The organism is Streptomyces sp. NPDC002793 (genome assembly GCF_040295485.1).
In the GTDB taxonomy this organism is placed as follows: Bacteria; Actinomycetota; Actinomycetes; order Streptomycetales; family Streptomycetaceae; genus Streptomyces.
Window position 1 is genome coordinate 115,343 of the sequence record NZ_JBEOVL010000013.1, and the last position, 85,577, is coordinate 200,919.

83 protein-coding genes, 3 tRNA genes and 3 pseudogenes (1 of these 89 cut by a window edge) are annotated in these 85,577 nt (G+C 69.9%); 56 read left to right on the top strand and 33 right to left on the bottom strand.

Going from position 1 to position 85,577, the window contains the following annotated elements; translation table 11 throughout:
* The 6 genes from dnaJ to ABT001_RS15425 form a co-directional block, all read left to right on the top strand.
* A protein-coding gene (gene dnaJ, locus ABT001_RS15400; protein WP_351277008.1) for a molecular chaperone DnaJ crosses the window boundary here: on the top strand, window positions 1–727 show its 3' portion. It extends 413 nt beyond the left edge of the window; 727 of the gene's 1,140 nt are visible here — the last part of the coding sequence; the start codon falls outside the window, past its left edge; it ends in the stop codon at window positions 725–727.
* Between the two features lie 122 nt (window positions 728–849).
* On the top strand, window positions 850–1,929 hold the full coding sequence (locus ABT001_RS15405) for a nitronate monooxygenase (protein ID WP_351277011.1): 1,080 nt from the start codon (window positions 850–852) through the stop codon (window positions 1,927–1,929).
* On the top strand, window positions 1,926–2,672 hold the full coding sequence (locus ABT001_RS15410) for a 16S rRNA (uracil(1498)-N(3))-methyltransferase (protein WP_351277014.1): 747 nt from the start codon (window positions 1,926–1,928) through the stop codon (window positions 2,670–2,672). The genes ABT001_RS15405 and ABT001_RS15410 overlap by 4 nt, the downstream gene beginning before the upstream one ends.
* Before the next feature lie 80 nt (window positions 2,673–2,752).
* Window positions 2,753–3,112: a histidine triad nucleotide-binding protein gene (locus tag ABT001_RS15415; RefSeq protein ID WP_351277017.1), complete on the top strand. Its 360-nt coding sequence runs from the start codon at window positions 2,753–2,755 to the stop codon at window positions 3,110–3,112.
* A 5-nt stretch (window positions 3,113–3,117) separates the two neighbouring features.
* Window positions 3,118–4,026 carry a ribonuclease Z gene (locus ABT001_RS15420; protein ID WP_351277020.1) on the top strand — a complete coding sequence of 303 codons (909 nt, stop codon included), beginning with the start codon at window positions 3,118–3,120 and terminating at the stop codon, window positions 4,024–4,026.
* Window positions 4,027–4,036: 10 nt separating this feature from the next.
* Window positions 4,037–5,029 carry an adenosine deaminase gene (locus ABT001_RS15425; RefSeq protein WP_351277022.1) on the top strand — a complete coding sequence of 331 codons (993 nt, stop codon included), beginning with the start codon at window positions 4,037–4,039 and terminating at the stop codon, window positions 5,027–5,029.
* Here ABT001_RS15425 and ABT001_RS15430 read toward each other — a convergent pair.
* On the bottom strand, window positions 5,014–6,351 hold the full coding sequence (locus tag ABT001_RS15430; protein ID WP_351277024.1) for an MFS transporter: 1,338 nt from the start codon (window positions 6,349–6,351) through the stop codon (window positions 5,014–5,016). The two genes, ABT001_RS15425 and ABT001_RS15430, sit on opposite strands and share 16 nt — an antisense overlap.
* 339 nt (window positions 6,352–6,690) lie before the next feature.
* Here ABT001_RS15430 and ABT001_RS15435 point away from each other — a divergent pair, with 339 nt between their 5' ends.
* From ABT001_RS15435 to era, 7 genes are all read left to right on the top strand, one after another.
* Window positions 6,691–7,791 (top strand): carbohydrate kinase family protein, encoded by a 1,101-nt coding sequence (locus tag ABT001_RS15435; protein ID WP_351277027.1) that lies wholly within the window; start codon window positions 6,691–6,693, stop codon window positions 7,789–7,791.
* A gap of 127 nt (window positions 7,792–7,918) precedes the next feature.
* Complete coding sequence (locus ABT001_RS15440; protein WP_351277029.1) at window positions 7,919–8,941, top strand: PhoH family protein; 1,023 nt, start codon at window positions 7,919–7,921, stop codon at window positions 8,939–8,941.
* A gap of 12 nt (window positions 8,942–8,953) precedes the next feature.
* Complete coding sequence (gene ybeY / locus ABT001_RS15445) at window positions 8,954–9,451, top strand: rRNA maturation RNase YbeY (RefSeq protein WP_277334053.1); 498 nt, start codon at window positions 8,954–8,956, stop codon at window positions 9,449–9,451.
* A complete protein-coding gene (locus ABT001_RS15450) occupies window positions 9,448–10,731 on the top strand; it encodes a hemolysin family protein (protein WP_351277033.1) in 1,284 nt (427 codons plus the stop codon). Before ybeY ends, ABT001_RS15450 begins: the two co-directional genes overlap by 4 nt.
* Window positions 10,728–11,081 (top strand): MmcQ/YjbR family DNA-binding protein, encoded by a 354-nt coding sequence (locus tag ABT001_RS15455; protein WP_351277035.1) that lies wholly within the window; start codon window positions 10,728–10,730, stop codon window positions 11,079–11,081. Before ABT001_RS15450 ends, ABT001_RS15455 begins: the two co-directional genes overlap by 4 nt.
* 68 nt (window positions 11,082–11,149) lie before the next feature.
* Window positions 11,150–11,503, top strand: a complete 354-nt coding sequence (locus ABT001_RS15460) for a cytidine deaminase-like protein (RefSeq protein WP_351277038.1) — start codon at window positions 11,150–11,152, stop codon at window positions 11,501–11,503.
* Between the two features lie 51 nt (window positions 11,504–11,554).
* Entirely contained in the window at window positions 11,555–12,529 is a 975-nt protein-coding gene (era, locus tag ABT001_RS15465) for a GTPase Era (RefSeq protein WP_351277041.1), read from the top strand.
* 43 nt (window positions 12,530–12,572) lie between these two features.
* On the opposite strand, the gene ABT001_RS15470 is transcribed toward era, so the two are convergent.
* Entirely contained in the window at window positions 12,573–12,839 is a 267-nt protein-coding gene (locus ABT001_RS15470) for a protealysin inhibitor emfourin (protein WP_351277044.1), read from the bottom strand.
* Window positions 12,840–12,893: 54 nt separating this feature from the next.
* Entirely contained in the window at window positions 12,894–13,967 is a 1,074-nt protein-coding gene (locus ABT001_RS15475) for a M4 family metallopeptidase (RefSeq protein ID WP_351277047.1), read from the bottom strand.
* 292 nt (window positions 13,968–14,259) lie between these two features.
* Here ABT001_RS15475 and leuA point away from each other — a divergent pair, with 292 nt between their 5' ends.
* The 4 genes from leuA to ABT001_RS15495 all read left to right on the top strand — a co-directional run bounded on the left by leuA (window position 14,260) and on the right by ABT001_RS15495 (window position 18,586).
* Window positions 14,260–16,044: a 2-isopropylmalate synthase gene (gene leuA / locus ABT001_RS15480; protein WP_351277049.1), complete on the top strand. Its 1,785-nt coding sequence runs from the start codon at window positions 14,260–14,262 to the stop codon at window positions 16,042–16,044.
* Between the two features lie 229 nt (window positions 16,045–16,273).
* Window positions 16,274–16,948: a TerB family tellurite resistance protein gene (locus tag ABT001_RS15485; protein ID WP_351277051.1), complete on the top strand. Its 675-nt coding sequence runs from the start codon at window positions 16,274–16,276 to the stop codon at window positions 16,946–16,948.
* Window positions 16,949–16,991: 43 nt separating this feature from the next.
* Window positions 16,992–17,738 (top strand): DNA repair protein RecO, encoded by a 747-nt coding sequence (gene recO / locus ABT001_RS15490; protein ID WP_351277054.1) that lies wholly within the window; start codon window positions 16,992–16,994, stop codon window positions 17,736–17,738.
* A gap of 23 nt (window positions 17,739–17,761) precedes the next feature.
* Window positions 17,762–18,586: an isoprenyl transferase gene (locus tag ABT001_RS15495; RefSeq protein WP_351277056.1), complete on the top strand. Its 825-nt coding sequence runs from the start codon at window positions 17,762–17,764 to the stop codon at window positions 18,584–18,586.
* A gap of 60 nt (window positions 18,587–18,646) precedes the next feature.
* Here ABT001_RS15495 and ABT001_RS15500 read toward each other — a convergent pair whose 3' ends face one another.
* The 4 genes from ABT001_RS15500 to ABT001_RS15515 form a co-directional block, all read right to left on the bottom strand.
* On the bottom strand, window positions 18,647–19,081 hold the full coding sequence (locus ABT001_RS15500; protein ID WP_351277058.1) for a Fur family transcriptional regulator: 435 nt from the start codon (window positions 19,079–19,081) through the stop codon (window positions 18,647–18,649).
* A 65-nt stretch (window positions 19,082–19,146) separates the two neighbouring features.
* The gene (locus ABT001_RS15505) at window positions 19,147–20,046 is read right to left on the bottom strand and encodes a metal ABC transporter permease (protein WP_351277217.1); all 900 of its coding nucleotides are present in this window, start codon (window positions 20,044–20,046) and stop codon (window positions 19,147–19,149) included.
* Window positions 20,046–20,822: a metal ABC transporter ATP-binding protein gene (locus ABT001_RS15510; RefSeq protein WP_351277061.1), complete on the bottom strand. Its 777-nt coding sequence runs from the start codon at window positions 20,820–20,822 to the stop codon at window positions 20,046–20,048. The genes ABT001_RS15505 and ABT001_RS15510 overlap by 1 nt, the downstream gene beginning before the upstream one ends.
* A gap of 41 nt (window positions 20,823–20,863) precedes the next feature.
* The gene (locus ABT001_RS15515; RefSeq protein ID WP_351277064.1) at window positions 20,864–21,871 is read right to left on the bottom strand and encodes a metal ABC transporter substrate-binding protein; all 1,008 of its coding nucleotides are present in this window, start codon (window positions 21,869–21,871) and stop codon (window positions 20,864–20,866) included.
* Window positions 21,872–22,091: 220 nt separating this feature from the next.
* Between ABT001_RS15515 and ABT001_RS15520 the strand changes: the two genes are divergently transcribed.
* From ABT001_RS15520 to ABT001_RS15550, 7 genes and pseudogenes are all read left to right on the top strand, one after another.
* Entirely contained in the window at window positions 22,092–23,474 is a 1,383-nt protein-coding gene (locus ABT001_RS15520; protein WP_351277066.1) for a glycine--tRNA ligase, read from the top strand.
* 93 nt (window positions 23,475–23,567) lie between these two features.
* Window positions 23,568–23,770: pseudogene (locus ABT001_RS15525) on the top strand (hypothetical protein).
* Between the two features lie 186 nt (window positions 23,771–23,956).
* Window positions 23,957–24,154: a DUF6243 family protein gene (locus ABT001_RS15530; RefSeq protein ID WP_351277069.1), complete on the top strand. Its 198-nt coding sequence runs from the start codon at window positions 23,957–23,959 to the stop codon at window positions 24,152–24,154.
* Between the two features lie 146 nt (window positions 24,155–24,300).
* The gene (dusB, locus tag ABT001_RS15535; RefSeq protein WP_351277072.1) at window positions 24,301–25,449 is read left to right on the top strand and encodes a tRNA dihydrouridine synthase DusB; all 1,149 of its coding nucleotides are present in this window, start codon (window positions 24,301–24,303) and stop codon (window positions 25,447–25,449) included.
* A 572-nt stretch (window positions 25,450–26,021) separates the two neighbouring features.
* Complete coding sequence (ppdK, locus tag ABT001_RS15540) at window positions 26,022–28,733, top strand: pyruvate, phosphate dikinase (protein WP_351277074.1); 2,712 nt, start codon at window positions 26,022–26,024, stop codon at window positions 28,731–28,733.
* A 475-nt stretch (window positions 28,734–29,208) separates the two neighbouring features.
* The gene (locus ABT001_RS15545; RefSeq protein ID WP_351277076.1) at window positions 29,209–30,207 is read left to right on the top strand and encodes an ArsR/SmtB family transcription factor; all 999 of its coding nucleotides are present in this window, start codon (window positions 29,209–29,211) and stop codon (window positions 30,205–30,207) included.
* A gap of 116 nt (window positions 30,208–30,323) precedes the next feature.
* Complete coding sequence (locus ABT001_RS15550) at window positions 30,324–30,734, top strand: VOC family protein (protein ID WP_351277079.1); 411 nt, start codon at window positions 30,324–30,326, stop codon at window positions 30,732–30,734.
* A gap of 47 nt (window positions 30,735–30,781) precedes the next feature.
* Here the strand turns inward: ABT001_RS15550 and ABT001_RS15555 are convergent, their stop codons facing one another.
* From ABT001_RS15555 to ABT001_RS15570, 4 genes are all read right to left on the bottom strand, one after another.
* The gene (locus ABT001_RS15555) at window positions 30,782–31,945 is read right to left on the bottom strand and encodes an alkaline phosphatase PhoX (protein WP_351277082.1); all 1,164 of its coding nucleotides are present in this window, start codon (window positions 31,943–31,945) and stop codon (window positions 30,782–30,784) included.
* Window positions 31,946–32,061: 116 nt separating this feature from the next.
* A complete protein-coding gene (nirD, locus tag ABT001_RS15560) occupies window positions 32,062–32,421 on the bottom strand; it encodes a nitrite reductase small subunit NirD (protein WP_351277085.1) in 360 nt (119 codons plus the stop codon).
* The gene (gene nirB / locus ABT001_RS15565) at window positions 32,421–35,006 is read right to left on the bottom strand and encodes a nitrite reductase large subunit NirB (RefSeq protein ID WP_351277088.1); all 2,586 of its coding nucleotides are present in this window, start codon (window positions 35,004–35,006) and stop codon (window positions 32,421–32,423) included. The genes nirD and nirB overlap by 1 nt, the downstream gene beginning before the upstream one ends.
* Window positions 35,006–36,247 (bottom strand): NAD(P)/FAD-dependent oxidoreductase, encoded by a 1,242-nt coding sequence (locus tag ABT001_RS15570; RefSeq protein WP_351277091.1) that lies wholly within the window; start codon window positions 36,245–36,247, stop codon window positions 35,006–35,008. The genes nirB and ABT001_RS15570 overlap by 1 nt, the downstream gene beginning before the upstream one ends.
* Window positions 36,248–36,386: 139 nt before the next feature.
* Between ABT001_RS15570 and ABT001_RS15575 the strand changes: the two genes are divergently transcribed.
* Window positions 36,387–37,181, top strand: a complete 795-nt coding sequence (locus ABT001_RS15575; RefSeq protein ID WP_351277094.1) for a sulfite exporter TauE/SafE family protein — start codon at window positions 36,387–36,389, stop codon at window positions 37,179–37,181.
* On the opposite strand, the gene ABT001_RS15580 is transcribed toward ABT001_RS15575, so the two are convergent.
* The 4 genes from ABT001_RS15580 to ABT001_RS15595 all read right to left on the bottom strand — a co-directional run bounded on the left by ABT001_RS15580 (window position 37,182) and on the right by ABT001_RS15595 (window position 40,154).
* A complete protein-coding gene (locus tag ABT001_RS15580) occupies window positions 37,182–37,814 on the bottom strand; it encodes a class F sortase (RefSeq protein WP_351277096.1) in 633 nt (210 codons plus the stop codon).
* 24 nt (window positions 37,815–37,838) lie between these two features.
* Entirely contained in the window at window positions 37,839–38,513 is a 675-nt protein-coding gene (locus tag ABT001_RS15585) for a GVDTG sorting domain-containing protein (RefSeq protein WP_351277098.1), read from the bottom strand.
* Window positions 38,514–38,869: 356 nt separating this feature from the next.
* Window positions 38,870–39,331, bottom strand: coding sequence for a DUF5990 family protein (locus ABT001_RS15590; RefSeq protein ID WP_351277100.1), 462 nt, complete (start codon window positions 39,329–39,331; stop codon window positions 38,870–38,872).
* A 28-nt stretch (window positions 39,332–39,359) separates the two neighbouring features.
* Entirely contained in the window at window positions 39,360–40,154 is a 795-nt protein-coding gene (locus tag ABT001_RS15595) for an aminotransferase class IV (RefSeq protein ID WP_351277103.1), read from the bottom strand.
* A 68-nt stretch (window positions 40,155–40,222) separates the two neighbouring features.
* Here ABT001_RS15595 and ABT001_RS15600 point away from each other — a divergent pair, with 68 nt between their 5' ends.
* On the top strand, window positions 40,223–40,804 hold the full coding sequence (locus ABT001_RS15600; protein WP_351277105.1) for an NADPH-dependent FMN reductase: 582 nt from the start codon (window positions 40,223–40,225) through the stop codon (window positions 40,802–40,804).
* A 72-nt stretch (window positions 40,805–40,876) separates the two neighbouring features.
* Entirely contained in the window at window positions 40,877–41,215 is a 339-nt protein-coding gene (gene cutA, locus ABT001_RS15605) for a divalent-cation tolerance protein CutA (protein WP_351277107.1), read from the top strand.
* Window positions 41,216–41,245: 30 nt separating this feature from the next.
* Here the strand turns inward: cutA and ABT001_RS15610 are convergent, their stop codons facing one another.
* Together ABT001_RS15610 and ABT001_RS15615 are read right to left on the bottom strand one after the other, a co-directional pair.
* Window positions 41,246–43,321 (bottom strand): molybdopterin oxidoreductase family protein, encoded by a 2,076-nt coding sequence (locus ABT001_RS15610; protein WP_351277109.1) that lies wholly within the window; start codon window positions 43,319–43,321, stop codon window positions 41,246–41,248.
* Window positions 43,322–43,388: 67 nt separating this feature from the next.
* Window positions 43,389–44,138, bottom strand: a complete 750-nt coding sequence (locus ABT001_RS15615; RefSeq protein ID WP_351277112.1) for a SanA/YdcF family protein — start codon at window positions 44,136–44,138, stop codon at window positions 43,389–43,391.
* Between the two features lie 179 nt (window positions 44,139–44,317).
* Here ABT001_RS15615 and ABT001_RS15620 point away from each other — a divergent pair, with 179 nt between their 5' ends.
* From ABT001_RS15620 to ABT001_RS15640, 5 genes are all read left to right on the top strand, one after another.
* Window positions 44,318–45,106 (top strand): sirohydrochlorin chelatase, encoded by a 789-nt coding sequence (locus ABT001_RS15620; protein ID WP_351277114.1) that lies wholly within the window; start codon window positions 44,318–44,320, stop codon window positions 45,104–45,106.
* 36 nt (window positions 45,107–45,142) lie between these two features.
* Window positions 45,143–46,453 carry a deoxyguanosinetriphosphate triphosphohydrolase gene (locus ABT001_RS15625; protein ID WP_351277116.1) on the top strand — a complete coding sequence of 437 codons (1,311 nt, stop codon included), beginning with the start codon at window positions 45,143–45,145 and terminating at the stop codon, window positions 46,451–46,453.
* 118 nt (window positions 46,454–46,571) lie between these two features.
* Window positions 46,572–47,831 carry an NAD(P)/FAD-dependent oxidoreductase gene (locus ABT001_RS15630; protein WP_351277119.1) on the top strand — a complete coding sequence of 420 codons (1,260 nt, stop codon included), beginning with the start codon at window positions 46,572–46,574 and terminating at the stop codon, window positions 47,829–47,831.
* A gap of 95 nt (window positions 47,832–47,926) precedes the next feature.
* Window positions 47,927–49,831 (top strand): DNA primase, encoded by a 1,905-nt coding sequence (dnaG, locus tag ABT001_RS15635; protein ID WP_351277122.1) that lies wholly within the window; start codon window positions 47,927–47,929, stop codon window positions 49,829–49,831.
* A gap of 187 nt (window positions 49,832–50,018) precedes the next feature.
* A complete protein-coding gene (locus tag ABT001_RS15640; RefSeq protein WP_351277125.1) occupies window positions 50,019–51,095 on the top strand; it encodes an RNA polymerase sigma factor in 1,077 nt (358 codons plus the stop codon).
* Between the two features lie 14 nt (window positions 51,096–51,109).
* On the opposite strand, the gene ABT001_RS15645 is transcribed toward ABT001_RS15640, so the two are convergent.
* From ABT001_RS15645 to ABT001_RS15660, 4 genes are all read right to left on the bottom strand, one after another.
* Entirely contained in the window at window positions 51,110–53,035 is a 1,926-nt protein-coding gene (locus ABT001_RS15645) for an ABC transporter ATP-binding protein (RefSeq protein WP_351277128.1), read from the bottom strand.
* The gene (locus ABT001_RS15650; RefSeq protein ID WP_351277130.1) at window positions 53,035–54,768 is read right to left on the bottom strand and encodes an ABC transporter ATP-binding protein; all 1,734 of its coding nucleotides are present in this window, start codon (window positions 54,766–54,768) and stop codon (window positions 53,035–53,037) included. The genes ABT001_RS15645 and ABT001_RS15650 overlap by 1 nt, the downstream gene beginning before the upstream one ends.
* A gap of 113 nt (window positions 54,769–54,881) precedes the next feature.
* Window positions 54,882–56,327: an FGGY family carbohydrate kinase gene (locus ABT001_RS15655; RefSeq protein ID WP_351277132.1), complete on the bottom strand. Its 1,446-nt coding sequence runs from the start codon at window positions 56,325–56,327 to the stop codon at window positions 54,882–54,884.
* A 67-nt stretch (window positions 56,328–56,394) separates the two neighbouring features.
* A complete protein-coding gene (locus ABT001_RS15660; protein ID WP_203186120.1) occupies window positions 56,395–56,697 on the bottom strand; it encodes a YtxH domain-containing protein in 303 nt (100 codons plus the stop codon).
* A gap of 193 nt (window positions 56,698–56,890) precedes the next feature.
* Here ABT001_RS15660 and ABT001_RS15665 point away from each other — a divergent pair.
* From ABT001_RS15665 to ABT001_RS15685, 5 genes are all read left to right on the top strand, one after another.
* A tRNA-Asn gene (locus tag ABT001_RS15665) sits at window positions 56,891–56,963 on the top strand.
* A gap of 5 nt (window positions 56,964–56,968) precedes the next feature.
* Window positions 56,969–57,041, top strand: a tRNA-Asn gene (locus ABT001_RS15670).
* Between the two features lie 223 nt (window positions 57,042–57,264).
* A tRNA-Ile gene (locus ABT001_RS15675) sits at window positions 57,265–57,338 on the top strand.
* A 360-nt stretch (window positions 57,339–57,698) separates the two neighbouring features.
* A complete protein-coding gene (locus tag ABT001_RS15680; protein WP_015577068.1) occupies window positions 57,699–57,932 on the top strand; it encodes a type II toxin-antitoxin system VapB family antitoxin in 234 nt (77 codons plus the stop codon).
* Window positions 57,929–58,339, top strand: a complete 411-nt coding sequence (locus ABT001_RS15685) for a PIN domain-containing protein (protein ID WP_351277136.1) — start codon at window positions 57,929–57,931, stop codon at window positions 58,337–58,339. Before ABT001_RS15680 ends, ABT001_RS15685 begins: the two co-directional genes overlap by 4 nt.
* Window positions 58,340–58,470: 131 nt before the next feature.
* On the opposite strand, the gene ABT001_RS15690 is transcribed toward ABT001_RS15685, so the two are convergent.
* From ABT001_RS15690 to ABT001_RS15710, 5 genes and pseudogenes are all read right to left on the bottom strand, one after another.
* On the bottom strand, window positions 58,471–59,028 hold the full coding sequence (locus ABT001_RS15690) for a dienelactone hydrolase family protein (RefSeq protein ID WP_351277139.1): 558 nt from the start codon (window positions 59,026–59,028) through the stop codon (window positions 58,471–58,473).
* 40 nt (window positions 59,029–59,068) lie between these two features.
* On the bottom strand, window positions 59,069–59,662 hold the full coding sequence (locus ABT001_RS15695; protein ID WP_351277141.1) for a sugar O-acetyltransferase: 594 nt from the start codon (window positions 59,660–59,662) through the stop codon (window positions 59,069–59,071).
* Between the two features lie 320 nt (window positions 59,663–59,982).
* On the bottom strand, window positions 59,983–61,230 hold the full coding sequence (locus ABT001_RS15700) for an RNA polymerase sigma factor (protein ID WP_351277143.1): 1,248 nt from the start codon (window positions 61,228–61,230) through the stop codon (window positions 59,983–59,985).
* Window positions 61,227–62,108, bottom strand: coding sequence for a YciI family protein (locus tag ABT001_RS15705; RefSeq protein WP_351277146.1), 882 nt, complete (start codon window positions 62,106–62,108; stop codon window positions 61,227–61,229). Before ABT001_RS15705 ends, ABT001_RS15700 begins: the two co-directional genes overlap by 4 nt.
* Window positions 62,109–63,043: 935 nt before the next feature.
* Window positions 63,044–63,382: pseudogene (locus tag ABT001_RS15710) on the bottom strand (MarR family winged helix-turn-helix transcriptional regulator); the annotation flags it as partial.
* A 184-nt stretch (window positions 63,383–63,566) separates the two neighbouring features.
* On the opposite strand from ABT001_RS15710, the gene ABT001_RS15715 reads away from it, so the two are divergent.
* Both ABT001_RS15715 and ABT001_RS15720 read left to right on the top strand, forming a co-directional pair.
* Window positions 63,567–64,580, top strand: a complete 1,014-nt coding sequence (locus ABT001_RS15715) for an aldo/keto reductase (RefSeq protein ID WP_351277149.1) — start codon at window positions 63,567–63,569, stop codon at window positions 64,578–64,580.
* Window positions 64,581–64,627: 47 nt separating this feature from the next.
* Complete coding sequence (locus ABT001_RS15720; protein ID WP_200694923.1) at window positions 64,628–65,050, top strand: SRPBCC family protein; 423 nt, start codon at window positions 64,628–64,630, stop codon at window positions 65,048–65,050.
* 249 nt (window positions 65,051–65,299) lie between these two features.
* Here the strand turns inward: ABT001_RS15720 and ABT001_RS15725 are convergent, their stop codons facing one another.
* Both ABT001_RS15725 and ABT001_RS15730 read right to left on the bottom strand, forming a co-directional pair.
* Window positions 65,300–65,776 carry a peroxiredoxin gene (locus ABT001_RS15725; RefSeq protein WP_200694924.1) on the bottom strand — a complete coding sequence of 159 codons (477 nt, stop codon included), beginning with the start codon at window positions 65,774–65,776 and terminating at the stop codon, window positions 65,300–65,302.
* A gap of 55 nt (window positions 65,777–65,831) precedes the next feature.
* Entirely contained in the window at window positions 65,832–66,707 is an 876-nt protein-coding gene (locus ABT001_RS15730; RefSeq protein ID WP_329421329.1) for an alpha/beta fold hydrolase, read from the bottom strand.
* Window positions 66,708–66,946: 239 nt separating this feature from the next.
* Between ABT001_RS15730 and ABT001_RS15735 the strand changes: the two genes are divergently transcribed.
* From ABT001_RS15735 to ABT001_RS15785, 11 genes are all read left to right on the top strand, one after another.
* Window positions 66,947–67,537 carry a TetR/AcrR family transcriptional regulator gene (locus tag ABT001_RS15735; RefSeq protein ID WP_351277153.1) on the top strand — a complete coding sequence of 197 codons (591 nt, stop codon included), beginning with the start codon at window positions 66,947–66,949 and terminating at the stop codon, window positions 67,535–67,537.
* 68 nt (window positions 67,538–67,605) lie between these two features.
* Complete coding sequence (locus tag ABT001_RS15740) at window positions 67,606–68,448, top strand: helix-turn-helix transcriptional regulator (protein WP_351277155.1); 843 nt, start codon at window positions 67,606–67,608, stop codon at window positions 68,446–68,448.
* A gap of 98 nt (window positions 68,449–68,546) precedes the next feature.
* Entirely contained in the window at window positions 68,547–69,527 is a 981-nt protein-coding gene (locus ABT001_RS15745) for a helix-turn-helix transcriptional regulator (protein ID WP_351277157.1), read from the top strand.
* 195 nt (window positions 69,528–69,722) lie between these two features.
* Window positions 69,723–70,751 (top strand): saccharopine dehydrogenase family protein, encoded by a 1,029-nt coding sequence (locus ABT001_RS15750; RefSeq protein WP_351277159.1) that lies wholly within the window; start codon window positions 69,723–69,725, stop codon window positions 70,749–70,751.
* 158 nt (window positions 70,752–70,909) lie between these two features.
* Window positions 70,910–71,371 (top strand): nuclear transport factor 2 family protein, encoded by a 462-nt coding sequence (locus ABT001_RS15755; protein WP_351277160.1) that lies wholly within the window; start codon window positions 70,910–70,912, stop codon window positions 71,369–71,371.
* Window positions 71,372–71,446: 75 nt separating this feature from the next.
* Entirely contained in the window at window positions 71,447–72,334 is an 888-nt protein-coding gene (locus ABT001_RS15760; RefSeq protein ID WP_351277163.1) for a helix-turn-helix transcriptional regulator, read from the top strand.
* 57 nt (window positions 72,335–72,391) lie between these two features.
* A complete protein-coding gene (gene gnd, locus ABT001_RS15765; protein ID WP_351277166.1) occupies window positions 72,392–73,831 on the top strand; it encodes an NADP-dependent phosphogluconate dehydrogenase in 1,440 nt (479 codons plus the stop codon).
* A gap of 174 nt (window positions 73,832–74,005) precedes the next feature.
* Window positions 74,006–75,061, top strand: coding sequence for an aldo/keto reductase (locus ABT001_RS15770; RefSeq protein ID WP_351277168.1), 1,056 nt, complete (start codon window positions 74,006–74,008; stop codon window positions 75,059–75,061).
* 40 nt (window positions 75,062–75,101) lie between these two features.
* Window positions 75,102–75,404 (top strand): hypothetical protein, encoded by a 303-nt coding sequence (locus tag ABT001_RS15775; protein ID WP_351277170.1) that lies wholly within the window; start codon window positions 75,102–75,104, stop codon window positions 75,402–75,404.
* Between the two features lie 13 nt (window positions 75,405–75,417).
* Window positions 75,418–76,533 carry a DNA alkylation repair protein gene (locus ABT001_RS15780; protein WP_351277173.1) on the top strand — a complete coding sequence of 372 codons (1,116 nt, stop codon included), beginning with the start codon at window positions 75,418–75,420 and terminating at the stop codon, window positions 76,531–76,533.
* Between the two features lie 194 nt (window positions 76,534–76,727).
* Window positions 76,728–77,099, top strand: coding sequence for a nucleoside triphosphate pyrophosphohydrolase family protein (locus ABT001_RS15785; protein WP_351277176.1), 372 nt, complete (start codon window positions 76,728–76,730; stop codon window positions 77,097–77,099).
* 34 nt (window positions 77,100–77,133) lie between these two features.
* On the opposite strand, the gene ABT001_RS15790 is transcribed toward ABT001_RS15785, so the two are convergent.
* The gene (locus ABT001_RS15790; RefSeq protein ID WP_351277178.1) at window positions 77,134–78,081 is read right to left on the bottom strand and encodes a helix-turn-helix transcriptional regulator; all 948 of its coding nucleotides are present in this window, start codon (window positions 78,079–78,081) and stop codon (window positions 77,134–77,136) included.
* 63 nt (window positions 78,082–78,144) lie between these two features.
* Here ABT001_RS15790 and ABT001_RS15795 point away from each other — a divergent pair, with 63 nt between their 5' ends.
* Together ABT001_RS15795 and ABT001_RS15800 are read left to right on the top strand one after the other, a co-directional pair.
* Window positions 78,145–78,552 carry a cupin domain-containing protein gene (locus ABT001_RS15795; protein WP_351277180.1) on the top strand — a complete coding sequence of 136 codons (408 nt, stop codon included), beginning with the start codon at window positions 78,145–78,147 and terminating at the stop codon, window positions 78,550–78,552.
* A gap of 202 nt (window positions 78,553–78,754) precedes the next feature.
* On the top strand, window positions 78,755–79,135 hold the full coding sequence (locus ABT001_RS15800) for a VOC family protein (protein WP_351277183.1): 381 nt from the start codon (window positions 78,755–78,757) through the stop codon (window positions 79,133–79,135).
* A 132-nt stretch (window positions 79,136–79,267) separates the two neighbouring features.
* Here ABT001_RS15800 and ABT001_RS15805 read toward each other — a convergent pair whose 3' ends face one another.
* The 3 genes from ABT001_RS15805 to ABT001_RS15815 all read right to left on the bottom strand — a co-directional run bounded on the left by ABT001_RS15805 (window position 79,268) and on the right by ABT001_RS15815 (window position 81,145).
* Window positions 79,268–79,642 (bottom strand): nuclear transport factor 2 family protein, encoded by a 375-nt coding sequence (locus tag ABT001_RS15805; protein WP_351277186.1) that lies wholly within the window; start codon window positions 79,640–79,642, stop codon window positions 79,268–79,270.
* Window positions 79,643–79,859: 217 nt separating this feature from the next.
* Window positions 79,860–80,324, bottom strand: coding sequence for a cupin domain-containing protein (locus ABT001_RS15810; RefSeq protein WP_351277189.1), 465 nt, complete (start codon window positions 80,322–80,324; stop codon window positions 79,860–79,862).
* A 209-nt stretch (window positions 80,325–80,533) separates the two neighbouring features.
* On the bottom strand, window positions 80,534–81,145 hold the full coding sequence (locus ABT001_RS15815) for a TetR/AcrR family transcriptional regulator (protein ID WP_351277192.1): 612 nt from the start codon (window positions 81,143–81,145) through the stop codon (window positions 80,534–80,536).
* A 338-nt stretch (window positions 81,146–81,483) separates the two neighbouring features.
* Between ABT001_RS15815 and ABT001_RS15820 the strand changes: the two genes are divergently transcribed.
* The 3 genes from ABT001_RS15820 (at window position 81,484) to ABT001_RS15830 (ending at window position 84,109) form a co-directional block, all read left to right on the top strand.
* Window positions 81,484–81,960: a nuclear transport factor 2 family protein gene (locus tag ABT001_RS15820; protein WP_351277195.1), complete on the top strand. Its 477-nt coding sequence runs from the start codon at window positions 81,484–81,486 to the stop codon at window positions 81,958–81,960.
* 225 nt (window positions 81,961–82,185) lie between these two features.
* A complete protein-coding gene (locus ABT001_RS15825) occupies window positions 82,186–82,650 on the top strand; it encodes a nuclear transport factor 2 family protein (RefSeq protein ID WP_351277198.1) in 465 nt (154 codons plus the stop codon).
* A gap of 586 nt (window positions 82,651–83,236) precedes the next feature.
* Complete coding sequence (locus ABT001_RS15830) at window positions 83,237–84,109, top strand: LLM class F420-dependent oxidoreductase (protein ID WP_351277201.1); 873 nt, start codon at window positions 83,237–83,239, stop codon at window positions 84,107–84,109.
* Window positions 84,110–84,485: 376 nt separating this feature from the next.
* Here ABT001_RS15830 and ABT001_RS15835 read toward each other — a convergent pair whose 3' ends face one another.
* On the bottom strand, window positions 84,486–84,884 hold the full coding sequence (locus ABT001_RS15835; RefSeq protein WP_351277204.1) for a hypothetical protein: 399 nt from the start codon (window positions 84,882–84,884) through the stop codon (window positions 84,486–84,488).
* A 325-nt stretch (window positions 84,885–85,209) separates the two neighbouring features.
* On the opposite strand from ABT001_RS15835, the pseudogene ABT001_RS15840 reads away from it, so the two are divergent.
* A pseudogene (locus ABT001_RS15840) lies at window positions 85,210–85,462 on the top strand (ISAzo13-like element transposase-related protein); the annotation flags it as partial.
* Window positions 85,463–85,577: the final 115 nt, after the last annotated feature.

Genomic DNA, 85,577 nt, shown 5'->3' on the forward strand with positions numbered 1-85,577 from the left:
CGACACGGCGGTCGTCTGTACGACCTGCAGTGGCGAGGGCGCCGCACCCGGCACCTCCGCGCAGACCTGTGACATGTGCCGCGGCCGTGGCGAGGTCTCCCAGGTCACCAGGTCCTTCCTCGGCCAGGTCATGACCTCGCGGCCCTGCCCGCAGTGCCAGGGATTCGGCACGGTCGTCCCGACGCCGTGCCCGGAGTGCGCCGGTGACGGCCGCATCCGCTCGCGGCGCACCCTCACCGTGAAGATCCCCGCCGGTGTCGACAACGGCACCCGGATCCAGCTCGCGGGCGAGGGCGAGGTCGGCCCCGGCGGCGGCCCCGCCGGCGACCTCTACGTCGAGATCCACGAGCTCTCCCACGCCGTCTTCCAGCGGCGCGGCGACGATCTGCACTGCACGGTCACCATCCCGATGACGGCGGCGGCGCTCGGCACCCAGGTGCCGCTCGAGACGCTCGACGGTCTGGAGGAGATCGACATCAGGCCGGGCACCCAGTCCGGCCAGTCGGTCCCGCTGCACGGGCGTGGCATCACGCACCTGCGCGGTGGCGGGCGCGGCGACCTGATCGTGCACGTCGAGGTCATGACCCCGACGAAGATGGACCCCGAGCAGGAGCGCCTCCTGAGGGAGCTGGCCGTGCTGCGTGGCGAGGAGCGGCCCACCGGTCAGTTCCAGCCAGGACAGCAGGGACTGTTCTCCCGCCTGAAGGACGCCTTCAACGGCCGCTGAACCCTGTCACCGCACCGCCCGCCGGTCCCGTACCGGCGGGCGGTGCGCTGTGTACGGCGTCGCGTCGGCCGGTCGTAAGGGGCTGATTCGGCACGATCCGCCGGACGTGGCACGATGCGGTCATGTCCTTGGCGCTGACCGATCTCTGCCGGTACCCGATCGTGCAGGCCCCGATGGCGGGCGGGGTGTCCCGCCCGGAGCTGGCCGCGGCCGTCTCCGACGCCGGAGGGCTCGGTTTCCTCGCCGCCGGCTACAAGACCGCGGACGGGATGTACAACGAGGTCAAGGAGATGCGGAGACTGACCGGCCGGCCCTTCGGCGTCAACCTCTTCATGCCGCAGCCGCGGGTCGCCGACGCCGGCGCCGTCGAGGTCTACCGCCACCAGCTCGCCGGCGAGGCCGCCTGGTACGAGACCCCGCTCGGCGACGCGGACTCCTGCGGCGGCGGTGACGACGGCTACGAGGCCAAGGTCGCGATCCTGCTGGAGGACCCCGTACCCGTGGTCTCCTTCACCTTCGGGTGCCCCACGCGTGAAGTCCTCGCGGCGTTCGCCGCGGCCGGGACGTTCACCGTCGTCACGGTCACCTCGGCCCAGGAGGCGCGGAACGCCCAGTGGGCTGGTGCCGACGCCCTCTGCGTCCAGGGCACCGAGGCCGGAGGCCATCAGTCCACGCACCGCGACGACCCGCAGGCCGCGCTCGGCGGCACCGGGCTGCTCACCCTGATCACCGAGGTCCGCGCATCCGTGCGGCTGCCGGTGATCGCGGCCGGCGGGCTGATGCGCGGCTCCCAGATCACCGCCGTCCTCGCGGCCGGAGCCGACGCGGCACAGTTCGGTACCGCGTTCCTGGCCTGTCCCGAGTCGGGAGCGCACCCGCTGCACAAGCAGGCGCTGACCAACCCGCTGTTCGTGACCACGACCCTGACCCGGGCCTTCTCCGGCCGCCCCGCGCGTGGGCTGGTCAACCGCTTCGTGCGGGAGCACGGCCCGTACGCCCCGGCCGCCTACCCGCAGGTGCACCACCTGACCAGCGGACTGCGCAGGGCCGCCGCGAAGGCCGACGACGCCCAGGGCATGGCCCTGTGGGCGGGCCAGGGACACCGGATGGCACGCGAGCTGCCCGCCGGGGAGCTCGTGGGCCTGCTCGCCGCAGAGACGGAAGCCGCGCGTGCGGCAGTGAGCGTGAGGAGTGCCCAGTGACGGCACCGGTATTCGTCGTCGAACAGCTGCCCGGTGGGCCGGAGTTCGTCCTGGACGGCTCCGAGGGGCGGCACGCCGTCTCCGTGAAGCGGCTGAACCCGGGGGAGGACGTCGTCCTGACCGACGGGCGGGGCCGCTGGGCGGAGGGCGTCGTACGGGCCGCCGAGGGCAAGGACCGGCTCGTCGTAGGCGGCCTGGAGCCGGTCCACGAGGAGCCCGCGCCCACCCCCTCCCTCACCGTCGTCCAGGCGCTGCCCAAGGGCGACCGCGGTGAGCTCGCCGTGGAGACGATGACCGAGACCGGCGTCGACATGATCGTGCCCTGGCAGGCCGCGCGCTGCATCACCCAGTGGAAGGGCGACCGCGGACTCAGGTCCCTGGCCAAGTGGCGCAGCACCGCGCGTGAGGCGGGGAAGCAGTCGCGCCGGGTCCGTTTCCCCGAGGTGGCGGAGGCCATGACGACCAAGCAGGTCGCCGCCCTGCTGGCAGGGGCGGACTTCGCCGGGGTCCTGCACGAGGACCAGGACGCCGGCAGCGAGCCGCTCGCCACCGCCGAACTCCCCACCCGCGGCACGATCGTGCTGGTCGTGGGCCCGGAGGGCGGGGTGTCCCCGCAGGAGCTGGCCGCCTTCGCCGAGGCCGGTGCTCCCGCCTACCGGCTCGGCCCGAGCGTCCTGCGCACCTCGACCGCGGGGACCGCCGCGGCGGCCCTGCTGATGGGGCGCACCGGGCGCTGGAGCTGAGGAACCGTGGGCTCCGGCCCCGCCGGATAGCATGCCGGTGTACCGATCACGCTCACCGACCGACCGAGGAGGCCCGGGCCATGGCGGGAGAACCGCAGACCGACTGCCTGTTCTGCAAGATCGTCACGGGCGACATCCCGGCGACGATCGTCCGCGAGAGCGACTCGACCGTCGCCTTCCGTGACATAAATCCCCAGGCCCCGACGCATGTCCTGGTCATCCCCAAGGCGCACTACCCGGACGCAGCCTCCCTCGCTGCCGCCGAACCGGAGACGGCCGCCGCGGTGCTGCGCGAGGCCGGCCTGGTCGCCGCCGACGAGAAGCTCACCGAGAGCGGCTACCGCATCGTCCTCAACACCGGTGCGGGCGCCGGGCAGACCGTCTTCCACGCGCACGCCCACGTCCTGGGCGGCCGCGGGATGCAGTGGCCCCCCGGCTAGCACCCGTGTCCGTACGAGAACTCGTGGTCCTCGGCACCGCCAGCCAGGTGCCGACCCGCCACCGCAACCACAACGGCTATCTGCTGCGCTGGGACGGTGAGGGCATCCTCTTCGACCCGGGCGAGGGGACCCAGCGCCAGATGCTGCGGGCGGGTGTCGCCGCGCACGACATCAACCGGATCTGCGTCACGCACTTCCACGGCGACCACTCGCTCGGCCTGGCCGGAGTGATCCAGCGCATCAACCTCGACCAGGTCCCGCATCCCGTCACCGCCCACTTCCCGGCGAGCGGACAGCGCTTCTTCGACCGGCTGCGGTACGCGACCGCCTACCGCGAGTCGGTCGAGCTGGCCGAGGCCCCGGTCGCCGCCGACGGGGTCCTCGCCACCACCGAGGCGTACACCCTCGTCGGCCACCGGCTCTCGCACCCCGTCGAGTCCTACGGCTACCGCCTCACCGAGCCGGACCGGCTGCGCATGCTGCCCGGAAAGCTCGCCGAGCACGGCATCGGCGGCCCCGACGTCGGACGGATTCAGCGGGACGGATCCCTGCGGGGCGTCCCGCTGGGCGAGGTCTCCGAGCCCCGCCGCGGACAGCGCTTCGCCTTCGTCATGGACACCCGGCTCTGCGACGGCGCGTTCGCGCTGGCCGAGGGATGCGACATGCTGGTCATCGAGTCGACGTTCCTCGACGAGGACGGCCGGCTCGCCGCCGACCACGGTCACCTCACCGCCGGACAGGCGGCCCGGGTGGCGAAGGAGTCGGACGTACGGCACCTCGTGCTGACGCACTTCTCCCAGCGCTACACCGACCCCGACGTCTTCGAGCGCCAGGCCAGGGCAGCCGGCTTCGAAGGCGAACTGACCATCGCCCAGGACCTGATCAGGGTCCCGGTACCCACCCGCCACACGTAACGAGAACCCCGTGCACCTCCCCAAAGCAGAACTCCACCTCCACATCGAGGGAACCCTCGAACCCGAGCTGGCCTTCGCGCTCGCCGCACGCAACGGCGTGGACCTGCCCTACGCGGACACCGAAGAGCTGCGCACCGCCTACCTCTTCGACGACCTGCAGAGCTTCCTCGACCTGTACTACGCCCTCATGGCCGTCCTGCGCACCGAGGAGGACTTCGCCGACCTGGCCGACGCCTACCTCGCCCGCGCCGCCGGCCAGGGCGTCCGGCACGCGGAGATCTTCTTCGACCCGCAGGCCCACACCGACCGGGGCGTCCCGATCGGTACCGTGATCGAGGGGCTCGGAAGGGCGCTGGAGCGCAGCGAGGAGACGCACGGCATCTCCACCCAGTTGATCATGTGCTTCCTGCGCGACAAGTCCGCCGAGTCGGCGCTGGAAACCCTCGAAGCGGCCAAGCCCCACCTGCACCGCATCAGCGCCGTGGGCCTCGACTCGGCCGAGGTCGGTCATCCGCCCGCGAAGTTCCGCGAGGTGTACGCGGCGGCCACCGCCCTCGGCCTGCGCAAGGTCGCCCACGCCGGGGAGGAGGGCCCGCCGGAGTACATCCGGGAGGCCCTGGACGTCCTCGGAGTCGAACGGATCGACCACGGCCTGCGCTGCATGGAGGACCAGGAGCTGGTGGACCGGCTGGTCTCCGAGCGGATCCCGCTGACGCTCTGCCCGCTCTCCAACGTACGGCTGCGCGCCGTCGACGTCCTGGAGCAGCACCCGCTGCGGTCCATGATGGACGCGGGCCTGCTCTGCACGGTGAACTCCGACGACCCCGCCTACTTCGGCGGATACGTCGGAGACACCTTCCACGCCGTGCACGAGGCGCTCGGCCTGGACCGCGAGCAGCTGCGCACCCTGGCCCGCAACTCCTTCGAGGCGGCCTTCCTCGACCACGACGAGGAGCGCAGGGCGCGCTACCTCTCCGAGGTCGAGGCCTACGTGTTCGACTGACCGGGACCGCCGTCCGGTCCCGCCGTCCGGACGGCGCTCCGCACCAGCCGCCCGCGCCGCAGCGCGGGCACGCTGATCTCCGCGACCTCCTGCTCCGGAGCGCCCAGCTCGGGCACCGCGCCGGACAGGCTGTTGGACGTGGCGGCGAGGAGTGCGGCAGGGGCGCCGCCCCTGCGCCGGACGGAGCCGGGCACCAGGGGGCGTCCGCCGGTGTGCAGCGCCACGGCGGTGACGGGGGCCGCGACCAGGAGGGTGGCGGCCCCCAGGATCAGGCCCATCACCGCGTAGCCCGCCTGCTCGGAGAGGAAACTGCCGAGCAGGGGGCCGCAGGCCGTGCCGACGGAGGACGCCGAACCCGCGAGGACCGCCCAGCGGCCGCGTACGTCCAGTGAGGCAGCCAGACCGATCAGGTACGACAGGACCACCGGGTAGAAGGTGTTCCAGGCGATCTCCCCGGTCGCGAACGACCCCAGGTCCTCGGCCGAGGAGCTGAGCACGATGCTCCCCGCGATGATCATCGTCCCGAGCCCGATCGGTACCGCTCGCCCGAGCCGGGCGCCGAGCATGCCCGCACCCATGACACCGAGCAGTCCCGCACCCAGCGCCGCGGCGAACACGGCGCCGATGGTCACCTCGGAGAGCCCCACCTGGACGGCGCCGATCCGGCTGCTGACCCCCCACAGGGCGTTCTGCGCCATGGACCAGACGAGCATCCCGCCCGCCAGCACCAGCCCCGACCTGCGGTGCGGCAGCCGTCCCTGCGCCTGTGCCGTACCGCCGACGGGCGAGGAGCCGCCCAGCCGGGATGTGGCGGGCCAGACGAGCAGGGCGACGAGCGCGATGGACGCGAACGGAAGCCGGTGGCCGCCGCCCAGGTGGGGGACCGTCAGATAGAGGGCACCCGCTGTCGCCGAGACGCTGAGCAGCCCCAGCGACGAGGTCCGGTGCGGATCGTGCTGAGCGGCGATGCCGGACGCCGCGACGGCGGTCGCCGTGCCGGAGCCCAGGCCGCCGATCACGACCCCCGCGATCACCAGCGGAATCGAGGTGGTCGACGCCGCGCAGCCGTAGCCGAGCACGGCGAGCAGCAGCCCCACCCGCGCGGGTCCGCGTGACCCGTAGCGTTCGACGCGCCCTGCCAGGGCGAAGCCGGCCGCGGCCGAGCTGAGCAGGAGGGCGCTGCCGACCAGACCGGCCTGGGTCGAGCTCAGCCCCAGATAGGCGCTGAGGCGTCCGACGATGGTGGGGAGCAGATAGGCGGCGAGGTAACCGGCGGTGAACACGGCAACCAGGGGCCACGCGGCGCGAGGGCGCGAGGACATGGGCGTTCCTGAAGACATGCCTGAGGAGGCAGAAGAAGGCAGGGGAGGGTGAAGCGCGAAATGCAGGGGAATGCGAGAGAAGCGGCACTCGTCGTCAACTGTCCTGAGCGGTGCTCGCGGGGCAATTTGTATCAAGCGCGCCCGGACGACGGAAAGCCGACTCGACGTGATCTGGGTCACAGTCTGGTTTATGCGTCACAGAGGCGGGTAGCAGCGCATGTTTATGCAGGTGGGAGCGAGTATGCGCCTCCCGGCGCGGGCCCTCCGGATGAGGCGGCACATCCGGCACACTGGCCGGATCCAGCACTGTTCAGATCTGCCACGGCCGGGGAGCGCACGGTGAGTACAGCCAGTTCAGGCATCGACCCGCTGCTCGGGCTGCGCGCCCCGCAGGATCCGGCCTGTGACGTCTTCCTGACCGGAACGGTCTTCCTGGACATCATCTTCACCGGCCTGGACAGCGCACCGGTGCGCGGGACGGAGTCCTGGGCCCGGGGGATGGGTTCCAGCCCCGGAGGCGTCGCCAACATGGCCACCGCACTCGCCCGGCTCGGTCTGCGCACCTCGCTCGCCGCCGCCTTCGGCGACGACCACTACGGCGAGTACTGCTGGGACGCCCTCGAACAGGGCGAGAGCATCGACCTCTCCATGTCGCGCACGGTCCCCGGCTGGCACTCGCCCGTCACCGTCTCCATGGCGTACGAGGGGGAACGCACGATGGTCTCGCACGGTCACGAGGCGCCCACCGCCGCCTCCGCGGTGCACGGGCTCACGCTCCCGCACTGCCCGCCGCGCGCACGCGCCGCCGTCGCCTCGCTGACCCCCGGCCGCACCGAGCCGTGGGTGGCAGGGGCCGCCCGCGACGGCGCGATGCTCTTCGCCGACGTCGGCTGGGACGAGACCGGCCGCTGGGACCTGGACGCCCTGCCCGACCTCGGCCACTGTCTGGCCTTCCTGCCCAACGCGGAGGAGGCGATGCGCTACACCCGGACCGACTGCCCGCGCGCCGCCGCCCACGCCCTGGCCGAACGGGTGCCCCTCGCCGTGGTCACGCTGGGGGCGGAGGGCGCCTACGCGGTGGACCGGGAGGCCGGGACGGCGGCCGAGGTGCCCGCCATCGAGGTGGAGGCCCTGGACCCCACCGGAGCGGGTGACGTCTTCGTCGCCGGGTTCGTCACCGGGACGCTGGCCGGCTGGCCGCTCGCCGACCGCCTCGCCTTCGCCGGGCTGACGGCGGCCCTGTCGGTGCAGGAGTTCGGCGGATCGCTGTCCGCCCCCGGATGGGCCGAGATCGCCGGCTGGTGGCAGCAGGTGCGTACCTGCGCCGACCAGGACCCGGCGGCGCTGGAGCGCTACGCCTTCCTGGAGGAGCTGCTGCCCGCCACGAGCAGGGAATGGCCCCTGCGCCGCGCCGTCCCGACCATCGGCTTCCGCCAGTGAAGGGCTGATGATCACCAGGTAAAACCTCTCGGTGTTGTCGGTGCGGAGTCGTACGCTGGTACTCCAGAGGCGGTCGAGCAGCGACGGCCCTGCAACGGGAGGTATGCGCAGGCCCGAGGGCCGGCCCATGACTCAGTCACCTACACAGCCGCAGGCGCGCGCCCAGATCCGCATCCCGGCCGCACACCCCATGGTGATGCTCCTGGGGTCGGGCGATTCGCTGTTGCGCGTGATCGAAACGGCGTTCCCGGCCGTCGACATCCATGTCCGGGGCAACGAGATAAGCGCGACTGGAAGTGCGGCCGATGTCGCCCTGATCCAGCGCCTTTTCGACGAGATGGTGCTGGTGCTCCGCACCGGGCTGCCGATGACGGAGGACGCTGTGGAACGCTCGATCGCCATGCTCAGGGCGAGCGGGAACGGCACCGGGGACGGCGCCGAGACCCCCGCCGAGGTGCTCACCCAGAACATCCTCTCCAGCCGTGGCCGCACGATCCGCCCCAAGACGCTCAACCAGAAGCGGTACGTCGACGCGATCGACAAGCACACCATCGTCTTCGGTATCGGCCCCGCGGGCACCGGCAAGACCTATCTCGCCATGGCGAAGGCGGTCCAGGCCCTGCAGTCCAAGCAGGTCAGCCGGATCATCCTGACCAGGCCCGCCGTCGAGGCGGGGGAGCGGCTCGGCTTCCTGCCCGGCACGCTCTTCGACAAGATCGACCCGTATCTGCGCCCGCTCTACGACGCGCTGCACGACATGCTCGACCCCGACTCGATCCCACGGCTGATGGCCGCGGGCACGATCGAGGTCGCGCCACTCGCCTACATGCGCGGTCGGACCCTGAACGACGCTTTCATCATCCTGGACGAGGCGCAGAACACCAGCGCCGAGCAGATGAAGATGTTCCTCACCCGCCTCGGCTTCGACTCGAAGATCGTCGTCACCGGTGACGTCACGCAGGTCGACCTGCCGACCGGCACCAAGAGTGGTCTCCGCCAGGTCCAGGACATCCTCCAGGACGTGGACGACGTGCACTTCTCCCGGCTCACCTCCCAGGATGTCGTCCGGCACAAGCTCGTCGGCCGTATCGTCGACGCGTACGAGAAGTACGACAACGCAGAGGGCCCCAAGGGCCGCAACGGGAAGTAGTCGCAGCGCACCATGTCGATCGACGTCAACAACGAGTCCGGAACCGAGGTCGACGAGCAGGCGATCCTCGACATCGCCCGCTACGCGCTCGCCCGGATGCGGATCCACCCGCTGTCCGAACTCTCGGTGATCGTGGTGGACACCGCCGCCATGGAGCAGCTCCACATCCAGTGGATGGACCTCCCGGGTCCGACGGATGTCATGTCCTTCCCGATGGACGAGCTCCGTCCCCCGGCCAAGGACGACGAGGAGCCCCCGCAGGGGCTCCTCGGTGACATCGTGCTCTGCCCGGAGGTCGCCAAGAAGCAGGGCGAGGACGCCGAGACGCAGCACTCCATGGACGAGGAGCTCCAGCTCCTCACCGTCCACGGGGTGCTGCACCTCCTCGGCTACGACCACGAGGAGCCGGACGAGAAGGCCGAGATGTTCGGCCTCCAGGCGGCCATCGTCGACGGCTGGCGCGGTGAGCGCGGGCTGACCGGTCCCTCCCCGGCCCCCACCGTCTCGTGAGCGTGCCCCTCATCTCCGGCGCCGTCCTGCTGGTCGTGGTCGGCTGGCTCGCGGCCTGCGCCGAGGCCGGGATCGCGCGCACGTCGAGCTTCCGCGCGGCCGAGGCCGTGCGGGCGGGACGCCGGGGCAGCGCGAAGCTGGAGCAGGTCGCCGCCGACCCCACCCGCTACCTCAACGTGGCCCTGCTCGTCCGGGTCGCCTCCGAGATGTCGGCCGGCGTCCTCGTCACGTACGCCTGTCTGAAGGAGTTCCCGGAGACCTGGGAGGCGCTGGCCGTCTCCATGGGCGTGATGGTCCTCGTCAGCTACGTCGCGATCGGGGTCTCGCCGCGCACCATCGGCCGCCAGCACCCGCTGAACACCGCGACGGCCGCGGCGTACGTCCTGCTGCCGCTTGCCAGGATCATGGGGCCGGTCCCGCAGTTGCTGATCCTCCTGGGCAACGCGCTGACCCCGGGCAAGGGCTTCCGCAAGGGCCCCTTCGCCAGCGAGGCCGAACTGCGCGCCATGGTCGACCTCGCCGAGCAGGAGTCGCTCATCGAGGACGAGGAGCGCCGCATGGTGCACTCGGTCTTCGAGCTCGGCGACACCCTCGTCCGCGAGGTCATGGTGCCCCGCACCGACCTGGTCTGCATCGAGCGGTACAAGACGGTCCGTCAGGCACTGACCCTCGCGCTGCGCTCCGGTTTCTCGCGGATCCCGGTCACCGGGGAGAACGAGGACGACATCGTCGGCATCGTCTACCTCAAGGACCTGGTCCGCAAGACCCACGTCAACAGGGACGCGGAGGCGGACCTGGTCTCCACGGCGATGCGCCCCGCAGCGTTCGTCCCCGACACGAAGAACGCCGGTGACCTGCTGCGTGAGATGCAGCAGGACCGCAGCCACGTCGCCGTCGTCATCGACGAGTACGGCGGCACGGCAGGCATCGTCACCATCGAGGACATCCTCGAGGAGATCGTCGGTGAGATCACCGACGAGTACGACCGCGAGCTCCCGCCGGTCCAGGAGCTGGAGAACGGCTGCTTCCGGGTGACCGCCAGACTCGACATCGGCGACCTCGGGGAGCTGTTCGGCCTCGACGCGTACGACGACGAGGACGTGGAGACGGTCGGCGGCCTGCTGGCGAAGGCACTCGGGCGGGTCCCGATCTCCGGAGCCTCCTCGATCGTCGACCTCCCCGACGGGCGCAAGCTCCGTCTCACCGCGGAGTCCCCGGCGGGCCGCAGGAACAAGATCGTCACGGTGCTGGTGGAACCGGAGGGAACGGAGACGGCATGACTCCCCAGGAGCTGCGCACGTTCTGCCTGGAGTTCAACGCGAGTGCGGAGGAGTTCCCCTTCGGGCCCGAGGCCTCGGTCTTCAAGGTCCTGGGGAAGATGTTCGCCCTCGTGGCGCTCGACGCGCGGCCCCTGAAGGTCAGTCTCAAGTGCGACCCGGACGAGGCGCTGCGGCTCCGTGAGGAGCACGCCGCGATCGTGCCCGGCTGGCACCTGAACAAGCGCCACTGGAACACCGTGACGGTCTCCGAGCTCCCGGCCCGGATGGTCAGGGAGCTCGTGGAGGACAGCTACGACCTGGTGGTGGCCGGACTTCCCAAGGCGGAACGGCTGCGCCTGGACCGGCCGTAGGCGGGCACGGTACGGCCGGCGGCGGCCCCGCCCCCCGGCCGAACCGGCACCCTTCGTATGCTCGGCACATGACCGACAGCACCGACCTCGGGACCGAGGACCGCAAGATCGTCACGCTGGCGCGCAGCGTCCGTGCCCGCAACGGAGTGCCGGAGGGCGCGGCGGTACGGGACGAGACGGGACGCACGTACGCCGCCGGCACCGTGGCCCTGGAGTCGCTGAAGCTCAGCGCGCTGCAGACCGCCGTGGCGATGGCGGTGGCCGGCGGCGCCACCTCCCTGGAGGCGGCGGCCGTCGTCTCCGAGGCCGCGACCGCCTCGGATGCCGACCGCGCCGCCGTCCGTGACCTGGGCGGGCCTGACACCCCGGTGCTGCTCGCGGGGCCCGACGGGGCGCTCCGGGCCACGGTGGCCGCGGGCTGATTCGGTGCGGCGGCGCCCTGCTGTGCAACGCCGCCGCGCGGATCGGGGAGAATGGGCGCCATGAGCGCTCGACCGAACACAGAAGCTGCTGCGCAGCAGGCTGAGAACACCGCCCCCCACCGGGCCGGCTTCGCCTGCTTCGTGGGCCGCCCCAACGCGGGCAAGTCCACCCTCACGAACGCTCTGGTCGGTCAGAAGGTGGCGATCACCTCCAACCGCCCCCAGACCACCAGGCACACCGTGCGGGGCATCGTGCACCGCGACGACGCCCAGCTGATCCTGGTGGACACGCCCGGCCTCCACAAGCCGCGCACGCTGCTCGGGGAGCGGCTGAACGACGTCGTGCGGACCACCTGGGCCGAGGTCGACGTCATCGGCTTCTGCCTGCCCGCCGACCAGAAGCTCGGCCCGGGCGACAAGTTCATCATCAAGGAACTCGCCGGGATCAAGAAGACCCCGAAGATCGCGATCATCACCAAGACCGACCTGGTCGAGTCCAAGGCACTCGCCGAGCAGCTCCTCGCCGTCTCCGCGCTGGCCGAGGAGCTCGGCTTCGAGTGGGCGGAGATCATCCCGGTCTCGGCCGTCAAGGACCAGCAGGTGAGCCTGCTCGCCGACCTGATCGCCCCGCTGCTGCCGGAGAGCCCCCCGCTCTACCCGGAGGGCGACCTCACCGACGAGCCCGAGATGGTCATGGTCGCGGAGCTGATCCGCGAGGCGGCACTGGAAGGCGTACGGGACGAGCTGCCGCACTCCATCGCGGTCGTCGTCGAGGAGATGCTGCCGCGCGAGGACCGTCCGGCGGACAGGCCGCTGCTGGACATCCACGCGAACGTCTACATCGAGCGGCCCAGCCAGAAGGGCATCATCATCGGCCCCAAGGGGAAGCGGCTCAAGGACGTCGGCACGAAGTCGCGCAAGCACATCGAGGCGCTGCTCGGCACGCCGGTCTTCCTGGACCTGCACGTGAAGGTCGCCAAGGACTGGCAGCGCGACCCGAAGCAGCTGCGCAAGCTGGGGTTCTGAGGCCGGCCTCCCGGGCCCTGCCGGCCCAGGGGCGGGTCAGGGCCTACGCGCCCTCTTCGAGGACCCGGGAGATCAGTGTCCGCTGCGCATCGGTCAGACGTGGATCCGCGCAGTCGACCGTGCGGTCGTCCACCGTGATGCGGTAGCGGAAGCCGTCGGGCACGCGCGCGGGCGGGCCACCCCGGCCGTCGGCGAGCGCCGCCTCGGCCAGGGCCTCCCACTCAGCGGCGTCGGGCCGCCCCGAGGTCTCGACCTCGCCGTGCCGTGCGATGCCGGCGAACCCGCCGGTCCGGCTCACCTGAATGCGCATGCGTACTGGCTCCTGCCTGACCCCGCCCGGACGACCCCGTGTTCCTCTACCCGGTCAGCGGGTCGGCACCCCCACCTCCGACCATGCCTTGAGCACCGCCTCGGCCTCGTCGCCCTCCCCGAACCTGTGCTGCGCCGCCGCGACGGTGAGCTTGGCGAAGTCGGTGAAGGACGCGTCCTGGGTCAGCTCCCCGCCGGTCAGCACGTCGAACCAGATCCGGCCCGCCCGCTCCCAGGCGTTACCGCCGAGTGCCGTGGCCAGCAGGTAGAAGGCCCGGTTGGGGATGCCGGAGTTGATGTGGACCCCGCCGTTGTCCTCGTCCGTCTCGACGTAGTCGTCCATCGACCCGGGCTGCGGGTCCTTGCCGAGGACGTCGTCGTCGTACGCCGTGCCCGGGGCCTTCATCGAGCGCAGCGCGACGCCGCTGACCCGGGGGGCGAGCAGCCCGGCGCCGATCAGCCAGTCGGCCTGGTCCGCGCTCTGGCCGAGCGAGTACTGCTTGACCAGTGAGCCGAAGACGTCGGACACGGACTCGTTGAGCGCACCGGACTGGCCCTGGTACGCGAGGTTGGCCGTGTACTGGGTGAGTCCGTGCGCCAGTTCGTGGGCGATCACGTCGATGGCGACGGTGAAGTCGAGGAAGATCTCTCCGTCACCGTCCCCGAAGACCATCTGCTCGCCGTCGAAGAACGCGTTGTTGTACTTCTCGTCGTAGTGCACGGAGCCGATGAGAGGCAGCCCCATGCCGTCGATCGAGCTGCGGCCGTACTCGGTGAGCAGCAGGTCGAACGTGGCACCGAGGCCCGCGTACGCGCGGTTGACGCTGGCGTCCTTGGTGGCTTCGTCGCCCTCGTCGCGGACCTTGACGCCCGGCAGGTCCGTGCCGTGCCGGCAGTCGTACAAGGTGCGGTGGGGCTTGGTGGGGACCGGGGCGGAGGTGCGGGCGGTCACCGGCGTCCGGGCCAGGGCGGTCACCCGCCGGTGATGGCGCCGGGCCGCGTCGGCGTCCAGGGTGCGCCGTGCGGGATCGGCCAGGCGTGGGTCGTCTGCCCGGGACAGATGGTCGAGGACGTGGGGCGGCACGATGGTGCAGAAGACGGGCTGGAGCCCGTTGGATCGAGGCTGCATGCAAATGACTGTGGCACTCCGTCATCGCGCTGTCACTGGTTGCGATCGCAATTGACGAAATGGAGTGATGTATCACCGTTCTGCCTTCACGAGAGCCCGATCCCGCATACTGATACGGGCCGACGCACCAGGCGCCCCTCGGTTAGTGTTGCCGCATCATGCGTTTCGGGCTGCTCCTTCTTAGCTGCCGCGGCGAGGGCCTGTAGTCGTAGGCCGGCTCCCTCCCCGCGGAGTTCGCTGGTGCAGCGACACAGTCGGCCGCCCCTGCTGGACCTCAGAGGAGCCGTACGCCATGACTGCCGTGAATTCCGCCGAGAACGCCCCTGCCCCCGTCGGTGGACCGACCCCGGTGACCAACGCCACGCAGCTGCAGAAGCCGTCCGGGATGCCGGTCCACAAGTACCGCGGCTACGAGGCCGTGGACATCTCCGACCGCACGTGGCCGGACAACCGCATCACCCGGGCGCCCCGCTGGCTGTCCACCGATCTGCGCGACGGCAACCAGGCGCTGATCGACCCCATGTCGCCGGCCCGTAAGCGCGAGATGTTCGACCTGCTCGTACGCATGGGCTACAAGGAGATCGAGGTCGGCTTCCCGTCCTCCGGCGAGACCGACTTCGCGTTCGTACGCTCCATCATCGAAGAGGGCGCGATCCCCGAGGACGTGACGATCTCCGTCCTGACGCAGGCCCGCGAGGAACTGATCGAGCGGACCGTCGAGTCGCTGGTCGGCGCCCGCCGTGCCACCGTCCACCTGTACAACGCCACCGCCCCCACCTTCCGCCGCGTGGTCTTCCGCGGATCGAAGGAGGAGGTCAAGCAGATCGCCGTGGACGGCACCCGCCTGGTCATGGAGTACGCGGACAAGATCTTGGGCGACGAGACGATCTTCGGCTACCAGTACAGCCCGGAGATCTTCACGGACACCGAGCTGGACTTCGCCCTGGAGGTCTGCGAGGCCGTCTGCGACGTCTGGCAGCCGGAGGAGGGCCGCGAGATCATCCTCAACCTGCCCGCCACCGTGGAGCGTTCGACGCCGTCCACCCACGCGGACCGCTTCGAGTGGATGTCCCGGAACCTGACCCGCCGCGCCTACGTGTGCCTGTCGGTCCACCCGCACAACGACCGCGGCACCGCCGTCGCCGCCGCCGAGCTGGCGATCATGGCCGGCGCGGACCGCATCGAGGGCTGCCTGTTCGGCCAGGGGGAGCGCACCGGCAACGTCGACCTGGTCACCCTGGGCATGAACCTCTTCTCGCAGGGTGTCGACCCGCAGATCGACTTCTCGCAGATCGACGAGATCCGCCGCACCAGCGAGTACTGCAACCAGATGGAGGTCCACCCGCGCCACCCCTACGCGGGCGACCTGGTCTACACCGCCTTCTCCGGCTCCCACCAGGACGCCATCAAGAAGGGGTTCGACGCCATGGAGGCCGACGCCGCGGCCCGGGGGAAGACCGTCGACGACCTCGAGTGGGCGGTGCCGTACCTGCCGATCGACCCGAAGGACGTCGGCCGCTCCTACGAGGCCGTCATCCGGGTCAACTCGCAGTCCGGCAAGGGCGGAATCGCCTATGTCCTGAAGAACGACCACAAGCTGGACCTGCCGCGCCGGATGCAGATCGAATACTCCCGGATCATTCAGGCCAAGACCGACGCCGAGGGCGGCGAGGTCACGCCGGCCGAGATCTGGTCGACCTTCCGCGACGAGTACCTGCCGAGCCCGGAGAACGCCTGGGGGCGCGTCCAGATCCGCTCCGGTCAGACGACCATCGGTTCCGACGGTCAGGACACGATCACCGTCGAAGCCACCGTCGACGGCGCGGACACGGTGCTGACCGGTACGGGCAACGGACCGATCTCCGCGTTCTTCGAAGCGCTGCAGGCCATCGGCATCGACGCCCGTCTGCTGGACTACACCGAGCACACGATGAGTGAGGGCGCGAGCGCGCAGGCCGCCTCCTACATCGAGTGCGCGATCGACGGCAAGGTCCTGTGGGGCGTCGGTATCGACGCCAACACCACGCGCGCCTCGCTCAAGGCGGTCGTCTCCGCGGTCAACCGCGCGACCCGCTGACACCGGTAGGCGGCATTCCGGGCAAACACCCGATACGCCGCCGAACTGCCCGGCCCGTGAGCCCCGTTCACCCGCCCAGGGTGGGCGGGGTTCGGCCATATCCAGGTGTTGTGACGTCAGAGATGCTGACGCCACATCATGCGTGTGGCTAACATCACGTCCATTGCGGCAATGTTGCCGTGGAGTCACGGAGGTGTGCGACGTGCGGGCAGCCACAGGGAAACGTGCCATGAGACTGCGCATCTACGGCATCCGTACCGTCTGGGACACCGTCGGTGACGGAGAGTTCTTCTGCCCGTGCTGCGGGGGTGACCGCAACTACCGCCGTCTCACGGGCCGTCACCGTCTCACCGTGCTCGGGCTGCCCCTGCTGGCCCGTGGCACCGCGGGACCCGTCGTCGAATGCGCCGCCTGCGGGACGCACTTCGCTCCCGACGCCCTCGACCGCCCCACCACCACCCGCTTCTCCGCCATGCTGCGGGAGGCCGTGCACACCGTCACGCTGGCGGTGCTCGCCGCGGGCGGCACCACCTCCCGCACGGTCCTGGAGACCGCCGCGGCCACCGTCCGCGACGCGGGACTCGACGACTGCTCCCAGGAGCAGCTCTTCACCATCGCCGAGGTGCTCGCCGCCGAGGCCGGGGCCGGTGACGGGGCCGACCCGGCGGCCGAGGCCTGCGGCGCCGCCCTCGCCATCGAGCTCCACGAGGTGCTGGAGCCGCTCGCGCCGCACCTGGCCGTGGCCGGCCGGGAGGCGGTGCTGCTGCGGGGCGCCAGGATCGCGCTCGCCGACGGCCCGTACAGCCAGGCGGAGCGCCAGGTGCTGACGACGGTGGGCGGCGCGCTCCAGCTCTGCCCCGCCGACACCGCGAAGCTGCTGGAGGCGGCGCGCACGCCCTCGTAGGTCCCGGGGCGTTCCAGGCGCCCCGGTGCGCGACAATGGGCGTATGAGCTTGTTCCGGGACGACGGCGTCGTGCTGCGTACGCAGAAGCTGGGCGAGGCCGACCGGATCATCACGATCCTGACCCGGGGCCACGGCCGGGTGCGTGCCGTGGCGCGCGGGGTGCGCCGCACCAAGTCCAAATTCGGGGCGCGGCTCGAACCCTTCTCCCATGTGGACGTGCAGTTCTTCGCGCGCGGCAGCGAACTGATCGGCCGCGGCCTTCCGCTGTGCACCCAGAGCGAGACGATCGCGCCGTACGGCGGCGGCATCGTCTCCGACTACGCCCGCTACACCGCCGGCACCGCGATGCTGGAGACCGCCGAGCGGTTCACCGACCACGAGGGCGAACCCGCGGTCCAGCAGTACCTCCTGCTCGTCGGCGGGCTGCGCACCCTGGCGCGCGCCGAGCACGCGCCGCATCTCATCCTGGACGCGTTCCTGCTGCGCTCCCTCGCGGTCAACGGCTACGCCCCGAGCTTCGTCGACTGCGCCAGGTGCGGTATGCCCGGACCGATCCGGTTCTTCTCCGTCGCGGCGGGCGGCGTCGTGTGCGGCGACTGCCGGGTGCCCGGCAGCGTCGTACCCTCGGCGGAGGCCGTCGAACTGCTGAGCGCGTTGCTCACCGGCGACTGGGAGACGGCGGACGCGTCCGAGGCGCGTCATGTCAGGGAGGGGAGCGGGCTCGTGTCCGCCTATCTGCACTGGCATCTGGAGCGCGGCCTGCGCTCGCTGCGGTATGTAGAGAAATGATCTCAGGGAGACGAGAGAAGCCCATGGCAGTACGCGGGATGCTCGGCGGCCGTAGCCGACGTGACTACAAGACCCCCGAGCCGCACCCCTCCGGCGCCACCCCGCCGAAGATCCCCGGCGAGCTCGTGCCCAAGCACGTCGCCGTCGTGATGGACGGTAACGGCCGCTGGGCCAAGGAGCGGGGACTTCCGCGCACCGAGGGCCACAAGGTCGGTGAGGGCGTCGTCATGGACGTTCTCAAGGGCTGTATCGAGATGGGCGTGAAGAACCTCTCGCTGTACGCGTTCTCCACGGAGAACTGGAAGCGCTCGCCGGACGAGGTGAAGTTCCTCATGAACTTCAACCGCGACGTCATCCGCCGCCGCCGCGACGAGATGGACGAGCTCGGCATCCGCATCCGCTGGGTCGGCCGCATGCCGAAGCTGTGGAAGTCCGTCGTCCAGGAGCTCCAGGTGGCCCAGGAGCAGACGAAGGACAACGACAAAATGACGCTGTACTTCTGCGTCAACTACGGCGGACGGGCCGAGATCGCCGATGCCGCGCAGCGCATCGCGGAGGACGTCGCGGCGGGCCGGCTCGACCCCTCGAAGGTCAACGAGAAGACGTTCGCGAAGTACATCTACTACCCGGACATGCCGGACGTGGACCTGTTCGTGCGCCCCAGCGGGGAACAGCGCACGTCGAACTACCTGATCTGGCAGAGCGCGTACGCCGAGATGGTCTTCCAGGACGTCCTGTGGCCGGACTTCGACCGTCGCGACCTGTGGAACGCCTGCCTGGAGTTCGCCCGGCGCGACCGCCGCTTCGGCGGTGCCGAGGACATCGTCAAGGCGGAGAACCTCACCTGACACGTCCGGAGGGGGCCCCGGTGGTACCGGGGCCCCCTCCGGGTCTTCGTGAGCCCGTGATCAGCCCTTGGCGACCGCGCAGTCCGAGCAGGTCCCGAAGATCTCCACGGTGTGGGCCACGTTCACGTAGCCGTGCTGCGCCGCGATGGTCTCGGCCCACTGCTCCACGGCCGGACCTTCGACCTCGACGGCCTTGCCGCAGACGCGGCAGACCAGGTGGTGATGGTGGTCACCCGTCGAGCAGCGCCGGTAGACGGCCTCGCCGTCCGTCGTGCGCAGCACGTCGACCTCGCCGGCGTCGGCGAGCGACTGGAGCGTGCGGTAGACCGTCGTCAGCCCGACCGAGTCGCCCCGGTGTTTGAGTACGTCGTGCAGGTCCTGAGCGCTGCGGAACTCGTCGACCTCGTCGAGCGCCGCAGCGACCGCCGCCCGCTGCCGGGTGGACCGGCCGCGTACCGGAGCCGCGTTCGTGCCACTGATCGGCGCCGTTGCCACAGCTGCCTCCTCATGTCGCCCGTACGTGTGTCGGGCCATTGTGCCAGCCCGTCCCGTGGGCACGGTCACACCCGTACGTCGTCCGACGTCGGACGGGCCCCCGGTACCTCCAGGGTGCACCGGTCCGCCTCGCTCTCACGGTCCTTGGCGCGCCTGCGCGCCAGCGGCGTGGCGAGCGCGGTCAGCAGGACGAACGCGGCGATGGCGAGCAGCACGATCGTCGCGCCGGGCGGTACGTCCTGGTAGTACGAGGTCACGGTGCCGGCCAGGGTGACGGCCGTACCGATGACGACGGCCAGGACGAACGTCACCTTGAAGGACTTCGAGATCTGCTGGGCGGCGGCGACCGGCACCACCATCAGCGCGCTGACGAGCAGCAGGCCCACGACCCGCATCGCCACGGTGACGGTGACCGCGGCGGTCACGGCGACCAGCAGGTTCAGCACCCGCACCGGAAGGCCGGTGACCCGGGCGAACTCCTCGTCCTGGCTGACCGCGAACAGCTGCCGCCGCAGACCCACCGTGACCAGGACCACGAAGGCGGCCAGTACGACGATCGCGGTGACGTCCTCCTCGGAGACCGTCGACAGGGAGCCGAAGAGGTACGAGGTCAAGTTGGCGTTGGAGCCGGTGTCCGAGAGGTTGATCAGCATCACCCCGCCCGCCATACCGCCGTAGAACAGCATGGCCAGGGCGATGTCGCCGCGGGTGCGTCCGTACCAGCGGATGAGTTCCATCACGACGGAACCGGCCACGGCGACGAGCGTCGCCATCCAGACCGGGTTGGTGGAGAGCAGGAAGCCGAGGCCGACACCGGTCATCGCGACGTGGCCGATGCCGTCGCCCATCAGGGCCTGGCGGCGCTGGACCAGATAGATGCCGATGGCCGGGGCGGTGATCCCGACGAGGACGGCGGCTATCAGTGCGCGCTGCATGAAGGGAGGGTTCAGGAATTCCAGCATGATCAGCTCAGCAGTCCCGTCCGGACGGGCTCGGAGGCCGCGTGGGGGTGTACGTGGTCGTGGCCGGGCAGGGCGTGCTGGCCCACGGCCTCGGGGGGCGGTCCGTCGTGCAGGACACAGCCGTCGCGCAGGACGATCGCCCGGTCGATGAGCGGTTCCAGGGCGCCGAGTTCGTGCAGGACGAGCAGTACCGAGGCCCCGCCCGCCACCTGCTCGCGCAGTGTCGTGGCCAGGATCTCCTGGCTGGCGAGGTCGACGCCCGCCATCGGCTCGTCCATGATCAGCACCTCGGGCTCGGCGGCGAGCGCGCGGGCGATCAGCACCCGCTGGTGCTGACCGCCGGAGAGGGCGTCCACGGAGTCCTTGGCGCGGTCGGTGAGGCCGACGAGCTCGACGGCCCGGTCCACCGCCGCCCGGTCCGCCCTGCCCAGCAGCCCGAACCTCGTACGTGACAGCCGTCCGGAGGACACGACCTCGCGGATCGTCGCGGGGACACCACCGGCGGCCGTGGTGCGCTGCGGGACGTACCCGACGCGGGCCCACTGCCGGAAGCGGCGCAGCGGTGTGCCGAACAGCTCGACGGTCCCGCCGGTGAGCGGCACCTGGCCGATGACGGAGCGCACGGCGGTGGACTTGCCGGAGCCGTTCGCCCCGAGCAGGGCCACGACCTCGCCGCGGTGGACGGTGAGGTCGACCCCGCGCAGCACCGGGCGCGCACCGAGCGTCGCCGTGGCACCGCGCATGCTGATCACGGGTTCCGGCGTACTGGGTTCAGGCATGATCGCCTCCGGTGCTGCGGTCGGTCGGGGTACTGCGCGGGTCACTTCGCGCCGAGGGCCTTCTGCAGCGCGGCCAGGTTGGACTCCATGACCTCGATGTAGTCAGCGCCCGCGGACTTGTCGGTAATTCCCTCCAGCGGGTCCAGGACTCCGGTCTTCAGGCCGAGGTCCTTCGCCAAGGTCTTGGCGGTCTTGTCGCTGGCGAGCGTCTCGAAGAATACGGTGGTCGCCTTGTTCTCCTCGGCGACGTGGTGGATCTCGTCGATCCGGGCCGGGCTGGGCTCGGTCTCGGGGTCGAGGCCGGCGATGCCCTCCTGGGTGAGGCCGTAGCGCTCGGCGAGGTACCCGAAGGCGGAGTGCGTGGTGATGAACGTCTTCGTGGCGGTGTTCTTCAGCCCGGCCTCGAAGGTCTTGTCCAGCTTGTTCAGCTCGGCGACGAGGGTCTCGGTGTTCTTGCGGTAGTCCGCGGCGTTGTCGGGGTCGGCCTTCTCCAGGGACTTCCCGACGCCCTCGGCGACCTCCGCGTACTTCACCGGGTCCAGCCAGACGTGCGGGTCGAGGGCCGCCTCGTCGGCGTGCTCCTCGCCCTCGTGCTCGTCGGCGTGCTCCTCGCCCGCGTGCTCCTCGGAACCGTGGTCGTGGCCGTCGACCTCGGCGCCGTGGCTCTCGAGCGTGGTGAGGCCGGCGGCGTCCACGGTGTTCTTGACACCTGCCTGCGCGACGGCGTCGTCGACGGCGGGCTGGATGTTCTTGAGGAAGAGGATGTAGTCGGCGTCGCTCAGACCGCCGATCTGCTGGGGGGAGAGTTCCAGATCGTGCGGTTCCACGCCCGGCTTCGTCAGCGAGGTGACGGAGACGTGGGATCCGCCGATCCTCTCGGCGAGGAACTGCATCGGGTAGAAGGACGCCACCACGTCCAGCTTGCCGCCGTTCCCGCCGGCGTCCCCTCCTTCGGCCGCGTCGGAGGAGGAGCAGGCGGAGAGCGCGGTGAGGCCGAGGGCGACTGCTCCCGCGACGGCGGCGGTGGGTATGAGGCGACGTACGTTCATGACATTCATTGTCAACAAATGTGGAAACGATTGTCAACAAGGCTGATGAGATGCCCGGAACCGAGCCCCATGACCGCGATGCACCTCACCGATTTGATACGGGGGGTGCGCCCGCCGGTAATCTGGGGCATTCGCCCGCCCGACTCCTGAGCACCACCCCCCACCGAGGCGCTTCGCGCCGTCCCCTGTCCCATTTCGCCGTCGTAATGAAGAGAGCACCGTGGCCGCCGACAAGATCGACACCATCGTCAGCCTGAGCAAGCGCCGTGGCTTCGTCTACCCCTGTAGTGAGATCTACGGCGGCCAGAGGGCCGCCTGGGACTACGGGCCGCTGGGCGTCGAGCTGAAGGAGAACCTCAAGCGCCAGTGGTGGCGTTACATGGTCACCGCGCGCGAGGACGTGGTCGGTCTCGACTCGTCGGTCATCCTCGCCCCCGAGGTCTGGGTCGCCTCCGGCCACGTCGCCACGTTCTCCGACCCGCTCACCGAGTGCACCTCCTGCCACAAGCGCTACCGCGCCGACCACCTGGAGGAGGCGTACGAGGAGAAGCACGGCAAGCCGCCCGTGAACGGCCTGGCCGACCTCAACTGCCCCAACTGCGGTAACAAGGGCACCTTCACCGAGCCCAAGCAGTTCTCGGGTCTCCTCTCCACCCACCTCGGCCCGACGCAGGACTCCGGCTCGGTCGCCTACCTCCGCCCCGAGACCGCCCAGGGCATCTTCACCAACTTCGGCCAGGTGCAGCAGACCTCGCGCAAGAAGCCGCCGTTCGGCATCGCGCAGATGGGCAAGTCCTTCCGGAACGAGATCACTCCGGGCAACTTCATCTTCCGCACGCGCGAGTTCGAGCAGATGGAGATGGAGTTCTTCGTCAAGCCGGGCGAGGACGAGGAGTGGCAGGAGTACTGGATGGAGCAGCGCTGGAACTGGTACACCGGCCTGGGCCTGCGCGAGGAGAACATGCGGTGGTTCGAGCACCCGAAGGAGAAGCTCTCCCACTACTCCAAGCGCACCGCTGACATCGAGTACCGCTTCCGCTTCGGCGGCAGCGAGTGGGGCGAGCTGGAGGGCGTCGCCAACCGCACGGACTACGACCTCACGGCGCACTCCAAGGCGTCCGGCACGGACCTCTCCTACTACGACCAGGAGAAGGGCGAGCGCTACACGCCGTACGTCATCGAGCCCGCGGCCGGTGTCGGCCGCTCGCTGCTGGCGTTCCTCCTCGACGCGTACAGCGAGGACGAGGCGCCCAACGCCAAGGGCGTCATGGAGAAGCGTGCCGTGATGCGCCTCGACCCGCGCCTCGCGCCGGTCAAGGTCGCCGTCCTGCCGCTGTCCCGCAACCCGCAGCTGTCGCCGAAGGCCAAGGGCCTCGCCGCCGACCTGCGGCAGAACTGGAACATCGAGTTCGACGACGCGGGCGCCATCGGCCGCCGTTACCGCCGTCAGGACGAGATCGGTACGCCGTTCTGCGTCACCGTCGACTTCGACACCCTCGACGACAACGCGGTGACCGTGCGTGAGCGCGACACGATGAAGCAGGAGCGCGTCTCCCTGGACCAGATCCAGAGCTACCTCGGCTCCCGTCTCCTGGGCTGCTGACCGCACCCTTTCCTCACCAGGAAGCCCCCGGTTCCGGCGCACGGAACCGGGGGCTTCGTGCAGACTGGGCGCTCTCGTCCACAGGAGGCCAGGATGCCGTCCATGACCACGAGCAAGGTCAGCAGATGGGACCAGCACGGCCGTGAACACGTCGTCCACGTGCGGAAGTCGGGGATGCAGCGGCAGCTGACCTGCGACACCTGCGGATGGCGTAAGAGCGCGCAGTTCCTGCCCTGGCTGAAGGCCGAGGAGCACCTGACCGAGGCCCACCGGCCACGGTCGACCCGACCGCCTGAGCCGGCGCCGGGGACGGCCGGAAATAACCGGATGAGGTGCCCCGCCGGCCGGGGTACCTTTTCCGCATGTCTTCGTTCTTCCAGATCTACGAGTGAGCGCGCGACGGGCCCGAACGCCCGTCGCCCATCGGATCGATAGACCACACGTCATCCACACTTCCTCACCTCCACGAATGGGAGAACCCCGTGGCCAAGAGCCGCAACAACCTCCTCGGCGTGGGCGGACAGCGCAAGAAGCTGTCCCGCGCCGAACAGCAGGGTGCGAACCCCGCACGCAACGACGACCGCAAGGCCGCCGAGGACAAGAAGCAGGAGCTGGTGCGCAAGATGCGTGAGCGCGCCGCCGAGGCCGCACCCGCGCAGGACGCACCGGCCGAGAGCTGACCTCCTCGCACCACCCGCACGACCACGGGCCCGGACCACCTCGGTGATCCGGGCCCGTGACCGTGTCCCTGTCTCACCTCACCGTGCGGGGCCCGGCGCGCACGGGCCCCGCACGTGCCGCCGTCCGGGTGCGGGACAATGGGGCCATGACCACGCTCGCCCCCGCCCTCCCGCTGCTCAGGATCGGCCCGCACACCGTGCAGCCGCCGGTCGTGCTCGCCCCCATGGCCGGCATCACCAACGCGCCCTTCCGCACCCTGTGCCGTGAGTTCTCCGGCGGCAAGGGACTGTTCGTCAGCGAGATGATCACCACGCGGGCACTGGTCGAGCGCAACGACAAGACCATGCAGCTCATCCACTTCGACGCGAGCGAGACGCCGCGCTCCATCCAGCTGTACGGAGTGGACCCGGTCACCGTCGGCAAGGCGGTCCGCATGATCGTCGACGAGGACCTCGCCGACCACATCGACCTGAACTTCGGCTGCCCGGTCCCCAAGGTCACCCGCAAGGGCGGCGGCTCCGCACTCCCGTACAAGCGGCCCCTGCTCCGCGCGATCCTCCGTGAGGCCGTGGCACAGGCGGGTGAGCTGCCGGTCACCATCAAGATGCGCAAGGGCATCGACGACGACCACACCACCTACCTCGACGCCGGGCGCATCGCCGTCGAGGAGGGCGTCACCGCCGTCGCCCTGCACGGCAGGACCACCGCCCAGCACTACGGCGGCACCGCCGACTGGGACGCCATCGCACGGCTCAAGGAGCACGTGCCGGAGATCCCCGTCCTCGGCAACGGCGACATCTGGAGCGCCGACGACGCCCTGCGGATGATGCGCGAGACGGGCTGCGACGGCGTCGTCGTGGGCCGTGGCTGTCTCGGGCGCCCCTGGCTCTTCGGTGACCTGGTGAGCGCCTTCGAGGGCACGGGGACGCGTCAGGCGCCCGCCCTGCGCCAGGTCGCGGACGTCATGCTGCGCCACGCGACGCTCCTGGGGGAGTGGATCGGCGACGAGAGCCGTGGCGTGATCGACTTCCGCAAGCACGTGGCCTGGTACCTCAAGGGCTTCGCCGTCGGCTCGGACATGCGCAGGAAGCTCGCGGTCACCTCGTCGCTGGAGGAGCTGGGCGGACAGCTCCAGGAGCTCGACCTGGACCAGCCCTGGCCGGACGGCGCGGACGGCCCCCGAGGGCGTACCTCCGGCAACAACCGGGTGGCGCTGCCGGACGGCTGGCTCAAGGACCCGTACGACTGCGCGGGCGTGAGCGCCGACGCGGAGCTGGACACCTCGGGCGGCTGAGCCGTCACCTGTGCCGAGGGCACCGAGTGCCCCGCAGAAAGTTCGCTCATATGAGCGGGCTTTTTACGTGGGATTCGGGACGCCTCCTGTCGGCGCCGCGCCGGTCGCCCGTGCTCGCCCTCGTTCCCACGTCGCATGTCACGCTCGGTTCCCCGGTCGTAGCTGCAAGGTGGTGCGCTGTTGTCGCGCAAGCGTCCGGATGGTGACATCCGGGCGCGATCGGGGGCGTGATTCTCGCCACCCTTGAGGGGTGTTCGGCTCAAATGAGCGCTCGTTTGGATGCTGTACTTCTCAAATGGTGGCACTGGGTGCCAGGTCGATTTACTTTGATCGATCAAACCGTCCGTCGCTCTGCGTGCGTGTACGCCCCCTCGCCGCATGCGTTGCGTGATGATGGCTTCAAGAGATGAACTCCCTCCCTCCTCCTGGCGTACCCGCGCGTTACTTTCGATCTGCTGGCGGACGGGTGGTTGAGGCCGCATGACGCGCAGGTGGCCGTACCCAGACACCTTCGATCTGGGTATGTTCCTCGCCGTCAGGGCAGCCACCGCGTCCTCGAGGAGTCGAGACCCGTGTCGGAAAACAAAGATCCCCAGAAGTTCGTCTACGACTTCACCGAGGGCAACAAGGATCTGAAAGACCTTCTGGGTGGCAAGGGCGCCAACCTCGCCGAGATGACCAACCTCGGGCTGCCCGTCCCTCCGGGATTCACCATCACCACCGAGGCGTGCAAGGTCTACCTCGACAGTGGTGACGAGCCGGCCGAGCTGCGCGACGAGGTCGGTGCGCACCTGGAGGCGCTCGAGAAGCGGATGGGCAAGAACCTCGGCCAGGCCGACGACCCGCTGCTGGTCTCGGTGCGGTCGGGTGCGAAGTTCTCGATGCCCGGCATGATGGACACGGTCCTCAACATCGGTCTCTCCGACGCCTCGGTCGTGGGCCTCGCCGCGCAGGCCGGCGACGAGCGCTTCGCCTGGGACTCCTACCGCCGTCTCATCCAGATGTTCGGCAAGACCGTGCTCGGCGTCGACGGCGACCTCTTCGAGGAGGCGCTGGAGGACGCGAAGGAGGCCAAGGGCGTCACGGTCGACGTGGACCTCGACGCAGCCGACCTGAAGAAGCTGGTCAGGCAGTTCAAGAAGATCGTCACCCGGGACGCCGGGCGGGACTTCCCGCAGGACCCGCGCGAGCAGATGGACCTGGCCGTGAAGGCGGTCTTCGACTCGTGGAACACCGACCGGGCCAAGCTCTACCGACGCCAGGAGCGCATCCCCGGCGACCTGGGCACCGCCGTCAACATCTGCTCGATGGTCTTCGGTAACCTCGGCCCCGACTCCGGGACGGGCGTCGCCTTCACCCGTGACCCGGCCAGCGGCCACCAGGGCGTCTACGGCGACTACCTCCAGAACGCGCAGGGCGAGGACGTCGTGGCGGGCATCCGCAGCACGGTGGCGCTCGCCGAGCTGGAGTCGATCGACAAGACGTCGTACGACCAGCTGATGAAGATCATGGAGACGCTGGAGACCCACTACAAGGATCTCTGCGACATCGAGTTCACCATCGAGCGCGGCCAGCTCTGGATGCTCCAGACCCGGGTCGGCAAGCGCACCGCGGGTGCCGCCTTCCGGATCGCCACCCAGCTCGTCGACCAGGGCCTCATCGACGAGGCCGAGGCGCTCCAGCGGGTCAACGGCGCGCAGCTCGCCCAGTTGATGTTCCCGCGCTTCGACGACGAGGCCAGCACCGTCCTGCTGGGGCGCGGCATCGCCGCGTCGCCGGGCGCGGCCGTCGGCAAGGCCGTCTTCGACTCGTACACCGCCGTCAAGTGGTCGCGGTCGGGCGAGAAGGTCATCCTCATCCGCCGCGAGACCAACCCCGACGACCTCGACGGCATGATCGCCGCCGAGGGCATCCTGACCTCGCGCGGCGGCAAGACCTCGCACGCCGCCGTCGTGGCCCGCGGCATGGGCAAGACCTGTGTCTGCGGCGCGGAGGAGATCGAGGTCGACACCAAGCGCCGCCGGCTCACGGTCGGCGGCACCGTCGTGGAGGAGGGCGACCTCGTCTCCGTCGACGGCTCCACCGGCAAGGTGTACCTCGGCGAGGTACCCGTCGTGCCGTCCCCGGTCGTCGAGTACTTCGAGGGCCGCATGCACGCGGGTGCCGACGACGCCGACGAGCTCGTCGCCGCCGTGCACCGGATCATGGCGTACGCCGACCGGGTACGCCGTCTCCGCGTACGGGCGAACGCGGACAACGCCGAGGACGCCTCGCGGGCCCGCCGCTTCGGTGCGCAGGGCATCGGCCTGTGCCGCACCGAGCACATGTTCCTCGGCGAGCGCCGCGAGATGGTCGAGAAGCTGATCCTCGCGGACACCGACGACGAGCGCGAGGCCGCCCTGGACGCGCTCCTGCCGCTCCAGAAGGCCGACTTCATCGAGCTGTTCGAGTCGATGGACGGGCTGCCCGTCACCGTCCGGCTGCTCGACCCGCCGCTGCACGAGTTCCTGCCCGACATCACCGAGCTGTCCGTGCGGGTCGCGCTCGCCGAGTCCCGCAAGGACGCCAACGAGAACGACCTGCGCCTCCTGCAGGCCGTGCACAAGCTGCACGAACAGAACCCCATGCTGGGCCTGCGCGGTGTCCGTCTGGGCCTGGTCATCCCGGGGCTGTTCGCGATGCAGGTCCGGGCCATCGCGGAGGCGGCGGCGGAGCGCATGAACGCCAAGGGCGACCCGCGCGCCGAGATCATGATCCCGCTCGTCGGCACGGTCCAGGAGCTGGAGATCGTCCGCGAGGAGGCCGACGGCGTCATCGCCGAGGTCGAGGCGGCCACCGGCACGCAGCTGAAGCTGAGCATCGGCACGATGATCGAGCTGCCCCGTGCCGCACTGACCGCAGGCCAGATCGCCGAGGCCGCGGAGTTCTTCTCCTTCGGCACGAACGACCTCACCCAGACGGTGTGGGGCTTCTCCCGCGACGACGTGGAGGCCTCGTTCTTCACCGCGTACCTGGAGAAGGGCATCTTCGGGGTGTCGCCCTTCGAGACCATCGACAAGGACGGCGTCGGAGCCCTCGTGCGCAGCGCCGTGGAAGCGGGCCGGGCCACCCGCCCCGACCTCAAGCTCGGCATCTGCGGCGAGCACGGCGGGGACCCCGAGTCGGTGCACTTCTTCCACGAAGTGGGCCTGGACTACGTCTCCTGCTCGCCGTTCCGCATTCCGGTGGCCCGGCTGGAAGCGGGCCGGGCCGCCGCTGGGCCGCGGGGCAGCGACAGCCGCTGACCGCCGGGCCTCGGCACGACTCCGGCACCCGTCGGCGGATCACGGGACCCTCACCGGTCCGCCGGCGGAGCCGGATTACCCGGAAGCGGCGGCACCCTGTGCGGGGGTGCCGCCGCTTCGTCAATGGAAAGGCGAACCAGGCGCGGCGGTCGGTCCTTTACCGTTCGCCGCGCAAACTCAGGGGATGTAAGGCCTGGGTGCGGCCCGGGGATCCCCGCCCCCGGACCGCACCCGCTTACCCTTGCCGGGCGCGGAGCCGCACCGTCGTTCACCGCCGCCGAACGGGTAAAGCCCCCCACGGCCCCCACCCGCTCTTTCGGTGACGCCGGATGCGCACCCGACGTCGTACAGCCTTTCGGGTGGCGGGGACACGGGCGAGACATTTCAACTGTGGCCGAAACCCCGTGGTGACCTCCTGTGACGTCGTGCATACGCTTCGGTGGGGGGAATTGCGGGTGCAACAGGTGGGGGAACGGTGCTGCGTATCCATGTGTCCGGGGTGGACCTTTCGCGCGTGCGGATGGCCACGAGACCGGACGCGATGTGGGAGACCATTCTGAGTTTCCACCGGCTGAGAGACCGGCGGGGTTCCACGGTGTTCGGGAAATGGCGGAAGGAATCCCGCGCTCGGTTGAATGGTGAAGCACGTCTGCTCTCCGCCGTCGTTCCGCCCCGCGGCTATTTTCCGGACTTTCTGACGCCCTCCGGGGGAGGCACCGAGCCATTCGGGTTCGACGCCGGAACGGAGGCGCTGCGCGACACCCCCACGGACCGCATCCGTGAGGACCTCGGTCTGCTGGCCGCGGCTTCCCCCCTCACGCGCCGGCCTTCCGGCGCGCTGCCGGAGGTCCTGGCCGATGGGCGTACGGAGCCGTTGGGACGGCTCATCTCCGCCCTGCGCACCTATCACCGCGCCGCGGTCGAGCCGTACTGGCCCCATGTCCGGGCGAGCATCGAGGCCGACCGGGCCGTCCGGGGCCGTGCCCTGCTCGACGGCGGCGCGGACGAGCTCCTGGCCACCCTGCCGCCCATGATCCGCTGGCGCGCTCCCGTGCTGGAGGCGGACTACCCCGTCGACCGGGAACTGCGCCTCGACGGGCGAGGGCTGCTCCTGCAGCCGTCGTACTTCTGCCGGGGCACCCCCGTCGTCTACCGCGACCCGGTCCTGCCACCGGTGCTCGTCTACCCCGTCACCCACCCCGGAGCCCCGGCCGCGGCCGAGCCCGGCCCCTGGCTCGGCCGGCTCGTGGGGCACACCCGCTCCGCGGTCCTGCGGGCGATAGGCAACGGCTGCACGACGAGCGAGCTGGCCCGCAGGACCGGGGTCTCCCTGGCCTCGGCGAGCCAGCACGCCTGTGTGCTGCGCGAGGCGGGCCTGGTCCGCACCCTGCGCCATGGCAGCTCGGTCCTCCACACCCTCACGCCGCTGGGAGCGGCTCTGATCAGGGGCGGAGCCCCACTCGCGGTGCCCTGAGAATTCCTGGAGCCCGGAGCGATGAGTTCTGCGCGCCGCCGTCGTCTACCTCTCGTGAGCGCTCGTACGGAGCGCGCCCGGAGCACCCCGGGGTGCTGGACGGAAGAGTGGGAACCATGCCTCAGATGATCTTCGTGAACCTGCCGGTCAAGGACCTCGAGACGTCGAAGAACTTCTTCTCGAAGCTCGGCTTCGGCTTCAACCCGCAGTTCAGCGACGAGACGACGGCGTGTCTGGTCATCAGCGACACGATCTTCTCGATGCTCATCAGCGAACCGCGCTTCAAGGACTTCACCAAGAAGGAGATCGCCGACGCGTCGAGGACGACCGAGGTCCTCCTCGCCCTCAGCGCGGACAGCCGCGAGAAGGTCGACGAGCTGGCCGACGCCGCGCTGGCCAACGGCGGGTCGCCCGCCAACGACCCGATGGACGAGGGCTTCATGTACGGCCGCTCGTTCCAGGACCCGGACGGTCACATCTGGGAGGTCGTGTGGATGGACCCGGCCGCGGTCGAGGGACAGGTCTGACACCCGACGGGGCAGCGGCGTCACCGCCGCTGCCCCGGGGAGCGCACTCAGCCGCGGAACGGGCCCGTGACCTCGTAGGTGATGCCGCCGGACGAGCTCCCGCTCGTCCCGCGCTGCGAGGAGAAGTAGAGACGCCTGCCGTCCGGTGAGAAGGCCGGACCGGTGATCTCCGAGCCGGACTGGCCGCTGATCCGCAGGAACGGGGCGACGGTGTCGTCCGGGGTGATCAGGCAGATCTCCATGTTCCCGCCGTCCTCCGCGACGTACAGGTCACCGGACGCGGCTCGGGTGACGTTGTCGACACCGGTCAGCGGGGCGCCGCCCGTGACGAGCGAGTCGTCGTAGGCGAGCGAGAGGGACGAGGCGTTCGCGTCGTACGCCCACACCCGGTTGTCGCCCTTGGTGGTGAACCAGCAGGTGCCCGCCGCGTAGAAGCAGCCCTCGCCGCCGTTGAACACCTTGGCGCCGGAGACCTGGTAGCGGGTCTGGGTGGGCGAACCGTCCGGGTCGGGGACCGTCGTCCAGGTCACGGGGCCCGAGGTTCCGGTGCCCGCCACCAGCACCTGGAGCGTGCCGGACGACAGGTTGCCCCACGTGGTGGGACGGAAGCGGTAGAAGCGGCCGTCCGTCTCGTCCTCGGTCAGATAGACATAGCCGTGGTCGGGGTCCGCGGCCGCCGCCTCGTGCTTGAACCGGCCCATCGCGGGGCGCTGCACGGCGGCGTTCACACCCCACGGGTCCGTCTCGTACACGAAGCCGCGTGTGACCTCCTCGCAGGAGAGCCACGTGTTCCACGGGGTGCGGCCGCCCGCGCAGTTGGTGTTCGTGCCGGACAGGATCCGGTAGGCGGAGGTGACGTTCCCGGAGGAGTCGAAGCGCACCGCGCTCGCCCCGCCGCCGCTGCTCGCGGACACCTCCGCGTTGGAGACGTAGATCCAGCCGCTGCCGTCGGTGAAGGTGGCACCGCCGTCCGGTGCCCTGTGCCAGGTGTACGAGGTGCCGGGGACGGCCTGCCCCGAGCGGGCGATGATCCTGCTGGTGAAGCCGCTCGGCAGCAGGATGCCGTTGCTGTTGGCCGCCTGCAGCGCACCATAGGGGCCGACGGCCGGCTGGGCCGGGTCGGCGGAGGCGGCACCCCGCCACAGGGTGCCGCCGAAGGCAGCCGCCGAGCTGCCGATCACCGCTGTGCGCAAGAAGGTCCGACGTTCCACGATCACTCCACGGGTGACGTGCTGGCCCGCCGGTCCGGTCGGCCCGGCGGGTCGAACGTCAGGACAGTAGAGGCGCGTAGTTGACGGAGCGTCAACGCCCGGTGAACGGAACGGAGTCAGTCGGCGCGGACCGGGAAGACCGGCACGGTGACGTCGTCGTCGTCCAGACAGGCGCCCGTCTCCAGGTCGAAGCGCTGCTTCAGCAGCGGCGACGCCACGAACGGCCGCCCCGCCGAGGAGCCGACCAGGCCACGGGAGAGGACGTACGCACCGGTGAACGGGTCACGGTTGTCGATCGCGTACGCGCGCCCCGACCGGTCCACGAACAGGGCGACCTGACGGCCGTCAGGGAGGAGCGCCGCCACACCGCGCCCGGGGGTCAGCAGCGCACGGTCGCAGACCGTGAGCCAGCCGTCCCCGTCCGCGAGCTGGATCGTCCGGGTGTCCTGCGCCGTTTCCGTCGTCCGGGTCGTCATCAGGAGGGGGTCCCTTCAAGAGTACGGATGGCGAGCACCGGGCCCGCGAGGATGTCCAGGTCCGGCTTGACCTGGTCGCGCTCCGCGACGAACCTGACCGAGGGGTCCGGGGCGTCGGGGGCATTGACGAAGGTGACGAAGCGGCGCAGCCGCTCCGGGTCGTTGATGGTCTCGGCCCACTCGTCGCGGTAGCCGGCGACGTGGTCGGCCATCAGCCGCTCCAGCTCGTCGCAGAGGCCCAGCGAGTCGTGGACGACCACGTCACGGACGTGGTCCAGGCCGCCCTCGATCCGGTCCAGCCACGTCGACGTGCGCTCCAGGCGGTCCGCCGTGCGGATGTAGAACATCAGGAACCGGTCGATGAGTCGGACGAGTTCGGCGTCGGAGAGGTCCTGGGCGAGCAGGTCCGCGTGGCGCGGGGTGGCGCCTCCGTTGCCGCCGACGTAGAGGTTCCAGCCCTGTGCCGTGGCGATGATCCCGAAGTCCTTGCCACGGGCCTCCGCACACTCCCGGGCGCAGCCCGAGACCGCCGACTTCAGCTTGTGCGGTGAGCGCAGGCCGCGGTAGCGCAGCTCCAGGTCGATGGCCATCCTGACCGAGTCCTGGACGCCGTAACGGCACCAGGTCTGCCCCACACAGGACTTCACCGTGCGCAGCGACTTCCCGTACGCGTGCCCGGACTCGAAGCCCGCGTCCACCAGACGGGTCCAGATCAGCGGCAGCTGGTCGACGCGGGCGCCGAACAGGTCGATGCGCTGACCGCCCGTGATCTTCGTGTAGAGGCCGAAGTCCCGCGCCACCTCGCCGATCACGATCAGCTTCTCCGGGGTGATCTCACCCCCGGGGATGCGCGGCACGATCGAGTAGGAGCCGTTCCGCTGGAGGTTGGCCAGGAAGTGGTCGTTGGTGTCCTGCAGCGCCGCCTGCTCGCCGTCCAGGACATAGCCGCTGGCACCGACCGTGGGGGCCAGCGAAGCGATGACCGAGCCGACCGTCGGCTTGCAGACCTCGCAGCCGTCACCCCCACGGGCCCCCTCACGGCCGTGCGAGTCCAGGAGGTCGGCGTACGACGTGATGCCCAGGGTGCGGACGATCTCGTACAGCTCGGTGCGGGTGTACGCGAAGCAGCCGCACAGCCCCTGGTCCTCGGGCTGCGGCAGCAGCTGACCGATCACCTTGACGCAACTGCCGCAGCCCGTACCGGCCTTGGTGCACTTCTTCACCTCGGGCAGCGTGGTGTGCTCGCAGATCGCGCCCTTGGTGACGTTGTGGCAGGAGCAGATCACGGCCTCGTCGGGGAGCGAGGACGGGCCGAGCGTCACCGGGCCGCCCGCGCCCGCCGGCAGGACCAGCTGCTCCGGGGCGACCGGCAGGACCGTACCGGTCATCGGCCGGAGCGTGCCGTACTGGTCGGCGTCACCGACGAGGACGCCGCCGAGCAGGGTGCCGTCCTGGCCGATCACCAGCTTCTTGTAGACGCCCGAGCGGGAGTCCGCGTACACGACGTCGAGGCAGCCCTCGGCCGCGCCGTGGGCGTCACCGAAGGAGGCGACGTCCACACCGAGCAGCTTCAGCTTCGTGGAGAGGTCGGCGCCGGTGAAGGAGGCCGCGTTGCCCGCGATCACCTCGGCGACCGCCACCGCCATCTCGTAGCCCGGGGCCACCAGGCCGTAGACCCGGCCGTCGGAGGCCAGGGCGCACTCACCGATCGCGAAGACGTCGCGGTCGGAGGTGCGGCACTCCTCGTCGACGACGATGCCGCCGCGCGGGCCGACCGCCAGACCGCAGTCGCGGGCCAGCTGGTCCCGGGGGCGCACACCGGCGGAGAAGACGACGAGGTCCGTCTCCAGCGAGGAACCGTCCGACAGCGCCATGCCGTCCACCCGGCCGTCCGCGCCCGCGGTGACCTCCTGGGTGCCGACACCCGTGTGGACGGAGAGGCCCATGTTCTCGATGGTGCGCAGCAGCGCGGCGCCGCCGCCGTCGTCGACCTGCACCGGCATCAGCCGGGGGGCGAACTCCACGACGTGCGTGTCCAGTCCGAGCCCCTTGAGCGCGCCGGCGGCCTCCAGACCGAGCAGCCCGCCGCCGACGACCGCGCCGGTCCTCGCGGTCTTCGCGTACTCCTCGATCGCGAGGAGGTCCTCGATGGTGCGGTAGACGAAGCAGCCCTCGGCGTCCTTGCCGGGAACGGGCGGGACGAAGGGGTACGAGCCGGTGGCCAGCACCAGCGTGTCGTAGGAGAAGGTCTCCCCGGAGCGCGCGGTGACGGTGCGCGCCTCACGGTCGACGCTCTCCGCCGGGTCACCGACGCGCAGCTCGACGCCGTGCCGCTCCATGAAGCCGGGCTCGACGAGTGAGAGGTCCTCCGGCGTCCTCCCGGAGAAGTACGAGGTCAGCTGCACCCTGTCGTACGCGGGACGGGGCTCCTCGCAGAGCACGACGACCCGGGCGGTGCCCGCCGCCGCGGTCAGACCCCGGTCGGCGAGCGCTTCCAGGAACCGCTGTCCGACCATGCCGTGCCCGACGACCACGATCGTCGGCACGCCCGCGGTGGGGGAGGTCGGGGGAGTGGACACCGGCATCAGAAGCCTCCGTCGTTGGTGAGCAGGTGGAGCAGGGACATGTCGGCGGGGAGGGGATCGTCGTCCTGCCAGGTCCGTGCGAGGGTGCCGACCGCGGCGAGATCGCCGAACAGCACCCCGCCGGCCAGCCGGTCGCCCCGGACGACGACCGTGCGATAGGCACCCCGGGTGGCGTCGGCCAGCCGGATCACGTCGTCGCCGGGCATCGGACGGGAGTCGCCGAAGGCGGCCAGATCGAGCCCCCCGGCGGCTCCGGCGGTGACGGGGGTGGTCGCGGCGGGGGAGCGCAGGGTGAGCCGGGTCAGGGCCCGGGTGCCCCCGTAGCGGGCGGGGCGACCGGCCAGCACCTCGGCCAGTACGTCGGCCTGTTCGAGCGCGGCACCCGCCAGCCCGTAGACCGTGCCGTCGTGTTCGGCGCAGTCGCCGACGGCGTGGATGTACGGGTCCGAGGTGCGCAGCTCGTCGTCCACGACGACGCCCTTGCGGACCTCCAGCCCGGCCGCCTGTGCCAGACCCACCCTGGGCCGGACCCCGCAGGCCAGGACCGTGAGCTCGGCCTCCAGCTCATAGCCGTCGGCCAGTTCCACGGCACGCACCGCGGGGGTCTCCCCGTCGGCGCAGCGCAGCCCGCGCACCCGGCACTCGGTGTGCACCTCGACGCCGAGGGCCTCCAGATGGCGGCGCAGCATCGCGGCCGCCTCGGGGTCCAGCTGCCGCTCCATGAGGTGCTCGCCCTGCTGGGCCAGCACCACCTGGGCGCCGCACTCGGCCAGAGCCCGGGCGGCCGACACCCCGAGGAGCCCGCCGCCGATGACGACGGCGCGCACTCCGGGGCGTACCGCGGCGCGCAGGGCCAGACAGTCGTCGAGGGTGCGGAAGGGATGCACCCCGTCCGGCAGTGTGTGACCTAGGCCCCGCAGCGGTGGCAGGACCGGGTTGGAGCCGGTGGCCAGCACCAGGCGCTCGTAGCCGATGACGCTGCCGTCGTCGCAGTGCACCAGCCGGTCCGACCGGTCGATCCGCACGACCCGCACCCCGCGCCGCACCTCGGCGGGCGGCAGCGCGATCACGTCCGGCTCGTACCGGCCGGCGAGCACCTCGGCCAGCAGGACCCGGTTGTACGGGGCGTGCGGCTCCTCGCCGATGACGGTGACACCGGGGACCCGGGAGGCGAGCCGCGCGCCCGCCATCCCGGCGCCGATCACCACCACCCGCGCCGTGTTCTCCGTCTGTGTCCTCATGTCCCAGAGAGTGCGCGGCGGGTGTTACCCGACCGCATCCCTCCTGTTTCCCGGGGGGAACCTTGCGCTCAGCGCGTCGAGCCGTGCTCTGTGAGGGCGAGGTTGGACGGTGCACCCGGCACTGCTTAGGGTCATGGTCATGCCCGAGATAACGCTCACCACCCTGGCCGTCCTCTGTCTGGCCGCACTGGCGGCCGGCTGGATCGACGCGGTGGTGGGCGGCGGCGGGCTGCTCCTCCTCCCCGCCCTGCTGCTGGGCCTCCCGCACGTCCCGGCCGCCTACGTCCTCGGCACCAACAAGGCCGTCGCCATCGCCGGCACCTCGGGCGCCGCCGTCACCTACGTACGCAAGGCGCCCGTCCAGGTGGGGACCGCCGTACGCATCGGGCTCATGGCGCTCGTGGGGTCGATGACCGGAGCCTTCTTCGCGGCGGGCATCAGCAGCGACGTACTGCGCCCGGTGATCATGGTGGTGCTGCTCGCCGTCGCGGCCTTCGTGCTGCTGCGTCCTTCCTTCGGCACGGCGGCGGCGGGCGACGGCGCGGACCGGAAGAAGGTCACGCGAGCGCGTGCGGTCACCGCGATCGTGCTGGTCGGCGGCGGTATCGGCTTCTACGACGGACTGTTCGGGCCCGGCACGGGCACGTTCCTGGTGCTGGCGCTGACCGCCGTCCTCCACCTCGACCTGGTCACCGCGTCCGCCACCGCCAAGATCGTGAACGTCTGCACCAACGCCGGTGCGCTGGCGATGTTCGCCTACCAGGGCACCGTCCTGTGGCAGCTGGCCGCGCTGATGGCCGTGTTCAATCTGGCGGGCGGGATGCTCGGGGCGCGGATGGCTCTCCGGAAGGGCAGCGACTTCGTCCGAGGGGTCCTGCTGGTCGTGGTGTTCTCCCTGGTCGCCAAGCTCGGCTTCGACCAGTGGACGTCCTGATCACCGCACGTCGGTGAGGTGGGCGTACGCCACCACGTTGCCCAGGTAGCCCGTCTCGCGGGTGAAACCCCCGCCGCAGGTGATCAGCCGGAGCGAGGCCCGCGCGGTGGCGCCGTAGACCCGCTGGTCCGGGAACTCGTCCTTCTCGTACACCTCGACCGCGTCGACCGAGAAGACCGCGGTACTGCCGTCCTCGCGGTCGATCTCGACCCCGGCCCCCTTCTTCAGGGACCCGAGGGCGTAGAAGACGGCCGGTCCCTCCGCGTTGTCGACATGACCGGCGACTATCGCGGTGCCCGCGGTGCCGGGCGGTGTGCCGTCCTCGAACCAGCCCGCGAGGTTGCGGTCCTCGGCGGGCGGTGCGTCGAGGCTGCCGTCCGTGCCCAGGCCGAGACCGGTCATGGGCGCGTCGACGCCGATGCCCGGAATGCGGATCCTGACCGGCTCGGAGGGACGCGACGGTGCGGCGACCCGTGTACCGGGCCGTGGTCCGGAGCCCGCGGCGAAGGCCTCGGCGGCTGAGGGCTGCGGGGCGGCGGTCCTGGGGGCCGCGCCGTTGTGGACCAGCCATATGCCGCACAGCGCGGTGATACCCGCCAGCCATGCCCGTGCCGCGAGTGCCGTCCTGTCCACGTTCCGTCCTCCGCAGGCCGGTCCTCAGCGATGGGGGCCGTCCGCCCGGCGGCGGCGCAGGAGCAGGAGGCCGGCGACCGCCGCCGCCCCTACGAGGCCCGCCCCCGCAGCGAGCTGGGCGGTGTCCGGCGCGGAGCTGCCGCCGACCCCCGTCCCGACGTGTCCGGAGGGCCGACCGGGGCTGGGCGTGGAGGTGGGCGCGGTGGTGGGCCGGTGCCCCGGGGGCACGGGCGGCTTCGCGGAGCCGGGGTCGGTCCCGGGAGGAGGCTCCGGGTGGGTGCCCGGCTTCGTGCCCGGGGCTGTCCCCGTGCCCGTACCGGCCTCGTCCCCGGTCCCGGTCCCGGCTCCGGGGTCCTCCGCGTCCGGCCAGGAGGACCCCGAGGCCGCTGCGGGCTCCTCGACCGGCTCCAGGCCGTCGGCCGCGTCGGGTGAGTCCAGCGGGTCCAGGTCGTCGACCGGCTGCTCCCAGCCCTCGGCCGCCCCCGGGCCCTCCTCCGCCATCGCCTCGGCGTCGTCGCAGGGGACCGTCGGACCGGCGCCGGCCGCGCCTTCGGGGCCGCAGTCCGCCGCCCCGGCCGACGCGGACGAGGGCGGGGACGCCGGTACGGACGCGGAGGCGGACGGGGTGACGAGGCCGAGCGCGGCGGCGGTGAGGGCCGCGGCGGCGGTACCGGTCACGAGACGGGCAGGGCTGCGCATGGGAATCCTCCGGGCAGACGGATGTGTCCTGCCTCCGAGGTAACGGGTCACACCCCTGTGCCGCATGCTGACGCCCGGTCAGCTTTCACCCGGACGGACCCACGCGGCGCACCCGTGCGTCCGGCCCGGCGCAGGTCGCGGCAGTGGTGGAGATCGAAGGGCCCGTGCGGTGCCGATCGGGTGACCGCCACTCCTCGGGGATGTGACGCACATCACATGATTGGGTCTGTATCGGCCGGGCACACGGTCTGTACCCCCCACGGGACGGCAGTCCCCCGCCGACCCCCCGGCAACCGCCCTCACGGTCCACCCCCCCGGGACCGCTGAGGGCGGTGTCATGTCTGCTCGCCCTCCGCTCAGGTCCCGCCCGTGGCGGACCAGGTGACGTCCGGCGGGCGCACGCGGGCGCAACGCGGCTGACCCCTGTCGTCGCTCAGGCCCAGCCGCGCGGTGAGGTGACCCGTCCGCGAGGCGGCCTCCAGGACCTCCGGGGCGATGTCGCTCATCATCAGTTTGGCCCGGCGGAACATGGTGAAGGTGCCGGATCCGTCCACGGTGCCCCAGGACAGGTAGACGAATCGCCCCCCGAGCCGGTTCTGGACGTACGGCCCCGAGACCTCGACGCCCTCCGCGGTGGAGGCGGCGGTGCAGTCCAGGTCCCAGGAGGCGTACGCCGCGTCGCCGGGATGCAGGCCGAGCAGCTCGCCGGGCCGGTCCTTGCGCTGCACGCCGACGTGGATGTTGTCGAAACCGGCGAAGTCGGTGTCAGGGCCGCAGGTGCGGCCCGGGAGTTCTGAGGCTTCGATATGGATCTGCATGGCCCCATGGTCCCGCACGCCGACGGGGTCAGACGGTCTCGCGAGGGGCGTTCTCGTACACCTGTCCGAGCAGCTTCATCAGGTCCTCGTCGACGGCGAAGGTCGTGTCGTCGATCCGGTGGACCGGAGCGAGCCCCTGCGAGTTGGTGACGAACGCCGACCGGTACGCACCCACTCCGTCCAGGGTCACTCCGCGCCGCACCGAGGGACGCTCCGTCCGTGCGAGTCCGCTCTCCAGCAGTGCCATGGTGATGCCGGTCAGCGCCGGAGCGTCCGGCCAGACCACCGAAGTGCCGTCCCAGAAGCCGATGTTGGTGATCGCCCCCTCGGTCACCATGCCGCCGGGGGAGGTCAGCAGCGCCTCGTCGAAGCCGGCCCGCCGGGCCTGCTGCCCGTAGTAGGCCTGGGTGAACTCCCCGGCGCGCTTGATGTGCGGCACGGAGCGTGCGAAGGGGACCGACATCAGGCTCTTCGGCGCACCGTCCATCCGGGCCGGCCCCCGCACCGTCACCATCGGTACCGTCTCCCGGCTTTCCGGCGGCAGGAAGCCGTGCACCCGGACCGACGCGTCCCGCGCCCCGGCCCCGTCGAGTGCGTGCCCGATCAGCTCGCGCACCCGCTCCCCGTCCAGAGGCAGCCCGAACAGCTCCTGGTTCGCGGAGTCCAGCCGGTCCAGATGCAGGGCGAGTCCGCGCACCGTTCGGTCCCTGACCTGCATCGCGGTGAAATGGCCGTAACCGGCGAAGGCGGGGATCCGCAGGTCGTCCGCGGTCGCGGGGTGGCCGTCGAACTCGACGTGGAGGTCCGGCGTGGGAGTCGTCATGGCCGCCAGCGTAGATGCGGGGCGGCGACGCTTGACCTCAAGCGTGGTTGAGGAGTGAGGCTCGGTGCATGGACCCCAACACACCTGCTCCCACCCCGTCCGCCGACGTCCCGCTGAAGGTCGCCGTGATCCTCGGCAGCAATCGCGTGGGCCGCTTCGGGCCCGTCGTCGCCGAGTGGTTCCTCGGACGGGCGGCCGGCCACCCGGACATCGAGGCCGAGCTGGTCGATGTCGCCGACACCGAACCGCCCGCCCCCGGAGCCCCTGAGGCGACCCGCCGGCTGGCGGGCGCCGACGCCTTCGTCGTACTCACCCCCGAGTACAACCACTCCTACCCGGCCCCGCTGAAGAGCCTCATCGACCGGCACTTCACCGAATGGCAGGCCAAGCCCGTCGCGTTCGTGTCGTACGGCGGGATCTCCGGCGGCCTGCGGGCCGTCGAGCACCTGCGCCAGGTCTTCGCCGAACTCCACGCCGTCTCCGTACGCGACACCGTCTCCTTCCCCAACGCGGGCGCCCTCTTCGACGACCGGGGCGTGCTCGCGGACCCGGTCGAGGCCGACGGGGCGTCCAAGCGGATGCTCGACCAGCTGGTCTGGTGGGGCCGCGCCCTGCGCGAGGCCAGGACCCGGCACCCGTACGGCGGCTGACCCGGCCCGGAGCCTCCGGAGGACCGACAATCGACGGGTCGTGACGAACGCCGAGGACGAGGAGAACCCGGGATGACCGAGCCCGCATGGCTGACCGTACTGACCACCACGGACAGCGAGGAGAAGGCCCACACCCTGGCCCGGGGCGCGGTGGACGCGCGGCTCGCCGCGTGCGCCCAGATCTCGGCGCCCGTCACCTCCGTCTACCGGTGGCAGGACGCCGTCGAGACCGGCGAGGAGTGGCAGGTGCTGTTCAAGACGACGGCGGAACGGTACGACGAACTGGAGGCCCACCTCACCGAGGCCCACGACTACGAGACACCGGAGATCATCGCCGTGCCCGTCGTGCGCGGCTCCGACCGCTACCTCGCCTGGGTGTCCGCCGAGACGGCGCCCGTGGCCTCGCTGTGAGGGACACCCGTGCGGGTGGAGGCCGCAGGCTCAGCCGGCGGCCTCCACCCGCACGGCGCACACCTTGAACTCCGGCATGCGGGACACCGGGTCGAGCGCCGGGTTCGTCAGGGAGTTGGCCCGGCCCTCGCCCGGCCAGTGGAACGGCATGAAGACGGTGTCCTGCCGGATCGCCACGGTGATCCGGGCCGGTGCCACCGCCCGGCCCCGCCGTGAGGTCACCGCGACGCTCTCGCCCTCCGCCACCCCGATCCGCTCGGCGAGCCGCGGGTGCAGCTCCACGAACGGTCCGGGCGCTGCCGCGTTCAGCTCGGCCACCCGGCGGGTCTGCGCCCCCGACTGGTACTGGGAGACGACCCGCCCGGTGGTCAGCACCACCGGATACTCCGCGTCCGTCTCCTCCGCGGCGGGCCGGTGCGTCACCGGGACGAACCGGGCCCGCCCGTCGTCCGTCGCGAACCGCTCCAGGAACAGGCGCGGCGTCCCCGCGTGCTCCTCGTCCGGACAGGGCCAGAACACCCCGTCCTCCGCCGCGATCCGGGCGTACGTGATGCCCGCGTAGTCGGCAGGGCCTCCCGCCGACGCACGCCTCAGCTCGTCGAAGACCTCCTCCGGATCGGCCGGGAAGCCCTTCCCGTGCCCCAGGAGGCCGGCCAGCCCGTTCAGCACCTCCAGGTCGCTGCGCACCCCCTCCGGCGGGGTGACCGCACGCTGCCGCAGCAGCACCCGGCCCTCCAGGCTGGTCGTCGTCCCGCTCTCCTCCGCCCACTGGGTCACCGGCAGCACCACATCGGCCAGCGCCGCCGTCTCCGACAGCACCACATCCGCGACCGCCAGGAAGTCCAGCGACCGCAGCCGCTCCTCGACGTGCCCCGCGTTCGGCGCCGAGACCACCGGATTCGATCCCATGACCAGCAGCGACCGCACATCGCGCCCCAGCGCGTCCAGCAGCTCGTACGCACTGCGACCGGGCCCCGGCAGCGAGTCGGGGTCCACGCCCCAGACCCCGGCCACATGGCGACGGGCCGCCGGGTCCGTGAGCTTGCGGTAGCCGGGCAGCTGGTCGGCCTTCTGACCGTGCTCCCGACCACCCTGGCCGTTGCCCTGACCGGTCAGACAGCCGTAGCCGGACAGCGGGCGGCCCGCCCGGCCGGTGGCCAGGCAGAAGTTGATCCACGCCCCCACCGTGTCCGTGCCCTTGGCCTGCTGCTCGGGCCCGCGTGCGGTGAGCACCATCCCGCTCCCCGCCCCGCAGAACATCTCCACGGCCTCCCGCAACTGAGGCACCGGCACCCCGGTGAGGCGCTCCACCAGCTCCGGCCAGTGCACCATCGCTCCCGCCCTGGCCTCGTCCCAGCCGCTCGTACGCGTGCGTACGAACTCCTCGTCCACCCGCCCGTCCGCCACCACCAGGTGCAGCATGCCGAGCGCGAGGGCCAGATCGGTGCCAGGCCGGGGCGCCAGATGGAGATCAGCCTGCTCGGCCGTCCCCGTCCGACGCGGATCGATGACGATCAGCCGGCCGCCGTTCTCCCTCAGCTCGGTCAGATAGCGCAGCGCGGGCGGCATCGTCTCCGCGAGATTCGACCCGACCAGGATCACGCACCCGGTGCGGGGGATGTCCTCCAGCGGGAACGGCAGCCCCCGGTCGAGGCCGAACGCCCGCTGGTGCGCGGCGGCCGCCGACGACATGCAGAAGCGGCCGTTGTAGTCGATCTGCGAGGTACCGAGCACCACCCGGGCGAACTTCCCGAGGGCGTACGCCTTCTCGTTGGTGAGCCCGCCGCCGCCGAACACCCCCACGGCGTCCGGGCCGTGCTCCGCCCGCGTCCCGCGCAGCCCGTCGGCGATCCGCACCAGCGCCTCGTCCCAGCTCGCCGGTGCCAGCTCACCGCCCGCGTCGCGCACGAGGGGCCCCGTCAGCCGGACTCCGGCGGCGAGCACGGCGGGCGCGGTGCGTCCCTTGCCGCACAGGGCTCCCCGGTTGACCGGGAAGTCGGTACGCTCCACGACCTCGACCACCCCGCCGTCGTTGACGGGGCGGAGCTTCATCCCGCACTGGAGCGCGCAGTACGGGCAGTGGGTGGACGTCTCGGTGCGGGCCATGCCCCCAGCGTGCGAGGCCGGTATTACGAGGACCGGTGCCTCCGGTTACGCCCCAGGTACGCGTACCTCAGCCCGCCCCGGCCGCCGCCGTGAGGTCACCCGCGAGCGCCTCCGCCACCCCGGGCTCCCGCGGCCCCAGGAAGTGCGGGTCCGGCTCGAACACCACGTCCAGGAGGGCCTTGCCCGCCGCGAACACCTCCCGCGTCCCGCCGTAGTACCAGGTGACGTCGTGTACGTCGTCTGCCCCCACCCCGTACGCGTCGATCCCGGCGGAGCGGCACAGGGCGATCGCCCGGCGTATGTGGAAGCCCTGGCTCACCAGGACGGCCCGGTCGACCCCGAATATCCTCTTGGCCCGCACACAGGAGTCCCAGGTGTCGAAGCCCGCGTGGTCGCTGACGATCCGCCGGTCCGGCACCCCGCGCGCCGCGAGATACGTGCGCATGGCATCCGGCTCGTCGTACTCCACACGGCTGTTGTCCCCGGTGACCAGCACGACCCGGACCTTGCCGGCCCGGTACAGCTCGGCCGCCGCGTCCAGCCGGTGCGCGAGATACGGCGACGGCCGGCCCTCCCGCAGCCCCGCCCCGAACACCACCGCGACCTGCTGCGCCGGGGCGTCGGCCGTGGTCCGCACCCGGGCGTCGGCCGTGGTGTGCAGCCAGGCCGCAGGCGTCACCGCCACCGCGCAGGCGACCATCAGCGCCTGCGCCAGCCGCCGCTGTCCCCGCCTGGTCCGCGGCAGCCGCACGGCGGCGAGCCCTTCCAGGACCACGCGCCCCGCACGGCGGAGCCCCTCCGGTGTCCTCAGCCGCATCCGACGCCCCCCGTGCTCGTACCCGATCCCTCGGAGAAGGGGACGAACGACGCACCCGAAAGGTTCTCCGGCCCGGTGCGGACCGGCTGACACCGTCGGCCCCGCCGCCGTGAGACGACGGCAAACACCCGTCACCGGTGCGAAACGGCCCGGCAACGTGCGCCGGGCACCATCGGTCCATGACCCGCAGGCCCATGCACCTCATCCGGAGATCCGCCCCCACTCTGGTCGCCGTCGCGCACGGCAGCCGGGACCCGCAGGCCCTGCACACCGTCCTGGACCTCCTCGACCGGGTGCGTGAGCTGCGGCCCGCCCTCGATGTCCGGCTCGGCCACATCGAGCTGAACGAGCCCCTGCTGCCGGACACCCTGGACGGCATCGGGCAGGGCGACGCCGTGCTCGTGCCGCTGCTGCTCGGCCGCGGCCACCACGTCCGGCACGACCTGCCCCTCGCCGCCGCGGCCGCCGAACACCTCCGGACCAGGGTGGCGGCCCCGCTCGGACCGCACCCGCTGCTCGTCGAGGCCCTGTACGAGCGTCTCGTCGAGGCCGGCTGGCAGGACCAGGACGGTTCGAGCCGCGCCACCGCCGTCGTACTCGCCGCAGCGGGCTCACGCGACCCCGACTCGGACGTCGACGCGCGCCGCACCGCCGCCCTGCTCAGCGACCGCCTCGGCGGTGTGCCCGTCGTCCCCGCCTACGCCTCGGCGGCCACGCCCGACATCCCGGCCGCCCTGCGCGCGCTCGCCGCCCGTGGCCGCCACCGTGTGGCACTCGCCTCGTACTTCACGGCCCCCGGCCGCTTCGCGACCGTCTCGGCCGCCGCCGCGCCGGGCATCGCCGCCGCACCGCTCGGCGCGCACCCGGCGATGGCACGCCTCCTGCTGCACCGCTACGACCAGGCCCTGACCGGTGGCGCGCCCGGCTTCGGCGCCCTGGCGCACCCGCCCCTCCTGGCATCCGCCTGACGCACCCCGTGCGCCGGGCGGTCTACTGTCGGTGACATGGACGGTACGCACGACCCCAGGGACACGCCCTACGGCACCGCTGACACCGAGCGCTGGGACACCGAGCCCGACAAACGGCCCGGCCGCACCGCCTTCCAGCGTGACCGTGCGCGTGTGCTGCACTCCGCCGCCCTGCGCAGGCTCGCCGGCAAGACCCAGGTCGTCACGCCCGGCACCCGGGGCCGGGTCTGGGACGCCAGCCCCCGCACCCGCCTCACCCACTCCCTGGAGTGCGCCCAGGTCGGTCGGGAGCTCGGCGCCGCACTCGGCTGCGACCCCGACCTCGTGGAGGCGGCCTGCCTCTCCCACGACATGGGGCACCCGCCCTTCGGCCACAACGGCGAACAGGCGCTCGACGACTTCGCCTCGGACTGCGGAGGCTTCGAGGGCAACGCACAGTCGCTGCGCCTGCTGACCCGCCTCGAACCCAAGCGCTTCGTCCGCGACCCCCGCAGCGGTGAGCTCGTCAGCGTCGGGCTCAACCTGACCCGGGCCGCCCTGGACGCCGCCACCAAGTACCCGTGGCCCCGGGGCGGACACCCCACCGACCCCGGCTCACCCAAATTCGGGGTGTACGAGGACGACCTGCCGGTCTTCGCCTGGGTCCGCAAGGGCGCGCCGCAGGACGGCAGATGCTTCGAGGCCCAGGTCATGGACTGGTCCGACGACGTCGCCTACTCGGTGCACGACTTCGAGGACGGGCTGCACGCCGGACACATCGATCCCGGCTGCCTCTTCTCCGAACCGGAGCGCGCGGAGATCTGGGACGTCGCCATCGGCAGGTACGTCCCCGCCGGCACCGACCCCCAGGAGCTCGCCGACGCCCTCGACCGGCTCACCGCCCAGGAATGGTGGCCGCACGGTTACGACGGCACGGCGGTCGCCCAGGCCCGGCTGAAGGACGCGACGAGCCAGCTCATCGGGAGGTTCTGCCTGGCCGCCGAGACCGCGACACACGCCGCGTACGGCCCGGGACGGCTCGGCAGGTACGGCGCCGAGCTCATCGTCCCCCGCGAGGCACGCAACGAGTGCGCCGTCCTCAAGGCCGTCGCTGACCGTTACGTCATGCAGCGTGCCGAGCAGGAGGTCATCCGCGCCGGGCAGCGGATCGTCATCGCCGAGCTCGCCGCCGTCCTCACCGCCCGCGCGCCCGAAGGGCTGGAGCCCCAGTTCCGCTCCCTGTACACCACGGCGCCCGACGACAGGGCCCGCAAGCGGGTTCTCGTCGACCAGATCGCCGCATTGACGGACGCCTCCGCGCGGTCCCTTCACGGAACACTCACGGGCATTGGGCAGACTGGACCTTGACCGGGCCACATGCCGACGGCCGTGACCCGGTCGGGGCACACCCTCTTTCGTCATCACGCTGCGTGCGGGACGCTCGCAGGTGGCGGCGCCGCGCAGCCAAGTCTTGAGGAGGCACCAAGTGGTCGACGCACATCGGACGTTCGTCATCATCGGCGGAGGGCTCGCCGGAGCGAAGGCGGCCGAGACACTCCGGGCGGAGGGCTTCAGCGGCCGGGTGATCCTCATCGGCGACGAGCGCGACCATCCGTACGAGCGGCCGCCCCTGTCCAAGGGGTACCTGCTGGGCAAGGACGAACGGGACTCGGTGTTCGTCCACGAGACCGCCTGGTACGCGGGCGCCGACATCGAGCTCCACCTCGGCCAGGTGGTCACCTCCATCGACCGGGCCGGCCGGTCCGTGCAGCTCGGCGACAACACGGTCGTCCACTACGACAAGCTGCTGCTCGCCACCGGCGCGGAGCCCCGACGCCTCGACGTCCCGGGCACCGAGCTGGTCGGCGTCCACCACCTGCGGCGCCTCGCCCACTCCGACCGGCTGCGCAACGTCCTCGCCGCCCTCGGCCGGGACAACGGCCACCTGGTGATCGCCGGAGCCGGCTGGATCGGCCTGGAGATCGCCGCGGCGGCCCGCGAGTACGGCGCCGAGGTCACCGTCGTCGCCCCCTCGGCGACCCCGCTGCACCACGTCGTCGGCCCCGAGGTCGGCCAGATCTTCACCGACCTGCACGCGGCGCACGGTGTCCGTTTCCACTTCGGGGCCCGCCTGACCGAGATCACCGGACAGGACGGCCTGGTCCTCGCCGTCCGTACCGACGACGGTGAGGAGCACCCCGCCCACGACGTGCTCGCCGCGATCGGCGCGGCCCCGCGCACCTCGCTCGCCGAAGCCGCCGGGCTCGACATGGCCGACCGTGCGCAGGGAGGCGGCGTCGCCGTCGACGCCTCCCTGCGCACCTCCGACCCGGACATCTACGCCGCCGGGGACATCGCGTCCGCGGACCATCCGCTCTTCGGCGGCCGGCTGCGCGTGGAGCACTGGGCGAACGCCCTGAACAGCGGACCGGCCGCCGCGAAGGCCATGCTCGGCCAGGACGTGTCGTACGACCGCGTGCCGTATTTCTTTTCCGACCAGTACGACCTCGGCCTGGAGTACTCCGGCTGGGCTCCGCCCGGCTCGTACGACCAGGTCGTCATCCGGGGCGATGCCGGCAAGCGCGAGTTCATCGCCTTCTGGCTGAAGGACCGCCGGGTGCTCGCCGGGATGAACGTCAATGTGTGGGACGTCACCGAGAGCATCCAGAAGCTGATCAGGGCGGCCGGGCCGGTCGACCCGGACGCCCTGGGTGACCCCTCCGTGCCCCTGGCATCCCTGCTCTGACCGGTGGCCCGGGTATCCGGGACCGGCCGGCACCCGGGGCGGGAACCCGCTGCCGGCCGGTCCCGGACGCCCGGCCTCACCCGTAGACTTCACGCGTGGCAGGCAGGATCAATGACGACGACGTGAAGGCGGTCCGGGACGCGGTCCCGATCGACGCCGTCGTGTCCGAATACCTCCAGCTGCGCAACGCCGGCGGCGGAAACCTCAAGGGCCTCTGCCCCTTCCACGACGAGAAGTCCCCCTCCTTCCAGGTGAGCCCGGGCAAGGGCCTGTTCCACTGCTTCGGCTGCCAGGAGGGCGGCGACACGATCGCCTTCGTGATGAAGATCGATCACCTCACCTTCTCCGAGACGGTCGAGCGCCTCGCCGCCAAGGCGGGCATCACCCTGCGCTACGAGGAGGGCGGCTACAACCCCTCCCACCAGCGCGGCGAACGCATCCGGCTGGTGGAGGCGCACAAGATCGCCGCCGAGTTCTACCGCGAGCAGCTGAACGGCCCCGAGGCGGAGATCGGCCGCGCGTTCCTCGCCTCCCGCGGCTTCGACCAGGACGCCGCGGCCCACTTCGCCGTCGGCTACAGCCCGGCCGGCTGGGACCACCTCACCCGCTACCTGCGGGGCAAGGGCTTCAGCGACAAGGAGCTCATCAGCTCCGGCCTCTCCCAGGACGGACGCCGGGGCCCCATCGACCGCTTCCGCGGCAGGCTGATGTGGCCGATCAGCGACACCTCGGGGGAGATCGTCGGCTTCGGCGCCCGCAAGCTCCGTGACGACGACAACGGCCCGAAGTACCTCAACACCCCCGAGACCTCGATCTACAAGAAGTCCCAGGTGCTGTACGGCATCGACCTGGCCAAGAAGGACATCGCGAAGTCCAGCCGGGCCGTCGTCGTCGAGGGCTACACCGACGTGATGGCCTGCCACCTCGCAGGGATCACCACGGCCATCGCCACCTGCGGGACGGCGTTCGGCAGCGACCACATCAAGATCCTCCGGCGCCTCCTGATGGACAACGGAAGTGCCCGGGTGATCTTCACCTTCGACGGCGACGCGGCCGGCCAGAAGGCAGCCCTGCGTGCCTTCGAGGACGACCAGAAGTTCGCCGCCGAGACCTACATCGCGATCGCCCCCGACAACATGGACCCGTGCGACCTGCGGCTCGCCAAGGGCGACGACGCAGTCCGCGACCTGGTCGAGCCCCGCACCCCGCTCTTCGAGTTCGCGCTCCGCCAGATCGTCGGCCGCTACGACCTGGAGACCCCGGCCGGCCGGGCCGCCGCGCTCGACGAGGCCGCACCGGTCGTCGCCAAGATCAAGACGAGCAGCGTGCAGCGCGAGGTGGCCGTCCAGCTCGCCGGCTTCGTCGGCATCCTCGACCAGGAATTCGTCGTCCACCGGGTCAACCAGCTCGCCCAGTGGGCGCGCGGGCGCGGAGAGCAGCGAGGGCCCGCACCGGCCTCGCGCAACGGCGCGCAGCACCAGCAGCTCCAGGCCCCGGCCGCCCAGTCGGGCCCCGCGCTCAACCTCCGCAGCCCCGCCCACCGCACCGAGCGAGAGCTGCTCAAGCTCGCCCTGCAGAAGCCGGCCCTGGTCTCCCCGGCGTTCGACGCCTACGGGGTCGACGAGTTCACCGCCCCGCCGTACGCCGCGGTGCGGCAGTGCATCGCGGAGGCGGGCGGCGCGGAGATGGGCGTCGCCGAGACCCGGGAGTACCTGGTCCAGGTGCTCGACGCGACCCCCGACGACACGGTGCGCAAGCTCGTCACCGAGCTCGCGGTCGAGGTGTTCCACGGCAAGTCCATCGACGAGTCGTACGCCGGCCAGCACCTGGTCAAGGTCCGCCTCCGCGCGGTCGACCGCAGGATCGACGACGTCCAGGGCAGCCTCGCCCGCCTCGGCAGCAATGTCGCCCCGGAACACCTGGCCGCCGCACAGAACGAGGTCTGGGTCCTCCAGCAGTACGCCCAGTCGCTGCGGAGCCACGGCGCCGACGCCCTCTGAGGACGCCTCCCCACAGGGTCGGCACCCCGTCACGCTCCGGACGCAGAAAGTCGCCGCACGCCCCTCGTGGCAGCGATGTGTCGTACCCCACACTGGGTGGCGGTGCCTGAGGCATCGGAGCGCGGCGGTCCGCCCCGGCGGACCTCCATCCCCGCGATCCGGCAGCGATCACCTGGAGGTCGCCCCCGTGCAGACCCGGACCGTGCCGCCCACGACCGAGCATGTCCCGGCGATCCCCGCACAGAACCGGGTCACGCGTCACCCCGAGACGGCGAGCACACCGGAGCCGGTGCTGGAGGAGCCGGTGGAGCCCCCGGAGGCCCAGGAGGCGCGCAACCGGCCGGAGACGGGTGGCCCGACGTCCGACCTCTTCCGCCAGTACCTACGGGAGATCGGGCGGATCCCGCTGCTCAGCGCCGCCGAGGAGGTGGACCTCGCCCGCCGCGTCGAGGCGGGTCTCTTCGCCGAGGAACGGCTCGCCGGCACCCCCGACCCCGACTCCCGGCTCGCCGTCGACCTGGACCGGCTCGTGGTCATGGGGCGGATGGCGAAACGCCGGCTCATCGAGTCCAACCTCCGCCTCGTGGTCTCCGTGGCCAAGCGCTACGTCGGCCGGGGCCTGACCATGCTGGACCTCGTCCAGGAGGGGAACCTCGGACTGATCAGGGCGGTCGAGAAGTTCGACTACGCGCGGGGCTACAAATTCTCCACGTACGCCACCTGGTGGATCCGCCAGGCCATGTCCCGCGCTCTGGCCGATCAGGCCAGGACCATACGGGTCCCGGTGCACGTCGTCGAGCTGATCAACCGGGTCGTACGCGTCCAGCGCCGCATGCTCCAGGAGCGCGGCTACGAGCCCACCGCCGAGGAGGTCGCGGCCCAGCTCGACCTGACGCCCGAGCGCGTCGTCGAGGTCCGGCGCCTCGCCCAGGAACCCGTGTCCCTGCAGGCGCCCGTCGGTGAGGAGGACGACGTCGCCTTCGGTGACCTCATCGAGGACGGCGACGCCGCCTCACCCGCGGAGTCCGCGGCCTTCCTGCTGCTGCGCCGGCACCTGGAGGTGGTGCTCTCCACCCTCGGCGAACGGGAGAGGAAGGTCGTCCAGCTGCGCTACGGACTGGACGACGGGCGGCCCCGCACGCTGGAGGAGATCGGACGGATCTTCGGCGTGACACGCGAACGCATCCGCCAGATCGAGGCCAAGACCCTCACCAAGCTGCGGGACCACGCCTTCGCCGACCAGCTCCGCGGCTACCTGGACTGAGCGGACCGGGCCCGTCAGTCGACCTCGGCCGGCGCCTGCGCGAACTGCGCGGCGTACAACCGGGCGTAGGCCCCCTCGGCGGCCAACAGGACCTCGTGCGTCCCCTGTTCCACGATCGAGCCGTTCTCCATCACCAGGATCACGTCCGCGTCCCGGATGGTGGAGAGCCGGTGCGCGATCACGAAGCTCGTACGGCCGTGCGCGAGCCGCGCCATCGCCTTCTGGATCAGCACCTCGGTCCGGGTGTCCACGGAGCTGGTCGCCTCGTCGAGCACCAGGATCACCGGGTCGGACAGGAACGCCCGCGCGATCGTGATCAGTTGCTTCTCGCCCGCACTGACCCCGGCCCCGTCGTGGTCGATCACCGTGTCGTAGCCCTCGGGCAGCGTACGGACGAAACGGTCGGCATGGGCCGCCCGCGCCGCCTCCTCGATCTCCTCCCGGGTCACCTCGCGCGAAGCGCCGTAAGCGATGTTCTCCGCGATCGTCCCGCCGAACAGCCAGGTGTCCTGGAGCACCATGCCTATCCCCGAACGGAGTTCGTCGCGCGACATCCTCGCCGCGTCGACCCCGTCGAGGGTGATCCGGCCGCCCGTCACCTCGTAGAACCGCATCAGCAGGTTGACCAGCGTCGTCTTGCCGGCACCGGTCGGGCCGACGATCGCGACCGTGTGGCCGGGCTCCACGCTCAGCGAGAGGTCCTCGATCAGCGGCTTCTCCGGGTCGTACCGGAAGGACACGTTCTCCAGCGACACGCTGCCGCGCAGCTTCTCCGGCCGCTCGGCCGGATCGGGGTCGGGCGCCTGCTCCTCGGCGTCCAGCAGGCCGAAGACCCGCTCGGCGGAGGCGATGCCCGACTGCACCAGGTTCGCCATCGAGGCGACCTGCGTCAGCGGCATCGAGAACTGCCGCGAGTACTGGATGAACGCCTGCACGTCACCGATCGACAGCGCGCCCGACGCGACCCGCAGCCCGCCGACGACCGCGACCAGCACATAGTTCAGGTTCGACACGAACATCATCAGCGGCTGCATGATCCCGCTGTTGAACTGGGCCTTGAAGCCCGCCTCGTACAGTGCGTCGTTCTGCTCGGCGAAGTCCCGTGCGGACTCCTCCTGACGCCCGAAGACCTTCACCAGCGTGTGACCCGTGTACATCTCCTCGATGTGGGCGTTGAGCTTGCCCGTCACCTTCCACTGCGCCACGAAGTGCGGCTGCGACCGCTTGCCGACCCGCGTCGCGACGACCACCGACAGCGGGATCGTGACCAGCGCGACCAGGGCGAGCAGCGGGGAGATCCAGAACATCATGATCAGCACACCGACGATGGTCAGCAGTGAGTTGATCAGCTGGCCCATCGTCTGCTGCATCGTCTGCGAGATGTTGTCGATGTCGTTCGTCGCCCGGCTCAGCACCTCGCCCCGCTGCTGCCGGTCGAAATAGGACAGCGGGAGCCGCGACAACTTCGTCTGCAGGTCCTCGCGCAGCCGGAAGACGACCCGGTTGATCACCCGGATCGAGAGCCGGGTCGACGCCCACATCAGCAGCCCCGCGCCGACGTACACCAGGAGCACCGCCAGCAGGACCTGGCCCACCGCGCCGAAGTCGATGCCGTGACCGGGGACGAAGTCCACCCCGGTCAGCATGTCGGCGAGCCCGTCGTCGCCCTCCGCACGCAGACCTTCGACCGCCTGCTCCTTCGTGGCGCCGTCCCGCATCTGCCGTCCGACGACACCCGCGAAGATCAGGTCCGTGGCCCCGCCGAGGATCTTGGGACCCGCCACGGACAGCGCCACGCTCAGCGTTCCGGCGCCCAGCATCAGCCACAGCGAGGACTTCTCCTCGCTGAACCTTCGCAGCAGCCGCTTCCCGGACCCCTTGAAGTCCATGGACCGCTCGGTGGGCCCTCCGGCCATCATCCGTCCGCCCGGTCCGGCCATCAGGCGGCCTCCGCTTCCGTCAGCTGGGAGAGCACGATCTCCCGGTAGGTTTCGTTGCCGTCCATCAGCTCGTGGTGGCTGCCCGTCCCGACGACCCGGCCCTCGTCCAGGACCAGGATCCGGTCGGCGTCACGGATCGTGGACACCCGCTGCGCCACGATCACCACGGTCGCCCCCGCCGTCTCGCGGGACAGCGCGCCGCGCAGCGCGGCGTCCGTCGCGTAGTCGAGGGCCGAGAACGAGTCGTCGAAGAGATAGATCTCCGGCTTCTGCACCAGGGTCCGCGCGATCGCGAGCCGCTGCCGCTGACCACCGGAGACATTGGTGCCACCCTGCGCGATCGGAGCGTCGAGACCGTGCTCCAGCCCCTCCACGAAGTCCTTCGCCTGCGCCACCTCCAGCGCGTGCCACAACTCCTCGTCGGTGGCGTCAGGATTGCCGTAGCGCAGATTCGTCGCGACCGTACCCGAGAACAGGTACGGCTTCTGCGGTACCAGGCTCACGGTCTTCGCCAGGAGGACCGGATCCAGCGTGCGCACGTCGGTGCCGTCGACGAGGACCTCACCGTCCGTCGCGTCGAAGAGCCGTGGGACGAGCCCCAGCAGCGTCGACTTCCCGCTGCCCGTCGACCCGATGATCGCGGTCGTCTCCCCGGGCCGCGCCACGAGATCGACCGAGCGCAGCACCGGCTCCTCGGCGCCAGGGAAGCGGAACTCCGCGCCCCGTACCTCCAGATGACCGTGGGCCGGCAGCTCCGTGACAGGAGCGGTGGGCGGCACCACGCTCGACTCGGTCTCCAGGACCTCCTGGATCCGCTCGGCACAGACCTCGGCACGCGGCACCATGATGAACATGAAGGTGGCCATCATCACCGACATGACGATCTGCATCAGATACGCGAGGAACGCGGTCAGCGCCCCGATCTGCATTCCGCCGCTGTCGATGCGGTGCGCCCCGAACCAGACCACGGCGATGGACGACAGGTTCACCACCGTCATCACCGTCGGGAACATCAGGGCCATCAACTTGCCCGTCGACACGGCGACGTCCGTCAGCTCCGTGTTGGCGCCGCGGAAGCGCTCCTCCTCGTAACCGTCACGGATGAAGGCGCGGATGACGCGGTTGCCGGTGATCTGCTCGCGCAGCACACGGTTCACCGTGTCCAGGCGCTCCTGCATCGTGCGGAACAGCGGCCGCATCCTCCGCACGATGAGGCTCACCGAGACACCGAGCACGGGCAGCACGGCCAGCAGCACCGCCGACAGCGGGACGTCCTGGCCGAGCGCCATGATGACGCCGCCGACGCACATGATGGGCGCCGAGACCATCAGCGTGAACGCCATCAGGACGAGCATCTGGATCTGCTGCACGTCGTTGGTCGTACGGGTGATGAGGGAAGGCGCCCCGAACCGTCCCACCTCGCGCGCGGAGAACGACTGCACCCGGCCGAAGACCGACGCCCGTACGTCGCGTCCCAGAGCGGAGGCCGTGCGGGCGCCGTAGTAGACCGCCCCGATGTTGCAGACGATCTGGACGACGCTGACGACGATCATCACGCCGCCGAATTCCAGGATGTACCCCGTGTCCCCCCGCACGACACCGTTGTCGATGATGTCCGCGTTGAGGCTGGGCAGATAGAGGCTGGCGCAGGTCTGCAGGAGCTGGAGCAGCACGAGCAGCACGATGGGACGTCTGTACGGATCCAGGTAGGTCCGCAGGAGTTTTATGAGCACACGAGTCTCTCGGAGTCGGCGAAGGGCAGAGGCCGGTCCATACTCCGGCACTCCGGACCGCTGCTGCCAACGCTTTCCTTCAAGCCCCGGTCAAAATTCCGGGGAGGCGCCCCTCAGACCGCTCCGTCGAACGCACCGGGGTGGATCTGGTCCCGGGTCGCTCCGTACTGCTGGCGTACCGCGCGGCCCACCGCGAGCTCCTCACCCGGCTCCAGCACCTGCGCCGCCGCACCCTGCCAGGCCGGGGGAGTACGTGCGTCGAGCGACCCCTGCGAGACCCCCAGGGCCCACGCGGCCTGCCGGGCCGCACCCCGCGCCGCGTACTCGGCGGGCTGCGGCACGACGACCTGGGTGCCGAACACCGCGGGCGCCAGCGCCTGCACGGCGGGCAGTTCGGCGGCCGCGCCCAGCAGGAACACCCGCCGCACCTCCACGCCGCGGTCCCGCAGCACGTCCAGTGCGTCGGCCAGCGAGCACAGCATCCCCTCGAAGGCGGCCCGCGCCAGATGCTCGGGCTTCATCGACTCGCGCCGCAGTCCGGACAGCGTTCCGGCCGTGTGCGGCAGCTGCGGAGTGCGCTCGCCCTCCAGGTAGGGGAGCAGGACGAGCCCCGAGGCTCCCGGCGTCGACTTCAGCGCCAGCGCGGACAGTTCGTCCAGGCCCTCCAGCCCCAGCATCTCCGCCGTGCCGCGCAGCGCGCGTACGGCGTTCGAGGTGTGGACCACCGGCAGATGCATCCCGGTCGCGTCGGCGAAGGAAGTGATCATCCCCGAAGGGTCGGCCAGCGCCTCGTGGTGCACGGCCATCACCGAGCCCGAAGCCCCGAGCGACACGACGGCGTCCCCGACGGCGACACCCAGCCCGAAGGCCGCGGCCATCGTCTCGCCGGTGCCCGCCGAGATCAGCAGCCCCTCCGGCGTCATCCCGGCGGAATCGGCCGGGCCGAGGACCTCGGGCAGCGCGGCCTGATGGCCGAGCGCGAGCTCCACGAGATCGGGCCGGTAGGACTCGGAACCCGCCGACCAGTAACCGGTGCCGGACGCGGCACCGCGGTCCGTCGTCCGGCGGGCGGGCCGGCCGAGGAGCTGCCACACCAGCCAGTCGTGCGGCTGCAGGACGGCGGCGACCCGCTGCGCGTTCTCCGGCTCGCTCCGCACCATCCAGCGCAGCTTCGCCACGGGCTGCGCGGCCTGCGGGACGGCCCCGACGGCCTCGGCCCAGGCCTGCCGCCCGCCGAGCCCGTCGACCAGATCGGCCGCGGCTGCCTGCGCACGGCGGTCGTTGCCGAGCAGCGCCGGCCGTACGAGATTGCCCTGGTGGTCCAGCGGCACCAGCCCGTGCTGCTGCGCGGACACACCGATGGCCTGCACGCCTTCGAGCAGCCCTCCGGAGGCCGCCTCGCCGAGTGAGAGCAGCCACGCCTGCGGATCCACCTCCGAGGCCTTGGCCTCGATGGGATGCGCGGCGTACCCCTGCCGCAGCACCTCACCGGTGTCCGTGTCGCAGACGACGATGTGCGTGAAGGCGGATGAACTGTCCAAGCCGGCCACTATGCCCATGGCCTAGATTCTGCCGCACCCGCGGACCTTCCCGCACCGGGCGGTGTGCCCGGCACGGGAGCGGGCCTCAGGTGTTCGTCGTCCCCCAGTCGTCACTGCCGTTGTGACCGCTGCGCTCCCGCAGCGAGCGCACCCGGTCGGAGACGGAGACGGGGACCCTGTCCCCGACCTTCTCGCTCACCGAGTGGTACGCCTTGCCGGCGAAGTCCCGGCTGCCGTGCGCGGCGGACTCCGCCGCGTTCCGTACGGCGGGATTCTCGGCCAGCGTCTGCGCGGCCTTCTTCAGCTGCTCGTAACGCTCGCGCCCGGCTCGCGTGCCGAGCACGTAACCGAGGGCCACTCCGGCGATGAACGTGAGCCGGTACCGCATGGCTGCCACCCTTCCTTCGCTCCGTGCGACGTGTGCTGGGACGTGTGCTGCCCGCCTACCCGCACCCACCCGAGATCACCCCGGGAGATACCGATTGGCGGAGCACCCCCCTGCTTGCGCTAATGTATGTGTCGCAGCGAACGCGCGCCGCTCGGCAGTAGCCAGGCAGGTACGTTTCGAGGCAACGCCACAATCCCCTGTAGCTCAATTGGCAGAGCAGCCGGCTGTTAACCGGCAGGTTACTGGTTCGAGTCCAGTCGGGGGAGCGCGATCCCCTGTAGCTCAATTGGCAGAGCATTCGGCTGTTAACCGGAGGGTTACTGGTTCGAGTCCAGTCGGGGGAGCGAGACGGAAGAGGGTCCTTCGGGGCCCTCTTTCGCGTGCCCGCCCAGGAGCGGCCCGCAGCCCGTCCGTGACTCTTTCGGGGTGATTCCGCGCCGCCTGGAACCGGGCAGCGCGCAGCGAGGTCTTCATGGTCACGCGAGGCCGGGCACCCGAAGCAGGAGATCGTATGACCGGCTATGCTGCGGCAGACGGCGCGCACAGGTGTACGCGCCACGCCGAGACGGGGCGGTAGCTCAGCCGGTTAGAGCAGCGGACTCATAATCCGTCGGCCGTGGGTTCGAGTCCCACCCGCCCCACCCAGCGTCCCCGGGCAGAATCGTTCTGACCTGGGGAAACGTGTTTTTCGGGGCGTTTTGCGTGTGGCGTTCGCCTCGCGTGGGTGTGGCGAACGCAGGTCCTCACGCAGCGATGAAAAGCTTCGGAGGGGCTTTAAGCTGGGGTTTTGCGTCGAAGACTCCGTGGGAGCGTCGTGGAATGCTCCCACGGCTGCCGAGGCAGCAGCCCTGCCTCACCGCATCGACATCATCCACGCGGTATGCGGCTTGTAGCCGTTGGGTCGGATCCTCTCTGGCTGGCTTGCGCTGATCTGCCGCCACGAATGTTGGTGATGTATCGTAGTTATGTACATCACGGACTCAAGGTGAGGGGTGGCTGATATGTCTGTGACCCAGGTCGATCTCGATGACGAGGCGCTGGCTGAGGCGATGCGGCTCATGGGTGTCTCGACGAAGAAGGAGACGGTCAACGGGGCCCTACGGGACTATGTGGCGCGCATCAAGCGCCTGGAGGCTGCTGAGAAGCTGGCCGCGAGGGGTGAGCGGGGCGAGTTCGAGGCTGCGGCTGCGGCGCATGCAGCGGCCAAGCAGGCCCGGCGGGCAGCCTTCGAGTGATCACATACCTCCTCGACACGTCCGCCCTCTGGTACCTCTTCCGGACGCCGGGGGCATTGCGTCCCTGGGAGGGGCACATCGCCGCCGGTGTGTTCCATATCTGCGAGCCCACAAGGGCGGAGTTCCTCTACTCGGCCACGAGCCCGGCTCATCGGGACGAGTTGGCCGAGGAGGTGGATGACCTCTGCCATCACGCCCCGGTTCCCAAGAGTGCGTGGCGCTGGGTCGACACCGCGCAGTACAAGCTCACCCAGCGAGGGCAGCACCGGGCCGCCGGAGCCATCGACCTTCTGGTGTGTGCGACGGCGGTCCATCACGGTCACTCGGTGCTTCACGTGGACAACGACTTCGCCACGGTGGGTGCAGTCTTGAAGGAAGTGCAGCAACGGGACGTACGACCACACTGACCGAGGCGGACCGTTGTGCTGCTCGTCCGGGCCTGGCGCAGATGGGATGAACGCCTACCTTGCGAGAGGCCCATCTGTGGTCCCTGTCCCACCGGAACGCCCCGACTCGATCACATACACGGGACGATCGGTCAGCCGAGGAAGTCCAGCACGCGGCACCAGGTCAGCTCGGCAGCAGCCGGGTCATGGCCGGGATGCTCAGGGTCGGTATAGAAGTGACCGGCGCCTGCATAACGGAAGATCTCCAGATGGATGCGTTTCTCCGTTGCCGCCCGACGGAGTGCGGCAACGTTCTCGGGCGGTGCGAAGACGTCCGGTTCAGCCGCGTGCAGTTGCATCCTGAGACCTGGGCGCACGGATTCAGGCAGGGCGGTAGTGGCGTGCAGGAGCAGGACGCCGAGGGTGTCCGGGCGCTCGGGCCACAGCTCGGCAACGACGCCTGCACCCATGGACACGCCGGCGAGGACGGTCTCGCCAGGCATAGCCCCGAGGGCTTGTTGGGCGCGGTCAACCACTGTTCGCCAGCCGATCCGTTCGATCAGCTGGTATCCCTCGTCGATAGTGGCCGCGGTCTCGCGGCCGAAAAGGTCGGGGGCGAAGACCTCATGCCCGGCGCGTCGCAGCCGCTCGGCGGCGAGGAGTTCGACCGGGCGCAGACCGAGGACCGAGTGGAACAACGCGATGTGCATGACGGCTTCCCGTGGGGGCATCGAGACGGAGGGCCACCCCCTAGGCAGTACGTGTGGTGAGGTCCCCGTCCGTGATGGGGCGGACCACACGACAGGGTGTGCCGAGCGCGACGCTCATCGGGGGAATGCTGCGGCTGACGACGCTACCGGCGCCGATGACCGACCCGTAGCCGATGCGGACGCCGGGCAGGATCACCACGTTGCTGCCGATCCACACCTTGTCCTCGATCACGATCGGCTCGGAGAACCGCCCGAAGTCAGCTCGGCGCGCGGGATGTACCGGGTGTCCCGTCGTGGTCAGCGTCACACTGGGCGCGATCATGACTCCGTCGCCTATATGGATGTCCACGTCATCGACGAACGTCAGGTTCACGTTCCCGAAGAAGTCATCGCCGATGTGGACGTTGCTGCCGAACCCAGCGTGGAACGGCGGCAACAGCACCGTGCGTTCACCGACGGAGCCGAAGATCGCTACGAGCAGCGATCGACGCCTCTCACTTTCGCTAGGGGGCGTTCGGTTGTACTCGAAAATCTGGTCTGTACGGCGGCGAGGGGCCTGGAAGGACGCTTCAGACTCCGTGTAGACAAGCCCTTTGGCGATCCGGGCGAGAACTTCTTCGTGAGTATCGGCCACAGCAGGACGTTCCCTTCATCTGATTCTTTCAATCGGCCCGGACGCCGCTCGGTCGAGTGCCCGTCCTGCGACAGGCGTAGGGCAGGCAAGGCCACGGTAAGGACCAGAGGTGCCCACTTTTTCAGGCGTTGGCCACTATTTGCGGGCTGTTGATGTCGTTACGCTGTCTTGAGGGACCTGAGTGTTCCGTCAGGTCCCGCCCTTGCAACCCCTGGTTGCCGAAATCGCTCGTGTGTCCGTTTCCTGCCCTGGGCACGGCTCGCGGAACTCCCGGGTCGGAAGGGAGCGGGCTGGGCACCGGCCTGCGGCGGGGCGGCTGCTCAGCCCTCGTCGTTCCGTCGATCTTCCGGTCCCAACTCGGCTGTACGCTTGGCATATTCTCGGACGACGGCCTCGTTGGGGGCGGAGCTCTTCGCCGCCCGGTACGTCTTTGCTGCCTCGCGGGTCCGACCGAGGCGGCGCAACGCGTCCGCGCGGACGGCGTGCAGGGCGTGGTTGCCGGTCAGCTCCTTAGGCGTTCCCAGGGCGTCGACGGCGTCCAGCTGCGCCTGTGGACCGTCACGCATTCCCAGGGCGACCGCGCGGTTGAGTGCCACGACCGGGTTCGCACGCAGGGCGAGGAGGCGGTCGTACAACGCCACGATGGCCTCCCAGTCGGTTGCGGCGGCAGCCGGAGCGAGGGCGTGCTGCGCGGCGATCGCCGCCTGGAGCGCGTAGGGGCCGCCCGACGTGACCGTCTCGCGGGCCAGGCCCACGCCCTCGGATATGAGCGAGCGGTCCCAACGCCTGCGGTTCTGGTGCTGCAGCGTGATCAGGCTGCCGTCCTCGTCGAGCCGGGCGGCGCGCCTCGAGTGCTGGAGCAGCAGCAGGGCGAGTAACGCCCGTGCCTCCGGCTGCTCCGGCGCCTCGGCGGTGACGAGCCGTGCGAGCCGGATGGCCTCCTCGGCGAGCGGATCGCGGATTGTGCTCCCGTCGCTGGGCGCGTATCCCTCGGTGAAGACGAGATAGATGACGGCGAGAACTCCGTCCAGCCGTTCGGCGCGTGCCCCGGACGGCGGAACCCGGTAGGGGATTCCGGCGGCCGCGATCTTGCGCTTGGCGCGCAGGATCCGCTGCGACACGGTGTCCTCACTGACCAGGAAGGCACGGGCGATCTCGCGCGTGGTGAGGCCACCGACCGCCCGGAGGGTCAGCGCCACCCGGGATTCGAGGGGGAGCGCCGGGTGGCAGCAGGTGAACACCAGTCGCAGCCTCTCGTCTCCGGGCGGCGGCGGTTCGCGGACCGCCTCGATCGCGGCGACCTCGGCAAGCTTGCCGCGCTCGGTCGTCCGGCGGCGCAGCACGTCCAGGGCGCGGTGCCGGGCGGCGGTCACCAGCCACGCTCCTGGTCTGCGCGGTACTCCGTCGCGCTCCCAGGCCGGCAGGGCGCGGGCGAACGCTTCCTGTGCGCAGTCCTCGGCCAATTCCCAGTCGCCGGTGAGGCGCACGATCGTGCCGAAGACAACGCCCCACTCGCCGCGGTACGCCTCGGCGAGCGCCGCCCGGACGTCTGCCGGCCCGGTTCTCACGACAAGTCCGTCCAGAATTCGCGCAGCTCGGCGATTCCGGATCGTGCCATGGGACAGCGGGAGAGGTAGTCGATCGCTTCCTCCCACTCACCGTCGATGAACACGATTCCAGTCACCCACTCCGGCACGTCGGCGTACGCGCCGTCGGTGATCAGCAGTTGCCCTCTGCGGCGCCGCACGAGAGTGGCGTCCTGGACGGGACGCAGGTGCTCGCCGCCGAGGTAACGACCGGAAGCGAGACCCTCGCGGACCCACTCGGCCACCGAGGCGGGATCAGGAGTGAAGGACGGAGCGCTCGGGTCAGTCCGGAGGATCCCGAGAAAGCGTGAAGCGGGCGCGTCGCCCTCGTGTGGGACGTTTTCGGTGTCTCGTCCGAGATCGAGGGGTTCAACCGGCCGAATCTCGACGCGTCCGCCGATCGCCATCGGGTGCGAGGCGGCTACCTCGATCGCCTCGTCGAGGTCGGCGGCCTCGACGAGGTCGTACCCGGCGATCCACTCGGTCGTCTCGGCGAACGGGCCGTCGGTCACGAGCACCCGGTCTCCGCGAACGCGCACTGTTCTGGTTTCGGTGACCGGCTTGAGCGGCATCCCCTCGATACGGACGCCACTATCGCTCCACTTCTCGACCCATGCCCCGGGGTTCTCGTCGGTCGACTCTCCGGCGGGGTCGGTGGCGACGAACAACACGTACTTCATGACCGTTCTCCTTCCGAACGTTTCATGAGGACGACGAAGGACCTTTGCCGAATCCGACAGAACGGCGAGGATTCCGTCGAAGATAACTTCCTCTCGGCTCTGGCCGAGGAGTTGAGCTGCAAGTACAGGTTGCTCAAACCTCTCCTCGTGTCCATGGCGTTGAGTCTGTGAGGAGTGCATGCGACCGCCCGCACCGGCTCGTTGCCCCGGAACCGTACCGGCGCCGGTCGCGGCGCAGCCGGGCGAAGCCGCCGGAAGGCATCTCGCAGCTGGTGGTGTCCCGCACTGCTCTGCCGGGCCCTCGTGCTGGGCAGCTATCAGGACGTGTCGGCTGGCAACTCATGCGCTACGCAGCGTGACAGTGGGGCCCGCCGAAGGCAGTGGTCTTTCCGGTCTCGGAGGAAGGGTCAGGAACGCGGCTGGAGATGCTTTCTGCGCTCCTCAGAAGCCAGTTGCTGAGTAAGTACGTGTAAGCGGGGATGGTGTGGCGAACGCCTAACCGCTACTCGTTCGAGCCGGATCGAGCTGGACGCAGCCAGATGGAAACGGGTGGCTATGTCCGTTGTTTCGGCATCGTCGCAGGTGAGAGGTGTCACGCTTTTGGGTTCGAGTCCCACCCGCCCCACCCAGCATCCCCAGGCAGAATCGTTCTGACCTGGGGAAACGCGTTTTTCGGGGGCCTTTCGCGTGTGGCGGTCGCCTCGCGGGGGTGTGGCGAACGCGGCGCTTCGGATGTCCCGGACCGGCCTTTCGTGGCTGTGACCTGGGCCTTTGTAGGCTTGCATCCGTGGGATGGTTAACAACGGTCCCACGGCCGCCGGGAAAAGGTGCGGGGGCATCGCACCCGTCTACGAACGGCCCTCGGTCGGGTCGGCCGCCGACGAGGACACCCGCGCTACAGAGTGTCGTTTCGTGTGCCCGCAAGGAGAGCTCGGCTCACCGTCGCGCGGAGACGATCCGATGGTGCTGCAAGGTGAGGTTCTTGCCGTGCTGCTCGGAAGCAGGGCGGGGAGCGGGCGGTGTGGCGAACGCGTGACCGAGCCTCGTTCGAGACGGATCGAGCCGGACGGCACGAATCTGCGGTTCCTCCAGCCCCGGGGGTTTCGTCCGCTGGCAACGGGGCCCGGCTCAGGCTGGCTGGATGGCGCCCGGCAGCTCGCTTTGCTCAGGGCTGTGTTGTGGGTGGGACGGGCCTCGTCCAGCAGGCGCATGCCGGCGGTTACATCCGTGTAGATGCCGCGACGGTCGGTGGGGCACAGGTGGCGCGAGAGCAGCCCGCGCTGTTCCAGCCGGGTCACCAGTCGCGTGGTGGCGCTCTGGCTGAGCACGACGGAGTCGGCGACCTGGCGCATCTGCAGGTGCCTGCCCTCGTCGTTGTGCTGTCGGCCGAGCACGTCGAGGAGTGAGTACTCGCGGGCGCTCAGCTCGTGCCCTGCCTGGAGTGCGCGTTCGATGCAGCCGGTTTCCGGTTCCTACGTGGGGACCGGAGCGCCAACTCGCGAGTCAGTACCCGTACGCCGATAACCCGCGCTTGCATTTAATGGCGTGTGCAAGTAACGTCGTATGCAAGTAAAGCTGCGCAGGGCCCACCCGAGGCGCCGAGCGGCTCGCCACCACGCACGAAAGGGAGCTCTCCTGATGAGCCTCACCCGCCTGCTGCCCGGGTCGCTGGGCTTCGGAACCGCCCCCATGGGCAACATGTTCCGCGCCATCCCCGAGGAAGAGGCCCAGGCCACCCTCCAGGCCGCCTGGGACCAGGGCATCCGCTATTACGACACCGCACCGTTCTACGGTGCGGGCCTGGCCGAGATCCGGCTCGGTGAGCTGCTGGCCCAGCAGCCCCGGGACTCCTACGTCCTCTCGACGAAGGTCGGCCGCGTCATCCTCGACGAGGAAGAAGACCCGTCAGCCCGTGAACTCGGCGAGAAGGGCGGTCTGTTCGAGCACGGCCGCCCCAACAAGGTGGTCGATGACTACACCGCTGACGCGACCAAGCGCTCCATCGAGGACAGCCTCAAGCGGCTGAACACCGACCGGCTCGACATCGTCTGGGTGCACGACATCGCCCAGGACTTCCACGGCGACCGATGGCTCGCCCAGTTCGAGACGGCCCGCACCGGTGCCTTCCGGGTCCTGGACGAGCTGCGGGACCAGGGCGTGATCAAGGCCTGGGGCCTGGGTGTCAACCGCGTCGAGCCCGTCGAGCTCACCCTCGCCCTGGACGAGCCGCGCCCCGACGGCTTCCTGCTGGCCGGCCGCTACACCCTGCTGGACCACCGCCAGGCCCTCCAGCGACTGCTGCCCGCGGCGCAGGAACAGGGCGTCGACATGGTCGTCGGCGGCCCTTACAGCTCAGGCGTCCTGGCCGGCGGCACCCACTTCGAGTACCAGGAGGCCCCGGCGCACATCGTGGAAACCGTCCGGCGCATCCGGGAACTGACCGACCGGCACGGGGTGTCCATCAAGGCCGCCGCGCTCCAGTTCGCGCTCGCCCACCCGGCCGCAGCCGCCGCGATTCCCGGCGCCACCCGCCCCTCCCGCATAGCCGAAGACCTCGGCGCCCTGCGCGAGGAGATCCCCGCCGCCTTCTGGCACGACCTGCGCGCTGCCGGCCTGCTCGACCAGGCGGCCCCGCTCCCCGCCGGCGTCTGACCCGCCCCCGCACCCACTCCCCACATCCCCCACGTAAAGGAGCCACCATGGCCTCCACTTCCGTGAGCCGTGTCGTCCAGGCCTCCCCCGAGCAGGTCTGGGAACTGATCGGCGGCTTCCACTCCCTGCCCGACTGGCTGCCGTACATCCCCAAGACCGTCTCCGAGCAGGGTGGCCGGGCCCGACGGCTGACCAACGCCGAAGGCGGGGTCATCGTCGAGCGGATGACCGCTTACAGCGCCGAGGAGCACTACTACAGCTACGCCATACTCCAGGCGCCCTTCCCCGTCACCGGCTACCTCTCCACCCTCCGCGTCTTCTCCGTGCCCGGCAGGCCGGGGGCCGCCGAGATCCAGTGGAGCGGACGCTTCGTTCCCGAAGGCGTGAGCGACGAGGAGGCCGAGACCCTCTTCACCGGCATCTACCGGGACGGACTGGAGGCCGTGACCACGGCCCTCGCGACTCGATGACCGAGGTCACCAGGACCGGGTCCTGATGGCGGATGGCCTGTGACCGGACACCGCAGCAGGCCCCGCAGCGAGGGGCCCGACTGGTCACCTGACCAGCCGGGCCCCTCGCTGTTCTGTCTGTCTGTCTGTCTGTGTCACTGACCTCGGCTCGCCGTCGCCACCTGGAGGACGAGCACTGCAACGCCACCGCTGCTGCCGCGGCGCTGTCGGGTGCCCAGGCAGCGAGCGCCTGGGCAGCGGCCCGGAGGCTCAGAGTAGGGAGAGTTCCGTGGTGAGCTTCTCCAGTGGCTGCCAGGTCAAGCCGACAAGCGCCGCGTGCTTCCACGCGATCCGCCCTCCGGGGGCGATGAGGAACACCGAGCGCCTCAGGCCGACGCCGGGGGCGGCGACGCCGAAGAGCTTGGCCACGGTGCGGTCCGGATCGCTGAGCAGGGGCATGCGGAGGTTGTTCGTGCGGGCGAACTCCTCGTGGCTGTCGACGTCCTGCGGGCTGATGGCCCAGACCTCGGCACCCAGTTCGGTGAACTGTTCCAGCCCGCTCGAGTAGGAGCACAACTGCTTGGTGCAGACACTTGAGTTGTCCTGCGGGTAGAAGGCGAGGACCAGGGGGCGCGCGCGTTCGGTGTCGAGCCTGTAGGTCCCCCGGGTGAAGTCACCGCCGCACAGCACGCCTCCGGAGAGGACGAACTCCGGCGCCGTACTCCCTGTTTCTATCGAGCCTGCCATTGTGTCTCCTTGTATGCCGTCTGTGCTGGGTGAGCCGGTGCGAACGTCGTGCCGTTCATCGGGTGGCCGTCGCAGCCTGCCGGATCAGGCCGGTCACGGTGTCCGGGCGGGTCAGCATGACGGCGTGGGGCGAGTTGACCTCGGTGGTGTGTGCGTGAGCCCGCTTGGCCATGAAGCGCTGGGTGGCCGGGGGCAGAGCGTGGTCCTGGCGCGTGACCAGGTACCAGGAGGGAATGTCTCGCCAGGCGGCGTTGGTCGCGGTCTCCTCGAGGGCGGCGGCGCTGATCGGCCGTTGCACGGCGGCGAGACTGTTGGCCTTGCGTGCGGACAGGGACGCGGCGAACACGTCACGGTACTTGTCGGGCTTGATGGAGAGGTCCACGCCGCTCACGCCGTTGCCCATGTCGAAGGGAACGGGGTTCAGCGCGTCCGGTGTGGCGTGCGAGCCGGGATTCTTGGCGACCAGCGCGCCGAGTGACTCGCCCTTGTCCGGCGTGAAGGCCGCGACGTAGACGAGTGCCTTCACATTGGGCTCCTCCGTGGCAGCCTCCCCGATGACCGCGCCGCCGTAGGAGTGCCCGACCAGGACGACCGGACCTCCGATGCTTTCGATCCGGCTCTTCACATAGGCCGCGTCCGAGGCGAGCCCGCGCAGGGGGTTGGCGATCGCCTGTACGGGATATCCCTGGGCCTGCAACCGGTCGATCACCGGGCTCCAGCTGGAGGAGTCGGCCCAGGCACCGTGTACGAGCAGGACGGTCGGCTTCGGCGCCGAGTGCGAGGCGGCAGCGGCGGCTGCGACGGTCTTCCCGTCATCGGAAGGGCTGCTGGCGAGGGCGGGGACTGCGACGGCGGCCAGGGCTGCCGCGCCGGCGACCGCGAGTACGGCGCGGCGGGTACGGCGTGCGGGCTGGATGTGGCGTCGGGACATGGTGTGCCTTCTCTGCTGGTGGCATGAGGAGACCCGGAGGGCTCCCTATGTAGATGGAACGTTCTATCTACTTCGTTGACCGTACTGCTTGCTTTCGTGATCGTCAATCGATGACTGAATCGCTGGAAGCGGCGGTGGCTAAGGAGTTGGCCAGTAGTGAGTCATCTGCACCCGAGGGGTCGAGAGTGCGGCCGTCTCGCCGTTCTGCTGGAGAACGGTCGTTCCGGTAGGGTGGTGCAATGACCCCGCCCCAAGCCCCCGCTGCAGCGTCTCCGGCCCGAGCCCGGCTCCTGGAGACGGCCTCCGCCATCTTCTACGCCGACGGCATCCGTCACGTCGGCGTGGACCGGATCATCGCTGAGGCCCAGGTCACCCGGGTCACCTTCTACCGCCATTTCCCCAGCAAGGAAGACCTTGTGCTCGCCCATGTCGAGCAACGCGACCAGCAGATCAGGTCGGTGGTGACGGAGGCGTTCCGGACGAGTACCGACCCCGAGGCTTTGCTGCTCATGATGATGGCTGGCATCGGGGCGGAGATCTGCGGGCCGGGCTTCCGTGGCTGCCCGTTCATCAACGCCGCCGCTGAGTACCCGAACCCCGGGCATCCTGTCCGGCGGGCGGTCCAGGCCCACCGGACCTGGTTCCGGCAGACGGTCCTGAACCTCGCGACCGCTGCGGGCTGCACCGACAGCGAGCACACCACCGCGGCGCTCATTCTTCTGCGGGACGGTGCGATGGCAGGGGGAGACCTGGATGATCCGCAATCGGTGCGTGAGCACTTGATGCGGACCGTCTCCGCCGTTCTTGAGGACGGGCGGAAAGCCCGGTAGGGAGGGCCGTGTCCACCCGGCCGGTTTCTACCTCGCTCTCCCGTTCACCCCAACTGACAGGTCGGAAAATGCAGCAGCCGCAGAACGAACTCGGCGCCTTCCTGCGCGCGAACCGTGCCCGCACCGAACCGTCCGACGTGGGTCTACTCGCAGGTGGTGGCAGCCGGCGAGTCAAGGGTCTGCGGCGGGAAGAGGTGGCTGTGCTCGCCGGCGTGAGTGTCGACTACTACGCGCGCCTGGAACAGGGGCGCGAGCGCCATCCTTCGCCGCAGGTGGTCGATGCGGTGGGGCGGGCGATGCGCCTGACACCGGACGCGCGGACCCATCTCTTCCGGCTGGCGGGCCTTCACCCCGCGCTCACCTCGGCCGCGGGCCGCGATCTGGTCCACCCCTCCCTGCTGCACCTGCTGGACGCCTTTCCCGCGGCCGCCGCCTACGTGCTGAGCCCCGCCTTCGACGTACTCGCGAAGAACGCCATCGCCACCGCGCTCCTCGCACCCTTCGAGGGCACCTCGAACATGGTCCGGGTGCTGTTCCAGCATCCTCGTGCGCGAGAGGTCTTCGTCGAGTGGCCCGTCGTGGCGCGCGCCACGGTGCACGCGCTGCGGCTGCACGCGGGACGGTTCCCCGACGACCCCGGCATCAGCGGCCTCGTGGCCGAGATGTCGCAGGAATCACCGGACTTCCGGGGGCTGTGGCAGGAGAACGAGGTCGAGAGCATGACCCGCGCGTGCAAGGTCTTCGTGTTGCCCGGCGTCGGTCGCATCGAGCTGACCTACCAGACCTTTGACGTCCACGACGCTCCAGGACAGCAGCTTCTGGTCGGCGTTCCCGAGCCCGGCAGTGCAAGCGCCGCGTCGGTGACGTCCCTCGTGGCGCCGGCCGAGCGCGGCGCGACGACCATCGCGTGATGCCCCGCCGAGGCTGCTACGCGGGGGTGAGGGAGCTCTACGCCGCCTCCGATCCATGCGGGACCGCCCCGCTCGCAGCTCCCGGATAGGTTCGTTCAATGATCACCACCTCCGCTCGACTGCTTCGGTTGGTGTCCTTGCTGTCGAGCAGACCCACCTGGTCCAACGCGGAACTCGCACGGCAACTGGACGTCACCGAACGCACGGTGCGCCGGGACGTCGACAAGCTGCGTGAGCTCGGCTACGGGGTGGAGTCCGTGCCGGGGCCGGGCGGCGGCTACCGCTTCGGCGCGGGCAACCGTATGCCGCCGCTGAACCTGGACGACGACGAGGTCTTCGCTGTGGCCGTGGCGCTCAGGGAAGCCGCACACGGTGCCGCACTGGGTGCTGACCCGGCAGCACTGTCGGCCCTGCTGAAGCTGCGGCAGATCCTTCCCACCCGGATGGCGAGGCGGCTGTCGGGCCTCGACGCCACCGTCGAACACACTCCGCGCTGCGAGACCCCCCGGGCGTCCGCCGACGTGCTGTTGCTTCTGGCCTCCGTCTGCCGGGCGTCCGAGCGCACCACACTCACCTACCGCGACATGCACGGCACCACCACGGTCCGGTGCGTCGATCCGCACCGCCTGGTGTACACCGGCGCCCACTGGTACTTCGTGGCCCGCGACGTCGGACGATCGGCCTGGCGGACGTTCCGTGCGGACCGGGTCGTGGAGGTCGAGTCCACCGGGGAAGTGGTCGAGGTGCTGGACGCCCCGGACGCGGCGCAGCTGGTCTCCGACACCATCACCCGCACCGGATATCCCTTTTTCGCCCGGGTCCGGCTCCCGCTGTCCTACGACGACGCCCGGCGCCTGGTGGCCCCCATCGTCGCCACCCACGAACCCGACGGGCCCAACGCGACGGTCATCAGCATCGGCGGCTCCGACCCCGGCCAGCTCGCCGGCTACCTCCTCAGCCTGCGCACGCCGCTGGAGGTGCTGTCACCCGACTCCGTTCGCGAGGCGCTCCTCGCCCGGCTCGACGTCCTGTACCGCGGCAATGGCGCGGGCCGGCAGGAAGCCGACGAGCAGAAGTGACGGTCGGAGTGGCGGTGACGAGGAGAGCAGGGGTGACGATCAGGGGGTCCCAAGCAGCGACCGGTGAAAGACCAGGACCGTACGTGTCCGGATCTGCTCCTAGCCTGGATGCAAGGCACACAGCGCCGAGCGCGTCACCGCTCGGGACCGGCCTTTCCCGCAGTCCCACTTCTTACCTGTTCATGGGAGCGCATCATGTCAGCCACCCCCCGCCTGCTGGTTTACGGAGCCACCGGTTACACCGGGAAGCTTGTCGCCGAGCACGCCAAGGAGTCGGGCCTCGACGTCGTCGTGGCCGGCCGCAACCAGGAGCGCGTCAAGGCGCTCGGTGAGGAACTCGGTGTCGACAGCCGGGCATTCACGGTCGATGACCCCGCACTCCTGCGAGACGCGCTCGATGGCATCACCGTGGTCCTGAACGTCGCCGGCCCCTTCCAGCGCACCGCGGGCCCGCTGATGGATGCCTGCATCGACAAGGGTGTGCACTACCTCGATACCACCGCCGAATACGACGTGTTCGCCACCGCGCGTTCCCGGCACGCCGAGGCGGCGGCCGCCGGCGTGATGGTCATGTCCGGCGTCGGCTGGGACGTCGTGCCCAGCGACTGCGTGGCCGCCCACGTCGCGGCACGCGTCACCGAGCCCGTCAGCCTGCGCCTGGCGCTCAAGCTCCTCAGCGCGACCCCCGAGGAGTCGGAGGGCCTGAACCTCTTCTCTCGCGGGTCGATCGTCAGCGCCACCGAGGGCATCGGTGACCTGGGCGTGCTGGTCCGCAAGGACGGGGACATCGTCGCCCTGCCGGAGCCCAAGGCCGCCTCGTTCGACTTCGGTGACGACGGGCTCGAAGAGTGCGTATCCGTGTCCATGGGCGACCTGATCACCAGCCACTACGCCACGGGCGTTCCCTCGATCGAGGTGTACGTGCAGGTCGGCCAGCCGCTCCCCATCGACCTGGACCTCTCGACGCTGCCCGACGGCCCTACCGCTCAGGAGCGGGAGGTGGGACGCAGTAAGGTTGTTGCCGAGGTCACCGGCCGGGACGGCAGCGTGGTCCGGTCCCTGATCGACACACCGACCGGCTACCGGTTCACCCAGCTCTCCTCCGTGGAGATCGCCCGCCGTGTGCTGGCCGGCTCCTTCACGCCCGGCTTCCAGTCGCCTTCCTCCGCCTACGGCCCCGAACTGGCTCTCGCCGTCGGCGACTCGCAGATCAAGGACCTGTAGGGGACACCGTGGGTGGGCCGGCCCACCCACGGATCCGAGTGGAACATGGGTGTGTGGCACCCAGGAAGACAGGTCCTTCCTGGCCGGTCGACGCGCGAACAGACTGAGGGTGTTCGCCCGCCGGGGCGAGCGAATCCTCCTGTCGAAAGGCCACTGCCATGCCTGCTTCCACCCCCTCGATCTCCAGTGCCCGACAGATCGAGAACCTCATCGCCCGCTACTCGCACCTCGTCGACGACGGCGACTTCGCGGAGTTCGGCGCACTCTTCGAGAACGCGGAGTTCGTGTCGGGTGAGGTGAGCCTCCGCGGTGGGAAGGCCATCGAGGACCTGATCAGCTCGATGCTGGTCGTGCACGACGACGGAACCCTGCGCACCCGGCACATCACGACGAACATCCTCATCGAATTGAACGAGGACGACGACAGTGCCGAAGCGCGGTCGTACTACAACATCCTCCAGGCAGTGCCCGGCCTCCTGCCGCTGCAGATGGTGGCGGGCGGACGCTACCGCGACCGCTTCGAGCGGCGTGAGGGGACGTGGTCCTTCGCCCGGCGGGAGGTCACCATCGACTTCACCGGCGACACCCGCTACCACCTCAAGACCCCGCAGGACGCCTGAAGCGCACCGAAGGGCCGGCTCGCGTCGGGCACGCCGACTTCCGGTGCGCCGAGCCGAGAAGGAGTTCGGATGCGCATGCACGTGCCCTCCATGGTGCCCATGGGCTCGGCACGAACCCGCAGGCGTGCCGCGGAGCCACGGGAGAACTCCCTGGGGGAGTTCCTTCGCGCCCGCAGGTCCCGGCTGGCTCCCTCGGACGTCGGCCTGGGCACCGGTGGTCGTCGCCGCCGGGTGGATGGACTGCGCCGGCAGGAGGTGGCGGTCCTTGCGCACGTCAGCGCCGACTACTACAGCCGACTGGAGCAAGGCCGGGAGCGACACCCTTCGCCCTCGATCGCTGAATCCCTCGCCCAGGCCCTTCGTCTGACCCCCGACGCGCGAAGCCACCTGTTCCGTCTCGCCGGACTCAACCCGAACCTGCGTCCGGACACCGGACGCGGACAGGTGCACCCGCAACTACTGCACATCCTGGACGCCTCTCACCAGGCAGCGGCCTACGTACTGAGTCCCAGCTTCGACATCCTGGCGGCCAACGCGCACGCCCAGGCACTGCTGTCCCCCTTCGCCGGTAGCGATCAGAACCTGCTCCGGATCCTCTTCGCACACCCCGGGGCGCGGACCTACTTCACCGAATGGCCTGTGGCCGCCGCCGGCTCGCTGCACACGCTGCGCCTCAACGCCGTCCGCCTGCCCCAGGACACCGTCATCGCGGACCTCGTCACCGGACTGTCCGCCGGGTCGGCCGACTTCGCAAGGCGCTGGGAGAACGGCGCGGCGATCGGCCTGGACCACGCGTACAGAAGGGTGGCCCACCCAACAGCAGGACACATCGAACTCTCGTACCGCGTCCATGGCGTGGCGGCCGTCCCGGGCCAGCACCTGCTGGTCGGAGCTCCCGCCCCGGGAAGTCGCAGCGCCGAGGCCTTCACCTACCTCGCGGCCATGGGTGGACAGCAGCCATGACAACCACGACCACCTATTTGTCTTCCACCCGTACAGGTGGCAGAGAAAGAGATCACCATGAACACACGTGCGCACATCGGAGTCACCGGACTCGCGGTGATGGGCCGAAATCTGGCCCGCAACTTCGCCCGACACGGCTACACGGTCGCCGTCCACAACCGGACCGCGTCGCGTACCAGAGCCCTCATGGAAGAGTTCGGTCACGAGGGCACCTTCGTACCGGCCGAAACCGCCCGGGATTTCGTCGATGCCCTACAGCGCCCCCGCCGCCTCATGATCATGGTGCAGGCGGGCGCCGCCACGGACGCGGTCATCGACGAGTTCGCCCCGCTGCTGGAGTCCGGGGACATGATCATCGATGGTGGGAACGCCCACTTCGCCGACACCCGACGTCGTGAGACGGCTCTGCGGGCACGCGGTATCCACTTCGTCGGAGCAGGTGTCTCCGGCGGTGAGGAGGGCGCCCTCGACGGGCCGTCCATCATGGTGGGCGGTTCGAAGGAGGCCTACGCCGTCCTGGGCCCCATGTTCGAGAGCATCAGTGCTCATGTCCACGGGGAGGCCTGCAGCACGCATATCGGGTCCGACGGCGCCGGTCATTTCGTGAAGATGGTCCACAACGGCATCGAGTACGCCGACATGCAGCTCATCGCCGAAGCCTACGACCTGCTTCGCCAAGTGGCCCAGTACAGTCCGGCCGAGATCGCCGAGATCTTCCGCACCTGGAACAAGGGGCGACTGAACTCCTATCTGATCGAGATCACCGCCGAGGTGCTCTCCCACACGGATGCCGACACCGGCAGGCCCTTCGTCGACGTGGTCGCCGATGCCGCCGGACAGAAAGGCACAGGCCGCTGGACCGTACAGACCGCCCTCGACCTCGCCTCCCCTGTCACGACCATCGCGCAGGCGACCTTCGCACGCGCGGCGTCCGGACAGTCCGCCCTGCGTACCGCATACCGTCCGCTGCCCGGCGGCATGCACATACCGAAGAGTCGCTCCGAGGCAGAACGCTTCACGTCACAGGTCGAGCAGGCGCTGTACGCCTCCAAGGTCATCGCGTACGACCAGGGCTTCACCATGATCCAGGACGCCGCGCTCACATACGGCTGGGACATCGACTTCGGAGCGGTGGCCGGCATCTGGCGAGGCGGCTGCATCATCCGCGCCGCCTTCCTCGACCGTATCCGCACGGCGCACAAGGCCGCCCCCGACCTCGTCAGCCTGCTGGCCGAGCCCGTGTTCGCCGAGGAGATCACCGCAGCCCAGGTCCCCTGGCGTGAGGTCGTCGCCACCGCTGCCCGACGTGGTGTCCCCGCTCCCGCGTTCGCCGCGGCACTGTCCTCCTACGACACACTGCGGGCCGACCGGCTGCCGGCCGCGTTGCTGCAGGGCCAGCGGGACTACTTCGGCGCTCACACCTACCGGCGTATCGACCGGCAGGGGGCATTCCACACGCACTGGGCGCACCCCGACCGTCCTGAGACAGACATCTGATCCGGGCCGTCACGTCCACGGTCACCGGCGGTCTGCCTGGGTGCGGCACACCCACCCTCGCGCAACCTCCCTCTTCGGGGCCCTGTCAGCGAGTGTGGAGTCCACGCCCCACCGCGGACCATCGTCCGCATCCGCAGTTCTGAGACTTACTCCGAGAATCCAGAAGGAAACACCATGTCACTCACCTCATACCGCACCCTCGGCCGCTCGGGGCTCCGCGTGAGCCCTCTCGCCTTCGGCGCGATGAACTTCGACGACGGTAGCTGGGGCTCCGGCCCCGAAACCTCGTTCGGTCTGCTGGACCATTACCTCGACGCCGGCGGCAACTTCGTGGACACCGCCAACATGTACAACGGCGGCGCCTCCGAAGAGACCCTGGGCCGCTACTTCGCCCAGCGTCCCGGCCGCCGTGACCGCGTCGTCCTGGCGACGAAGTTCGGCGGCAGCATGGCAGCCGACGATCCCAACTCCGGCGGTGCCGGCCGCAAGGCGATCCGCACTCAACTGGACGCATCACTCCGGCGGTTGAACACCGACTACATCGACCTGTACTGGATGCACCAGTGGGACCGGCACACTCCCGTCGAGGAGACCCTTTCCACCCTCACCGATCTGGTCCGCGCGGGCAAGATCCACGCCATCGGCCTGTCCAACGCGCCCGCCTGGTGGGTCGCCGAGGCCGCCACCACCGCCCGGCTGCGGGAATGGGAGCCCGTCGCCGCACTCCAGGTGGAGTACTCCCTGCTCGCCCGCAGCGTCGAGGGCGAGACCTTCGGAGCCGCCCGCCGCTTCGGACTCGGCATCACACCATGGAGTCCGCTGGCCAGCGGTGTCCTGTCCGGCAAGTACTCGCGCACCGCCACCGAGGTGGCCGGTTCCGGGCGCACCGCGTACGCCGCCTCCTACCTGAGCGAACCGACCTTCGTCCTCCTCGACGCCCTGCGGGAGATCGCCGGCAGCCTCGGTACGACAGTGGCAGCGGTGGCGCTCGCCTGGGTGCGGCAGCGCTCCGAGGTGACGTCCACCCTGGTCGGCGCCCGGACTCAAGAGCAGCTGGCCGCCAATCTCGCCTCGCTCGACATCACGCTCACCGACACGCAGATCACCGAACTGGACAGCCTCACGGCACCCACCCTCGACTACCCGCACAGCATGATCGAGTCCATGGTCGGCTTCCAGCAGGGCGACACCACGGTCAACGGCCTGTCCGCCAAGGCGTTCGTTCGCTGACCTCCCTCAACATCACTGCGTGACGAGAACGGAACACGCCATGGCCGAGACACTTGAGATCACCACCTTGCGCCCAGCGCCGGGCCTCTCAGCCGACGACTTCGTAAAGGCGAACGCGGACATCGACGCCTACCTGAAGCGACAGACCGGCTTCCTGTGGCGACGCATCGTCGAGACCGACGACGGACGCATCATCGACATCGTCGCCTACGACAGCCTGCCGCACGCCCGCACCGGCGCCGCCGGAATCACCGGCGAGATGGCGGACTCTCCCGTCCATGCCACGATCGACCACGACAGCGTGGACTGGCAGCTCACCACCGCACTGCACCACGTCACATGACGGAGAGACCAGCATGCCGTTCGCCGACGAACTCATCAGCCGCCACACCGTGCAGAACCTCACGCACACCATCCGGGCCGCCGCTCCGGACACCACCCTCACGGCACTGCACGCGGCAGCACGGCAGATCGGCCCGCTGGCACTCAGACAGCGCGCCGACCTGCTGCGCGACGCACTGCTGACAGACCTACCGGGCGATTACGCCACACTCGCCCGGACCGTACGAACAGCCCGCGACAGGGCACCGCAGTTCACCGGATGGCTGATCTGGCCGGTCACCGGCGCGCTCGCCACCCGCGCCGTCCAGGAAGACGAGACCGCCGCCTTCGACGACGCGATGGCGCTTCTCGCCGAGCTCACCGGGCGACTCTCCTCCGAGTTCGCGATCAGAACACTGCTGCGACACGACCTCGACCGGGCGCTCAACACCATCGTGAGCGACTGGACCCGATCGGCGGACCCCGACGTGCGCAGGCTCGCCTCCGAAGGCACCCGTCCCTACCTGCCCTGGGCGGTACGGGTGCCGCAGATCCTGACCCGTCCCGGAGCGACGGTCCCCATCCTGGACACCCTCTACCGGGACGAGAGCGAATACGTACGCCGCTCGGTCGCCAACCACCTCAACGACCTCAGCCGCGACCATCCCGAGGTCGTCGTCGACACGGCGCGCCGCTGGCTGGACAGTCCTGACGCCACCACGGAGCGCCTGGTGCGGCACGGGCTGCGCACGCTCATCAAGCGCGGCCACCTCGGTGCACTGGAACTGCTCGGTTTCGCTCCCGCGGTCCTGGACGTGGTCGGGCCCCGACTGGACCGGGACGTCGTCCCTCTTGGCGAGAGTGTCCAGCTCACCGCCTCAATCCGCAACGTAGGTGCTTCTGCGGCGCGGCTGACGATCGACTACATCGTGCATCACCGCAAGGCCAACGGAACCCTGACCGGTAAGACCTTCAAACTCGCCACCCGAACCCTCGCACCGGGTGAACAGATGGAGGTGATGCGGGAGCACTCGTTCCGGCCGATCACGACACGGCGCTACTACCCGGGGCGGCACGCAATCTCCCTCCAGATCAACGGAGTCGAGTCCGACCGGGCCGAATTCGAGCTGGCCCCCACGGACACACCGTGATGGGCGGCACGGAGGGAAGCGGGGCGGTCTCCGGGCCCCTGCAGGCGATCACCGGCCACGACCACCCCGCATCGGCCACGGGTGTCACCCGTCTGCCGACAGACCGCATCACCACACCGACAGACCAGGACCAAATCCGTCCGCATCTGCCTCTAGCGTCGTCAGTGACATCGATCTCCCCGGAGGGACCCTCAATGAACGAGACGCCGACACACGACGACAAGGCCGGCCTCGTCGAGGCCGAGGACAGGGCGCTGCAGGTCCGAGCTCAGTACGAGCAGATCGAGCAGCGCGTTCTGGGCCGGACCTGGACACTGCCGGAACTCGCGCTCGGCTTCACGAACGACGCAGCCTACGTCGGGCGCCTGGTGCTGGCCGCCGAGCGCACCTGGGGCATCGACGGTGACGTGGACGCCGAACTGCGGCACAAGCTGGCCGAGTGCCTGTGGTGGGTCTTCGTGCTCGCCGACCGGCTCGACGTCGACATGCCGGAAGCCTACGAGGCCACCATGGACCGCATCGGTGCCGGCCTGCAGCGCACCCTGCACAGCATGCCCAAGGGCTGACACAGAGTTGATGCGCCGTTCGTCGGCGGCAGCCTCACAGTGCCTGAAGCAGTTCCTGCACCTGCTGTCGCAGTGCCTCTCGTACGGTGTCGGGCGACAGGACTCGCAGAGGCATGGCCAGGCTGAGGAGGTAGCGGGCAAGGTCTTCAGCGTCGTAGCCGCCGATTTCGACGAGGGTGGCATCGGGCCCGTCCGGGCGGTGGACACCCATCGTGGTGGGGATGAGCTGCACTGCTCGGTCCATGGGCAGAGGCACACGAACCGTCGTGTACAGCGGGAATGTGCCCGCCGGGATGGATTCGCAGACCAGTCGTGCGGCGTCGGGCGGATCGGAGATTGCTGCGGCGCGCCCCGTGGTCCGGATCCGTACGACCCGGTCGGCCCGGAAGGTGCGCCAGTCGCCTCGCGCCAGGTCCTGGGCCACGAAGTACCAGCGGCGGGCCGTATGTACGAGGCGGTAGGGGGCGATCTCCCGGTTCGTGACCCGGCCTTCCCGGTTGCGGTACGTCAGGGTGACGCGCTCCTGTCGGCGGCATGCGGCGGTCAGTTCGAGCAACATGGCCGAGGCGATCTGAGGCTCTTCGGTTCGCGGAGTATGGACCAGGGCCGCGTCCATTTCGGCCAGCCGTATGGCGACCCGGGGCGGCAGGACCTGGCGCAGTTTCAGGAGTGCCGACAGTGCGGAGTGATCACCGCCGAGTACGCCTCCGAGTGCGGCTTCGCGAAGCCCGACCGTCACGGCCAGGGCCTCGTCGTCGTCGAGGATCAGTGGTGGAATACGGGTCCCGGCCTGAAGGCGGTAGCCGCCCCAGGGCCCGGCGTCGGACTCGACCGCGTAGCCGAGCTCCCGGAGTCTGGCCACGTCACGCCTGACGGTGCGCTCATGGACCTCCATTTTCCCTGCCAGTTCGGCGTTCGTCCACGAAGGGCGTGCGGACAGCAGGCCGACCAGGCGCAGCAGACGGGCAGAGGTACTGATCACGGACGAAAGTCTTCCCTATGACCAGGACTGAAGCTGTCCTGGTCTCGCCGTAGCGTCTTCTTCATGACCACAGAACACATCTCCGCACATGAACTCGGCCGGCCGCAGCACCGGATCTGGAGTGAGATCGAGCCGACGCCTCTGGGGGACTTCGGCAACCAAATCATGATCAAAGCGCTGACCGCCGACAAGGCACAGGTGCTGCACGTGACGATCGCGGCGGACACAGTAATCCCCAATCCTGCGGATCCGGGCGAGCAGGAAGTCCACCCGATGGAGCAGATCGACGTCATCCTGACCGGTCGCATGGCGTACGTCGTCGACGGAAAGAAGCTTGTCCTGGGGCCGGGCGAGGCACTTGGCATCCCGGGGGGAGTGCCCCATTCCGCGACTGCGCTCGAGGACACCACCATGATCGAGGTCTTCACACCGGTCCCGGACTTCCCGACCGGTGAAGTGCGCACACCGTGAGCGCGGTGTCGCACAGATACACATGCGACGGCACCTCAGCGCGGGCGCGCCGGCGTCTGTTCGGTCCGGCACGAGCTGAAACGGAACATGTGGACAACGACGGCAGAGGAACGTGAGCGTTCGGCGGTGACGGGTTACGCCCTTCACCGCCGAACGACAGTCAGCACCCCAGGGGCCGGCCCCGCCGGCAAGGAGTCTTCTGATGAGCGCTCATACCGATACCGATCCTGCGATCCGCTACCTGGCCGTCACCTTCGACTGTTCCGACCCCGCCGAGCTGGCTCGCTTCTACAGCGAGGCCCTCAACCTGCCCATCACTCTTTCCACTGACGGCTTCGTGCTGCTGGGCCGTGAGGGTTCACCCGGGCTGGGCTTCTACCGCTTGGACGACTACCGACCTCCCAGCCGGTCGGACCCCTCGGTGCCGAAGCAGGCTCATCTCGAACTGGGGGTGGACGACCTGGACACGGCCCAGGCCCGGCTCATCGCTCTGGGAGCCGTCGTAGCGGACGTGCAACCGCTTCCCGGCCGGCGGCGCATCCTTCTGGACCCCGCGGGCCACCCTTTCTGCATCACCCTGTGAGGCCACGCTCGCCCTCGGGCAGGGGCGTCGACCATGCGTCTTGCGGACGCAGGTCACGGGCTTCGTCGTCCGAGTGCTGTCGTTCCCCGCGAGCGCCTCGGGGCGTCGGTGTGGTGCGCACGCGTCGGCGCCTCAGTGGTGCTGACTGACGGGGATGTAGTTGGCGTACGCCTCGATGCGGGTGATCAGGCCGGTGCCGTCGAAGCCGAAGTGCACCGCGGCGTGCACCTCACCACGCTTGCCATCGTTCGCTGTCACGTGCACAACGTGCTGCTGGAGGACCTCGTCCGGCTGAGAGAGCTGGCGGAGAATGTCGTAGCGGATCGATTCGTAGGAGCCGATCTGCCGTCTCAACCCCTCGAAGTACTCCTCGAACGTCTCATCGCCCTTGCCGTCGTTGTGCCAGACGGTGGCTGTCTCGGCGCACAGGGCACGCGCGGACTCCCAGTCGGACTTCTCCAGTGCGCGGAGGTAGGTGATGACCTTGTCCTTGAGGTTCTGGCTCATGGTGGTCCCTTTTCTGATGGGAGCTGTGGGTCGCCGACGGGGGCGGGGCGGTTCCGGTCGGAGGTGCTGGACCAGGATGCGCTCGCCTCAGTACCGGGTTCAGGCGGTGGCTGTGGGGTGGTCGGATCAGACGCCCGGTGCGGCCGACGTGAGGAGCGGCAATCTGAGCCGACGCCCCGATGTCTTCATGGATCGGGGCATCGGTCTCGCCAGGCGTTCAGGCGGGCGGTGGGCCGTCGTGGTTCACGACTCCGTAGTCCGACGCGAGGCCGGAGTGCTCGGAGTCTGCTCGCGCGTCGGCGGGTCCGACCGTGTGGAAGAGCCCCTCGACGGCTCCGGGGTTATTGATGACCAGGACCTCCGCGGTCGGTGTGATCGTCTGGAAAGTGTGCGGGACCAGCCGAGATACGTAGATGTAGGCGCCTGCCTCGGCGTCGTGCACCTCGCACTCGTCCAGCGAGGTCGACCCGACCCAGAACCGGACGCGGCCGGACAGGACCACCCAGCTCTCGTCCTCCCGGCTGTGGGTGTGCAAGGGCGGCGCATCCTCGCGGCCGACGGTGAGACGCATGACGCTGACCGCTCCGCTCGTCTCGGCGTTGGTCGCCACCTGCTCGATGACCTTGTTGTAGTAGGGGAAGTCCTGGCCGTCGCCTGGGTTTCGTATGAGGGCAATGCTCATGTTGAGGTCTCCTTGCGGCGTGCTGCCTCAATGAGGCGGCCGGTTCGTCGAAGCCGATGTGGTGGGCGCTGCGGCGCACGGGCGGAATTCGGCGGTGCGGTCCGTACGGCGGGTATGCCCGCGCGCCATGGTGATGAGGGCACACCGGCGGCAGAGCGCACGGTGGTGCTTTGAGGCTGCTCAGCGTTACGGCCGACCAGGCCGACGGCTCAGGTCGTCGGCGACTGCGGTGGCTGACGGATCCAGTCGGGTAGGAGGGCGTACAGACGGACAGCGATCTCTTCCGGGTCGCAGCCGGTGTTGCCCCCGACGGCTGCGGAGAAAACTCCGTGCACGCCGGAAGCGGTGTAGACGTCCTCGACCGAGTTGTGCGGGCCGAATTCGTGCTCGTCGATGCCCAGGTCGCGCCTGAGGGCGTGGAGTTGCTCCAGGAGGAGGTCGCCGATCCCCATCAGTCCGCTCGGTGATCGCCAGGTCGAAGCCAGCAGGAAGAGGCTCCTGCGCTGCCTGAGCGAGTCGAGCATGGCGTTCAGCGTCGCCACTGCCACGGCGGTCGGGTCCGCGCCCATGTGTCGATCGCTGATGTTCAGGACGTGGAGGGCGCGAAAATCGTCTGCGATCACGTACACCGCCGCCTCTTCGACGGAGTCGAAGTGGTTGTAGAAGGTGGCACGGTGGATGCCGGCGGCTTCGGAGAGGGCAGAGACCGAGGGGCACGACTGTGTCCGCTGCATGAGGTCGGCAAGTGCGTCCGCGATCGCCCGTCGCGAGCGTGTGAAGCGCGGGTCCGCGTCGTTCGCCGGGGGCTGATCACTCACCATGGACGCACCCTACGTCGCGGAGGCTCGCCACGCTTCGCCCCCCAGGTTTCCGGGGGCCGCCGTCGAGGTCCGGTCATTGGCGGGTACGCCATGGACGCCTCGCAGGCACCGGTGACGTGCCTCCTGCTCGCCTTCGTGCGACGCGCGGCCCACAGAGCGGCACGGCGCAGGTCCGATCCCCTGCCGCCGCCGGTGGCGGTCGTCATTCGAGCACCGGGATCCACTTCGGACATGACACTCCTTCGAACGGGTTCGCTCTCGACGCTACCACTATTCGACACCTGTCGATCAGTGGTCTACGGTGGATCGTGTACCGACCCGCCAAATAAGGAAGCACCATGTCGACAACAGGCAGCAGCACCTCCACCGCGGCAATCGCGGACAAGATCGCCGTGGTGGAGACCATCTACCGATACGCAGCCGGCCTCGACCTGCGTGACAAGGGCCTACTCGCGTCCGCGTTCACAGACGATGCCGTAGCCGATTTCGGTCCGGCCACGAGAAAGGCCGGCCAGGAGTACCCGCCGGTGGAAGGCCGCGAAACCATCGCCGCAGCCCTGTTGGCCTCGCTCAGTCACCTGGACACCACGCACTCCGTGAGCAACCCGCGCGTGAGCCTGGACGGCGACAAGGCGCACCTCGAAGCGATCGTGGCGTGCCAGCATCTGCCCCGAGAGGACCACTCCCGCCACGTCCTCATGACCAACCGCTACGACGTCGCACTTGTCAGGAGCGGCGACGTCTGGCTCATCCAGCACGTCACCGTCGACAACGCCTGGACCCAAGGAGATCCCACCGTCCTCGCCGGAATCTAGGAACCTGCCTGGCGAGGGGCCGTCTCCGCATCGTTCTCAGCAGTCCCGAGGGGTCAAAGCCCCGCACTCCAGCCGACACGGTGCAGCAGTAGGCCCGACCCAAACGCCTCCATGCCTGCGGCGCATGCCCTGACCCCTTCGTCGTCAACAGGCGGCAGCGGCCTGAAGGTGCCGCCGCAGGCAGCCGGGACACCTTGTCACTCTCTCCAACACGATCGGACTCTCATGAGCGAACACCCCGGTCCGGACTGCTCGGACCGCAGCGAGATCCTCGGCCTGCTCACGGCCTACGTCTTCGGCCTCGACCACCGCGACTTCACTCGCGTTGCCTCCGTCTTCACCGAGGACGCCGAGGTGGAGAACGTCTTCGACACCTACCTTGCGGAGGGAAAGCAGTTCAGCGGCCTGACGACCGGTGGCAGCGCGGTCGCGGACGGCGCCCGCCAATTGTTCAAGAGCCTCGACGCGACGCAGCACTTGCTGGGTGCCCAAACCGTCGAAATCACGGATGCGGGAGCGCACGCGTCCACGCAGATCGTCGCCCATCACCACCGGGGTGGAGGCTACTACCACACCGGCGGCACCTACGAGGACGACCTCGTGCGCACCGCCGATGGCTGGCGCATCTCACGCCGTACTCTGCGCATCCACTGGACAACCGGCAGCCCTGACGTATTTCTCATGGCGTAAAACCTTGGAGCGGCCCAACTGCTCTGGCGATCGGTGATCCCAGCGCATAGCTGCCGGCGCCGGTCCAGACCGAAGGCCGCGCGTGGCGCTTCACTGCCCCGGCAGGCCGACATTTCCCCTCCACGGCTGCGGTCTCCAGCTGCGCCGCACCGGTCCCCATGTGCTCCTCCATCCCGGTGCAGCCTCCGCACAGGACGTCAGGGCTGTGCGGCGCACCCCCTTCGTGCAGCCTTTCTCATGTGCGTCGCGTCCATGAGTGTGGTGTTTTTACACCCCACCGGATCCCCACGACACCCCGGCTTCGACGCCCTGCACAAGCCCGGAGCGGAACCCCTGACCCGTCAGGCATCGCGGGCAGCGTGGCCGGGGGACCTAACCCGCTCTTCAACCGGGACTGGGCGGTCGCCGCCGAGGGCTTCGTGGTCGGTCTGCGTGCCCTGGCCGGGCCTGAAAGCCCGGGACGGTGCGTGCCGGTACGCCGCTGCTGTCGAACACCACCTGCCACGGCTCGGCGGCGCGTTGAGCTGGGCCCGGAGATCAACCGAGGCCTCGGCAGAAACCAAATGAATCAGAAAGGATTGTTCCAATGAAGTTCGGGGTGAACTGCACGTTCACCGATCGATCGACCATGTCCCCGGCCGAGTATGGTCGAGCCGTTGAGGAGCGAGGATTCGATTCGATTTTTCTCGCCGAACACACGCACATTCCCGTTGACGAAAGGTCGCCGTACCCGTTCGGTGACCGTCCGGCCTCCCTCTATCACACCATCGCCCCCTTCGTGGCACTCACCGCGATGGCGGGTGTAACCCATCACCTGCTTCTCGGCACTGGAATAGCGCTGGTGGCACAGAGGGACCCGATCACCACGGCCAAGCTCATCGCTTCTCTGGATCTGGTGTCGAACGGCCGGTTCATCTTCGGAATCGGATCGGAATGGAACGCCGAAGAGATGGCGAATCACGGTGGGGATCCCGCCAGACGTGGCGCAATAGCATCTGAACATATTCTCGCGATGAAGGAGATATGGCACCGCGATAAGGCAGAGTTCCACGGCGAATTCGTGAACTTCGATCCCATCTATTCGTGGACCAAACCTGTGCAACGCCCGCATCCCCCGGTCTGTATCGGTGGAGGAGAAAAGGCATTCGCCCGGGTGGTGGAAGTCGGAGACGGCTGGTTTCCCAACCCTCAGTCGTCCGACGGCCTGAAGCCGAAAATTGAGCGGCTGCGCGAATTCGCAGGCCGTGAAGTTCCGGTGACAGTCCTGCACGTGGGGGCGGCCGAAGCTGAGATCGTCAACGGATACGGACAGGCCGGTGTGGAGAGGATCGTCTTTCCCCTCGACACGGAGGCGACCGACCCGCTGGCAGACCTCGATGAATTGGTCGCGCTCACAGCTGACCTGGCAGTCGACCTGGACAGTTCGCTGATTCCGGGCACCAGTGAGCGCGAAGCGTAGTCATTCTGTTTCATTTGCATGGAGAGCCGGCGTGCCTCGACTCCCTCCTCCAGAGGGATCGGTCTGCAGTTGATGGCCAGGCCCGCCTCCCTCGGCCCGCAGGCGGTCGTGACCTCGGCGTTCACGCAGCCGGGAGTCCTGCCGCGCCATCCACGGAACAGTCAACTCAGCGATGAGTGAACCGGGCTGTTTCCTCGGGATACCAGTGCAGATGCGATGCGAAAGAGCCGTACGGGCCAAGACAGACGTCACAATCTCTTCAACCTATACGGCTCCCCTCATGCCATGGCCCAGCACGGCGTTTCGTGGAAATTTTGGTCGATTTTCGCCCGGCCTCATCGGAGTTGAGGCAAGAAGGCGGTCGGGCTGCAGCCCCTCACCACCGGAATTCACCGTCGTAGAGGCGTCGGTGCCACCATTCGCCATGCCACCGCAGGCGCCGGTAGGCGTGTGGGTCGGGCAAGGTCCGGCGGCGGAACTCTGCGTCCAGACATGCCACCACTCGCCCGAGTTCGGCGCGGGACGGCTGTGGAAGCGAACGCAACGCTTCTTGCAGAATGTCCCGGGCGTTCGCCACGTCGACGAGCGAGGACTCCGGATGGGGAGAGTCTGGGAAGCACAGGTCCAGGTTGCGGCCGGGCTGTCGCAGGAACGCCCGGTAGTACCTGAGCGCGGCTTCCACCGCCCCGTCCCACAAGCCGTCCCGCAGCCCGGCCCAGGAGTCACCGTGCTCACGCTCCGTGCGCTGGATCTCGGCGCAGGTGCGCTCGGACAACCCGGGAATTCGACAGGTCCAAGGGCTCCAAACGGGCGGGACCGGATTTTCGGCGCGAAGCGCGCCGGGCCGTCTACGCGGCATGGGCCTTTCGGTTGGTCATCATGCTCGCGATCATGCCGGACGGCCTGACAGCCCACAAGGCCCTGCGGCCCTCACCGCCTCCCGGCAAACTCGCACCATCCGATCTTCCCGGCTTGCGCTCGCCAACAACCCACTTGTCGAACGGAGCCTCGATGAACAGCAGCCCACGCCCCGCTCTGTCGCGGACCCCCGACATCGGCGATGCAGCGTGGAGGGCCACCGCCGCTGTCGTGCACGTCGCAGTAAGAAGAAGGAGCTCGTCGGAGAGTTCAGGAACGGCGGCCGTCAGTGGCGGCCGGCGGGTGACCCAGCGGGGTGGGCGTCCACGACTTCGCCGACCCGCAGATGGGCAAGGCCGTTCCCCCCATGGGGTCAACGACATCGAGGCGAACACCGGTTGGGTCGACGTCGGCACCGATCACGACACCGTCGCGTTTGCCGTTGAGTCAATCCGCCGCTGGTGGCACGGCCAGGGCCAGGACGCCTACCCGCGGCGACCCGGCTGCTTGTCATTGAGCGCTTTTCAACCTGACCGTGGGGCTGTGGTGTTGGTCGGTGCGGGCTGTACGGAACGACGAAGCTCCTGGTAGACGGGTTCCCGACCAAGAT

Excerpts from the sequence above, each read along its gene's own strand:
- ABT001_RS15830 (WP_351277201.1), top strand. The coding sequence starts at position 83,237 with ATGAAGTTCGGGGTGAACTGCACGTTCACCGATCGATCGACCATGTCC.
- ABT001_RS15750 (WP_351277159.1), top strand. The coding sequence starts at position 69,723 with ATGTCAGCCACCCCCCGCCTGCTGGTTTACGGAGCCACCGGTTACACC.
- ABT001_RS15770 (WP_351277168.1), top strand. The coding sequence starts at position 74,006 with ATGTCACTCACCTCATACCGCACCCTCGGCCGCTCGGGGCTCCGCGTG.
- recO (WP_351277054.1), top strand. The coding sequence starts at position 16,992 with ATGAGCTTGTTCCGGGACGACGGCGTCGTGCTGCGTACGCAGAAGCTG.
- ABT001_RS15470 (WP_351277044.1), bottom strand. The coding sequence starts at position 12,839 with ATGCGCATTCAGGTGAGCCGGACCGGCGGGTTCGCCGGCATCGCACGG.
- ABT001_RS15570 (WP_351277091.1), bottom strand. The coding sequence starts at position 36,247 with ATGAGGACACAGACGGAGAACACGGCGCGGGTGGTGGTGATCGGCGCC.
- ABT001_RS15775 (WP_351277170.1), top strand. The coding sequence starts at position 75,102 with ATGGCCGAGACACTTGAGATCACCACCTTGCGCCCAGCGCCGGGCCTC.
- ABT001_RS15595 (WP_351277103.1), bottom strand. The coding sequence starts at position 40,154 with ATGACGACTCCCACGCCGGACCTCCACGTCGAGTTCGACGGCCACCCC.
- dusB (WP_351277072.1), top strand. The coding sequence starts at position 24,301 with ATGACCACGCTCGCCCCCGCCCTCCCGCTGCTCAGGATCGGCCCGCAC.
- ABT001_RS15620 (WP_351277114.1), top strand. The coding sequence starts at position 44,318 with ATGACCCGCAGGCCCATGCACCTCATCCGGAGATCCGCCCCCACTCTG.
- ABT001_RS15515 (WP_351277064.1), bottom strand. The coding sequence starts at position 21,871 with ATGAACGTACGTCGCCTCATACCCACCGCCGCCGTCGCGGGAGCAGTC.
- ABT001_RS15730 (WP_329421329.1), bottom strand. The coding sequence starts at position 66,707 with ATGTCCCGACGCCACATCCAGCCCGCACGCCGTACCCGCCGCGCCGTA.
- ABT001_RS15740 (WP_351277155.1), top strand. The coding sequence starts at position 67,606 with ATGCAGCAGCCGCAGAACGAACTCGGCGCCTTCCTGCGCGCGAACCGT.
- ybeY (WP_277334053.1), top strand. The coding sequence starts at position 8,954 with ATGTCGATCGACGTCAACAACGAGTCCGGAACCGAGGTCGACGAGCAG.
- ABT001_RS15805 (WP_351277186.1), bottom strand. The coding sequence starts at position 79,642 with ATGAGCCAGAACCTCAAGGACAAGGTCATCACCTACCTCCGCGCACTG.
- ABT001_RS15825 (WP_351277198.1), top strand. The coding sequence starts at position 82,186 with ATGAGCGAACACCCCGGTCCGGACTGCTCGGACCGCAGCGAGATCCTC.
- ABT001_RS15405 (WP_351277011.1), top strand. The coding sequence starts at position 850 with ATGTCCTTGGCGCTGACCGATCTCTGCCGGTACCCGATCGTGCAGGCC.
- ABT001_RS15485 (WP_351277051.1), top strand. The coding sequence starts at position 16,274 with ATGAGACTGCGCATCTACGGCATCCGTACCGTCTGGGACACCGTCGGT.
- ABT001_RS15655 (WP_351277132.1), bottom strand. The coding sequence starts at position 56,327 with ATGGGCATAGTGGCCGGCTTGGACAGTTCATCCGCCTTCACGCACATC.
- ABT001_RS15455 (WP_351277035.1), top strand. The coding sequence starts at position 10,728 with ATGACTCCCCAGGAGCTGCGCACGTTCTGCCTGGAGTTCAACGCGAGT.
- ABT001_RS15415 (WP_351277017.1), top strand. The coding sequence starts at position 2,753 with ATGGCGGGAGAACCGCAGACCGACTGCCTGTTCTGCAAGATCGTCACG.
- ABT001_RS15585 (WP_351277098.1), bottom strand. The coding sequence starts at position 38,513 with ATGCGCAGCCCTGCCCGTCTCGTGACCGGTACCGCCGCCGCGGCCCTC.
- ABT001_RS15440 (WP_351277029.1), top strand. The coding sequence starts at position 7,919 with ATGACTCAGTCACCTACACAGCCGCAGGCGCGCGCCCAGATCCGCATC.
- ABT001_RS15430 (WP_351277024.1), bottom strand. The coding sequence starts at position 6,351 with ATGTCCTCGCGCCCTCGCGCCGCGTGGCCCCTGGTTGCCGTGTTCACC.
- ABT001_RS15745 (WP_351277157.1), top strand. The coding sequence starts at position 68,547 with ATGATCACCACCTCCGCTCGACTGCTTCGGTTGGTGTCCTTGCTGTCG.
- ABT001_RS15510 (WP_351277061.1), bottom strand. The coding sequence starts at position 20,822 with ATGCCTGAACCCAGTACGCCGGAACCCGTGATCAGCATGCGCGGTGCC.
- ABT001_RS15590 (WP_351277100.1), bottom strand. The coding sequence starts at position 39,331 with ATGCAGATCCATATCGAAGCCTCAGAACTCCCGGGCCGCACCTGCGGC.
- gnd (WP_351277166.1), top strand. The coding sequence starts at position 72,392 with ATGAACACACGTGCGCACATCGGAGTCACCGGACTCGCGGTGATGGGC.
- ABT001_RS15705 (WP_351277146.1), bottom strand. The coding sequence starts at position 62,108 with ATGCACTCCTCACAGACTCAACGCCATGGACACGAGGAGAGGTTTGAG.
- ABT001_RS15780 (WP_351277173.1), top strand. The coding sequence starts at position 75,418 with ATGCCGTTCGCCGACGAACTCATCAGCCGCCACACCGTGCAGAACCTC.
- ABT001_RS15645 (WP_351277128.1), bottom strand. The coding sequence starts at position 53,035 with ATGGCCGGACCGGGCGGACGGATGATGGCCGGAGGGCCCACCGAGCGG.
- ABT001_RS15755 (WP_351277160.1), top strand. The coding sequence starts at position 70,910 with ATGCCTGCTTCCACCCCCTCGATCTCCAGTGCCCGACAGATCGAGAAC.
- ABT001_RS15795 (WP_351277180.1), top strand. The coding sequence starts at position 78,145 with ATGACCACAGAACACATCTCCGCACATGAACTCGGCCGGCCGCAGCAC.
- ABT001_RS15820 (WP_351277195.1), top strand. The coding sequence starts at position 81,484 with ATGTCGACAACAGGCAGCAGCACCTCCACCGCGGCAATCGCGGACAAG.
- ABT001_RS15625 (WP_351277116.1), top strand. The coding sequence starts at position 45,143 with ATGGACGGTACGCACGACCCCAGGGACACGCCCTACGGCACCGCTGAC.
- ABT001_RS15610 (WP_351277109.1), bottom strand. The coding sequence starts at position 43,321 with ATGGCCCGCACCGAGACGTCCACCCACTGCCCGTACTGCGCGCTCCAG.
- era (WP_351277041.1), top strand. The coding sequence starts at position 11,555 with ATGGGCGCCATGAGCGCTCGACCGAACACAGAAGCTGCTGCGCAGCAG.
- ABT001_RS15600 (WP_351277105.1), top strand. The coding sequence starts at position 40,223 with ATGGACCCCAACACACCTGCTCCCACCCCGTCCGCCGACGTCCCGCTG.
- ABT001_RS15760 (WP_351277163.1), top strand. The coding sequence starts at position 71,447 with ATGCACGTGCCCTCCATGGTGCCCATGGGCTCGGCACGAACCCGCAGG.
- ABT001_RS15810 (WP_351277189.1), bottom strand. The coding sequence starts at position 80,324 with ATGAGCATTGCCCTCATACGAAACCCAGGCGACGGCCAGGACTTCCCC.
- ABT001_RS15495 (WP_351277056.1), top strand. The coding sequence starts at position 17,762 with ATGGCAGTACGCGGGATGCTCGGCGGCCGTAGCCGACGTGACTACAAG.
- ABT001_RS15800 (WP_351277183.1), top strand. The coding sequence starts at position 78,755 with ATGAGCGCTCATACCGATACCGATCCTGCGATCCGCTACCTGGCCGTC.
- cutA (WP_351277107.1), top strand. The coding sequence starts at position 40,877 with ATGACCGAGCCCGCATGGCTGACCGTACTGACCACCACGGACAGCGAG.
- ABT001_RS15785 (WP_351277176.1), top strand. The coding sequence starts at position 76,728 with ATGAACGAGACGCCGACACACGACGACAAGGCCGGCCTCGTCGAGGCC.
- ABT001_RS15715 (WP_351277149.1), top strand. The coding sequence starts at position 63,567 with ATGAGCCTCACCCGCCTGCTGCCCGGGTCGCTGGGCTTCGGAACCGCC.
- ABT001_RS15720 (WP_200694923.1), top strand. The coding sequence starts at position 64,628 with ATGGCCTCCACTTCCGTGAGCCGTGTCGTCCAGGCCTCCCCCGAGCAG.
- ABT001_RS15575 (WP_351277094.1), top strand. The coding sequence starts at position 36,387 with ATGCCCGAGATAACGCTCACCACCCTGGCCGTCCTCTGTCTGGCCGCA.
- ABT001_RS15815 (WP_351277192.1), bottom strand. The coding sequence starts at position 81,145 with ATGGTGAGTGATCAGCCCCCGGCGAACGACGCGGACCCGCGCTTCACA.
- ABT001_RS15735 (WP_351277153.1), top strand. The coding sequence starts at position 66,947 with ATGACCCCGCCCCAAGCCCCCGCTGCAGCGTCTCCGGCCCGAGCCCGG.
- ABT001_RS15475 (WP_351277047.1), bottom strand. The coding sequence starts at position 13,967 with ATGCAGCCTCGATCCAACGGGCTCCAGCCCGTCTTCTGCACCATCGTG.
- ABT001_RS15460 (WP_351277038.1), top strand. The coding sequence starts at position 11,150 with ATGACCGACAGCACCGACCTCGGGACCGAGGACCGCAAGATCGTCACG.
- ABT001_RS15680 (WP_015577068.1), top strand. The coding sequence starts at position 57,699 with ATGTCTGTGACCCAGGTCGATCTCGATGACGAGGCGCTGGCTGAGGCG.
- ABT001_RS15550 (WP_351277079.1), top strand. The coding sequence starts at position 30,324 with ATGCCTCAGATGATCTTCGTGAACCTGCCGGTCAAGGACCTCGAGACG.
- ABT001_RS15725 (WP_200694924.1), bottom strand. The coding sequence starts at position 65,776 with ATGGCAGGCTCGATAGAAACAGGGAGTACGGCGCCGGAGTTCGTCCTC.
- ABT001_RS15615 (WP_351277112.1), bottom strand. The coding sequence starts at position 44,138 with ATGCGGCTGAGGACACCGGAGGGGCTCCGCCGTGCGGGGCGCGTGGTC.
- nirB (WP_351277088.1), bottom strand. The coding sequence starts at position 35,006 with ATGCCGGTGTCCACTCCCCCGACCTCCCCCACCGCGGGCGTGCCGACG.
- nirD (WP_351277085.1), bottom strand. The coding sequence starts at position 32,421 with ATGACGACCCGGACGACGGAAACGGCGCAGGACACCCGGACGATCCAG.
- ABT001_RS15690 (WP_351277139.1), bottom strand. The coding sequence starts at position 59,028 with ATGCACATCGCGTTGTTCCACTCGGTCCTCGGTCTGCGCCCGGTCGAA.
- leuA (WP_351277049.1), top strand. The coding sequence starts at position 14,260 with ATGACTGCCGTGAATTCCGCCGAGAACGCCCCTGCCCCCGTCGGTGGA.
- ABT001_RS15660 (WP_203186120.1), bottom strand. The coding sequence starts at position 56,697 with ATGCGGTACCGGCTCACGTTCATCGCCGGAGTGGCCCTCGGTTACGTG.